Genomic DNA, 115,343 nt, shown 5'->3' on the forward strand with positions numbered 1-115,343 from the left:
AATAAACAAAAGCTGTTCTATTATCTGCAAGCTGATCATCCTTGGGTGCGAATTCGTAACCCTTTACGCCGTTAGGAACTGTAAGTCCGAGATCATCATATTTCACAATGTGAACATATACCGGCTCTAATGTGGCAGGCCACATACCTGTATCAAAAGTAAGTTCTACTTTGCCTGCACCGCCTGCATAATATCCCTTACCCTGTGCCTCTCTTCCGGCTGCACCTTTATTTTCTGTATGGTTCCACTCAGCTACTTCCTGCATACATGCAGCGTAGTTATTGGCACCGGATTTACTGTATACGGATGTCTGATATGAATAACCCATTGTGGCTACAAATCCGTTGATGAGCATTGTAGAAACAACGACAAGTATAAATGCAGCTAAAAGAGTTTCAACGAGGGTAAAACCTTTGCGGTTATATTGTTTAATAAGTCTCTTCATATGAACTCACCTCAGAAATTGTAATTTGCAAGTATAGCTTCACTATCGTTAATATGCTGCTTGAGTGATGTGGAGGAATCAGCAACTGCTTCACCGGATTTCTTAGCTGTTCTGATCATGTCAGCTATACCGAATCCGACAACACTGGCAATTATGACAACTATTCCTATGACAATTATCATCTCAGTCAGCGTAAAACCACGCTTTGAGAACTTCTTTGATATTCTTTGCATATTGCCCTCCAGTACTCCTAATAAATCTTATTCTTCTATATGGTTATTATACTGACTTCTACGCAAATTTCAATCCTAAAATTCATAATTTGTTAAAATTTGAAATAATTTGTTAACAAATGAGTAGCGGAGGATCAAATCCTCCGCTACCCTTTTTAAGTCTTAACTTTTAAAGCTAAATTATCAGGATGACCAACCCATGAATGCGTTAACTTCGCTGTTAACAGAAGAAACGTCACTGTTGTGCTTACCAACGGAGCTAGCAGCTGCCTTAGCCTTGTTGAGGTATGTACCGATACCGAGAACGAGAACTGCTGCAAGGATAACGATGATAGCAATTACGAGTACCATTTCTACGAGTGTGAAACCCTTCTTTGACTTCTGAATCTTCTTCATTTTAGATTCCTCCTATAAGTTTTTGAGTTTGTAGCCTGATTATACAGACTAATTTGAAGAAATGCAACACTTTTTTCAAATTTTTTCAAATTTTTGCCACATTTTGTTTTTTACTCTGCCTGAGTGGTCTGTTCACCGTTCTCTTCAGTAGTCTTCTCAGCATTAAGAAGCAATCTGATATCGCCGGATTCGCCTTCAAGCTGCTCATTAAAGAGAGTGTCAGCCCAATAAGCTGCGAACGGTTTGCTGGACATCTCATCGAGGTTCATGTTAACAACACCATACCAAAGGCTGTCTTCGTTATCGCAGATATAAGGGAATCCGATGAAGCCGCCCTTTGTATCAACATTAGTGTCACCACACCAGTATGTGTAAGCTGCCTTGCTGTCATCAACACTCAATCTGTTCCTGAGGCTTGTGCCGTAGAAGTTGATCGTTGCATTGAGAGTCATGAAACCGTTTGTATCTGTTGCAGAAATGCTGTCAACTTTAATGCAGTTAGGATTCTCAGCATTTATCTTCTTAAGAGCAGAGATGAACTCATCGTAACCCTTTCTCTGATCATAGGGTTCCTGACCCATCTTTCCGCTGAGATCCTGGATTGTAGCTTTGAGCTCTTCGTCAGAAACTGCTGCAGTAAAGTCAGGCGTGCGGTTGTACTGGGTAACTGTATATCCGTCTGTTGTCGAATATGTTACCGAGATCTGTGTGCAGACCAGACCGTCAGGTGAGGTCGTACCGTCAGGATATGAAACTGAAGTCATACCTACATCGGAAGAACCGACACTGACAAGGAAAGGGCATCCTTCAGTTTCAAATGTCTTAAGTACATACTGTTCGAGACATTCTGTCTCAAGCTTGTCGATGAAAGATAACTCGAGATCAGCGCATGAACCCTTGAGCAATTCTATCTCAGTAGCCATGCTCGCATTGTTCTCTCTCAATTCATCGAGGTAATCTTTTCTTTCCTGGAGAGTCTGTAACTCCTGCTTGTACTCATCATACTTGTTATTAAGTGTTCTGATTCCGAAGAAATAACCGAGAACAACGATAATCAACAGTGTGATTACATACATAAAGCCTTTTTCTCTTGCTGTAAGATTATTCATTATTATTCCCTCCCTAATCAGCCTTCAGCAGGTGCCTGTTCAGCGACCGATGTCGAGTAATAGAGTTTAATATCGATATTACCGCGACCGACATCAACATACTGATTAGCTTCTTTGATAAGTGCGAAACTTGCATCCTCAACCTGGATTCCGTCAACATAGATTCTTGTGAGATAGTATGTGACACCACCATATGTGTATGTATTAACATTATTGATGCTGTAAGAATCACCGGCTCTGACGGACTTTGTCTCGATACCGCCAAGTGATGTAGCTGTCTCAGCACCGTCCACATAACGGGAGATCGAAATATGAACATTGCTTACAAGTGTTCCGGAGATCGTGTAAGCGTAATAGTTGTTGGTTGCATCAATAGCTTCACCGCTTACCATGTCATCAAATGTGGAATCTGTTGAAGGCTCAACACGTGAAGCCTGGATTACAGGTCTTGCCGTGAAGACATCCTTTTCATTCAACATATTAACCATATCTACTGCACTGTAATAAGTGAACGCATAACCGGTCATTGTAAGCTGGTCGCTTGTGATCGTATATGATGAAACAAATGAGTCGCTCGGAATGCACTTTGCAATTACATCAGGAAGCTCTGTAGGTGCGGGATCGATCTCATCGACATCTCTACGCATCTGAGAGAGCGCGAAATAGTAATTTGTCATTTCGTTGAGTTTCTCTGTAAGCATAGCGTATTCCTGCTCAAGAGTAGCATAATCGGGGCTTGCGAGGAGATCTCTCAAAGCCTTGATCTGATTCTTGATGAGCTGGTTTCTGATAAAGAAAGCAACGATAAATGCAAGGACTACAAATACTACCAAGACACCGATAGCAACACCATAGCCTAACATTCTTGCTTGCTTTGCAGCGTTGGCTGTAAACTCGGCAAAGAAGTTCATATCCTTCTTTGCTAATAATTTTTTGCTAACTCCGTTAACCTTAGCCATAAAATGTACCCCTCCTTAATCGTGACGAATCAAAGCGCCACAACAATTGATGAACTGACCGATCTCAAAACCCTTAGGACCGTTAACGGTGCTGAGTGCCTTAAGGATCTCGACCTGAGTTCCAAGCTGACGCGCAAGTTCTTTGTCAATCTTCTTATAGCTTGCACCTGAACCGTAAAGGAAGCATGTGCTGATGGCATCGATATGATACTTTGCAATAGAGAACTGAGCTGTACGGGATACAGCATCAACAAGGCTCTTGAAGTATGCGTTAACAGCACTCTGAAGAGCAGGAGTCTCTGCAACTGTCTCATTCCATACATCGATATCCTCGATCGGTACACTTGCCTCAGCTTCTGAAGTGGTGATATTAAGTCTTCTTGCAAGTGAAGACTGCTGATTGCCGCTCTGGAGCTTCTTGACGGAATCAGCAACCTGTCTGATGTTGCTGTGACCGAACTGGAGTCTTCTTGAAAGAACCGGGAATCCCTTATCAAGAACGGTTACTGTCGTTGTCTTGCTGGAGAGCTCGATCAGAAGGATCGTGGACTGCTTGATGTTTACGTTACCGTTGATGATTCCGTTCTCGAAGAGCTTTCTTACCGCATTGGGGTTAACATCGAGAGCAATCGGGTTAAGATCCATGTTCTTGAGGAACTCACGGTAATCCTTGATAACGTCTGTAGGAATAGCCGTAGCTCTTACCTGGATCTTATCTGCATTTGTCTCAGCATCCTTAGTTGTTCCGTATACAAGATAGTCGATAGACATGTCTCTGTTGGAACCCTGACCAAGGATCTCATACTTAACCATATCCTTAAGCTGATCTTCCTTAACTACAGGAAGTTCAAGGTCTCTGCTGTGAACGAAAGCGCCTTCAGTTGTGATGATGCAGCTCTTCATTCTGATGTCGAGTCTTGCGATAGCGTGCTTGAGTGCCATTACGATTCCGAAAGAATCTGCAACTGCGCCGTCATTGATGGCATCACCCTCGAGAGGTACGATACCCATCTTCTCAATATTGATTATTCCTGTCTTGGAATTGTAATTCCCGACAGCAATCTTAAGGTCTGAACTGGAGCAATCGATAACCAGTTCGTTTGATCCTCTACCTAATGAAAAATCCATTTATTTTCTCCTTTCAATCTTTACGGGGATTACATGATCCACTGAGCCATTGTGAAGATAGGCATTGCGATACCGCCTACGACCGTACCTACGATGATAGCCATGATGATGATCATGACAGGCTCCAAAGCGGATACCATCTTTGCTGTTGCTGCGTCTGCTTCATCTTCGAAATAGTCAGCAGCCTTCTGAAGGATCGTATCCAAAGTACCGGATTCCTCACCGATCGAAACCATTGCGTAGATCATAGGTGGGAATTCCGTGATATCCCTGATTGATCTCGAAAGAGAAGTACCTTTTCTGATCTCGATACGAGCCTGCGAAAGTTTCTTCTGCAGGATAACGTTGTCCAACGATTTCTCAGTGATCTCAACAGCCTGAAGTACGGAAATACCTGACTTGAGAAGTGTTGATACCGTTCTTGTAAATCTGGCTGAAGCGTTCATCTTTGTAGCGCGTCCGACAACCGGCATCTTAAGCATGATGCTTGACCATGTCTCAGCACCCTTCTCGGAACTCTTCCAAAGCTTAAATCCGTATACTACAAAACCGATAACTGCTATATAGATATACCAGAAGTGTACGATAGAGTCGGAGAAGTCAAGCAGGAACTGTGTCAATTTCGGCAATTCACCGCCCAGGTCCTTGATCGTAACACCGATCTTAGGGACAAGGAATGTCAAGAGACCGATACTGACTGCAGCCGTAAGAGCTGCAAGGATCTTAGGATAAACCATGGCAGAGGAGATCTTGTTCTTGACTTTTGCATCCTTTGCAAAGTGCTCGGCAAGTCTTTCCATAACCTCATCGAGTCGGCCGGATTCCTCACCGGCAGCGATCATACTGATCATGATGTTAGGAATGACACCCCTCTGTTCTTTAAATGCTTCGGAAAGAGAACGACCACTCTGTACTGATTCGTAAATCTCACCGATACATTTCTTTGCCTTTTTCGATTCAAGTTGCTGATAAAGCATATCGAGCGATCTTACTACGGTGATACCTGCCGACAAAAGTGAAGCAAGCTGTCTCGAGATAAGAACGAGGTCCTGGGTCTTGAGCTTGGGGCTGCCGATTTCCATGTTGGCAATACCCTTACCTCTATCCAACGACAATGAAGCAATATACTTGCCGTCAGACTTAAGCTTTCTGGACGCTTCTCCGATAGAAGCTGCTTCGATGATGCCTTCAGACATTTTACCGTTTGAATCGATAACCTGATATCTGAAATTAGCCATCTAATGTTTCCCTCCTTATTCAGATTACTATAAAGCGCCCGATTATCAGGCAAACTCCAAATCACCGAACAACGGACTGTTCGTTTGACCTGCATTATTAATGAAACGCTTGAGATCATCAGGAATTCTGCATCTCTGCAATGCAGTATCTCTTGTGATCATGTTGCGCTTAACGAGCTCTGCAAGATAGAAATCAAGAGGGCACATTCCGGACTGAAGGCTTGTTGCGATAGTACTGTCTATCTGATACGTCTTACCTTCACGGATATTGTTCTTAATAGCATCATTGGAGATCATGATCTCGAATGCTGCGCATCTGCCGCCACCGACTCTCTGAACGAGCGTCTGGCAGATAACTGCAACAAGAGTAGAGGCAAGCTGTACTCTGATCTGATCCTGCTGATGCGGGGGATAAACGTCGATGATACGGTTGACTGTATCTGCAGCAGACGAGGTGTGGAGTGTTGAAAGAACAAGGTGTCCCGTCTCGGCTGCCGTAATAGCCGTACTGATAGTATCGAGGTCACGCATTTCTCCGACGAGGATGATATCCGGGTCTTCACGGAGCGCAGCTCTCAGAGCATTAGCAAATGAAAGCGTATCTTCGTGGATCTCTCTCTGGTTGATCATTGCCTCTCCGTGCATATGGAGATACTCGATAGGTTCCTCAAGAGTAAGGATGTGGCACTTCTTACTCATGTTTACGTGACCGATCATTGCAGCCAGCGTCGTAGACTTACCTGAACCCGTAGGTCCCGTAACAAGAATAAGTCCACGGGGTTTCATAACAAGATCCTTAAACACGTTAGGCAGACCGAGCTGCTCGCATGTAGGGATCTCATTGGTAATCGTTCTTGCTGCGAGAGCATACGTACCACGCTGCTTGAACACATTGCATCTGAAACGGCTGTAGTTCTCAACAATGTAAGAGAAGTCGATCTCGCCCCTCTCGTTCAGATACTGCTGTCTTGACTTGTCGATCATCGACTTACAAAGATACTCGGTATCTGCAGCTGTAAGCGGCTGATTGCCCAACGGCATCAACATGCCGTCGACACGAATCATCGGCGGCAAACCTACAGTAATATGGGTATCGGATGCACCCATCTTTACCGATTCCGCCAAAATCGACTCGATTGATAAACTAAATCCTTCCACGTTAAAAAACCTCCTTATCAGTCAATCGTGTAAGCAACTCTGTTAAGCTCGCTGACCGTCGTAATACCTTCAAGTACGAGGTCTCTTGCGGAATCCTGAAGCATCTGAGTGCCTTCAGAGATCGCGAGCTGACGCATCTCATCTTCACTTGCTCTCTTCTCGAGCAACGCCTTCATCTTTCTCGTAATGATAACGATCTCATGAATCGCAATACGTCCCTTGTATCCCTTCTCATTGCAATCCGTGCAGCCCTTACCATGGTAGAGCTTCTGACCCGGATCGAGTCTGAGATATTCACTGTCAGATTCATCAGGCTCATAGGCCTCTCTGCAATTGGTGCAGATACGACGAACAAGACGCTGGGATACAACGCCGACAAGAGCCGAGGAAACCATGTAAGGCTCAAGGCCCATATCGATAAGACGGTTGATCGATGAAACAGCATCGTTGGTGTGGATTGTACTGAAAACAAGGTGTCCGGTGATTGCAGCTCTCATTGCGATTTCCGCAGTCTCACCGTCACGGATCTCACCGACGAGGACGATATCAGGGTCCTGACGCAAGATAGATCTCAAGCCGCTTGCGAAAGTCATTCCCGCCTTAGCGTTAACCTGAACCTGATTCAATCCGGGGATCCTGATTTCTACAGGGTCCTCAACTGTGATGATATTAACTTCATCGGTATTTTTTTCTGAAAGGAGTGTATAAAGTGTGGTCGTCTTACCTGAACCCGTAGGGCCTGAGATAAGAACGATTCCCTGAGGTATTTTGATCATTCTGTCGATCATCTCGTTATTTCTGTCACTGATACCGAGATAAGATCTGTTAAGGTTTGCGTCATTCTTCGCAAGGATACGGATAACGGTCTTTTCACCGGTAACGCACGGGAGTACGGATACACGCATGTCCACGTTCTCACCGTTGATCATCGTGGTGATACGTCCGTCCTGAGGGATACGCTTCTCGGCGATGTTCATACCGCCTAAGATCTTTATTCTTGTTGTGATGGCATCCTTTGCGGAGATAGGGTTGCTCATTACCTCCTGCATGACACCGTCGATACGGATACGGACTCTTACACGGTCTTCCAAAGGCTCGATATGGATATCGGATGAACCTGAACGGATCGCGTAGTCGATCATCGAGTTAACGAGCTTAACTACCGGCGCACTGTTAACGGCTTCCGAAAGTTCGTTGTCGTTATCAAGGCTGTCGCTTTCCATGCTCGTACCGAGCTCCTCGGCAGCTTTGGCAGCACTCTCTCTACCATAATTAACTTTAATAGCCTCAACAATGGAAGAATGTGTTGCAAGCATCAGTGAGATCTGATAACCGGTCTGGAACTGAAGCTCATCTTCTATCGTGATGTTCATCGGGTCATCGATGGCGACGACCAGATTGTCATTATCAAATCCTATCGGGAAAACAATATTCTCTTCGCAAAACTTCTGTGTAAGCAACGCTGTGGCTTTAGGGTCAACATCGATACCTGACAGATCGATAATCGGATAATTGTACTGGCTTGAAACCGCTCTCAAAATGTCGAACTCCGACATCAAGCCACTCTCAACGATAACCTCTCCCAAGCGTTTTCCGGATTCCTTTTGAACGCTGAGGACTTCTGCAAGTTCGGTAGCATTTAGGAAGCCGCTTTCGACCAGAATATCACCTAATCTCTTCATCGAACCCTCCCGATTTCTTTAACAAAATATACGCTCAGAAAAGCACACAAAACAAACAGGCGCACTTCGCCCAAGCATAGATGTTAGAACTATACAACAGCCAGGAACAAAAAACAAGTTTAAAAGACAATATGCACAAAAAATATATTTGACAATCATGTGTCTGCAATATTACACAAAAAGGCACGCATTTAAGCCCTAAAAAATGCTGCCGGTTTGTATTATAATATTATCCGTATTTTATGTCACAAGATTTTGGAGGAAATATAATGTCAGGTCATTCAAAGTGGAGCAATATCAGAAGGAAAAAAGAGGCTTCCGATGCGGCAAAGGGTGCCGTTTTTACAAAATTTGCAAAGGAGATCGCAGTTGCAGTTAAGGCCGGCGGTCCCGATCCCAACAGTAATTCAAGGCTCAAGGTAGTCGTTGCCAAGGCAAAAGCTGCCAACATGCCTAACGATAATATCAACCGTGCCATCAAAAAGGCTGCAGAAGCCGGCGAGGGCGACGATTACGAAGAGATCACATATGAGGGTTACGGCCCGGCCGGAGTCGCCATCATGGTCAAGGCTCTTACCAACAACCGCAACCGTACCGCTGCTGATGTCAGGCATATCTTTGATAAGAACGGCGGCAATCTTGGAGTAGACGGTTCCGTTTCCTTCCTCTTCAACGAGAAGGGAACGATCCTCATCTCCAAGGAGGATTACGAGGATGAAGACCAGGTCATGGGCGATGCTCTTGACTGCGGCGCTTCGGATTTTGAGAGTGATGACGAATTTTACATCATCTCGACGACGACCACGGATTACTACGATGTCAGAGATGCTCTCGAGGCAAAGAACTACGTTATCGCAGATTCGACTCTCGGTCCCGTTGCCACCACAACAGCCGAAGTCACTGATCCGGACGCAATAGCACAACTTGAGAAGATGCTCGACATGATGGATGAGAACGAGGATATCCAGGAAGTCTTCCATAACTGGAACGGCTAAAAGGAACTAAGGGGCTGAAGATTTGGACTACCCTGATGAATCTAGGCAAGAACAGAATACGACTGCGAACGCTCCGGTAGCGCGCAAAACTTTATTGTCTGAATTTCGTGGGACTCTTAAGAGACTCGACAGATCCCAGCCCGTAAATCCGAATCTCAGTTTTGACTCGGGTCAGGGATTTGAGCACAATGCCGAACTGATCCTTTCTAATGAGCAGTTAACGCGTGAGGTCCTGTCCAATATTGCCGTCATTGCCTTTGTCGGTCCTTCCGGCACGGGCAAAAGTACGCGCGCGATAAAGGTTGCACGCGAAAATAATATTTATTACATAATCGATGACGGTCTCCTTATAAACGGAAGCCGTATCGTAGCCGGCACTTCCGCAAAAAAAGCACCAACTAAGATGGAATCGGTACGACAGGCGATATTTGTCGATCCGACCAGATCCGCAGTGATGAGAAGAGCCCTTATCGAATCGATGCCCCGTGCACTCATGGTATTGGGAACATCTGATTCGATGCTGAATAAGATCTGCGACAATCTCTGGCTCAACCGGCCTTCGATGCTCATCAGAATTGAGGACGTCTCAACCGAAGAGGAACGCCGGCTCGCTCGGAACACCAGACTTACGGAAGGTATGCACACCATACCTGTTCCCAGCATGGAGATAAAGCATGAGTTTTCCGGATACTTTTCGGATCCGTTCAGCAAACTCAGGCAGAGATTCGACCGTGAACGCGGTGTCGCTCCCATGGCACCCGATTCAGAGAGAACAGTTGTCCGTCCCACCTTCTCTTCCCTGGGATCATATTCCATTTCGGACGAAGCAATACTTGACCTGATAAAGATAGTCCTGAAGGATGTGCCGGGTTTCGCCGAAGTCACATCATTTAAGACAGAGAAGCAGACTTTCGGAGTAATGATCAGCCTCGATCTTGCTCTCTATTATGGCTACGATGCCCAAAAGGTCCTGGAAACGGCTCAACAAAAAGTCGGCAGCGCCGTCGAAGAATTCACATCTATCACCATGAACGGCGTTAATGTCAGGGCTAACCGGCTTATTCACTTGCCAAAGCCAACAAAGGAGAATAACTGATGGAAAAAATATACATGATCCCCGTAAACGATGCTTACGCTGAATCCTGCGGCTGTCCCATCTGCCGCCTTCACGAAAAGGCCGAGAATAATTATCTTGAGTACTATCTCGGACCTTCACTGATGGAACCCGATACCCGCAAGATCACCAATAAAACCGGCTTTTGCCCTGTTCACATGGGAAAACTCAATAAGGCCGTGACAAACAGGCTCGGACTGGGACTCGTCATGCATACTCATCTTAAGGACTTCAATGACGATTACACACCCAAGCTTAAAGCCTCAATACCCGCAAAAGCCGGGATCTTAAAGGGAAGAAATCCCGATTATAAACAGAAGCTCAATAATATGGCTGATCTGATTGAAAGAAGAGTCAGCTCCTGCCCTATCTGCGATAACCTCAATGACGCGATGGGACATTATGTCGAGGTAATCTGTTGGATGTTCTCTCATGACAGTGAATTTAAAGAGAAGTTCATTGAATCTGAATTCCATTGCATGCCTCACACGGCACTTCTGCTCAGACAGGCCGCAAAACTGTCCCAGAATGATGCGGCTGATTTTGTAGAAGCTCTCTATAACAATAATTCACGGACATTCGATTCGCTTATAGCCGACGTCGAATATTTTACTCTTAAGTTTGATTACAGAAATACAGACAAGCCCTGGGGAACGAGCAAGAACTCGATCCAGCGCTCTATGCGTTTCTTATCTTCAGACGGGAGGGATTTTGATGAACAGCAATCCAAAAAGTAATATTGATTTTTCCGGGGCCGAACTCGAACAGTATTCCGATAATACTATCCTTGAGGTCATGCACGAGAAAACAGACGAAGGAACAGGCTCAAAGTATGTTCTCATAAAGCATGATTACTATTCGTCTGATTCCGGCCACGGCAGAGATCTTCTTTCCGGATTTCTCTCCGCGCTTTGCAGTTCATCCTACACTTCGATCATTGTTTACCTTATCGACTCCGGAACTCTTTTGCTTGACGATTCAAATCCTCTTTATGATACATTTTTGCGTTTGGCCGGAAAAACAGATATGGTGATTGCTTCCAAAGAAAGCCTTGATCACTACGGAATTATCCTCAGCAGAGATGTTAAGGTCGATACCCAGTCTTCAAGATCCATCGCAGAGGACCTGATCTATATTCCCAATCTTTTAATCCTTGAATGATCCTCACCTTATATCAGTTTTGGGGACACATATAATTAATATAATCGAGTAGGGGGAATTTAATCCCCCTCTCACACCACCGCACGTGCCGTTCGGCATACGGCGGTTCAACTTAACTTCAAAGCGTGACGCTCATTGTAATAATCAAGGCAACTGATAAGACCTGCCCTGCCAAGCACCTCTTTTGAGATTGCCCGTGTTACACAAGTCTTGGTCACGACCCATTGGTATCTGTCTCCACAATACGATGTCAGTCTTGCTAAGTCTTTGGATACTCCGAGTTTTTGGAGTCCCCATTGTCTCTTGCTCGGCACCTTCCATTGTTTCCAGATAATGGTTCTAAGCCTTGTCCTTAAATGTGCGTCAATGTCAGATATTGCCATCTTCATGTTTCCTAACGCAAAGTAATTTATCCAGCCTCTTGTTACTTGGTTAATCTTTTTAATCCTAATTCCCAATCTCATTGAGTTCTTTCTTTGCGTCAAGGCTTTGAGTCTGCGTTTGAACTTAGCAACCGAGTCCTGATGCGGTTTGCACTTCCATTCAAGTGTTTTGGGGTCTTTGTAGAATCCAAATCCAAGGTATTTTACTTTTGTCGGTCTGACTATCTTAGTCTTCTCCGCATTAACCTTGAGACCGAGTTTCCTTTCTATCCAAGACGTGATGGAGTACATCACACGCTTTGCACTTGCTTCGCTCTTTACTGCAATTATGCAGTCGTCAGCATATCTTGCGAAGTGCAGTCCTCTGTTTTCAAGTTCTTTGTCCAGTTCGTTCAGCATTATGTTGCTAAGTAATGGTGAGAGGTTGCCGCCCTGCGGTGTTCCCATTTCTGTTTGCTCGTATCCTTCCGGGGTCATTACACCTGCCTTGAGATATTTGCGTATCAGAGATTCCGTGTCTCCATCGTTAATCAGTATGTGAACGTAGCTCATTAGTCTGTCTTGTGGTACGTTGTCGAAGAATTTCTCCAAGTCTATATCCACAATCCACGTGTAGTCCTCATTTAAGTATTCAAGGACTTTTCTTATTGCCATCTCACAGCTTCTGTTCGGACGAAAGCCATAACTGAACTCCGAGAAATGCGGGTCGCATATCGGTCCTATCACTTGTACTATTGCCTGCTGGATTACTCTGTCCATTGCTGTAGGGATTCCAAGTTTTCTCTTTCCGCCATTAGGTTTGGGTATTTCTACTCGTCTGACGGGTTGAGGCTTGTATTCCCTTCGTAGTATCTGCTCTTTTATCGTAGGCCAATTTGCCTTGATATACTCACCAAGTTCCTCTGTACTGACACCGTCAACTCCGCCTGCACCCTTATTGGCACAGACCCTTTTGTAGGCTTCGTTCATATTGTCCTTGTGTAAGATTTTATCGAGCAGCTCCGACATTGCCTTGTGTGCTCTTCTCCTTTCCGCTCCCTCAGACTCAGCCTTATGTTGTGTGTTCAGATTTCATATACGTTTCATCCTACCACTGTCGGGCATATCCTCAGGACATACATTTGCGTCGCACGGTTAAATTGTTCCACCCTTCCCGATTACTCGGTACTATGGCTTCTGCTGACTTCTCACAGTTCGTTGTTACTACGGATCGTGCTCCGTCTGTGAGACCTCACGGGATAAGCCCCGAACCTTTCCCCGTTTACTCGCCTGATTTACGCATTGAGGTTACGGTTGCCTTTGGGACTTTGATGCCACTAGCCATCTCATCCGCTCAATGCGCCTTAATATCAGGTTTCTGTCCGTCGAGCCACGGTTTCGCTATTGCTTCTTCTCGCCTGTACCTCACGATACAAACCTTGCAAGTCGCTTTAAGGTTCGTCGGCAACTACGCCCCTCGGGACTTCCACCCGAGGTTCGGGACATGCCCGTCATACTAGTAAAGAGGCTGCCGGATGGCAGCCTCTCTTATTTTTGTTTTACTATTCAGTATCAGTAATAGTAGATTATCTGAACGATCTCAAACTTTGTCTCAGCAGGTCTTGAGTCAGGATCTGATCCGCTCTCACCGGGTGCCGGGCAGTAAGGCATCTGGAAGTGACCAGTCGGGTTATCGCCATTTGCGAAAGTATCAGCTTCAATTCTGCCGTAAATTGCAACTCTGGAGTCGATATCGTTTCTCTGCTCGAATGTAGATGTACCGTAGAGACCGATATATGCTTCGAATGTGCAGCTGTCGCCGACCTTGAATTTGTTTGAACCTGTTCCGAAGATGTAGATGGAAGGCTTAACTATTCCGTCATAGTATGAAGAATATGCGAGCTGGTTGCCATCCTTATCTTTGTGTGTATTGCTCCAAACCTTATCTTCAGAATTTGCTGTGCTGTCCTGAATGTACTTACCGATTGCAGACGCAGAACTCATGCCACGGCCGATGGAAATGAATCCGGAAGAACAAAGTCTGTCAGTCTTACGGTAGTTTGCACCTGAGAACTCTATCTTAGCACCGGGCTCCATAATGAAGAGAACAGGAGCGGGATCATTCTGAACGCTGTACAGAGCAAATACAGTATTATTGATGTAATACTGACCAGACTTGAAGTAGAATCTGTAGCTGGATGCCTTGGAGCCGTCGATTGCGAAAACGTAAGGCTTACCGTCAGCACTGTTGCAGGTTGTACCACTTGTGAACTGATAATAACCGGGTGCAAGGCTGATAATCCTGTTCTTGGCTCCATCCTTATCAAATGAGCCGCCGTCAAGCTTGCTTACATCTTCAAGGCTGATGATCTTGTCAGCAGGAACCTTATCGTCTTCTGTAAGTAACCATTCAGGATATGTCTTTGTAACAGGATGTGTTACGTACTCGGCATTCTTCGGGATCTTTGTCTGCTTGGGATAGAATGTCTTACCGTCAGCACTGTATGTGTCGTAATCGAGCTTAACGCCTTCGTCAGCTGTTACAACAGTTGTCTTACCGTCAGTATTCATATCCATAAATACATCTGTAACGATATTTGACGGGAACGGATCAGAGATCTTACCGTAGTCATAAGACTTGTAAACGCTGAGCTTGTTCTTAAGACCGTCAGGTAGTGAGCTTCCTGCATTGGTTACGTTATATGAACCCTTAGAGTTCTTTGCAACGATTGTTCCGCTGGAGTTACCGACGAAGTAGCAGTTTTTGCCGCTTGCCGTAACGAGATCCTTGATCTTCTGGTTCTGGTCCTTATCATTATCTTCCTGAACCGTTCTTCCGGAGAAGATGAAGTTCTTACTGGAAACGCTGCTCCAAATGTTATCATTCTCCCACTTGAAGCCTGCATCATTATGAGTCTTACCGATAAAGTACATATCACCGGTAATAGCCTTGACTGATGCAGTACCGCTCATGTAAGCGTTATCAAGGAATACCATGTTGCCATAGTAAGCATTACCACCGCCGAATCGGCCTGTAGCACCTTCTGCGAAGACGATGTCTGAATAGAATACAGCATTTGATGTCTGCTCGCGTGCATTACCTCTGAAGAGGATCGTATTATCGTCTACTGTACCGAGTGCAGGGTTGACCATACCTACGCCCTGGTCGAAACGGACCTGCGAAGTCGTAACGCTGCCTGCGATATCGATCTGGTTCTTAAAACGTCCGCCATAACTCGGATCTCTGTGCTTAACATGGAGAACCAGTCTGATGTTCTCTACCTGATCACCGATAACTGTCGTAAAATCTGCATTTACGTAATCCTTATCTGAAGTATCAGGATAATAAAGATCAAGATATGTGCAGTTCTTATCAGAATTGGACATACCCGGAACACCAGGGATGATCATCTTGATCTTATCACTGTTATTTGTATGACGGGCAGGTGTATTCGAAAGCATCTTATCGATCTGGTCATCGGTAATCTCCTGTGTCTGGAGAGCTTCAAGGAATACCTCGGAAGCAGCAGTAACCGTAAGTCTTGCCTGGCTCGACATGGTCGTCTCATAGAGACGTCCTCTTGTAGCCTGAGTAAGCATCATGGCTGCAGAGATAAAGATCATTGCGAGTGCCAGGATGAGTACGACAATAACAAGTATTGCGCCCTGCTTGCTCTTCTTCGTCTTGCTTAATCTTTTAATCATAAGAAGCACCTTCCTTCATTATGGTCTGAAGTTACTTATTTTATTGCGTCCGGCGGGAATACTCCGCCCACTTCTGCTTATTAGTTAAGCCTATTGTATTTCATATTACCCGAAATTTCAACAGAAAATTCGAAGTTTGCTAACTTTTTTTACATAGTTTGTTAACATTTTGTTCATAAACTATGTTTCTTTTTCCTCATCCTCAGTCTTTTCGGCGGGTTTGCCCTTTTCTCCGTACTTGTCAAACTCCTCTTTTTTGGAAGCTACGAGCCAGTAATCGTTTTGTGTGGCAAATCTCATGACAGAAGCTGCGTAATAATTTCCTGCCTTGTTTTTCTTTACTCTGGTCCTGGAGAACAGTTCACCGTGCTCCCTGCACTCAAGAAGCGCGTACTGCGATTTGCGGATCCTGAAGAACGGAATCTTAACATTCAGCCTGCTGCCGCAGAGCGGACAATTTGTCATAAAGTTCTTAGATGTTGCAAACGCACTCTGGCTGTCCAGGCTCTCGGGACCTACGAAACTGAAATCTGACGGGACGTCCGGATCGATCGAAGAACTCGAGATAGCGGATATGACCGCAGAAGGCTTGTTGTGCTTGAAGATCTCTTCAAAGACCGCACCGGTGTAATGGGCATCGGCCGTCGCGCTGTGAAAGATCTCTTTCTTATCTATATTATAGAAATCCACTGCCGCCTCGACACTCCTCTGGGATCCCTGAAGTCCCGCAAAGAGCGAGAATATCGGCTGAAGATCCAGGAAGAACATCCCGAGTTTCGGATCCAGACCGAAGAAATCCAGATTCATCTTCAGCATTGAAGGATCTGAACTCCCCCACCCGACCAGGATGGCATCACCGCAGAATTCCCTGAACAGAGAATATGCATCCCTGAATGGTATACCGTTCTTCAGATCGGCATTCTTCTTATGCGTGACTTTCTTAACATGATAATGAAGCTTTGTATATTTGACCGGAACGATGTCAGTCGAAAAAGCATCCTTATAGATCAGTTCGCCATTGTCATAAACATACTTCAGGGCGCCTATCTCTATGATCTCGCCCGTAAGCCTGCTGACTTCAAAAGGATATTCCTTTCCCGGCATCGGCTGATTCCACTCCATGTCGAAAACGACAAACTCCGTGCCGTCTGTAATCTTCCTGCTAAGCATTTGGTATTGTCCCTTCGCCCGTTACTTTCTTCTTTTCATTATACATTTGGAAAACCGGAATTACGATAAGGCAGGAAACCGCAAATACACTTATGAGCACACCCGGCACAAGTCCTGTGGACCTCTGCTCTACGGATATCTCCATGACATCACTCCTGTCGGCGTTATAAGTTATGGCCGTTTTACCGCAATAACTGAAGGAACCTGAATCTTTTCCGTCGATCCTGATCCTCGTCGAACTGTCATAAGCATATGGCAGGACTACGGTACATACGCCGTTTATATCCTTGATGTCCACCAGGAATCTTGAACCGTTGATATAGCCTTCGGCGGCTTTCAGCATGTCATATGCACGGCCGTTCATCTTATATAGAGTGATACGGCACTTCTGCGAACTGCGTGATTCTATATCAAACTTCAGGGTTATCTCCCCGGGATCGGGAGAGATCTCCGTAAGGAAAGGCCCCGTAAAGAACCTTTCATAATCTCCTCCAGAGGCAATAGCTTCCATCGAAGCTCCACTCTCCGAATTGCAGTATGCGAATACCCTCTCGCCCTGACCGACCGTGAAGGGTTCGAATTCCACTCTGTTATGACCTTCTTCAAGTCTGAATGAATCTGCTCCGACAAGTTCGAAATCTCCCTTGTCGGCGGGTTCGATAAATACCTGTTCGAAAAGATCCTCATCTGACAGTATCCACGAGAGATGATTGATAACGTTTATGAACGAGTCAGACGTTTCGCGCATGCTCAGATCCGCCGGAATGAGCAGATATGTGTCATTGCCGTTGATCGCGGGAATGTCCAGTTCATTGTCCAGGATCAGCCTGTCAGATGCTTTAAGGTCATTATCCCCGCGGAAATACTCATATGCAGCCGCACTCTGGATGGTATTGTTGAACATTATAAAAGCCGTATTTACGCCTACGAGCACAAAAACTGCGACGAGTATCACATATCTTGCCTTTCCGCCGATCTTGTCTTCAGAGGATGCATAAACCAGGATCGCTTCAAATATGACCGCAAGGAATGTTGATATCACGATCGGGCTTGCCAGAGACGTACTGTTGGAGGAATTATTGGCTATTATCATGAAAAAGAGCGGTATCAGGCCGGCCGCCAGAAGATCGCCGCGGCTCAGGCTCCTTATATTCTTAAGACCTATGGCGGCCGCAAAGAACAGGATAACCTCGAGCCATATCAATCTTGAAGAATTGAGGACAGGCGCGGTCCCGAAAATACTGACCGTCTCATTTACAAAGGAAGAACTGCACAAAATATGGATCACTGCGGTCAGGACGGCAGTCGCGACCTTCATTCTTACGGGGATCCTCTCATTGAGCGCAAATGCAATGACGGCTACGAGCGTCAGTATCCCGATATAGAACAGAGGGATACCGTTCGAGTAAATGCTTCCCGAGCGCAGCGCGAACGTGCCTCTGAGAATATCGAAAACGGTATAGTTTACCTTGGCATTCTCGAAACTCTCGGAAATCTTCAGATCGATGTTCATCGCGGCAAATCCCGGTATGGCGAAAGCCATGGATGCCGCAAGACCGGCGAAGATCCCGCCCAGAAGCTTGAGCCAGGATGTAAAGGCCATCTTAAATGTCGAGTAGAGACTGATGCACATAAGAAGGCCTGTAAAGATGACGGCAGGGATACCGGTCATTATGCCGAATCCGCCGGTGGCGCTCAGTGCAAGCACCGAGAAACATATGCCGGAAAAAGCTCTCCAGGTGCGTTTCTGCAGATAGGAGTCGAATGCGGACAATACTACAGGGAACAAAATGGCCATATTCATTACTGAAGCAAACTGTGCCGTGAATATTATCTGCGTGGAGAATGTGTACATTACTGCGAGCATCGCCGAAAACATTCTTCTGAGCTTAAGATGCCCGGACATAAAGTAATACATGCAGGAACAGCAAAGGCCGAACCTTATGTAATATCCCGCCATGAGAACGGACTTTGCAGCCGCCTGCGGCAGAATGATGGCCAGATAGAAAAACGGATCCAAATGAACGAAGGTCAGAAGCCTCCAGAGGTCATTTCCGGCACTTCCCGAACGTATCAGTTCAAGATCCTCCAGCGCAATATCGATACCGCGTATCAGGTTCTCTCCCATGGAACCCGTGCGCATGGAGAGCGCATCCGGAAGTATCTTGCCCGGCTCGGTATTAAGTCCGATATTCAGAGCTGCCGCAGCGATCGCTACAGCAGCCAGAAAACAAAAGACAACCCCTCCCAAGTTATGCAGGGTTACTTTTGCCCTATTCATCATCCGCCTCCGGACCCGCACCGTTCTCCGGTCCACCGGGTCTTTCTTCAGGATTATCAATTTCTTCAAAAACTTCAGGTTTTTCAGGATTTTCCGGTCCCGCAGCATCTTCAGCAGGGATGCCGGCCTTCTCATTCATCCCGAGCACATCACCGACGGGAACTTCTTCAATTACAGACTCCGGAACGGTTTCTGCGACCGTTTCTGCGGGAACTGATGCAGCCGCCTTGTTCTTTCTGTGCTTCCTGACCATCATAGGAATAAACGTGATGAGGGCGATGCAGACCACAGATACCGCAGTTGCTGCAAGTCCGATATTAAAGCCCGCAGGTGTGTACTTAAGGGATATGTCGTGGCTTCCCTTATTTAGCTTTATTCCCATGAGCGCATCCTGGACCGGAATGATCTCGGCAGGTTCACCGTCAACTTCAGCAGACCATCCCTCCGAATAAGGAATCGTAAGGAAAAGGAATCCGTCATCCAAAACATCGATATGTCCGTTCAGCGAGGTCGTATTGTAATCAGTTACCACGAGCTGCTCATCGGACAGGATGTCGAGAGTATGGTCATATCCGGCCCTGTCGAGCTGATATCCGTATACCATAAGTGCCTGTCCGGGATTCTCATGATATTTCACGGTCAGTTTCATCGGAGTGCCGTCAAACACACCCAAAGTGATTATCTGATAGCTTCTTATCTCGAACTTTCTTACCTTGTCACCGACCGTAACCGTAACGTTTGCACCCTTCTTTGCGTTAGCGTAGACGTAAACATCGGATCCGATATCCGCCTCGTTGACTGAAAGAGTGAATGAAAAGTCGCCTTTATCGGCGCTGCTTCCCGAATTGTATACGATGACTCTTGCTTCTTCGTCAGTAGTATTGAGAAGACTTGAGCTTTCCGGGGTAAGCATCAGCGGCTTGTATACGTTTTCACCGCCCATGCTCTTTACAAGCCTGTTGGTCTTGTCGAAAACATCGAGATTGTTATTGTAATCGGGTGCATAGACGATTACGCTCGGCTCCGTCATATAGCCGACGCTCAAAGCATCAGGGTTCCCCCACGAAGTGATGGTCCCGTCCTTATATTCCTGCTCGAACAGCGCAGGGACAGCCTGTGTGCTGTCTATCTCGATAAGGTTTCTTACGCCGAGGAGCGTCGCAGTAACCCTTGTAAGTCCGGCATTGCGGAGTCCGTTTATGTTGTTGTTATGGAAACCGTAGTTTCTCATATATTTGACAAAGCTTTCTCTTGCCGTCGATGAGAAGATGGACAGACCCTTGACGTTATAAAGCGACTGCAGGTCACAGACATTGTTCGGGAAGAGTTCGCTTCTCTCGAAGTTCATGTGTCCTTCCGTTCCTTCCACCTCTGCGGCATAGGACTCGACTTCATCCCTGTGCCTGCCGTACGGTGCATAACTCGTAAAGCCCTCATGGTAGCAGACAAGTCCGATGGAAGTAAGAGATGCCGAGAAGATCTCGACCATCATGGTTACCGTAAGAAGCGTCTCGCAGAAGAACTCGCTCTTTCTGGAATTGATGTTGCTTACCGTGTGGAGTGCTGCACCCTGGATAATGAGGAAGAGCAGCGTCTCCCCTATCTGTATATATCCCTCGTTGCCCGTGCCGAATTTCTCATAGAGGATAAGGAATGCGGCCGAGCAGAGGACAGCTCCGGTCACATATTTCGAGCCGAGGCTCCTGATGCGTCTTATGGTAAGGAATCCTACGAAAACGAGCAGGAAGCTCATGAGGAACGATTCCCTGTAAGGAATCTGGTTCGGGAAGTGCATTCCGTGCCAGACGAAGTTGAGCGTACGGTTGGTAAAACTCAGATACATTATTCCCAAAAGGACGCCGAAAACTATCTTATGCTTTAATTTGATGCCTGTCCTTGAAGGAAGCAGGAAGAACAGCGGAAGGAGCAGAACGATGACGAGACCGCTGTAGACATTTGCCATTCCGTCCCTGATATTCGGATTCGCCGCCACCATGAGTCTTCCGAAGAAATCGAAAAGATTGGTCTGCAGGGAATAATCGGGCTTCAGCTTATCTCCGGTCGCAGAGCAGTTCCTGAGTATGAGATATGTCGGAACCGTTATTACCGCAGACGTTCCGGCAGCTAAAAGGCCCGACACGGCAAAGCGGAGCGCGGCTCCGACGAATGTCTTGAAGCACATGCGCATCGGATCGCCCTTCGGTCTGGCTGCCGAGAAAAGACACACGTAATATGCGGGCGCAAAGAGCACCAGGAACAGGCAGATGAAGTAGCCTGCATAGTAGTTGCTTACAATGGCAATGGCAAGTGTCACGGCAAACATGCCGCACTTGCGTTCAGCCAGGAGCCTTCTCAGGCCGAGCATTATCAGAGGGAGCAATACAACGGCATCGCACCACATGATGTTCCAGAAGAAGGAAATGAACCATCCGCAGAGAGCATAGGAGGCGCTGAATACCACGGTTATGTTATCCATCCTTCTGTTGTCGTTGGCAGAAAGGAACAAAAGCATAAAGACAGAGGACAGTCCCGCACGTATGCATGTGATGAATCCGATGAATACCGGCATTGTCTTTGCCGTAAAGAAGAGTGCAAAGATATTAAGCGGGCTTGCCGCATAGTTGGCATAAGCCGCATAGTATTCCTGTCCCAGGCCGTCGTTCCAGCTGTAGAACAGCGATTCACCCGAAAGGACCTTGTCTCTGAAAGCTACCAGGAAGGGACAGTACTGATGGTAGAGGTCAACCGTGAGGATCGTCCTCTCACCGAAAGGATAGCATCCGGTGACTGCAAAAGCCGCAAGCACGGTAAGTGTCGGGAACAGGAAAGCCAAAAGGAACTGTGGCCAGAATTCTCTCAGGATTGCGCCTAAAGTGCCACTCTTTTCTCCCAGTATCGGTCTATCTTTCGCCCTCATATATCCTCTAATATTTTTATCAGATTACAAACGTGTTAATAATAGCATACTTTGACCGTGTTGTTTCTTCTTTTATGGTAAAGTGTCATTAACCTGTATCCAGATTTAAAGGGGAAAATTGATGAAGGGTAAAAACAACAAAAATAAAGACGATAATAAACAGGCCCGCACACCCGTGGTGAGCGGTGAGTTTACAAATATAGAAGTTACGGCATCGCCGGAAGGACAGCCGACTGATGATTTCATGGAAACACCGGTCGAAGAGCCGAAAAAGGGCGTCACTTTAAACGACCTGGCTGACATAGATCCTGAACTCCTTACGGGAAAACCCGTAGAGAACAGCGTGATCCCGGACCTCCCGCCGCTTCCCGACGGCAAGGACGGCAAAGCAGAAGAACCCGCCGTTAAAGCTCACGATATACCGACCGAACTCAATCTCGACAAGAACGAGGAAGCTTTGGACACCGGCAAAAAAAGACGCAATGCCGGCATCTTCTTCGTTGTATTCGGGATCATACTGGTCTTTGTTATCGCGGCTGTGACTTTCGCATTGGACACCGGAATGGACGAGTCCTTTATCAGCCCGCTCAGTATTAACGGAAGAGATGTATCCAGCGGTGAATTCAGCTTCATGTATCACTATGAACTTCTAAGCGAAGGCGTCGACCTTTTCGCCGCCGACACGGACAAGATGCTCCTGTCACCCTATCTCGATGACGATAATTTCGCCACCTACAGAGACTATTTCAGGTTCGTTACCGCCCAGGACCTTCAGAAGACGGAGATCCTCTATGTCGATGCTACTTCCCAGGGTTACGAGATCGAAAAGGCTCATTACGACCGTGCCAACGCGTATATCAACTGGCTCAAGGGCAAGGCCGATGAACTCGGCGTCCCTCTCGACACATACATCAAGGGTGTATTCGGAAGCCAGGTCGATGAGCAGATCATCATAAACACCCTTGCGCGCAAGTACTTCACGGAGGACTACGCAGAGGGCGAGAAGCTCATTCAGCTCTCGGCTACCGACGAGCAGGCCGAAAACGCTTACAGGCAGTCACGCAACATTTACGATCTCGTAAGCTATAAGCTCTTCAGATTCACTTATGAACAGAGAGAACAGGCTTTCATCGACACGGCAAATCTTCACGCCCAGCAGATCATTGACGCCATGGGCAAGGATCCTTCAAAATTTGAATCCTGTGCAGCCAAATACTTTTCGGGAGTTGCTGCCAACACACTGGCACAGCCCGACTCCATGCTCGTATCAGACTGCCGTTATGAGGATATCTCACACGCCGAATTCCGCGAATGGCTCTTTGATGAGTCCAGGACAGTGGGCGACGCAGTGATCTTCCATGACGAGGATGGATTCCCGATCATCCTCGTATTCGTCTCAAGAGACCGCATGGCTGAAAAGCTCCGCAACTGCTATATCGTAACAGTCAACAACCAGATGACCGAAGAGATGACACCCGACATGGCCGGAACACAGGCTCTCTCGCAGGAGATCTTCGACTATATCGATGATGCGGACAGCTGCAATGAGGTAGAAAACCTTTATAACGACTATATTCTTGCCGGACAGTTATCGGTTGTTCACGACGATCAGATATTCCAGGCAGAATATTCCGAAGCTCTTGCGGAATGGATATTCGCGGCTGAAAGGAAACTCGGCGATAAGACTCTCATCGAGGATAACGGCACGTTCTACGTGATCTACTTCATCTCAGAATCACCTAATCCCGAATGGTATGACAGAGTAAACAGCTTCCTCAGGATGAACAACTATCAGCAGTTCATCACGGCAAAACAGGCTGAATTCACCTGGTCATTCAACGAAGACGGATTAAGTCAGATTAAGGACGTTCCGTAAGAAACAGGAGCATCAGCCGAACGGGCTGGCAGTTCCGTTCATCTGCTGTATCAGAACTACCACGATTGCGAAAACAAAAGTAAGGAGCATAGCTCCGATCAATATCCATGCCAGGATCTTTGTTCCTATCTTCTTGCTGTTTCCGCTGCCCATAATTACTACATCCTTAATATATTTGCGTGATCATCCGAAGTCTGCACTGTCACCGATAGTAAGCGGGAGAGTGATCTCTGTTCCGTCCCTTTCGACGACGAAATCTATCGTATCGCCTACCTTATGCGAATCGCGCACCTTAATAATATCACCGGAATCCGTTATTTCAACACCGTCGACTGATATGATCCTGTCGCCGATCGCAAATCCCGCCTTCTCGGCAGGACCGTCCTTGACGATCTCGGCAACATATATGCCGCCGCGTGCGCCGTAATAGGAATCATCCGCAACGTATTTCAAAGAGACACCGAGATACGGGCGGTCTATTACCTTACCGTAGTTTATCAGGCTCTCTATGATCTTCCTGACGGAATTGATCGGGATCGCGAATCCAAGATTCTCCGATGTGGAAGTGATGATCTTTGCATTTGTTATGCCGATGACTTCCCCGTAAGAATTAATGAGAGGACCGCCGCTGTTTCCGGGATTGATCGCGGCATCCGTCTGGATGATGTCGACATAATAGCCGTTGCGCACTATATCCCTGTGAGGCGCCGAGATGACTCCGACTGTTATGGTGTCATCAAGGGAACCCATCGCATTTCCTATCGCCACGGCAAGTTCGCCGGAACGGATCTTATCCGAATCACCGAGAGTGACGCGCGGAAGTTTCTTGTCCGTTTCGACTTTGAGGACAGCAATGTCCGTCTGTTCGTCGCTTCCCACTATCTCCGCTCTGACATAATTATCATTTCCGGGCAGGAGCACAGTTACATAATATGTGCTGACGGCAACGTCGGCGAGTTCGACCACGTGACGGTTCGTAACGATATATCCGTCTTCCGTGATTATGAATCCGGTTCCTGAACTGAGCTTTGTCTCCTTGCCGTTGTCCCTGCCGATAACACCGATCGGGATGGTCGCGGGACTTACCAGATCAAAGATATCCACGGTGGGCAGCCTGGTCTTCTCCGAAGTCGCTACCAATGCGGCATCTTCTATGGAGAACCACGGCTCCGGAAGATCTTCGGAAACGGAGTTTTCCGTTTCATCAGTTGTTCCTGATGCCGTCTGCTCTTTCTTCACTGATCGTGTATATGAAAGAATGCCCTCGAGACCGTTATTGAGCCTGAAGATATAGTAGGACTGAAAACCCGAGAACAAGACGCTTGCCAGGAGCAGCACCGATAAGATGATAATGGTGCGTCTGTAGCTCTCCTTGGGCTTGGCGAAAGTGACGTTTACGTTCTCATACCCTTTTTCGTTATTGTTCCCGTTTTCTTTCTCTATTATGTTTTCATTTTCCATGAAGTTTTTTCCTCTTACCTGATTCCTGCTGTTCTATCCCCTGCAGCTTACATATTTTGGGCGATTTTTCACCAAAGCGCAAGTCAGGATAACGTTACTTTCCCGCCGCGCATCAATATCTTCTCCGGTTCCTCCGGAACAACGGCCCCGCCTGACTGATCGAGACAGAACCTCATAAACTCGTTTTCAGACTCTTCCGGGACCATAATGTCAAATGCAACATCCTGACCGTATACGATGTTTTCGATAACCCACCCGGAGGCTCCGGCCCTTCGGGATAATGCTTCGAAAAACGGATAGGAACAGTTCTCGTGCCAGCTCAATGCGGGAACCAGCATTACCGGTTCTCCGGCCGCAAGAGCCTGCCTTCCGCTGTCCGTATATGCCCTCTTGAGTCCTCCCTTGCCTAGAAGCGTCCCTCCGAAATATCTGGTTACGCAGATCAGAGTATCCGTAAAACCGTTGGAAGTAAGGAGTTCGAGCAGAGGCTGGCCTGCCGTGCCCTGAGGTTCGCCGTCATCACTTGATTTCTGCCTGGCGGTCTCCCCGCCGGTAACCCAGGCATAACAAAGATGTCTTGCATCGGGATATTTTTTTCGTTCTGCAGCAAGAAGATCGGCGGCATCTTCAGGTGAATCTATATGAAAGCTCTTGCCGATAAAGACCGACTTCTTGACCTCGACCTTTGAATCTCCTGTTTTGCTCAGCGTTATGACAGAACTCAATCCTTAATGCTCTCCCTGTATTTCTGATAAGCCATCATCAGGAGAGATTTATCCTGGCTGTATGTGATCTCGTCCAGCGCGCCGGAGACTCCGACAAATTTGCAGTCCACAGTTCCGGAATCCGGGAAAGCCTCACAGGCTTCGCTTTTAGTTTCCATTACAAACCATGAGATATTGTTATGGACCGGCTTTCTTCTGGAGATCGAGTAGAATTCGTAATTGGTCTTGCCGCAGGGTGCGATTACCCTGGCATCGACATTTGTCTCCACCCTGACGCGTTTTTTGGCAAATTCAGACAGGCTCAGGTCGCTGCTCGTCTTGACAGCTCCCTTGGGGAACCCCCACTCCTGCTTGTCATTACATACAAGCAATACCTTGTCTCCGCAAAAAACGATTCCGCCTGCACAGTTGCGAACGATCATAAAAACCTGCTCTCGTATAAGTCAAATATTTATAACAGCATTCTATCACAAAGATGAGGCTGTTTGCTCGTCTGACATATTCATTTGTCCTTTTGGGGGCAGGTCTGTATAATTGTCCTATGTCTGAAAATAATATAGATAATGAATATTATAATAAACCCGGCAACGGGAACTCTGAACTTGCCAAGCTCAGACAGATAATAACGGTGCTCCTTTCGGTATCCGCACTTCTTGCAGTCGTGCTGGTCACACTCGGCATAACCAAGATCATCGGCTACGTGAAAGAATCGGAAGCATCCGGCTACACCCCCATTCTTGCAACGCTCGTATCAACGACCGTCACATACACCGAGCCCGTAGTCTATCACACCGAACAGCTGGAAGCGTCTTCACTGGCCGACAGTTACTGGCGCCCGCTTCCTGAACTTCCCGAAGATGAAGTCATAGTTCCCGAACACGTTGAAGTCAGGGCACTCTATATCGGCTCAGGCTCCGCGCTCGACAAAGCGATCGATCTCTGCAACAACAGCGAGCTCAACGCTATAGTAATCGATCTGAAGAACGAATACGGCCTTCCCTACATGTCCAAGGTCGCTACGGCCAAAGAGATCGGCTACGTCTGGGACGCTTACGATCTCGACGCGGTTGTCGAAAAATGCCACAGCAACAACATCAGGGTAATCGGAAGGATCGTATCCTTTAACGATCAGGTCGCAGCTAAGCATTTTCCCGAAAGAGCCATTCAGGATGCTGACGGCAATGTGGTCAGGTTCAGTAACGAAGGAAACAACCCGTTCTTAAGCCCTTATAACGAGGACAACTGGGATTACCTCATCGCGATCGGCATCGAAGCTTCCGAGCACGGCGTCGACGAGATACAGTTCGACTATGTAAGATTCCCTGCGGGAGCCACAAAAAACAAGGTTAAACCGTACTTCGGCGAAGAAGGACAATATCCAACCAAAGCCGAAGCCGTCAACAGATTCCTTCAGGAAGCCAGGATCAGGATACAGGACACCTATGGCGTTCCCGTATCTGCCGACATTTTCGGCATCGTACTTACTTCTGAGGGCGATGCGAAGATAATCGGTCAGGATTTCGCCACACTGGGAATGACGGGCATCGATTCATGCTGTCCGATGGTCTACCCCTCACACTATGCTCTCGGCACGATGCTCGGCGGACACGTGTTTAAGTATCCCGACAAGGAACCCTATCTGATGGTATACAGCGTTCTCCATGACTGCCAGGCAACTTACAAGCAGCCGGGATTCACGGCGGTAAGGCCTTATCTTCAGGCTTTCACGGCCTCTTATATCGGCAAGGGCAATTACATAGAATACGGTTACAGGGAGATCAATTCCCAGATCAAGGCAATAAAGGACCTCGGAATAACGGAATTTATCCTCTGGGATCCTTCCTGCAAATATCCTTCAGGCAATTACGACGGCGATATGTCAGTAGAGACTGATTGAAACTGAAAGATTCTAAGCATAAAATAATAAAGTTATTTATATAAGAGGTGATACTATGCTTGACATCAAATTCTTACGTACCAATCCGGACATCGTAAAACAGAACATCAAAAACAAGTTCCAGGACGAAAAGCTCCCCCTGGTAGATCAGGTCATCGAACTCGACAAAGAGTTCCGTGAGAGCAAGACCCGTGCTGAAGCATTAAGAGCCAACCGCAATAAGGTCAGCAAACAGATCGGCGCGCTGATGGCTCAGGGCAAAAAGGACGAGGCTGAAGTTGTAAAGAAGCAGGTCACCGATATGGCTGACGAACTCGAAGCCCTCTCCGCAAAGGAGACTGAGCTCGAGGAAGAGATCAGAAAGATCATGCTCGTAATCCCCAACATCATCGATCCTTCCGTTCCGATCGGCAAGGACGATTCCGAGAACGTTGAGATCGAGAGGTTCGGCGAGCCTTTCGTTCCCGATTTCGAGGTTCCCTATCATGTAGACATCATGGAAAAGCTTGACGGCATCGAGCTCGACCAGGCCAGGGAAACATCCGGAAACGGCTTCTACTACCTTAAGGGCGATATCGCAAGACTTCACTCCGCATGCCTTTCATATGCGCGGGACTTCATGATCGACAGAGGCTTCACATATTACATTCCGCCTTATATGATCAGATCCTCCGTTGTTACCGGCGTTATGAGCTTTGCCGAGATGGAGAACATGATGTACAAGATCGAGGGCGAGGATCTCTACCTCATCGGTACTTCCGAGCATTCCATGATCGGCAAGTTCATCGATACGATCACTGATGAAGACAAGATGCCCCAGACTCTTACATCCTATTCCCCCTGCTTCCGTAAGGAAGTCGGTGCGCACGGCATTGAGGAGCGCGGCGTCTACAGGATCCACCAGTTCGAAAAGCAGGAGATGATCGTTGTCTGCAAGCCTGAAGATTCCATGATGTGGTACAACAAGCTCTGGCAGAACACAGTAGATTACTTCCGTTCACTCGACATCCCTGTAAGAACACTCGAGTGCTGCTCCGGCGACCTCGCTGACCTCAAGGTCAAGTCCTGTGACGTTGAGGCATGGTCACCCAGACAAAAGAAGTATTTCGAAGTCGGTTCCTGCTCCAACCTGGGCGATGCACAGGCAAGACGTCTTAAGATCAGGATCAGAGGATCTGAGGGTACATACCTCGCGCATACACTGAACAACACATGCGTTGCTCCGCCGAGAATGCTCATCGCCTTCCTTGAGAACAACCTTAACGAAGACGGCTCCATCAGGATCCCCGAGGCATTAAGGCCTTACATGGGCGGCAAGTCGGTTATCGAAGTTCCCGGAAAGTAATCCGCTGAAAGACAAGTCACTAAGAGAGGCTGTCTCATGAGTGAAAAACTCTTTGAGGCAGCCTTTTCATTTATCCTTTGTTTTCTGCGGGGAAACAAAAAGAGGTTGCCCGTAAAAAAGCAACCTCTCATTAATTCACAAAAAGCTTGAATCTTAATCTTTCGCTCTTTCAACTTTGCCTGAGCGAAGGCAACGTGTGCAAACGTTCATTGACTTGGGGGTGCCGTCAACAACAACCTTAACTCTGTGTACGTTAGCCTGCTGCGTAGTAAGCGCGCGTCTTGAAATCTGTGAACGCGTGATTCTAATCTTTCTGCCAAAGAACATATCTTTCTGGCAAACTTCACACTTAGCCATGCAAACACCTCCTGTTAGAATTCAAATGCCTATGAATAATACCACACCCCATTCCCTTATGCAACAAGTTTTTATGTCTCTTTTCACACTTTTTTGCAGGATCAATTTACGACCTTGCTGCTGAACACTCGCCGTATCGTGATTATCCTGTCGCATATGTCATCACCCGACTGGAAATTGCGCAGTCTTACGGTCGTTCTGGCCGGTGACAGCATAAAGAGCGTTCCCGTGTCGGTGCAGACTGCCATCTCATATATCTCCTTGTCGCCGGGGGCTTTCTTCGGATTTGAAAGGAAAAGGATATCTCCCGGAAGGATCTGATCGATCATGATCTGTCCCGTAACGGCGTCGGGTTCGGGTATTACCTCGGTACCTGCCTTTGACTGGCCTTCCATGGTCCTCGGTATCTGTATTCCGTTGATCTCGGCACACACATATACGACGCCGTTGACCGATGCACCGTTTATGGACATGCCGTTCTCAATATATTTGCTGTTGACGAATGTCAGTACCGAGCTCACAAAGTATCGGCTCGAGACCTCTTCGGTCTCGGCTCTCGGCGAAAGCTCGATAACACCCGACGAACCGATCCAGCCCTTGTCACCGCCCGGAAGGGCGACCTGGTAAACGCCCTCTCTTTTTATGTCGGCGTAAAGAACCGTATTCATCATTACCTTCTTTATCAGCGTTCCGTTGCTCGCGTGGGTCATTACATTCTTAGAAGGATCCGAAACGATAAGCTTGAACTGGTGAACGTCAGGCTCTATGGAATTCATGTCCTTGATCAGCGTGGAAGCCTTCACATACCCGATAATGCCGTCACGCGTCTTGATCTTGCAGTATCCGTTATCGCTGTCGCCGACAAACTTGACCGGCTCGTTATAAAGGACTTCGGCTATTCTTACCGATCCGGGATCGGGAGCCGTCATAATGGCGACGGTGCTTTCCGTGACTACCCTGTAATCCTCATCGTTGTAATCATAATTGATTACCGGCTTTACGAAGAGTTCGATATTCGTGTCTTCGAACAGGCCGGGGAGAACTCTCGGAAGTATGTAGAAGACACCTACGATAAGCAGAATGAATGCCGCAAATGCGATGGCGAAGCTCAGTATCTTTCTCTTGCGGACCCCGCCCAAAGTTGCCTGTTTCTCGGAAAGGCCCCATTTGTCCTGCATGTCTTCCGCACTTCCGTACTGCTCACTTCCCTCATCCAGATCGGTAAGGAAAGGAAGTTTGACAGGACGTTCGATATGTCTGATCGTCTTTGGCGTGACCTCTTCACCGACCACAGGTTTGTTCTTGCGGTCGGTACCCTTGAAGATACTGCTGTTCTCGTTCTTTTCACGCTTTTTCATGGATCATTTCCCCAGCAGCATAACGCAATAAGCACCGGCCATTCCGCCGTCATGCGACAGGCTTATCGAGACGGAGCAGACTCCAAGATCTTCCGCATGTGCCAACGCGCCGCCGGAAAGTCTCACCTCCGGAACGCCTTTTGCATTCTTCACGACTTCGATATCGTGCATTCCGACGCCTTCACTCAAAAGTCCGGTGCCCAAAGCTTTGCCGACCGCTTCCTTTGCCGCATATCTCGCAGCATAGCGTTCAGCCTTCTTCGCCGGATTCTTGGCGGAATCGCAGTAACTTTTCTCGCCTTCGGTAAAGCACTTATTGATAAAGGCCGTATTTGACTCTTCAACGATCTTTACGAACCTTGATATATCAACGAGATCCATTCCACAGCGTACGTCCATCAAATGACCCCGTCACTTTCCTTCCGGCGAGATGGTCCTTGCCGTGGACAATTTTCCGCTGATCCTCATATCACACTTGCTTACGAGTTCAGTCTTGGGGAAAGGCGTGACAAGCACCGTAGGGAGCTTCCCCGCCGTTCTTATCTCAAGAAGAGTATTCAGGATCGATCCCACATTATTAAAGAGCGTGACCGAATCCGCAAAGTCGTCTATGACAAGGAAGTCTATACGCTTAAGATCCTCCAGGGTATCGCTGCCAAGGTTCGGCAGATCCTCACACTTAACATAATACGCGCTCTTGCCAAGGTTTATGGCAGTCTTGCATACGCATACCGCGAGAAAAGTCTTTCCTGTCTGCGGAGGCGCGGAATACACCCAGAGAGAAGACTTTTCACCGTCTTCGTTCATTCCGAGCATCGCCTTGAGCAATTCGTTCCTGACTCTCTTTCTGCCGTTGGAATTTCCCAGATAATCGTCTCTGAAGTTCTTCATCCTGTAGGATGAATAGTCTCCCATTCCGCTCAGTTCATAGCATCTTTCAAGTTCGTTCCTTCTGCAGGAGCATACCTTGAGCGTGCCGTCGCTTCCCTTCGTAAAACCCGTGTCATCGCATTTTTCGCAAATGCTCCTGGTCTCATCGAAATTAGGATCTATCTTATGGATCTGTATGATCCTGTCACGCTTGACCCGGAGTTCCTCTTCGGCTATATCGAACCTCTTTACGAGTTTCTCGTCTTTGTCTATAACGGCAATGAGCCTGTTGCCCCTGACGCCTATGATCTGGTCGTCGATTTCCTTGAGTTCGGGACACTGCCTGTAGACGCGTCTTACATTCTCATCCCTGCGGATCTCTCTTGCAGCGGCAACTTCGGTAAGACTCTCATTTATCAATTCCCTAATCGTCTTCATCTGAATCTCCAAACATATCCAGGATATCATCAGGGATATCCGCGTCATCCTCGGGAATGGCATTCTCCGCCTTCCCTGTTTCCTTAGCCTCTGCTGCTTCCTTGGAAGCCTTATCCTTAGCGTCAGTCTCAGCGTTGTTGCCGCTTATGCCGGCCTCATCTCCCGTCCGCCATGCGGAACCGGAAACAGCCTTTCTTCTCGAAGCTTTGCGCTTGTTCTCTTTATGTTCTTCCTCTTCAAACTTAAGCGCATCTTCAGCAGTCTTCACACCATGGTCATGCCACTTTGTCAGGGTATCCCCGACATTTTTCAGAGATATGCTGCTTCTGTACTCATTTGCCTTGAAGGCAAGATTTACAAGTTCTTCCGTGGCATCAAGATCTTCGACCCAGTGCGTTATGCGCTCGATATCAAGACCGTTGACCCTCCTTCTCAGGGTCTGGCCTACGAGCTTGATCAGGCGCTTGATCCGGCTGTTAATCTCGAGCTGTTTTTCAAGGCTCTTGATATCCGTATAGCCCTTCTCGTACCAGGAGCGGGCCATGTTCTCCATGCGCTGCAGATCCTTATGTATCGACTGTTCGTAGCCTTCCTCGAAAAGCTTGTAGCAGACTCTGCCGTCAAACTTGTACTCATAAAGGCACTTATCGATAAGTCTGTAAAAGATATATGGAAGGACGCCCTGGTAGAAGGTCGAAGATATGGAATCGGCAAGGATCTGCCTTTCCTTCTCGTCGCTTGTCAGAACGGGCATTCCGGAATCAGTACCGCGTGCCTTTAACGACTCGACATAATCGCTGACTTCACGTGCCTTGATGTCATCAAAGGCATATGTCTTGTCATTGCGAATAATGAGGCTTGCAGCCATAAGCTCGGCAAAGACCGGCCCGGTCTCTTCATCGGGAATGATCTTGAACTTTTTTACCGTATTCTCGTCAAAGGAATCCTTGAGCCCCGTCATGTTGAGCCAGAGGTATACGAGCAGTGCATTCCTGCTCAGACTCTGCGCATATCTTACAAGGAAAATATCAGGAACGAGACTGTCATTGATCATCAGTCTCGAAAAATCATCCATGCCTTTATCTTTTTTCATCTCTTTGCGGAACTCTCTTCCATAAATTTGCTTTGCTAATTATAGCATGTTTGGCCGGTCCTTTCGGGTAAAGCTTAGGCTAATCCGCTCCTTTTTAAGGACAAAAAACGGACCGGCTCTTTTACGAACCGGTCCGCATTAATCGATCAGTTAACGATCAGGTCTATCAAGCTTCGTTAGCCTTCTTGACATAAGAAGCATAACGGTCTCTGGAATCCTGATAGCATCTCTGGAAGAGGCCGTCAACAACTTCTGCATCATACTTCTTGTAGAGTGAGTTGTAACGTACTTCTGCCTTGAGGAATTCGAAGAAGTCAGCTGTAGGCTCCTTGGAATCGAGAGTGAAAGGATTCTTGCCTTCGCTAGCTAATGCAGGGTTGAATCTGAAGAGGTGCCAGTAACCACACTCAACAGCCTGCTTCTCTCTGTTCTGAGCTACCCTGAGGCCGCCCTTGATACCGTGGTTGATACAAGGAGCATAGCAGATAACGAGGGAAGGTCCCTGGTAAGCTTCTGCTTCTGTGAATGCCTTGATGAGCTGGTTCTTGTCAGATCCCATAGCAACCTGAGCAACGTAAACGTAGCCGTAGCTCATAGCCATCATACCGAGATCCTTCTTCTTAACGTGCTTACCGCCTGCAGCGAACTGAGCAACAGCACCCTGAGGTGTGGACTTGGAAGCCTGTCCGCCTGTGTTGGAGTAAACCTCTGTATCGAGAACGAGAACATTGACATCCTCACCTGTAGCGAGAACGTGGTCAAGTCCGCCGTAACCGATATCGTAAGCCCAGCCGTCACCACCGATGATCCACTGTGATCTCTTCATGAAGAAGTCCTCATAATCGAGAGCCTTCTTAGCAGAATCAGAACCCTCAGCCTTAAGAGCTTCAGCGAGCTTCTCTGCGATCTCACGTGTATTCTCAGCAGAATTGAATCCGTCGATCCAAGCCTGAGCTGCAGCCTTGAGGTCCTCAGAAGCTGTATTAGCTACTGTCTCCTCAACGAGCATCTTAGCTCTTGATCTGAGCTGCTTGTAACCGAGGAACATACCGAGACCGTGCTCAGCGTTATCCTCGAAGAGGGAGTTGCCCCATGCAGGACCGAATCCTCTGTAGTTTGTTGTATAGGGCATAGAAGGAGCAGAACCACCCCAGATTGAAGAACAACCTGTAGCATTGGAGATCTGCATTCTGTCGCCGAAGAGCTGTGTAAGGAGCTTAGCATAAGGAGTCTCTCCGCATCCTGCGCATGCGCCGGAGAATTCGAGGAGGGGCTGCTCGAACTGTGAACCCTTAACTGTTGCCTTGTTCATCGGGTTATCCTTGTGAGAAAGTGCAACACAGTAATCCCAGTTCTCAGCTTCCTTGAGGTTATCCTTGAGAGGAACCATGGTGATTGCCTTCTCCTTAGCGATACAAGACTCTACGCAGATACCGCAGGACAGACAGTCCATAGCAGAAACCTGGATCCTGAACTTCATGTTGTCGTAAGGCTTCATACCCTGCTTTGTCTCGAAAGGTGCATTTGCAGCCTCTTCCTCTGTGAGGAGGAAAGGACGGATAGCAGCGTGAGGGCAGACGATGGAGCACTGGTTACACTGGATACACTTGGAAGCATCCCATACAGGAATGTCTACTGCTGTACCACGCTTCTCGTAAGCAGCTGTACCCTGAGGGAAAGTACCGTCTTCCATACCTACGAATGTAGATACAGGGAGCTTGTTACCTTCCTGTCTGTTCATTACGTTAACGACCTTCTCGATGAACTCAGGAACAGCCTTCTTCTCAACCGGCTTATCCTCAGCTGTCTTCCAGGAATCAGGAATGTCAACTGCAACAACTGCATCAACACCTGCGTCGATAGCAGCATAGTTCATCTGAACAACGTCGTCACCCTTCTTGCCGTAAGACTTGAGAGCAGCCTTCTTCATGTAGTCAACTGCCTGCTCAACGGGAAGGATTCCGGAAAGCTTGAAGAATGCGGACTGGCAGATCGTGTTGATCCTTCCGCCCAGGCCGATCTCCTTAGCCTTAGCAACAGCGTCAAGAGTATAGAACTTGATGTTGTTGTTAGCGATATATCTCTTCATGGAGCCGGGGAGTCTGTCCTCGAGCTCTTCTCTTGTCCACTGTGTGTTGAGGAGGAATGTTCCGCCCGGCTTCAGTGTGGAGAGCATATCGTACTCATAAACATAAGACTGGTTGTGGCATGCAACGAAGTCAGCCTTGTTGATGAGGTATGTAGAACGGATAGGTGTTGTACCGAATCTCAGGTCGGAGATCGTGATACCGCCGGACTTCTTTGAGTCATAAGAGAAGTAAGCCTGAGCATACATGTCGGTATGGTCACCGATGATCTTGATGGAGTTCTTGTTAGCACCGACTGTACCGTCTGCACCGAGACCCCAGAATCTTGCCTGAACTGTACCCTCGCCTGCAACTTCGATGGACTCGGAGCAGTCGAGTGAGAGGAATGTAACGTCATCATCGATACCAATGGTGAATCTTTCCTTGGGCTGATCCTTCTTGAGTTCCTTATAAACTGCGAGTACGCACTCAGGAGTTGTATCCTTGGAACCCATACCGTAACGGCCGCCGATGAGCTTGGGAGCGTTCTTGCCGACATAAGCAGCAGCAACGTCGAGATAGAGAGGCTCTGCGAATGAACCGGGCTCCTTTGTTCTGTCGAGGACTGCGATAGCCTTAGCTGTTGCAGGGATAGCCTCGAGGAGCTTGTCAGCTGCGAAAGGTCTGTAAAGGTGAACCTTTACCATACCAACCTTCTCGCCGTGAGCGTTGAGGAAGTCGATAACTTCTTCAGCTGTCTCGCAGACAGAACCCATAGCGATGATTACACGGTCAGCATCAGCTGCACCATAGTAATTGTAGAGCTTGTAGTCTGTGCCGCGGATCTCATTGATCTTATCCATGTAGTACTGAACCTGATCAGGTACTGCAAGATAGAAGGGGTTGGAAGCTTCTCTGCCCTGGAAGTAGATATCAGGGTTCTGAGCTGTACCACGGAGTGTCGGGTGGTTAGGAGAAAGAGCTCTCTTACGGAAAGCCTTGATTGCATCATAGTCAACCAAAGATCCGAGTGTGTCGTAGTCGATAACCTCAATCTTCTGGATCTCGTGAGATGTACGGAAACCGTCGAAGAAGTGGAGGAAAGGAACTCTTGTCTTGATCGAAGCGAGGTGAGCAACTGCTGCGAGGTCTGCAACTTCCTGAACGGAGTTGGAGCAGAGCATTGCAAAACCTGTCTGACGGCAAGCATAAACGTCTGCGTGGTCACCGAAGATGTTCAGTGCGTGAGCAGCGAGAGCTCTTGCAGAAACATGGAATACGCAAGGGAGAAGCTCGCCTGCGATCTTGTACATGTTAGGAATCATCAAAAGGAGACCCTGTGATGCGGTGTAAGTAGTGGTTAATGCACCTGTAGCGAGTGAGCCGTGAACGGCACCGGAAGCGCCTCCCTCAGACTCCATCTCGACGATGTTAACCGTCTGTCCGAAAATGTTCTTTCTGCCCTGCTGAGCCCATTGATCGGTGTGGTCAGCCATAGGCGAGGACGGTGTGATAGGGTAAATAGCGGCGTTCTCAGTAAATGCATACGAAGTATACGCAGCAGCCTCGTTACCGTCCATGGTTTTCTTTGTCAGTTCTGCCATAAACATGATCTCCTTTGGAAAATTCTTTGCAGTTACATCTGTGCACAGAAGTATCTACTATAAATAACTGAAATATTATAAACCCAATCGGGCAATAATGGGGGCAAAAAAAAGGAATTTTTATATATTTATTTTATTAGAAAATAAAAGACTTTATGACAGCAGCCTCCGCTCCGGCAAAACCGGTACGTTCGCTGACAAATAAAAGAACTGCTTCAGATCACTGAAACAGTTCTTTTTTATCTCTTAAGTGTCAGGAACCGCCTGAAGGCTTTCCCGGGGATTATTCCCCTCCTTCACCGCTGCCGCCGCCTTCTTCGCCGCCGCTGCCGCCTTCACCGCCGCCACCGCTGTCAGGTGTGGGTGTAGCCGGAACAGGTGTGGGCGTATCTGGAACGGGTGTCGGTGTATCCGGAACCGGTGTCGGAGTGTCAGGTACAGGTGTCGGTGTGTCCGGAACAGGTGTGGGCGTATCCTTCTTATCACCCTGTGTAGGAGTAGGCGAAACGGATGTCGTAGGTGTCATGTTCGGATCTACGGTAGGTGTGGGCGAACCGGAAGGATCCGTGATCTGACCTGTAGACTTGTCGAACGTTGCATAGGTGCCATCCGGCTTCAATGTGCCGACAGCAGTACGCTTTCCGTAAGCGCCATACGTTGTGTTGCCGTATACTTCACGCTTTATCTCTTCATCCTTGTCGTTGTACCAGACCTTGTATACTCTCGCAGTCTGTCCCTGATGAGCCTGTCTTACGGTCTTGGTCTTACCGACTTCCAACGTCTTATCCTCGACAAACTCTTCCTTGCCGTAACCGGAAGTGGAAACTATCTCGCTCTCGAGCTTGATGTACTGACCGTCGGGGAATTTCTTTCCGTAGATCTCAGCATGAACATTGCTGTCGGAAGAATCCCACCAGATAACGATGATGACCTGGAATTCTGAATCGTTCTGGAACTTGAAATCCAGTGAAGGCCAGTCGACCGTAGCGTCAAGACCTACGGAAACGTAATCTGAAGGCCATGCGTGAGGGCTTCTGCTCGTTACCTTGAGATCAGCCTTAAGTACTGCATTGTAAAGAGTCGTGCTTACCTGGCAGATACCGCCGCCGAGGCCCTGCTCGTACTGTCCGCCGAGGATGACCGTAGCTTCCCTGAAGCCTCTTGCATAGGTTCTCTGGCCTACAGTGTCGTTGAAAGAGAACTCCTGGCCGGGCTCAAGGATCGTGCCGTTAATGTATTCGCAGGCTTTGCTGATGTTCGTGTTACGGTTGGAATTGTTGGATGTCTTTGTATGGCACTCGCCGATAAGACCAAACTCATTGTTGATCATCTCGGTTGTGACCTCAGGTTCCTTTACAACCGTAGGAACTCTTACAAGACCGGAGTACTTCTTTGAATCGAAGAGCTCCTTTACCGCTTCAGCCGCACCGTCTACATCAAGGATATAGCCTGACTGTTCAGGGCTGATGACGAATGTCTTGGTCTCGGGATCGAAACTCTCGATCGCAGCATTCTTTACCGTCGCATACTCTGCAACATAAGGATCGAGCACACTGTGAACCTTCTCTGAAACGCCGCCGATCTCGACAGTATAAGCTGTTTCATAGGTCTGCGGATTGTTCTTGAGCTGCTGAACGTTGTTATAGCACTCTGTCAGCTGAACGAGATCCGTGTCATTAAGAGGTCTGAACTTTGAGAATGCCTCTTCGACAACTTCACGGGTATTGTACTCAAATACGGCGTCGGAAAAATCAAGGGGTAATTTCTTTCCTTCGAGATTGAGCTTAACGTCTACATCAACGGGCTCGGCAGGCAATGTTACGGAAACCGCATTGAATGCCTCGTCGACCGTCATTCCGCCGACATCTATGCCGTCGATGACCGTTCCGGCAAAGAACTTGTCGGTCATGAGCTCGGCATAAGCTTCCTCAGCCTTGATCTTCGTTACTGTGCCGTCAGCCATCGTAACTTCGATCTGGGGCTTAAAGAATCCCGTATAATAAAGGCCTGCGAGAACTGCTCCTGCAACGAGGATGACTGCCGCAACGGCGGCAATCGCCGGACCCGGATTCTTTTTCTTTGATTTTACGCGCTTTGTGGTGGTCTTGGCCGTTCTTACGGTGGACTTTACCGTGGAAGAGCCGCTGCTCTTCTTTGAACTGCTGCTTTCCGAACTCCTGGGAGCGCTCTTGGACGTGCTCTTAGCTGAATCCGTTGTCATTTTCGCGGGTGCGGATTTTTCAAGAGCAGGCTTGAACACTTCCCTGCCGGAAACCTCAGTTTTATTGATATTATTGTTATTGTTAACAGGTACGAGCGCAGTATTCCTTACCTCTGAAGGTCTTGAACTTGAACTGCCCGGAGCCTGACCTGCCTTTTTCTTCATAACTTACTAACCCCTTTTATTAACAAAGATATACTTTGTAATCCTAAACAATAATAAACATTGTTCAGACAAACTTCAACCACACAGGAAGTGCATAATATCAAAAAAAAAACGTTAAATTTTGTAGGGTTGTAGTAAAATCGTAATAATTCACATCAAGAGAGATCAGGCCGATGAACACAGTTTACAAGGCATTGCTTGCCACAGACCTTGACTGCACGCTCCTTGCCCCGGGCAAGGACGTTCCCGAGGGCAATAAAGAAGCGATAAGAGCTTTGCAGAAAGCCCGCGTGGCATTTACCATAGCCACCGGCAGATCGTCTTTTCTCGTCGGCAAATTTGCGGAGAACCTGGGCATCGACGTGCCCATCATAACCAGCAACGGCGGTTCTTTATTCGATCACAAGACCAGAAAACAGTTCGCCTCAAGGGATTTCGAAGACTCCAAGATAAGATCACTCTTAAGATATCTCCTCGATCATTCGGCTGATGCGACACTCTATTCTGATGAAGGGATCTTTTTTGCGCCCTGTTCCAGCAGAAAATTCTTCGTGGAAGGCTACAATATCGGAGTGGAGCCCGCAAAACAGGCTCCGATAATCGACATTGACAGGAGCTTTCCGGAGCAGGAAAGGATACCCGCTTTTAACAAGATCCTCCTGATAAGACCCGACAGCGAGCTGAAAGAAATGCTCACCTCCGACCCGGAACTGGAAGCGATACCGTCCGGGATCGACCTTTTCGACATTATGCCCCGCGGGGTTTCCAAGGGAGATGCTCTTCTGAGCCTGGCTGATTATCTCGGCATCCCCGCATCCCGCACATTCGCCTCGGGCGACAACGAGAATGACATCTCGATGCTCGCTTCCGCAAATTACGGGATCGCCATGGGCAATGCCACCGAGGGGGCGAAAAAAGTCTCGAAATATATCAGCGCAGATTATGACAGCCTCGGCTTTGCCAAGGCTGTCTATGAATATGTTATTCCGCTAGTCGAAAGTTTTGACGGTTAACCGAGCTTGGACTTGACGTAGCCTTCAACCTGTCCCTTGATCGTCTCAAAGGACTTCTCAGCTGCTGCCTTGTCAGAATCGTAAACGCCCATGTAGATCTTGAGCTTGGGCTCCGTACCCGAAGGTCTTGCGCATGCCCAGTCGATCCCCTTGTTTCCGCCGAGCTCATAGAGGAGAACGTTGGACTTGGGAAGTGTGATCTCTTCAACTTCCACACCGCTGTCTGTAAATACATAGCGCTTGGATTCCTTATAGTCACGGACTGCCTTAACTGTAGCGCCGCCCAAAAGGCTCTTTGCTTCTTCAAGATTCTTGCACTCTGAAAGCTCTTTTCTGAGCTCAACCATGCAGGAACCGATCTTCTCGATACCCTCTTTGCCCTCGAGCGTGCAGCTGATCGTCTGCTCAACGCCGTAGCCGTACTTTTCGTAGAGGTGGTCAAGTCTGTCTGCAAGTGTCTCGCCCTTCTCGAAGGATGCAGCAGCCATGTTGCAGATGAGCATTGCGGCAACAACGGCATCCTTGTCACGTACGTCAACACCGGAGAGATAACCGTAGCTCTCTTCGAAACCGAACTGGAAGTGTTTGTCGCCGAATTCATCGTCGAGCTTGATCCTCTCGCCGATAAACTTGAATCCCGTAAGTGTCTCCTGGAGCTCTACTCCATAGTAATCGCAGATGCTCTTAACGAGCTTGGATGAAACGATCGTCGTAACCGCAAAAGACTTGTCAGGCAATGTGCCGAGGTTCTTCTTTGCGTCGAGGATGTAATCCAGTAGCATGAGACCCATCTGGTTTCCGGAGAAGCACTTATATTTGACTTCACCGTTCTCAACTACCTTCGCTGCGGCACCGATACGGTCTGAATCAGGGTCTGTGCCGAATACAAGTGAAGCATCCGTCTTCTTGGCAAGCTCAATTGCCATTGAAAGAGCCTCCGGGTTCTCGGGGTTGGGAAGGCTTACCGTAGGGAAAGCTCCGTCAGGAAGCTCCTGCTCTTTTACGATGTGGATATTCTTAAATCCGACTGCCTCAAGGATCCTTCTGACAGGCTTGTTGCCTGAACCGTGCAGAGGAGTGTAAACGATGCTCATGTCAGCCTGCTTATTGATGGCCTCCTGGTCAACAACGAGCTTTGTGAGCATGTTTGTGAATGCCTCGTCGATCTCGGGTCCGAAGGAAGTAACAAGCCCCTTTGCCTTTGCTTCTTCGAAATCCATCATCCTGATGGCTCTGATATCTTCGATCGCTTCAATGTTGGAGAGGACTGCATCAGCAGCTTCAGGCGGTACCTGTCCGCCGTCCTCACCGTAGACCTTATATCCGTTGTACTTGGAAGGATTGTGCGAAGCCGTGATCATGACGCCCGCAAAAGCCTTGAAATATCTTACGGAGTAAGAAAGTACCGGAACCGGTCTCAGCTCGTCTGACAGTCTCGAAGGAATGCCGTTTGCAGCAAGGACCTGAGCCGTGATCTGTGCGAACTCGGGAGAGAAATGTCTTGAGTCGTAAGAGATTACAACACCTCTCTTTATCGCCTCTTCACCCTCGGAGAGGATATATTTAGCAAGACCTTCGGAAGCCTTGGCTACCGTATAGACGTTCATTCTGTTTGTTCCCGCGCCGAGCACGCCCCTTAAGCCTGCAGTACCGAACTCGAGATCCCTGTAGAATCTGTCTTCGATCTCTTTTGTGTCATCCTTTATCGCGATGAGCTCATTTCTCGTGCCCTCATCGAAAAAAGGATCCGTTGACCACAGTTCATACGCTTTCATAAAATCCATAACTTAATACCTCCAAAGCACTGATTCATTTAAGATACCCGAATTATTTCTGTTTTTCATTCTTTTTCGGGCGTTTTTTATCAATTACAATAAATGCTGCCAATAAAACAACACCCGCACAGGATACGCAGGCACCGGCCTTAAGACCGGGAGCTGTAAACACGAGCTCAGCCGTATGATCACCGGCTCCCGTATCAAAAGCGATAAATGCATTCTGGTAAACCCTGTACTCCGCGGGGCTTCCGTCAACATAGAACTGCCAGCCGTCCTCGGCCGGGATGGTCGTAAGGACCATGTCCCCTTCTTCCATTCCTTTTACATCGAACTTCGCATAACCGTCAGAGACTGAAACAGGCGTTACACTGGACTTATCGATCTCCGCAAACTGTCTTGAGAAAGCCTCATTGTCAAAACTTGCGAACCTGATATTCAGATAAGACCAGCTCGAATTTCCCGAAAGGAATGTGACCTTAACATCGTCGCCCTCGTTGAATTTTCCGATCCTGAATATCTGTGAATAGAATGAATTAGCCGCAAAACTCGATATCTGGATGCCGTTGACATACACTTCCGTGCCGTCCAGGATCCTTCCGGTGACAAGAGAACAATAGATCTCGTCATCAGACGGAGCCTTAAAGTTATATTCGACGGCGATAGGGATCTTCTCGTTTGTCTTGTAGATCGTTGTCACGCTGTCTTCAAGTTTGTTATAGATATCCTTTTCGAGACCCAGAGGATCTTCAACGACACCGCCCTCCTCACTGTCGGGACCGTTCTTGTTGATGTAGACTTCATTAGTCGTATATTCATTCGCGTTGAAGAATACGCCGTTTGTGATCTGCGGTCCGCCCGTCACATCCTCACCGATCTCGACAAAGAAGTCCTCAGTGAATTCATCCGGGAACATCGACCTGTACCATTCGTTCTGCAGAGCGTAATAGTCCTTCTCATCCGCGTCGCGTTCAAGCCTGTAGAAATCAAAATCCATTGCCTTCTTGTCAGCAGCAAATGCCAGGGGCAGAACGTTGTCGTTGGAGTAGAACATCAGGCCTGAACCGTAGGAATCCTGACCTGCCAAACGGTAGAAAGACAGCCCCTTCCTTGAAGAAACCGAGCCAATCGAGAAAAATGCGTCTGCGGGAGGGCATGAGAAATTGTATTTAACGGAAAAGTAATTGTAATTGGCAGGAATTCCAAGCTGCTTTATGAAACGCTGCATCTTTTTGTTGGAGTTCGAATTGAAGAATGAAAGCCCGTTGTAATTGCCGTAGAAAGCATTTCCTTCGTCAACATAATACTTCGTCGTGTATTCAGGAAGTCTTTCTTCCTCTGCCCTGAATGCGCCGTCGGCACTTGCTTCCGCTTTGGCAAATGCTCCGAATTCCTGCTCCGCCCTGATCGAATCACTGTATTCGACTGCAGGTCCGCCAAACATTGTCAGAGTCTCTATGCCCGAAGATAACATAGGTCCTGCGAATATCAGCTCGAAGACCACTATTCCCGCCATGATGGGAGAGAGCATCTTCGGCATATCGCGGAGCTGGTCGGGCCAGTTCGCTATTCCGAATCCCGCAAAGATACCGCAGTAGACAGTTATGAGGATCATGTTGTAGAGAACCGCCTTCGGATAATCGTGAAGACTGCCCCAGGAACTGTCGATCACGACAAACGCGAACATGATCAGCATGGCCTGCATGATGCTCTTCCTTGAAAGTTCCTTTATCCTTGCCAGCACTCTGAACGAGATGACGAGGAACAGCGGCAGGAAAACAAATGCATGTCTGTGCCAGAACCAGTTCGGATCATCAAATACCTGCCATGCCTTATCGATAAAATATACGGCAGTCGACAGAAGCACTCCGAGAATGCAGAAAGCGTGAATCTTTCTCTCCCTTCCTTTGAAAACAGGGCTTAAGAAGTAGATCAATACCAGTATGGTTACCGGCAGGCAGATAAACAGGAACGGATAATTTCCCGGAAGGATGTCGTTAAAGTCTCCGGGTTCTCCCAGTATCATCATGTGTATGAGCGTATAAGGTGAATACGTGATCACCTTATCACCGTATGGCAGAACGGTCTGGTCAGAATTCCTTATGGTATCCAGACCTACCGGCACCAGCATGACTGCCGTGACAAGTCCGGTAAAACCTGCTGCGAGCACATACCTGAGAGCTGTCCCGAAAGCTTCCTTCTTAGGCACTTTCAGAACAAACATCCTTATGCACAGATAAAGGAAGCAGGCAATTCCCACCATATATGCGATGTAATAATTTGAAACGAACAGTATCAGGAGTGAGATCACGAATCCGGCATAATTCTGTTTCTTTATGAACTTTTCCGTGAAATAAAGGATGAGCGGCAGGAGCATATAGCCGTCAAGCCACATGATCTGGAAGATGAAAGCCTGTGTATAAAGCGAGAATGCATACATGATGCCGAGGAGGACCGGCCAAAGTGTCTTTTGGTCATCAGCCCTTTTATTTAGGAAAAGGCACATGAAAGCAGCTGAAAAACTGAGTTTGAGCGTAACGATAACAAGAACCGCAAGATCGATCTGGGCTTCGTCTATCAGCAGATAGATTAGATTAAACGGACTTGCGAGATAGTATCCGAAAGTTCCTATGAAATTCTTTCCGAGTCCGAGCTTGAATGAATATGACAGATACGAAAGCAGATGTCCCTTGGGAACGGAATCCAGATCGGCGATCTTGTTCCTTAACAAAGCAAGGAACGGTGCATACTGCGCTCTCAGGTCACTGTGCAGGAATGAATACTCACCGCAGGGATATTTGTTGCACAGGAACATTACCGCAACATACAGAACAAGTGTTGCGAAAAAGGCATATACGGGACGGAGATCAGTATTCTTTTTCGCTTTAAGGGCAGGTTTGCTTGAAGGTTTGGCAGTCGTTTTCTTTGTTGTCCCGCCGTCCAGACTGGAAATCTCTTTCATTATCGCTTACGCCCTTTCTTCGGCATTTTGTTGTCACCAAATATATTTTTTGATTATAATACAAACAGATTATTTAATCTATTTTCGGCAAGGTCCTCCGCGCGTGCTTCGCACGCTTGTGCGGAAAGCCTCAAACAGATTAAATAACCTGATAAGCAGACATAAAATCGGAAATGTCTGCATGATCAAAGGAGAATTGCCGTGCTTATCAGCTTAATAGTTCCCTGCTATAACGAAGAAGCTTCCCTTCCGATCCTTTATGAAGCACTTTGCGATGTCAGAAAAACTGACGACGCAGACAGGAATTACGAATTCATTTTCGTAAACGACGGAAGCCGGGATAAAACAGCGGAGATCATCAAGTCTTTCGCCGCTGAAGACAAAGCCGTCAAGTACGTTTTCTTCTCCAGGAACTTCGGCAAGGAAGCCGCCATGTATGCGGGAATGCAGAAGGCAAAAGGCGATTACATCGCAATACTCGATGCTGATATGCAGGATCCCCCGTCGCTCATACCTCAGATGATCAAAGACCTCGATTCCGGCGAATACGACATCGTAGCCGCCAGAAGAGTCACCCGTAAAGGCGAACCTAAGATAAGGAGTTTCTTTGCACGCCGTTTCTACAGGCTCATCAACCGCATGTGTGATGTTGAGATCGCAGACGGTGCGAGAGATTTCAGACTCATGAGGCGCGCGGTCGTTGATTCGATCTTAAGCCTTACGGAGCGCCAGCGTTTCTCAAAGGGTATCTTCGCCTGGGTAGGATTCAGGACCAAATGGGTTGAGCATGAGAATGTCGAGCGCGTTGCCGGCGAGACCAAGTGGAGTTTTTGGAAGCTTTTCAAGTATGCGATCGACGGTATCGTGGCATTTACGACAGCACCTCTGCGTATTGCGACCTATACGGGTTTTTTCTTTGCTATTGCCGGATTCGTGTACATGCTCTATTACTTCATAAAAGCAATAATCAGCAGGATCTGGGACACCGTTGCAGGTTATCCTTCCCTTTTGTGCTTTATACTCTTCATCGGCGGACTCGTACTTATGTGTCTCGGCATTTTGGGCGAATATATCGGAAGGATCTATATCGAGAGCAAAGGCAGACCCATCTATATTCCTTCTGAAGAATCCGAAGACTGATATCTATCTTGCCAGATATTTGAAGAAGAACGTATCCTCATAACCCTCACACATATAATTGTGCGTGCAGTTCCAAAGATGTTCCTCGTCATTTATGTTTCCGAAAGAGATTACTCCGTCAGCGGGGATCACACCCTCCGTGACAGTGGTACCTCCGATAAAGAACGCCATGGTGAATGCCGGGTAGATCATCATTATCGTAACAAGCACCGTCAAAGCCATCCTGGCAATATCCTTCTTCTTTCTCTTTAACTTCTTGGCGACGATTATCTTATCCGCATCGTAGAGATCTTTAAGGAATCCTGCAAGAAGTATGCAGAGAACGAATCTCGGTGCCATGGAACACCTGAGGCAGAAATCGTTTTCGAAAGATACTTTGTATAAAGGAATGATACAGAGTTCGATAACTGAAGCGGTGAACAGAGCGTTCTTCTTTTCGCTCTTGTAGAGGATCAGGGTCACAGGCACTATCTCGACAGAGATAAAGGCTATATAGACGAGAATGCAGACAAACGGATTGGTAATGTACTGCCATATGAATCCCTTGTCGGATACGGATGAACTGTTGCTCATGTACAGCGCTCCAAAAACAAAGAGCATCACGATACAGGATACCGTATTCTGCAGAGTAAGAAGATCCCTGATGACCTGCCTGCTCCCGCCCGCGCGCATCTCCTTGCGGAAAGCAGCGGCAAATGCGACCGGGACGAGACCGATCACGCCCCAGGGCGAGTAGGCCAGCATGAGTGCGCCAGTAAGCCCTACTGATCTCGTGTTCTTCATTATGAGGATCATGGAAACAGCGAGGAAGATGGGAACGCACTGATGGAAGACACTCGTGAGTTCCGCGAAGTTGCAGACATATGCAAGTTCCGGAGCCCATCTCTCCATGCCGTTCCATGCTGTGTACGGAATATACTCGTGGATGATGTTAGGAATCGCGTCAAGGCCTCCGAAGCATGCATAACAGAACGGCACAGTAAAACTTGCACGTCCCGTAAACTTAGTCATGCCGATAAGAGTAAGAAATATCCCAATACCGTTCCAGATCATAAGGACGGCTCTCGCAGCCGTCAGACCGAATGCTTTCCCGGTAAGGGCCGCCGGCATCCAGTATGTGAAGTAATAGACAAATGCCGCACCTGAATAGGATGAGTTGCCGAAATATTCAGCTACAGCAGGATTCATCTGCGTAGAGTAGTCATATACCACGGGCCACCTGTAAGTGACGAGGTCATTAAGTATCGCCGCTCTGTAATGGTGATCGTTGAACGTGACGACAAACTCGCCAACCCCCGAGAACCACGATATGACCAAAGCGAAAACCAGATAACCTATGAGATACCCTAACGGTATCCTTATATCCGTTTTGCTGTTTTCGATGACCTTCAGATCCGTGCCCTTTGAAGAATCCCTCAAAGCAAAAACAAATGCCGCGGCCATGAGGACTGCTGCCGGGATCCCTATATAGAGCTTCAGATAGCATAAAAAGAAGAGCAGCACAGGCAGCATCAGAAAACCTGTACCTGCCGCGAAGAATGCCTTATAAGATATCCTTATATCCCTTTTCAAAAGATGCTACCCCGCAAAATATCTGTAGAAGAAACTGTCCTCGTAACCTTCCGCGAAGAACTGTTCCTGTATGACTTCCGCATATTCTGCCTTATTTATGTTGCCGAAGGAACCGATGTCCTCCTTGTCGCTCGGATCGCCCTGTATCACAGAGCCGAAGATGATGAAAAGATTCATCAGCGTCGGGAACATCATGAGGATGACCGTAAGCATTACGGCGGCTGACTTAAGCCAGCCTTTCTTAGTCGTGGGCGTATTCTTTTCATCCATGACTTCGGCTACAACGCCACTCAAAGTGATGCAGAAAAAGAACAGCGCCGGCATCGAACCTCTCATCGACAGATCGTTATTCTCGGTGATGTGATAGAACGGGATGATGAGGAGAGCCGCAAACGATGCCCAGAACACCGGATCATCCTTGCAGCGTTTGTACAGTATTATCACGAACGGCAGGACTTCCAGTGCGATAAAGATCACATAAGCGGGAATGAAAAGAACAGGCTTGTCAAAGAATGTCCAGGAGAAACCCCTGTATCCTGTTGCAGCCGAATTCGACAGATAATAACTTCCGAATACCGCCAGTATGAGAACGGCAGACGCAATATTCACCGGGCTTAAGATATTCATCAGCGTTTTTGATGTCTTATTTGCCCTGTGCTTCTTTCCGAAGAGCAGAGCTCCCGCGATCGGAAGTATCCCGAAGACCGCCCAGGGCGAATAACCGAACAGCACACCGGCTGTAAGCCCCATGGACCGGGTGTTATTCGACAGCATGAGAAGCGCTATTATGAGAAAACACGGGACCATCTGGTTATATACGCTCGCGAGTTCCCTGAAGTTGCTAACATAGGACAAGGACGTGAAATAACCTTCAACCCAGCGCCATCCGTCGTATTCCACAAACGAATAGACCAGATTCGGCAGTACGTCGAGTCCGGAGAAGAAAACAAACATGAAGGCAACCCAGGGAGTAAATCTCTTTATTGCCGCGCAAGAGGCTATAAGAGCAAGGAATATTCCCAATGAATTCCACAGGAGCAAAATGAAATTGCCGGCTTCAAAGCCGAACATCTTCCCTGCCAGTGCGGCAGGCATCCAGTAGATGAAATAGTATGAGAAAGCCCTTTCACCCGAAGCTATGCCGAAGATCTCCCTGACTTCCGGATTCGTCTGCGTTGAATAATTGTAAATGACAGGCCAGTCGTAATCTATGAGATCCCTTAAGATCGCGCGTCTGAACTGGTGATCCTGAAGAGTGTAGATGTATTCTCCGACGCCCGAAATAAATGAGACCGCAAGCGCCGTAACGGCAAAGCCGATGATGTAGGATACGGGGATCTTTATGTCCGTGTAATATCTTGTAAGCTTTGTTCCGTTTGCGTCATTAAGACAGTCGGAGACACAGAAGAGAACTATTCCCGCAAAGATCAGTGTGAGCGGGAGTCCCACCGAGAGCTTCAGATATCCCAGAAAAAACATAAACAGCGGGATGGTCAGAAAAAGGACTATAGAAGAATAAAGCCATGCAAAAGGCACCGTTATGCATTTTGTTTCTTTGGGTGACTGCTTTTGGGGTTTGGCCTTTACGGCCTTCCCCTTTTTGCTGTCCCCTATCTGCTTTACTTCATTCATTATCCTCTTCCCGGACCCCCGCTGTTCGATTAAGTCTTATTCTCAGAGCGCAATATCAGAGCTGAACAGTCATGAATTCGATCTGCTGAGGTTCCAAAGGTCTGTCACTATAGTCTGTTCTGACAGAAGCGATCTCGTCGACTACTTCGATACCTTCGATCACCTTGCCGAAAGCCGCATACTGTCCGTCAAGATGCGGTGAATCCTCATGCATGATGAAGAACTGGGAACCAGCCGAGTTGGGATCCATTGCACGTGCCATGGAAAGGACTCCTCTGGTGTGCTTAAGGTCGTTCCTGAATCCGTTTCTAGTGAACTCTCCCTTGATCGTATAGCCGGGGCCGCCCATTCCGGTACCCTCAGGGTCGCCACCCTGGATCATGAATCCCGGGATGACTCTGTGGAAGATGAGGCCGTTATAAAAGCCTTTGCTTGCCAGTTCCACGAAATTCTTTACCGTCTCCGGTGCGATATCGGGATAGAGCTCAGCCTTCATAACCCCGCCGTTCTTCATCTGAATTGTAATGATCGGATTTGCCATTGTTGTTTACTCCTTATCTTCTTCTGTGTGATCTCAGGATGTCGTCCTTGATCTTCCAGAGCTTGGGTGACAGGTCGACATAGTAGTTGTGGGGATTTTCGAATCTCTTTATGGAATCCCAGAGAGAATCGATCTCCTTGGTGCAGTTTGCCCTGATCTCTTCGATGGAAGGCTTGTCATATACGAGTTTGCCGTCCTTAAAGATCTGGACAAGGAGCTCCTTTGTCGTATAGTTCTCGAGAACCTTGGACTTCCATGTGTTGTCAGGATCGAAGATCTCATAAGGCTCACCGTTCGGGATCTCCTCGTCAGCAACCATGACAACGTCAGCAAGAGCCTTGCCTGTTGCATTGTCGTAGAATCTTACGATCTTCTTGCTGCAGGGATTTGTTACCTTGCCGATACTGTCGGAGATCTTCATCTTCGGGATGATGGTTCCATCAGCAGCCTCTACAGCGGAAATCTTGTAAACACCTCCGAAGACAGGCTCTGCCTTGGATGTGATGAGTCTCTCGCCTACGCCGAAGGAATCGATGCATGCTCCCTGGCTGATGAGGTCTCTGATGAGGTACTCGTCAAGCGCATTGGAGACCGTGATCTTACAATCCGTAAGGCCTGCCTCGTCGAGCATCTTACGGGCGCTCTGTGTCATGTAAGTAAGGTCGCCGGAGTCGATCCTGATACCCTTAAGTCTCTTGCCCATGGGCTCAAGAACTTCCTTGGCACACCTGATCGCATTCGGAATACCTGAACGGAGAACATCGTATGTGTCAACGAGCAGAAGAGCTCCGTCAGGATAAGCGAGCGAATATGCCTTGAAAGCTTCAAACTCGTTGTCGAAGAGCATTACCCAGGAGTGAGCCATGGTGCCGGAGAGCGGGATGTTAAACTGCTGTCCGCAGATCGTGCAGGATGTGCCTGCCGCGCCGGCGATATAGGCAGCTCTTGCTCCCAAAACGGAAGCATCGAATCCCTGTGCACGGCGTGCGCCGAATTCCATAACGGGTCTTCCTTCTGCTGCCCTTACGATCCTTGCGGTCTTGGTGGCGATCAGTGTCTGATGGTTGATCGTGCAGAGGAGAGCTGTCTCAAGGAGCTGGGCCTGGATGATCGGACCTCTTACCTTGACCAGCGGTTCCTTAGGGAATACCACAGTACCTTCCGGGATAGCCCAGACGTCACAGGTAAACTCAAAACCTCTCAGGTAATCGATAAACTGATCGTTGAAGTGATAGTTCGTCTTAAGGAAATCAAGATCATCTTCCGAGAACTTGAGGCTGGACAGATAATCGATTACCTGCTCCAATCCTGCCATGACTGCATATCCGCCGTTCTCGGGGATATTCCTGAAGAACATATCGAAATAAACGACCGTGTCCCTGTTTCCGCTGTTCAGATAACCGTTTGCCATGGTAAGCTCATAGAAATCCGTGAGCATACTCATGTTGGTCCTGTCATTCCACATACCGTAATCCATACGATGTACCTCCAAAAGAACTTAGTCTTAGATTATGACTTTGCAATCTCTTTTATTGTTGTTGTAAGTCCTGCGATGCCCTGAAGATCTGAAGGGATGATGATCTTTGTGGACGCGCCCTGACCTACCTTTTCCAGCGCCTCAAGTCCCTTGATCGCGATAAGTCCGTCGTCTGCTCCGACGTTCTTGATCATCTCGAGACCCTTGGCGGTAGCTTCCTGTACCGCGAGGATAGCCTGAGCCTGACCTTCAGCTTCCCTGATGGCTGCTTCCTTCTTAGCCTCGGCTCTGAGGATCGCTGCCTCCTTTTCACCTTCGGCAACTCTTATTGCAGATTCCTTCTCACCTTCGGCGATGAGGATCTTCTCTCTCTTCTCACGCTCAGCCTTCATCTGCTTCTCCATCGCTGCCTGGATCTCCTTAGGCGGGATGATGTTCTTGAGCTCAACACGGTTGACCTTGATTCCCCATGGGTCTGTAGCTTCATCAAGTATCTCTCTCATCCTTGTATTGATGATGTCCCTTGATGTGAGAGTCTGGTCAAGTTCCAGGTCACCGATGATGTTACGGAGCGTTGTTGCGGAGAGATTCTCGATTGCAACGATGGGACGCTCGATTCCGTATGTATAAAGCTTTGGATCCACGATCTGATAGAAAAGGACCGTGTCGATCTGCATCGTAACGTTATCCTTTGTGATAACTGCCTGAGGCGCAAAGTCAGCAACCTTTTCCTTCAGCGAGATCTTCTTTGCAACACGGTCGATGAAGGGAACCTTCATGTGGAAGCCCGTCTCCCATGTTGTCCTATATGTGCCGAGGCGCTCGATGATGAATGTCGTCGCCTGCGGAACGATCTTGATATTAGGTATGATGAGCAGGAGCAGAACGATTATTCCGATGGCTACTCCTACAACTGTTCCAGTTGAAACTGCTACGATAGGTAACATAATTTAATCCTCCGTTTTCAAGATGCTATCTCGACTACGAGCTTAACACCTTCGATCGATCTTACGACAACCTTAATGCCTTCGGCAATATCGGTGTCGGCCTTCGCACTCCAGATCTGTCCGTCGACCTTGACCTGTCCTTTGCCCTCGGTACCGTTTAAAGGCACGATAACCACGCCTTCCCTACCGATGAGCCTGTCTGCATTTGTCCGCTGGACATTCTTCTTTCGAAGCGTCTCCAGCTTCGGTCTGACCCAGATCATGCAGAGCGCAAAGCTTACAATGGACACGACTGCCATCACTATGATCTGCGCCGCGAGCGGTGCACCACAAAGGTCCATGATCATTGCAACGATAGCTCCTACTGCAAACCAGAGCGTTGCAAGACCGGTGGTCACTGCTTCGATGATCAGCATAATGATAGCAATGACGAGCCAAATAACCCACCAGCTAATCATTTTCTTTAATCCTCCCTATTTAAATTAATGCGGGTATTCCGGCCCGCATTTAGACAATTATATCACCTTAAGTATTTTTAATTAATAATCAGGAGGACGATTATCCCTTAAGTTAACCTTAAACCGTTATCAGAAAAAGACTTCCTCCAGCGTAAGGCCCTTCGCGGGAAGTGTCTTTCCCGCGCGGCTCCTGTCGCCGTCTGCTATTATCTTTTCCACCTCATCAGGATCGATCTTGCCCTGACCTGCGTAGAGGAGTGTGCCTGCAATGATCCTCACCATATTGTAGAGGAATGCTTCCCCTGAAACTTCGATCTCGATCTGACACGGATCCTCGCCGGATGCATCCACCCTGACTCCGAAAAGCCTCCTTACGGTGGTCTTCTGACTTCCGCCCGCTGCGCAGAAAGCCGCGAAATCATGCTCACCGGCAAAATACTCCGCCGCCTTCTTCATTTTCGCGACATCGGGAAGGACGGGACAGTAATATGCGTTTCTGTCCAACAAGGGACTTCTCGTCGGAGACGAATATATCCTGTAGATATATCTTTTACCTTTGATATCGAACCTTGCCGAAAAATCGTCCCTGACATAAAAGGACCGCTTGACTGCCACATCTTCGGGCAGGAGAGCATTCATCGCGAGCGGAAACTTATCCTCGGGAATGACAAACGGGACGTCCGCGTGACTTAAGTGGCACTTTGCGTGCACACCCGCGTCAGTCCTTGAACATCCCGTAAGTCTGATATCTTTTTTGTATAACTCAGCCAATGCCTTCTCAAGAACATCCTGTACGGCTCTTGCATTCTCCTGTGACTGGAAACCTGCAAAATCCGTGCCGTCGAATTCAGTGATAAAGGCTATCCTCGGCATAAGGCATTACTTGCCGTTTTTACCGTCATCAACGCAGGACTTGCCCATCATTGCGGCGCCTACGATTCCTGCGTCGTTGCCCATCTGGGCAAGTTCGATGCGTGTCTTCGGAACTCCCGGTCCGAAATAAGGACGGGACATGGTCTTCTCGCGCATCGGGATAAGGAGCGGATCGCCTTCGTTGCATACACCGCCGCCTACAACCAGTACCTCAGGCATGAATGCATTGATTGCATTGGCGAGACCGTCAGCAAGATAAGAAGTGTAGCTGTCTACCACTTCCGCTGCGACCTTATCGCCTTCACGCATTGCCACGAAAGCGATGCGTGCATTCCATTCGCCCTCTTCCTCTTTTACCTTGTTAAGGAGTGATTCAGGATGAGCTTCAGCTGCTTCCCTTGTCATTCTGGCCAGAGCCGTAGCAGAAGCATACTGCTCGAAGCAGCCTTTTCTGCCGCATCCGCACTGTACGCCTCCGGATACGAGTACCGTGTGACCGAACTCGGAACCGGCCTGATTGAATCCTGAGAAGATCCTTCCGTCGACTATGACGCCCGCACCGACTCCGGTTCCCAAAGTGATGGTAACGGAATCCTTAGCGCCTTTAGCCGCACCCGCAACCGCCTCGGCCATGGCCGCACAGTTAGCGTCGTTATCGATATATACCGGGAGGTCTACGACTTCCCTGATGAGTTTTCTCATCGGAGCTTTATTGAAGGGCAGATTGCTCGAGTATACCAGGAGTCCTGCATCGTTATCGGGAGTTCCCGGAGAACCGATGCCGATCGCCTCGATATCCTTCACCTCAAAGCCTGCATCACTGATGGCATCCAAAGCCAGCTGACCCATGTCATGTATGATCTCTTCCATAGATCTCTCGGCATTTGTCTTGATCGACAATTTGTTAAGGAGCTTTCCTTCTCCGTCAACAATACCGGCCTTGATGTTTGTGCCGCCCAAGTCGATTCCGCAATAATAACCCATTCGAAAACCCAACCTTTCTCTTGCAATTAGCAACTAGAATTCTATCACAGCAGCAGTTTTATCTCAAAGACAAATCAATGACAACAACCAGTACTGCAGACAGTGTAAATACTATACCCGTAAGCACATCCCTTAAGGTCATCTTAAGGGGATTCAGTTTGGTCCTCCCCTTTCCGCCCCTGTAGCATCTTGCATCCATGGCAATAGCCAGTTCATCGGCACGTCTGAAGCTCGAAACAAACAGAGGGATAAGGACTGTGATATATCCCCTGACCTTGTTGATAAAGCTGCCGGTGTCGTAGTTCGCTCCTCTGGACTGCTGGGCCTTCATTATCTTGTCGGTCTCCGCAGCCAGCGTCGGTATGAACCTTATGGCGATGGACATCATCATGCTCATCTCGTGGACGGGTATCTTAATTATCTGAAGCGGCGCAAAGAGTTTTTCCAATGCATCGCTCATCTTCAGGGGAGTGGTCGTCAGTGTCAGAAGAACACTCGTTGATACTATGAGAAAAATAAGTCTTACCGACATTATCGCGGCACGGCTTATCCCGTACCAGGTAACGGTTATCATCTTCCATGAGAAGATGGCATCACCCTGCCTTATCGTCAGGACATTGATGATGAAGATAAACAGAGCCAGCGGGATCATCGGCTTTACGGTCGACCACAGTATCCCCGGAGTCACCTTTGCCAGTATCAGCTGGACTATGACTATCGCGGCGAGTATGCCTATCGCCAGAGGCTCCTTTATCATGAAGATCGCAACGAGATAGACGGCATAGAGGATCGTCTTTATCCTAGGATCCGTATCATGAAGGAATGAATGTGCAGGATAGTATCTGCCTATGCTTATCTTATCGAGCATCGGAACCACCTGCTTTACTTGCTGCCGCGACTATTACCCGTGCTTCATTTTCGGGTTCGAAATATCTTCCTTCGAATGTTATGCCGGGACAGGCATTCGCAAGCCTTGCCCTGAGCAGATCCGAAAACCTTGTTATCCTCGGCATCTGAACACCCAATTCTTCCGATCTGTCCTTTTCGAACAGTTCTTCCGGTGTTCCGACAGCCTTGATCTTACCGTTTTTTATGAGACATATGCGATCGCAGTTTACTGCCGCCTCATCCATGTTGTGTGATACGAGGATGATCGTCGTGCCGCTCTCCGCTAGTCCTTTGATGATGGCGAACATCTCCTGTCTTCCGCGGGGATCGAGACCGCTCGCGGGCTCATCGAGCACCAGGATCTTCGGTCTCATGACAAGAACACCGGCCATTGCGGCGCGTCTTTTCTGGCCGCCGGATAATTCAAACGGGCTTGCGTTCAGTTCCCGCTCCTTAAGCCCGACCTTTTCGGCAGCCTCCATAACGAGCTTTTTCTGCTCATCTTTTGAGACATTCATTTTCTTCAGACCGTACAAGATGTCTTTATATACTGTTTCCTCGAAAAGCTGGTATTCGGGATACTGGAAGACAAGACCAACATTCTGTCTTATCTTCATGGTGTCTTTTTTGTTCCTGCAGGAAAGATCCCCGTCTTCCGTATGGATGATAACATCGCCCGTAACCGGCCTTATTATTGCGTTCATGTGCGATATCAGGGTCGTCTTTCCGCATCCGCTGTCGCCGACGATACCGAGCACCTCGCCTTTTCTGATATCCAGATCTATATTGTCGATGGCTTTGGTCTCGTTTCCGTCGTATGAATACGAGAGACCCTTTACTTCCATTATGATCTCGTGGTCATCCGCATGTTTTTTCCCTTCAGGGATGGCGTCAGGCATCTTTATCCCGGGCTTTCCGAGCATCGATGTGAGCCTTTCGAGGAGTGCCTCATCGGACCTCAGGTCTTCTTTTGTGAGTTTATTTCCCGTAAGCTTCGCGATCTCGAACGCGAAATTGAATTTGACCGGACGCTTAAGCCCATACTGCCAGAGGTCTTCTGACATGAAGATCTCTTCGGGGCTGCCCTCCATTGCGACCTTTCCCTTATTAATGATGACGAGCTTGTCGCATCTCAATGCTTCCGTCATGTCATGCGTGATGGTAATGAGCGTAAGACCCTTTTCGATCCTCATCTTCTCAACAAGAGCGAGGAAATCGTCCCTGCTCGCGGGATCCAGCATCGCCGTTGCCTCGTCGAGGATAAGGATATCGGGACGCATCGCGAGAGCTCCCGCTATTGCGAGTTTCTGCTTCTGTCCGCCTGACAGGGCCATGGTCTCCCTGTGTCTTAACTCATAGAGACCGACATCCTTCAATGCCTGATCGACACGTTCCCTGAGTTCCGGATTCGGTACCCCGAGATTTTCAGGACCAAATGCAACGTCTTCTTCGATCATTGTACCGACAATCTGGTTATCGGGATTCTGAAAAACACAGCAGCACTGTGACCTTATATCCCAGAAAAGGTCGTCATCTCCGGCATCTTTGCCGAAGATCACGACCCGTCCTGAATCGGGCACTTCCAATATGTCTATTATCTTAGCGAGCGTTGATTTGCCGGAACCGTTGCTTCCCAGGAACGCCGTGTATGAACCTTTCCCGATGGTGACGGAAATGCCGTCAAGAGCAGGCCTCGGCGCTCCCGATGAATTCTCATCAGAGACATCATATGAGAAACTCACATCTTTGATCTCTATTCTGTTAGGGTCATCAGGCAAGTTTTTTACCCCGCTCGTTGTTTTAGTAGCAACATTTTAAAGAGAACGGGGAAAGATGTAAACCTTTCCCCGTAACTGATTAACAATTCAATTTGTCGGCTTTGTTTGTGTATTTATTACACGAACTCCAGGATAGCCATCTCTGCACCGTCGCCGCGTCTTGCGCCCAGACGGATGATCCTTGTGTAACCACCGTTTCTTCCTGCATATCTGGGAGCGATATCATCAAAGATCTTGTTAACGGGATTGATGATATTTCCCTCTGCATCGTGGCTCTTGTTAACCCACTTGATCATTGCTTTTCTTGCTGCGAGACGTGAAGCATTGTCAACCTGAACTGTCTTTGTCTTGACTTCACGATCGACTACCTCATACTTAGCGCCGCTCTTAGCTGTCTTTGTCTTCAAGACTTTCTTGCCCTTACCGTCGATCTTTGCAGCGGAAACAGTGATCTCCTTTGTTGTGTAGTTGTCACTTTCCTTAACTGCGGAAGATACGAGCTTCTCAACGATAGCGCTGATCTCCTTAGCACGGGCAACGGTTGTCTCGACCTTACCGTTTATGATCAATGTTGTGACCTGATTCTTCAGAATAGCAGCACGCTGATCTGAAGCACGGCCGAATTTTCTGTTAGGCATTTATATATCCTCCAATAACCTTAATCTTCAGTTTCTCTCAAGTGCAGACCCATGTCTTCAAGCTTCTCGATGATCTCTTCGAGGGACTTCTTACCAAGGTTTCTTACCTTGATCATCTCGTCCATTGAACGGGCAACGAGATCGCCTACAGTGTTGATCTGTGCTCTCTTGAGACAGTTGTAAGTACGTACAGAGAAATCCATGTCCTCAATAACACCGGAAAGCTTTGAATCATGCTCACCGCTCTCTTCGATGTTCTTGAAGCTCGGAGCTGAATCAGTATCAGCAAGAGCCGTAAAGAACTTGAGGTGCTCGATCAGGCAGTTAGCTGCTGAAGAGAGAGCCTCATCAACGTCGATGGTGCCGTCTGTCCAGACCTCGAGCGTAAGGCTGTCGTAGTCTGTTCTTGCACCTACACGTGTGTTCTCGACCTTGTAGTTAGCCTTTTTAACAGGTGTGAAGATGGAATCGATCGGGATTACACCGATAACCTGCTTAGCGGGCTTGTTCTGCTCTGATGTATTGTATCCGCGGCCCTTTGAGAGTGTGAATTCCATGAATACGTCATCACTGCCGTTGAGGTGAGCGATAACATGCTCAGGATTCATGATCTCAACTTCGGGTCCATGTACGATATCGCCTGCTGTAAGCTCGCCGGTTCTGCCCTTGGCGACGCTGATGCTGACGATGTTGGACTCGTTGTGAAGCTTAGCGCGGATACCCTTGATATTAAGGATAATCTCCGTCATATCCTCGATGATACCCGGAACAGTGGAGAACTCATGCTTAATCTTCTCGATCTTGATAGATGTTACTGCCGCGCCGGAAAGCGATGACAAAAGCACTCTGCGGAGTGAGTTTCCGAGTGTCGTGCCGAATCCACGCTCGAGCGGGGCGATGGTATATTTGCCGTAGGACTTATCCTCGTTGGTCTCAACGCACTTAACGGTCGGCTGGCTGATTTCCATCATGTTTGTTCCTCCTAGATTATTCTAAATCTTGCGATCCGGATGGTATTACTTAGAATACAACTCGACGATTGCAACTTCGTTTACAGGTACTTCGATCTGATCTCTTGCAGGTATTGCAAGGATCTTGCCGCTGAGCTTCTCTTTGTCAGCTTCTACCCATGCAGGTGTTGCTCTGGAACCTGTAACTTCGATGATGTCCTTGAATCTCTGAGAACTCTTAACGCCCTCTTTGATCTCGATTGCATCGCCAACCTTAACTGCGAAAGAAGGGATGTTAACGATCTTGCCGTTAACCTTTACTCCTCTGTGGCTTACGATCTGTCTGGCTTCATCTCTTGTGCGGGCAAAACCCATTCTGAAAAGAACGTTGTCGAGTCTTGTCTCAAGAAGGATCATGAGGTTTTCACCGGTTGTACCGTACTTGAGCTTCTGAGCCTTCTCATAATAATTTCTGAAAGGCTTCTCGAGAACGCCGTAAATAAACTTTGCCTTCTGCTTTTCCTTAAGCTGCATACCATACTCGCTCATCTTACGAGGTCTGGATGCACCGTGCTTTTTGGATTCTTTCTTCTCTACTCCCAAGAAAGCAGGCTCAATACCGAGGGCTCTGCACTTCTTAAGGACAGGTGTCATATCTCTAGCCATTGCTATATTCCTCTTTTCTAAACTAAGTATTCTGCCGAGAGAAGATTAAACTCTTCTTCTCTTGGGAGGGCGGCATCCGTTGTGCGGAACCGGTGTTACGTCCTTGATCATTGTGACTCTGAGGCCTGCTGTCTCAAGGGCTCTTACTGCGGACTCACGTCCGGATCCGGGTCCCTTGACATAAACATCAACAGTCTTCATGCCATGATCACAAGCTGTCTTAGCAGCCTTCTCGGAAGCAACCTGAGCTGCATAGCTCGTGCCCTTACGTGAACCCTTGGCGTCCATACCTGCAGAAGCCCAGGAAATTGTGTTTCCCTGCTTATCGGTAATTGTAATGATTGTGTTATTGAATGTAGCGTGAATATGAGCCTGACCGTCTACGACGTTCTTACGCTCACTTCTTCTGGGTCTTAAGCTTTTTTTCTGTGCCATTTTGACTTACCTCACCTTACTTCTTCTTACCAGCAACTGTATGCTTCGGACCCTTACGTGTACGAGCATTAGTCTTTGTACGCTGGCCTCTTACAGGGAGTCCCAGTCTGTGGCGACGTCCGCGAAGGCAACCGATATCTGTAAGTCTCTTGATGTTGGACTGTACTTCTCTCTTGAGGTCACCCTCTACCTTATAATTGTTCTCGATCTGGTCACGGATCTTCGCAACCTCATCTTCTGTCAAATCCTTGACGCGTGTGTCCGGATTGATGCCTGTATCGGCAATGATCTTATCCGCACTTGTTCTTCCGATTCCGTAAATGTACGTAAGAGCGATTTCAATTCTCTTATCATTCGGTAAATCTACGCCGGCTATACGAGCCATTTAATGTACCTCCGTATTGGATAAAGTGTTTTAATCTCTATTTGACACGCGTAAGTCAAGGAACTCCGGGTTAGGGAGCAGCCGCCCTCTCGGTAACGGTGAATAAATATGATTACTTTTTTAATAGTACTTGTGCGGGAAGGAGCTATTATCCCGCGGTCTTCTTTTTTGGCGTACGGGGCTAATTCCGTACTGTTTGAAGACCCGTCAAATGTCTTAACCCTGTCTCTGCTTATGCTTAGGGTCGGAACAGATGACCATTACCTTGCCGTTTCTGCGGATGATCTTGCACTTCTCGCACATCGGCTTTACTGACGGTCGTACTTTCATGTTAGTACCTCCTGTTGCTGATATTTTTCCACAACAAATACAGGCGCCCTGTGAGCGCATGCTGAACTATTATAGCAGAATCGATACGGTTTTCAACTGGAAATTTTCATCTGCGCGGCACTTTTTAAACATGTGCCCGCCAAATAAAAGAACCGCCCGGAGGCGGCTCCATTATAGCATCAAGTTAATGCCTTATCCACTTAACCGAAGATTCCTCCGGATGCTGGAAGAGGTATCGTTACCATGAAGATAACGGCGATCACAAGACATACGAGACTGATCGCGAGAACGATCTTCTTGTTTGTCTGATTCTTGAATACACCGACGATGCCGAGCAGGAAGAGCGCTACGCTGTAGATTACCGTAACGAGCGAGAACTTATCGCCGTTTGCATTATCCTGCTGTCCCTGTTCCAAAACAGCCTGTGCTTCATCGAGCTTGGCATTTGATTCATCGAAATAACTCTGAACAAAAGCATCATCAGTAAAAGGTGATTCAAGAGCATTGCCGCTCTCGTCGTTGAGCCAGTCGAGGATATCTGCCGTATCATTTACGCCGTCATTAAAAGCAATCTGGTCATAACCGATCATCTCTGCCATATCATCCGTGAGATTGTCCATGCAGAACCACTGAAGTTTCCAGACATAAGCTTCGACCGCTTCGGTATCATTTACGGAATCCGCATACAGGATCTCGATATCATAATCCAGGATGGTATTCCAGACAGACATATCCTGCGTAAGTGTCTGGACTGCTGAATTGTAGAGTGCATTGCCGTCACTGGAAAGATTGTTGCTCGTAGCATAGTTAGTTGCCTGGTTGCCTCCGTGAATGGAACCTACGTAACTTGCCCATGCCGTGAGCAGTGCCGTTATACCGAGCAGGACAACCGTGATTATCTCAAGTGTGTTTTCATTAAGGAATGACTTCTTGCCCTCGGTCTTCTTTTCATCGTTTGTTTTGTTTTCTTCTGCCATTTCATTGTTCCTTTCTCAATACAAAAGCCCGAATACCTTCTGATAGATGCTCTTTGTATCTCCAAATATTTCAGCGGTGAGTATATCACAGATTTGGCAAAATCGGACATCAAAGGAAAAATTTATATAAGAATAAAAATACGTACTAATATACAGATTGTATTTTAGTACGCATATGGTTTTAAATATTGAAACGGATCAGAATGATCACTGCTTCGGCTTCTTCTCGCCTCTCCATGTGATCCTGCCGCGTGAAAGGTCATAAGGCGAGATCTCCATCGTTACTTTGTCGCCAGGAAGGATCTTGATATAATTCTGTCTGAGCTTTCCTGACAAATGAGCAAGAACAACGTGTCCGCTGTCGAGCTTTACCTTGAACATCGCATTGGGCAATGCCTCATCAACTACTCCCAATACTTCAATAACATCTTCCTTCGCCATCAATAACCCTCCTCATAGTCATAAGTTGTAAGATACGGACCCTCATCCGTAATTAAGATCGTATTCTCATAGTGGCTTGCAGGCTTGCCGTCCTGTGTGACTATCGTCCACTGGTCCCCCAAAAGCTCAATCTCACGTGTTCCTAATGTTATCATCGGTTCGATGCAGATTGCCATACCTTTTTTCAGTTTATATCCGTGACCCGGTCTTCCGTAGTTAGGAACATCAGGATCCTGGTGCATTGTCGTTCCGATACCGTGACCCGTAAGTTCCCTTACGACGCCATAACCGAAACCTTCACAGAATTCCTGTACTGCATGTCCGATATCGCCCGTTCTCATGCCGACTTTGGCAAACTCAAGACCCTTCCAGAAAGACTGTTCTGTACGCTCAACAAGAGCCTTCACCGGAGGAGCAACCTCGCCTACCAGGTATGTTCTGCATGCGTCAGACTGATACCCGTCGAGTATGGCTCCGACATCGACAGAGATGATGTCTCCGTCTTTAAGTATCCTGGATTTTCTGGGAATGCCGTGAACGACCTCCTCATTAACGGAAGCGCAGATCGTTCCGGGGAACGGGGGCTGACCGTAGTTAAGGAAGGACGGGATCGCGTCATAACTCCTGATAATGTCATAACAGAGCTTGTCGACATCATGTGTGGAGATGCCCGGTCTGATCTCGTCTCTGCATGCTTTGAAGACGTGCTGCAGGACTTTTCCTGCCGCTTTCATCTTCTCGAATTCTTCATCGGTAAGTATCTCTACCATCTATTACACCTTTTTCTAATTAGAGTCCCAGGTTTTTAAGTCCTGCTTCGATGGAACTGATGCAGGTCTTTGAATCGACATTATTATTGCCTTCAACGATAATGCCTCTCTCATTGTAGAAGTCGATAAGCGGCTGGGTATTTATCCTGTAAGTCTCAAGTCTCTTGGCAACCGTCTCAGGGTTATCGTCGGATCTCTGAACCACGTTTCCGCCGCAGACATCGCAAATGCCTTCAACCTTTGTGGGCATATACTTGACGTTGAAGCTTGCGCCGCACTTCTCACAGACACGTCTTGTCGTAACTCTGTCCATGATGATATCGTCATCGCACTTTACATATACAACAGCGTCGATCTTTGAACCCTTAGCGGCGAGCATCTTGTCGAGAGCCTCAGCCTGAGCAATGTTTCTCGGGAAACCGTCAAGGATGTATCCCTTCTCGCAGTCAGGGTTGTTAAGACGGTCTTCAACCATCCTGATAGTAACGTCATCAGGAACGAGAGCGCCTTTATCCATGTATGATTTAGCTTCTATTCCGAGAGGAGTATTCTCTTTGATGTTGTATCTGAAAAGATCGCCTGTGGAGATATGAGCGAGAGAATATGTCTCTCTTAAAACCGTTGCTGATGTTCCCTTGCCGGAACCGGGTGCGCCTAAGATGATCAGATTCATATGTTTTTCCTCCCTTACTTTTTGTTGTAATTCTTACGTTTCTTGTCTTTGCCGGCAAGCTTGAGTTTTTCTTCCTCAGCCTTGAGAGCGTTGTCGAGGAGAGTCTTCATTTCGATGAATCCGCCGCCAATGAGGATGAGACCAACGCCGCTGTAAGCGATGCCGTTTACCGACGGGATGAAGTTCAATATCATCGGAACGATGGATACCAGGATAAGGAAAGCACAGTCAGCGCTGTTAAGATTGCTGAATACTGACATCAGGTACTGAGCCGTGGGCTTTCCGGGCTTGACACCCTGGATGTAACCGCCGTTCTGCTTGATCTGTGAAGAGATCTCATAAGGATTGAACTGCATCATCGAGAAGATGAAAGCAAAAGCAACGACCAGTACCACATACAAAGGAATAAATGCGGCACTTGTCGGGAAATTCTTTGCGCCTGTGAACCAGATATTTTCTGATTCGGGAGCGATCATGGTGAGGATGGAGGGAACGAGAAGGATGATGGTCATTGAGTAAATGATCGGCATTATGCCTGCCTGTGTGACCTTGAGCGGGAGCACCATATTCTGCATTCCGAACTGCTTCATGCCTACCGTTCTCTTTGAGAAGATGATCCTGAGCTTCTTCTCGCCCATGTTGATGAGGAGGACGAGGAAGAGCATACCTATCATGAGGAAGATGCCGAGGATCATGAAACCGAGTGCGAGATATACATTTACGCTCTCAGCATCGAAATAGAGCATTACGACATCACGGGGGATATTGTGGATAATGCCTGCAACGATGATGATCGTAAGACCGTCGCCGATGCCCTTGTTGTTAAGGAGTTCCACACACCATCCGCAAAAAGCGCTTCCGATGGCTACGGCTAATCCGCAGAGGACTATCGCCAGCCAGAAATTGAGCTTTGAGGTTACGGCATTCTTCATTCCGATGCAGTAGAGTGCACCGAAGATAACTGACATTGCAACGGAAGCGATCCTTGTATATTTGGTAACTGTCTTGGTTCCTTCTTCACCCATCTGGGCCATGTTCCTGAGCTTCGGGATGGCCAGGGTAAGGATCTGCATTATGATGGATGCAACGAGAAAAGGATAAATGCCGAGGCTGGTTATCGCAGCATTCGAAAGAGCACCGCAGGAAAGAGTGTTAAGGATCGTTCCCAAGCTCCCCCATTCACGGATAGTGTTTATTGCTGTGTAATGGTTGAGACCGGGGATCGGAATGATCGTAAGCAGACTCAGAACGGATATGATAAGGAACGTGAAAAGGAGTTTCTTCTTTATCTCCGGTGAGTTCCAGCTGTCTTTCAAAGTGCCCATTAATTGACATTCTCCTTGATACTAATAAATAAAGCGTATGTATTATATCGCATATCTGCGCTTTTTTCACCGAGAATATCAACAAACAGGAAAGCGGTCAGATCAGCCTCCTATATACAATCTTCTGACTCGTTTACCGACATCACACGTGATCTCGTAATTGATGGTACCCAGCGCATCGGCCAGTTCATCCGCAGACCTCGTGCTGCCGAACACCGTAACTTTGTCACCGATCTGAGGTCTTGTTTCCAGATCCGTGGTGTCTACCATGCACATATCCATGCAGATATTGCCTATTATCGGACACTTCTTCCCTCCGATAATGAGCTCGAACCCGTTTGAGAGCCTTCTGGACAATCCGTCGGCATATCCTATACCGACAGTCGTGACCTCAGTGGGACGTCCGGCGGTAAAGTGCCTTCCGTAGCTAATGGTGCTTCCTGCAGGAACCGTCTTGACATGGATCACCTTTGCATACCAGTTCATGACAGGCTTAAGATCGACGTCGACAACAGGTTTGGGGCATCCGGGCGGCATGAGTCCGTACAGTATGATGCCCGCTCTCACCATATCAAGATGCATCCCGGGGAATCTCAGTATCCCGGCGCTGTTGCATATATGTCTCTTGGTGAAGTGAATGCCACTCTTTTCCAGGGCATCGATCTGGTCCATGAACAGACCGAACTGACGCTCCGTGTATTCATCGTCATCTGTGTCCGCAACTGCGAAATGTGAAAAAACGCCATAAGGCTCCAGGCCCGGCAGACGGCACGCTTTGACTATCTCATCAGTCTCGCTGCCGTCAGTCTTGAACCCTATCCTTCCCATGCCGGTATCGAGTTTGACGTGGATCTTCAGTGTCTTGCCCTTCCTGACGGCCTCATCCGAGAGTGTCCTGGCGATCTCGAAAGAATAGACCGCCTGCTCAACATCGTATCTGACCGCATCGGCAAATCTTGACGGATCGGTATATCCGAGTGTCATCATTGGAACGTCTATTCCGTGCTTTCTGAGCTCGACCGCCTCGTCTATGGTCGCAAGGCAGAGTCCTGCGGCTCCGCTGTCTATCAGGGTCTTCGCCGTCTCCAGCGCCCCGTGTCCGTATGCGTCAGCCTTTACGACGGCCATTATGTCCGTACCCGGAGTGGTCGCCTTCTTGATCTGCTCGAAATTGTGCTTCAGAGCATCAAGATCTATCTCGACGCATGATCTGTCGAATATGCTGTCCGTACCCGTAGAATAGTCTGTCATTATCGTAACCACCCGGCTTCCTCATACCCTTCAGGCAGATAAGTTATTAGGTCGGACGGAAGGACTGCCCTTATCCCGATATCATCAAAAGCAGCTTCTCCGGCCTTCGAATGTATAAACACGGCAGAACATGCCGCTTTATACGGTTCCATTCCCTGAGCGAGGAATCCCGCTGTCAGACCGGCCAGGACATCTCCCGAGCCGCCCTTAGCAAATCCGCTGTTCGGACTTGCGAGCCTGTATACCCTGCCATCAGGAATGGCAATAACTGTTATAGCACTCTTAAGGATCACGATACAGTTGTTTTCTTCGGCAAAATCAGCGGCAAGTTCTTCAGGCCTGCCGGCAACTTCCCGTGAAGAAATCCCGGTCAGTCTCGCAAACTCACCCGTGTGGGGTGTCAGCACTGCAGGTATCGCCCTTGCTCTAAGCAGTTCTTTCAGCCTGTCCTGCACATCCGGTCTGTCAGAAAATGCACCCGCATCGAGCACCAGGTTCTGCGCCTCCTCCAGAAACACAGATGTCAGCGCCTCCATATCCTTGAGATCCGAGGGCATGCCGGACCCGATCAGAACGGACCCGGACTTTTTGCAGAGATCCGATGCCTTTCTCAAAAGATCCGCGGTCTTGTCAGGTCTCGGCTCTAGGAGAGCGCACGGTTCGTTGTATCTTACCGCGTCCAGAGTCTTCTCCTCCGAGAATACCCTTACGAGTCCCGCACCCGACCTTAAAGCCGCACCCGTCGCCAGGACAGCTGCTCCGCTCATGTATCTCGAACCCGCGCATACCAGGACAGTACCGAAACTGTACTTATGTCCAAGCTCCGTCCTTGCAGGTTCAAATCCTGATATCAGTTCTCTGTCAATCGGGATAATGTCAGCCATTTTTCTCCAGGTCTCTGTTCGGGATCAGGTCCTCGTTGCGTATCGTCTTAATCGAGTTGATGTCAAACGGCGTCTCCTGATATACGTAGTAGTTGAGCCAGTTCGTATACATCAATGTCGCAGATGACCTCCACTTAAGGAGAGGCCCCTTCTCAGGATCGTCATCGATATAGTAGTTCTTCGGAAGATCGACGTCTCCAAGACCCGCCTTAAGATCTCTCTTGTACTCCCTGTCCAAGGTATCCCTGTCGTATTCGGAGTGGCCGGTTATGAAGAACTGCCTGCCGTGAAGATCGGAAATCGCATAGATACCGCACTCTTCAGATTCTGAGAGGATCCTCAGATCCTTCCTTTTCTCGATATCAGAGCGCCTTACTTCCGTATATCTGGAATGCGGAACATAGAAGATGTCGTCAAAACCCCTGAAGAGCTTTACCGGCCTGCTCCATGTCATCGAATGCTCGAAAACACCGAAGACCTTTTTGTCCAGAACGATCTTCGGGATGCCGTAATGGTAATAGAGTCCGGCAAATGCACCCCAGCAGAGATGAAGCGTCGAATAGACATGTGTCTTGCTCCATTCCATTATCTCGACCAGTTCGGGCCAGTAGTCAACTTCTTCAAACGGAAGCTTCTCAACGGGAGCTCCGGTGATGATCATGCCGTCAAAGAACTCATTCTCGATCTCGGGGAATGTTCTGTAATACTTGATGAGATGCTCGGCCGGCGTATGAGTCGACTGGTGCGTTCTCGTAAACAGGAGCTCGACATCGACCTGGATCGGCGAATTTGAAAGAGCCCTGAGGAGTTGTGTCTCTGTGACCGATTTATCGGGCATGAGATTGAGGATCACGATCCTGATCGGACGTATGTCCTGGGTCAGGGCCCTGTCTTCCTCCATAACGAATATTCTTTCCTGTTCAAGGATATGCCTTGCCGGAAGATTGTTAGCTATTCTGATAGGCATTACATGCCTCCTTTATTTCTGGAAACTAGTGCGCAATGAACTCGTTGAGTATCGATTCAGCCGGCACCTGCTCGGGGCTTATTACCGGGATCTTTCCCAGATGCCCCATCAGTTTGTTTGCTTTGATAAGTGCTGAAGAAAGATCCGCGAACGACTTGCCCGTCGGGGATTTTTCCATGAATACGCTGGGTTCGATGGAACCGTTCAGAGCCTTATCCAAAGCTTCTTTTATATCGTTCATTGCCATGGGCGCCACGATGAGCGACTCATAAGCAAGGAAAGAATTGACGTGGTAGTCAGCAGCGGTCAGGTATTCCTCATAATACTTCTCTTCCGATTTCTGGATCATGGGCCAGTAATCTATCGTTGCAAGAGCATGTGCGCTCCTGTGACGGTAATCCCTGATGATCCTTCGAAGGAGCCTTATCTCATTGCTGTCCATCAGTTTGGAGTCGTTATAGACATTGCCATAGGGCATGATGAATACTTTGGAGCACTTTTCGGCGGGGCATTCACCCGATATTCTCGGGGAAAGTCCGTGAAGGCCTTCAACCACGAGGATACCGTCATCGCCTAAGCAGATGGCATTTGCGGGATCGCCTTCTTTCTGAACCCTTACGTTGAAATCAAAGAAAGGCGGTATTACCGTCTCACCGTCAAGAAGAGCCTTGATGTCACGCTGTATCCTGTCGACATCCAGGGCATCGATCGTCTCAAAGTCCGGTCTTCCCTCTCTGTCGCACTTAAGCTCAGTGATGTTGTAATAATCATCCAGGGACAGGTGGACCGCTTTACGGCCTCTGCTGTTGATCCTGTTTGACAGTCTTAACGTGAATGTCGTCTTGCCTGATGATGTGGGGCCTGATACAAAAATGGCCCTTTTATTCGTATCGGAACAGATCTCGTCACATATAGCGTCGATCCTTCCGACAAAACCGCTCTCAGATTCTGCAATAAAACGCGGAAGTCTTACGGCGCCGAGGGATTCCTCGAGCTCTTCAACTGTTATGTCGATCCTGTCTCTAAGCTCTGCCATATTGTCTCCTTTAGACCAGCTTTATTTTCTTTGAGGAAAGAACCTCTTGATGATCAGTACATTTACCAACCAGTCCCAAGCTAACTGGACCAGCTTTACAGCCAGATAGATGAGGCTCGGGATAACGATGGCCGCCAATGCGAGCAGCAACACCGTCCCTACGACATGAACGCCGCCTGCCAGAACTCCGAGCACCGTTGAGAAAGAACCTGCACTTGCCTGAAATTTCTCGGTGTAATTCTCAAGTGTGCTGTTGAGATAGGCAATAAGGAAATCCTGAAGATCGTCAACCTGTACCGACAGTCTCGGAAGGAGCAGACTTACCGTATAGCTGATGATCAAATAAGATTTGAAGACTTTTACCAGTAATATCAAGATCTTGCCCCACCAGGGCATTCGGTAATATCTGAAACAGATAAAAGGATTGGCCAGGAACAAAAGCGTGAACACGGCGATATGGATGGGTCCGATGATGCCGAATCCCAAAAGTCCCTTGCCGAGAATGTAGATATAGAGGATTATCGCATCAACAAGAAGACCGTACAGAACGAATAAACCGAAATGCTTACGGTTCTCGTAATCAGTATCGCTCCACAGCCTTCCGAGCAAAAGTCCTTCCAGATAATCCAAGCTAAACTACTCCTTCAACGTAACATCCCGGTATCAAGTATCGGGCATATTATAGAATTTTATCACAGATGTGCAAATGCGACTACAAAGTAAAAAGCAGGCCTTAAGCCTGCCCGGTCTGTCTTACCTCAAAACGAAACTGCAACCCGTTGTCTGCTCTATGAGATTCTTGAGATTCTTCCACTTCTTCGGGAAATGCTGCTCGGCGCCGGCCTTCATCTTTGTCTTATCCTTGAATTCGACCTCGATCTTCCATTCGCCGGGGATCACTGTCTTGTCACCGTACTCATCAGTCAGGCCGAGATTATATCCATGCATCCACTCGAGCATGCCGGAAGCGGGAAGCTTTTCCATTATAATGGCCATCTTGTCGTCATTTATGGATCTCGTAAAATTGTTGTTCCACATGTAATTATCGCGCCAAGAGATCACTTTCCGCTCAAAGTCATACTTCACCGCATATCCCTCGTTTGCAAAGGTCCTTATCTCGACCTCCAAAACAGCAATAGATCCGTATGCCTTCGAAAAATCCATAACGCTCCTCATTCTATCGCAACCCCGAAAACACTCCCGGATGTGGTTCCTACGACAAGCATGCCTTCGTATACTATCGGAGAAGCCTCAATACAGATACCCGATGCGGTCTCGTTTGATTTGCCGAGATTCCTTCTGGTCTGTATGTAAGTAATTCTCCTCTCCTTGGGGTCGACCCCCGCTTCAGCGCTTATCATGTGTATCTGGCCGATTGAATCGCAAATAACGATGTAAGCGTGCCCCTCTGAATCGTAGAAATCAACAGGCGAGCTGTACGAATAGATGTTCATATTATATTCCCAAACCACGGTACCCAAGTCCTTGTCATATGCAACAACTTTATTACCGCTTGCAAGCCCGTTTGTCATACTAAATGAAAAAATAACCAGATTCGATATGGAACCTTTGCCGATAATCGGGTTGCCGAAGCATCCGCCGCTCTGGTCGGAATCAGAAGATTCGCCGTTATATGTGTAACAGGGTTCTGATGACTGCCATACAGTCTCACCCGTAAGGCCGTTGACCTTATAGATGTATGCGGCACCGCAGTATTCGCCGGTTCCGCCCTGGTTATCGACCTCGGTACCGACATAGACGTACGGCACTCCGCCCTCCTCATTTACGACCGGAGTGATATCCGAATCATCGCCCAATACTTTAGTCCAGACCATGTTGAGCGTGTTGAGATCGAGGCAGCAGAGATTCATTGTGTTATCGACAAAGTATCCATAGTTGCCGTAAACGGCAATTGAACTCTCGACTCCCATGTGGGATCCGACGTTGTCATCAAAGATATATCTGTAACCCGTAACAGAAGGCGATATGGACAGAGTACCTGCAGCCTGGTTGTAATTCGTATTCAGGTCAAACGTGTAGATAATGCCGTTCTCACAGGGCCAGATAAGGGTATCCGTCTCTCCGCTTACGATCGGGGATGAATCGAACGCATCCCAGTTGCTCCTGTACGCGCCGTCTTCTGAACCGTCATAAGAATAAAGCAGCGTGCCGTCTATCAGTGAGTAGATATACATTCCGAAAACATTTCCGCCGTTGTTGTCAGTCTGACCGACGTAAAGGATGGGATATCCTCTCGGGTCGAGAGCGGGCGTGCCTTTTATCGAAGCTCCGACATCGATCGGGTCTCTTGTCTGTTCGCCGTTCTGAAGATTGAAGAAATATATCTTGCCGTCAAGAGCCGCGACAATGACCTCCGTCAGTGACAGCTGCTGCTTGGCGCTGTCGTACATGTCCATGCTGCTTCGTACTGCAGCCGGCCACTCAGCGACAAGGGGCTGTCCCGTCCACCTTACACCCGACCATTCGAAGTTCATGGTCGAAGCAAGCTTCTTGCCGATGCCGGCGAATTCCCATCTCTGGGTAAGCGCGCCTCTGTAAAGGTTTGTGTATCCGAAGGATGCACAGTTCCTGAAGTTGTTGCCTCTGAACGTGAAGATCCCGGGGATCTCTCCGTAGAAAACGGGATCGGTCATGTAAATTGGCTTTTCCCTGACATATTCACCGTCAACTATGTTTCCGGCAACGGTAATCGTCTGATTGATCTTCCTTGCGGAAGGAACGCATTCCGGCGCTACCTGAAGTTCTGTATTGATGAATATGCCCGCAAGACCGGGATAAAGGATGGGATTCTGATAATCGGTAATGGGCGGAACAGGTGAAGGTGTCGGCGAAGCTACAGAGATATAACCGGACTGATCCGTGGTATCGATATTGGCCAAAGTTTCTTTTGCAGTAGCCTTTTTGAAATATACAGCGGCAAGCACGCCCGTAAGGCATACAAACAGAAGCGTGATCACGACTACAAGAGTCATGGTCCCTTCATTCGGATCCCTCGAAGGTCTGTAGAAACTGTTATCAGGCTCGATGTACTGGTCACCGCGAGTCATGATCGCCCCTCTTATCGTTCCTTTCCCAAAAAGTTAACGCATATTGTAACACGGCTGTAATTTTATCTCAAACCATGGGCCGGTTTAAGACTCTCAAAACACTAGAAAAAGCGTGAATTTCAGGGGTTTTGTTGTAGACTTTTGGCAAATTCGGCTATCTTGTCCAGGCGGTGTCTCATGCCTGATTTGCCTATCGGCGGATCCATCATGGCACCGAGTTCGGCAAGCGATGCACCGGGGTTTTCCATATGCGCCTTGGCCGCTTCCCTTAATTCCGGAGAGAGTTTGCTGGCCATGCCTGACTGCATTACCCGAACTATGAGTTCATTTCTCAGTGCAGCAGCTTCAGCCTGTCTTTTGGTGTTGCCGGCATCGCAGTTGACTGTTCTGACGACCTTGCTGTTGACGTCCTTTTCCGCACGGATATTCTCAAAATCCATCATTGCGGAAGGGCTTCCTATGTAACCCAGAAAATCAGAGACATCGTCACCATTCTTAAAATACACGGCATAGGAACTCTTTCTCTGCGATCTGACATATCTTATGGACAAAACATCGAGCGCCGCGCATATGAGCGTGGCATTCTCAGGTTCTTTAACGACAAATTCTATACGGTAACAGTCGGAAGGATCTGAACAGTAACCGCATCCCCAGAAAGCGCCTCTTAAGAATCTCCTCGCATCCTCCACGGAAAGGCTGCCGTTCGCAAATCCCGACAGCAGCTCCTCGCAGCGTTCCCAGAGTTCTGATGAATATATGTCTTTGATCTTTAGTCTTCCATTTGAATAAGAACACTCTATGTTCTCGGCTTCAAAGAGCTGGATTACGACTTCAGAAAGCCTTTCGGGGATCCTTATAACCTTGGCCGAGCCCTTAACGCTGCTCTGGCTCAAAAAGAGTCCGCACAGAGCCGTCTGTCTCTGGACAGCCTTCTTAACGGCTTTTGTGGCCGTCTCAAGCTTGACCCTGACAGAGAAACTGTCTTCCATCAGGTCTCATCCGCCTTCCTGGTATATCTGTGGGGTTCCTTGTCTATGTCCCTGTGGGAGATTATGCACTTGATGCCGTTCTCGGACAGCTTCGAGGCGATCGTCTCGGCGCAGTATACGGATCTGTGTCTTCCGCCCGTACAGCCCACTCCGATATGGACACTTCCCTTGCCTTCCTTTTCATAGAAAGGAATGACAAATGTCAGCAGTTCTGAAGTCATATAGTTGAACTCACCCGTCTCCCTGAAACCTTCAAGATACCTCGCTATCTCCTCATCCTTGCCCGTATAGTTCCTGAGCTGTGGCAGATAAAAAGGATTCGGAAGGAATCTGACGTCGAATACATAATCGCAGTCTACGGGAAGACCGTACTTGAATCCAAATGATTCGACCACCACCAGTATGCTCTGGCTGTCCTCATTCTTGATTATCTCGCCGATGTTCTTGCAGAGCTCGGCATCGGTAAGGAGCGACGTATCGATAACGACAGTGGCTATCCCTCTTATATCCTCCAGCATCTTCCTCTCAGCAGCGAGTGCCTGCGTAAGCGAACCCTTTCTGCCGGCGAGAGGATGCTTTCTCCTTGTCTGCTGATATCTGCTGATGAGAACAGGGTCTGAAGCTTCAAGGAATATGACCTTGTAAGGACATCCGACCTCCTCATCGATAAGGGCCAAAGCCTCATCAAAACCGTCCAGGTATTCCTGCGATCTGATATCGACAACGAAAGCGAGCTTGGGAGTCGAGAAACCTTCTCCGTTCCTGCCCCTGAAGAAGCTCTTTACAAGGTCCGGAAGAACATAAGGCGGAACATTGTCCATACAGAAATAGCCGCAGTCTTCCAGATATCTTACGGCAGCACTCTTTCCGGCACCGCTCATTCCGGTAAGAAATAACAGTTCCATATATTACACCCCGAAATCTCCAACGAGTCTTACTTCCCTCTCAAGCCTGACGCCTGAGTTCTCGTAGACTTTTAGAGTAACATATTCTATTAATCTCATTACATCAGAAGCCTTCGCCCTGCCGCCGTTATTAACGACAAATCCGGCATGCTTCGGCGACACCTGGGCACCCGAATCATCGAGGGCAAAACCCTTGAGCCCGGCATCCTCGATCAGCTTCGCGGCAAAGTATCCTTCGGGTCTCTTGAATGTGGATCCGGCGGAAGGAACATCCAAAGGCTGGCTTGCCGTTCTTCTCGACCGCAGATCATCGACCAATGCGGTTATCTCATCCTTGTTCCCCTTCGGAAGGACCGCTTCAAAGCCAAGGATAACGACATTTTTCCCTTCGGCGTTGAGCTTTTCGAACAGGCTCGTCCTGTAACCGAATCCGCATTCACTGCCGTCTAAGCGTCTGATCTCCGCACCGTCCCAATAACTTACTTTGGTGATAAAATCCTTTGTCTCACCGCCGTATGCACCGGCGTTCATGAATACCGCGCCGCCGCATGAACCGGGAATTCCGCAAGCGAACTCGGCACCCGTAAGCGACAGTTCGGCGCAGTAATTTCCGAATCTGGCAAAAGGAAGACCAGCGCCTGCAGTGATCTTCACCTTGCCGGCACCGAGTTCTTCCGAGGATAGGCTGCTCATGTTCCTGGCGATCCTGATAACGAGACCGTCAAAACCGTCATCCGATATGAGACAATTGGAACCGTTTCCCAAAACAAAAACGCGTATCCCTTTCTCTTCAGCCCATTCGAAAAGACGGGCAACTTCTTCACCCGTGGACGGCTCGGCAAAATACCTGGCCGGTCCTCCGCATCTGAATGTTGAATATCCCGCGAGCGGAATGTTTTCCTGAATACCTGAATCAGCCATCGAGAGACTTACCCGGGAATACCCTGGACACAAGATCCTGTGCGGCATTATATCCCATCTTCTTTACTCTGTAATTGATGGCGGCAGCCTCAACGATTATCGCGAGGTTACGTCCGGGACCTACTGGGATCGTAACCGAAGGAACTTTTATTCCGAGAATGTCGGTCGTCTCCTCATTAAGTCCGAGTCTGTCATATGTCTTCTTCTCGTCCCAAAGTTCGAGGTTGATGACGAAGTCGATATTCTCCTGCGGCTTTACCGCAGATACACCGTAGAGTTCCTTTACATCAAGGATACCGATGCCGCGGATCTCAATGAGATGCTTGATGACATCAGGTGCGCGGCCAAGAAGAGTGGTCTCCGACACCTTGCGGATCTCTATCTGATCGTCTGCTATAAGTCTGTGACCTCTCTTAACGATCTCGAGAGCAGTCTCCGATTTACCTACACCCGACTCGCCGAGGATGAGGATACCTTCACCGTTTACCTCGACAAGAACGCCGTGCATCGACACACGCGGAGCAAGCTCCATCTTCAGGTATTTGACCAATTCTGAGGAAAAATCCGATGTGGCCTGTGAAGTCCGCAGCACCGGAGTCTGGTATTTTCTGGCAGCATCAAGGATCTCTTTGTGAACCTTGTGGTCACGTGTAACGATAAGTGCCGGAATGTTCTTTTCGAAGAGCGCCGATACCGACTTAGCCCTCTCGTCAGACGAGAGATTATCGAGATAAGCGTGCTCCATGTTTCCGATGACCTGGATACGGTCCGGCCCGAAATGATCGTAGTATCCGGCAAGCTGAAGTCCCGGTCTGGTAACGTCGGCGACGCATATCCTTCTGGATTCGATATCGCCTGAATCGTATACGACCTCGAGATTATACTGCTTTACGATCTCTGATAAAAAAACGCTCGAAAAAGGCATTTCTAATCTGTTTCCTCCGTGTTATCCCTGATCAGAACCTGACCTCGACCTCATGTGTCTTGCCGTCGTTCGCTACAGGAAGCAGCGTACCCTCGCACTTTTCGCCGTCAAGAGTTACCTCGATACCGTCCTGAGCACGGATAAAGCCCTCGGGCTTCTGAATATGGATGTCGTAAACGGTTCCTGAAATGGATACCTTTACATCAAGTCTCGTATCGCTCTGTCTGAGGATAGGTTCGACTCTTAATCCGTCGCTCGTAAACTCAACGCCGAAGCACTGGAAAAGGCTGAGCAGGAGCCATGTCGACGTACCGGACAACGTAGGTCCGATATTCTCGCCCGTCTGGCTGTTATTATACTGTGTGCACCATCTCGGGTTGCCGCATGTGGCAAAAGGAGACTCGAGCGTGATATAAGGCAGGATCTTGTCGATGATCCAATAAGCGGTGTCCGCAAGTCTCGATGCGAGAGCCTCGTCCTTGACGCTCTTAGCCGCGCCGAGCATCGCAGAGCATGCCATCATGTTCGCATGCTTGAATACGCCGCCGTTCTCACGGTCACCCGGATAATAAAGGGCAACGTCGATCTTCGGTGCGATCTTCGGATAGTCCACAGTGGAGCAGAGTCTGAATCCGTAAGGAGTCTTTAGGTATTTTTCAAGTGAATCGAGCATCCTGGAGATCTCGTCCTCTGAAGCGACTCCGGCCAGGAGCGACCATGAGAAGCTGTTAAGGAAATATGCTCCGGGATGACCGTCTTCGACGGCAAGTCCGTCTCCTTGTGCGCCGAGATATTTGATATCGGGCTTGGATGACCTGTTGAAGAGGACTCTTGCATAGAAATCGCCCTTCCAGCAGTTCTCACGGAGCGTTGCGGCGAGCTTGACGGAAAGAGCTTTCATCTCTTCTGCATCACTGTCACCGATCTTACCAAGCATCGTCGCTGCCGAATCAAGCGCGACTTTTAAGAGGAAACCGTTCATTACGGATTCCGAATATTCCGATTCATAAGGAACCTCACCGTAAGCCTTACCGCTTGCTGCGATCTGTTCCTTATACTTTGCGATCTTGTCCTTTCCTGAAATACAGTCGGGATCTACTCTCAGACAGTCATTCCAGTCTGCACGGTCGATGAGCGGGATACCGTGCTTGCCGACGGATATCTTTCCGCTGTATGTGATTATGGCTTTGATGGTATCCCTGAGCTTACGCTTGATACCGGGATCGGTCTTTTTCTCTTTGGTGCCGGCCATGGCAAACTCTTCATCGAGGAAAGCATAGTCGCCTGTAAGTCCGAGATATCTGTCCAAAGCCTGAAGGAGCCAGAGTCCGTCGTCAGACCACCAGCCGGGTTCTTTTCCGATCCAATAGAAATTGTGATTGGTAAAACCTTCCTCATAGACATTCTCGATCCAGCCTGCGAGCATCTCCTTGACGAAATCGATCCTTCCCATGCCTGCGAAATAGTACATGGAAGCAAATATGTCCTGGATCTCTCTGAAACCGATCTCACGGTAACCCTTCTGAGTCCAGTCGAGAGATCTCGATACGAATGTCTGATAGAAGACCTGGAACGGGAGATTGTTATTTACGTAAGCCTCGAAATTCTTGTCAGCGTGGGCGATCTTCATGTATCCGGAATACTTTTCGGCAAAATCGATGACATCCTGAAGATCTCTTGTAAGGTTTGAGGGATCCTTGATGTACTCCGCAACAGCTTCAACTTCCTTTGCGGGAGTAACGTCTGCTTCAAATGCGTCGTTGACGCAGTCGGAAGAAAGACACGTGAGGTTATCCGCACGAACGGAGCCGTTCGCCTTGATCTTGAAAGGTGTGGATGTGGCAAAGAAACCCGGGCCCTTTCTAGAAGGCTTTGAAGACAGCGGGAAAATGTATTCCGGCTTCTCAAGACTGCCGGAGCCGACAAAATCCATGTATCTTGCGCTGTACTGGTCGGGGAATACAACACCGTCATCAGTATGGACGACAGTCTCGTTGAACCTGATCTCGCCCTTTGTCCACTTGGGATTGGGATCGCAGCTGATGGCGCGGATCTCATTGTCCTCGTTGAAGAATATCTGGGACTCCTGGACTACCGTGGAGAAGATAACGTCTTCGGAGAGCGCATGTGTCTGCTGTGTGCCGAACATGCCCGTATATACAAGTCTCAGTTCCCTGTCTTCGCCCTTCGTGTTCTCTATATCGATTATCTGGGCTTCGCAGGCAACCGGCAGACCTTCTCTCTGGGGAACGATGAAGATGGTCCTCTTGATCTTAAGCCCGCATGAAAGCTCGTAGCTTATCGTGGTCCTGTTCTGAGAGTGGATAGTCTCGATCTTTTCGAGTCCGTCTGCCACTGCCGCACCGGACCAGAAGATCTGTTTGCCGTTCTCGAGGAGATAGAACTGTCTGTTTGCGGGGAAACCGTTCTCTTCAGGCAGATAATCCCATCTTGTTGCAAGAACCTGTGTATCGGCATGAGATCTGAACGATCCGCCGCCAAGACGGTCTACCGCGCTCTTCGGAGTTGACTGCAGAGGACGGTCAAAACCGATGCGGTTGCCGATGAGCATGTTGGTGTAATAGTGAGGTCCGGGTGAAGGCGTCGAAGGATCGCAGATGAGCTCACCTTTTTCATTGAGACGTCCGCCCCATGTCTCGGTGCTTTCGATCAGTTCGCCGCATCTGCCGGTAACAGCTCCGTCGAAGCCTGCGTCTGAGACATTGCCGCCTTTTTCGGCCAAAGCCCTGATGCCGCCTTCCGCTTTGATGAGAAGAATGCTCATCCCGTCACTGACAGCCTTGTTGAACTGTCCGTAGACCGCATCGTCCGATGCGAGCATATTAACTGCCATGCTGTCGAATCTCAGTCCCGAGATACCGATGACCACAGGTTCTTTGCCGAAACGCACATACTGGGCGGAAATGCCGCCCTTGCAGTTCTCAGCGCCGAACTTTGCGATCAGCAGTTCCTTTGCCGGACATCTTTCGCCTCTAGCTTTTTCACCGATGTAACCCATAATGCTCCTCCGCTTTTTGGATTCTGAATAATTATTCCTGATTTTACGCAAGTAACCCCACGGTTCAAAAAGACTGCGGGGTTCTTGCTCTGTTGATCATAAATTGCCGGTCAGTTGAAGTGATCAGCCAAGCAATACCTCGACCTTGTGAGTATTGCCGTCGCCTGCTACAGGTACGATACAGCCTTCGATCTCGTTGCCGTCGACCGTAAGCTTCTTAACGCCCTTGCAGATGTGGTCAGGATTCTTGATCTCGATCTCATATGTATCGCCTCTGAACTTACGTACAACCTTGAATCCGTCCCATGCGGAAGGAATCGAAGGATCGACTCTGAGGCCGTCGAACTCAGGCTTGATGCCGAGGATGTACTGTGAGATGGCAACCATGTTCCATGCAGCAGTACCTGTGAGCCAGGAGTTCTTGCCCTGACCGAAGTTCTTTGCATCCTTACCGCCGATCATCTGTCCATAGACATAAGGTTCTGTCTTGTGGATGTCGGATGTCTCTTCCGTGAATGCGGGAGCGATCTTTGAGTAATACTCGAAAGCCTTCTCGCCTCTTCCGGCATAAGCCTCGGCGCAGATGATCCATGCATTATTATGTGTGAAGATTCCAGCATTCTCCTTGTATCCGCCCGGATATGTGGAGATCTCGCCGTACTGGATGTAATACTTGGTGAATGCGGGGTTGTTAAGAACAAGTCCGTACTCGCAGTTGAGGTACTTATCGATGGAATCGAGAGTCTTGATGTCAGCGCCGACATCCTTACCGATCTCAGACATAACAGCGAAGCCCTGGGGCTCTATGAAGATCTTTCCTTCCTCACACTCGTGGGAACCCATCTTCTCACCGTTTGCGTCATAAGCTCTGAGGAACCACTCGCCGTCGAATGCGGATTCCATCGTATTCTTCTTCATCTTGTCGATCTCAGCCTGAGCCTTTGCTGCTTCCTCAGTCTTTCCGAGGTGCTCAAGGATGCCCACATAAGCAGGACCCGTATATGTGAAGAGAGCTGCAACAAATACGGACTCGGCGATCTTGGAGTAACCGCCCTCTGCCTTGAACTTCGGATTGGTATAAGTCTGGAAAGACTCACCGGGTGTGTCTGAGAAGCAGGAGAGGTTAATGCAGTCGTTCCAGTCAGCACGCATTGCGAGAGGCAGTCCGTGAGGTCCGAGGTTGTTTACGATGTGATAGAAGGAAACGTTCAGATGCTCGAGCATTGTGTGCTTTCCTTCCGGATCGTCATCGAAAGGAACATTTGCATCGAGGATGCCCCAGTCGCCTGTTTCCTTGATGTAAGCTGCGACAGACATGATCATCCAGAGCGGGTCATCCGAGAAGTCGCCGCCGATATCGGCATTACCCTTCTTTGTAAGAGGCTGATACTGGTGATAGCATCCGCCGTCAGAAAGCTGAGTGGAAGCGATGTCGATGAGTCTTGCTCTTGCACGGTCAGGAATCTGGTGAACAAATCCGAGGATATCCTGGTTGGAATCTCTGAAGCCCATTCCACGGCCGATTCCGGACTCAAAGTAAGAAGCTGAACGTGAAAGGTTGAATGTGACCATGCACTGATACTGGTTCCAGATGTTGACCATGCGGTTAACCTTGTCATCAGGCGTATCGACCTTGTAGATGGAGAGGAGGTTCTCCCATGTCGTGCGGAGTTCTTCAAGTCCTGCAGCAACCTTTTCAGGTGTGTTGTACTTGTCGATCATGGCATAAGCCTTCTCCTTGTTGAGGACCCATGCCTCTCTTGTAAGGAGATCAGCAGGCTTTTCAGAAGCGAACTTCTTGTCCTGCGGATTCTCGGCATAACCGAGGATATAGATAAGCGTCTTGCTCTCGCCGGGTGCGAGAGTGATCTTCTTATAGTGTGAAGCGATCGGTGACCAGCCGTCTGCGAACGAATTTGAAGCCTTGCCGGCCTTTACCGTCTCCGGGTTGTCCCAGCCGTTATAGATGCTTCCGAGGAAAGCGTCACGATCTGTGTCGTAACCGTCGATCTCGTCATTTACCGTATAGAAAGCATAATGATTACGTCTGTCTCTGTATTCCGTTACGTGATAGATGGTTGAACCTTCGATCTCGACGCGGCCTGTTGAGAAGTTTCTCTGGAAGTTTGTGCAGTCATCCTGTGCATCCCAGAGGCACCATTCAGCCATTGAGAAGAGAGCGAATTCCTTTGCTTCGGAACTTTCATTTGTGAGGACTACCTGCTGGACTTCTCCGTCGTAATCCTGGGGAACGAAGAAAGTGACTTCAGCCTTAAGGCCGTTCTTCTTACCTTCGATGATGGTATAACCCATACCGTGACGGCACTCATATTCGTCGAGTTCTGTCTTGACCGGAGACCATCCGGGATTCCAGACAGTGCCGTTGTCATTGATGTAGAAATAACGTCCGCCCATATCCAGAGGAACGTTGTTGTAGCGGTAACGCGTGATCCTTCTGAGTCTTGCATCCATGTAGAAGCTGTAACCGCCTGCCGTGTTGGAGATCAGGGAGAAAAAGCCCTGATTGCCCAGATAATTGATCCAGGGATAAGGTGTTTTTGGAGTGTTGATGACGTATTCTTTTCTTGAGTCGTCGAAATGCCCGAATTTCATGATTGTGCCTCCGTGGTAATATTTTTCAAAAGACTAATCCATTTTACACTATCCAAAAGGCCTTTAAAACATAATAAATATAAACATTCTATGTCTTATGTCATATTTTTGTGCAACTTTTCAAAACACGGAAAAGGCTGCCTCAAACATCTTGAGACAGCCCCTTGTAAATCATAAAGTTGCGATCAGTTGAACTGACGCTATTCTTCCAGCAGTCCCTTTTCGCTCAGCTGGTCCTCCAAAGCCTCCTCGGCCTCCTTGATGGACTCAAAAGAACCCTCGCAGTAAGGACCTACAACGGAGTTGAATGCATTATTGAACGCATCGTCATCCGGACCGGTCATTACAGCTCCGGCATGTAAAGCCGAATCGAGCAGTACAGGATAAGGATTCTGGCCGCCGAGCCACTCGAGAGCGAACTTATCATCGGCCGCAGCTGCCGTCATGAGCTTGACGTTGTTGACGAACTCGCCGTTATTTACCATGTCCTTGAGGTTATCCTCATTGATGCAGACAGCCCTTACGATGTCTGCGGAAGTGGCCTTCTTGTCGCAGTACTTGGATGCCATAACCCATGAACCGCCGCTGTAATAACTTACGGGAGCCGTTGTTACGCCCCAGTCTCCGGCAGTGGGATTTACAGCCGTACCCTCGCCGGGATTGAGACCAAGTTCATACTTGGCAAACTGCAGTGAACCCCAGTATGAGATAACCGTCCTGTCGGACATTGAGTTCTCCCAGGAATCAGTCCACTGCTCTGCGCGGAACGTAAGGTCCTCCTCATAGAGAGTCTTAGCATAATCAAAGAAACTCTCGATCTGGGGATCGATGTTAAGGCTTCCGTCCATGATCCATCCGGTCTCGCGTGTGCTGAGGTAAGCCCTGTATGTTTCGGTATATCCGGACATCAGCTTTACGGAACCTTCGGAAGCGGTGTTTACTGTCCTTGCAGAGGCCAGAACCGCATCCCATGTTGCAAAGCTGGCGGCAATTTCATTCGGATCGGATGTTCCGAGATACTGCTCAGCCAGAGATCTTTCATAGAAAACGCCGCAGGGGCATGCCTTCCAGGCAAGTCCCTTGATTACGCTGTCGTCATCGCTGGCGAACCTGAGCGTATAATCGAACATGTTGGTAAGTTCGGAATAATCGATGCCGAGATCGTTAATGGCGATGGTATTGTCGGAAGCAAGATACTTTCTCGCATATGCCTCATCGCAAGTGAAGATATCGGGCGCCTCGTTACCGTCCGAAAGAACGGCATCGAGCTTCTCGGTATAAGAACCGTCGTTATTCGATATCTCAATGAAATCGTAGTCATTTGCCGTAACTCCGGCATACTTCTCCGCAAGTCCGACAAACTCGGAATTGTGGCCGTAGATCATTATCTTACCGTCATCTTCGTCCTTGACCTCGGCTACCGTTCTCTCCTTGTAACCGTCGATGTCAGCCGGAGCTGCAGTGGTCTCCGTCACGGTAGGCTCTGTTGTCTGTTCTGAGCTTTCCGTCGTCTCATCAGTGCTTACCGTGGGGTCAGCACCGGGCTTATCGCAAGCTGTGACGGCGCCGATGACCATAACAGATGACATCAACAGGGCAAACAGCTTTTTACTCTTCATCCTATTCTCCTCACAAATATTTTTTAATATTATACAAAGGTGCATTCTATAACACATTGCACAGAAGTTCAATCGCCTTCTGTGCAATGTTACAAAATCTTTGTGGCAATATCCGGTATGACCCTAGCGGACTACGGGAATCAAACGATAAGTACGGATGTTCCGTAACGGTTAAGGAAAGCCTGATAAAGAGTGATGTCGATCTCGCTGCTGTAAACCTCGTTGTTTACTACACCGTATACGGTAATGCATGCGCCGTTTCCGCCCTCTCCAATATCAGAGCCTGCTCCTACATAGATCTTCTCAAATTCGGATGCGGACGGTGTCTTTACATTAACAACGGTTTCTGTCGTCTCTGTTTCAGTGGTTGTCTCGACAGTCTCATCCGTGCCTGCAGTTGTGGTCGTTACGGCAGGAGTGGGAATGTTTGCCTCTGCCTTGAGCTTCTCAGCAAGAGCTGACCTGAGAGCTTTTTCAAGGCCTGCAGGGTCTGTCGTAACCGAGGATAAGGTGACATACTGTCCCGAAAGCATGTCGAAGCTGGCAAAATCAATGACCGTGGACTCGTCTTCTTCGACGCCTATTACGTCATATCTCATGAGAATGGACAGAACGCGGCCGTTCGTCGTATACGAGAAGATAACACTGACTGTGTATTCATGTTCAACAACACCCGTAAGCTTCTGAGCAGCCTCAGCTTTGGAAATGACTCGGTTGTATGCGCCTTCGGCTTCCCTGTAGAAACCGTCGACGAGTATGTTTATCGCATTCCTGACGTTCTCATTTGCTGCATCAGTAACGACCAGTCTCTTTCCCTCAAATCTCGCGAGAAGCATGTCATCGTTGTCCGTGTAGGCACTCTCGCTGAAATCCTCGAGCGTAACGGTGAAATCATCAGTAATGATATCGTCCGTATAATCGGAGAAATCAACACGTCTCGGGAGCGGTGTGGGAGAAGGCGTAGCCGTAGGCGTTGCGGAAGGAGTGGGCGCTGCCGTCTCCTCAGTAGTCTCAGCCGTCGTCTCTGTCTCTTCAGAAGCCGTCGTCTCGGGTTGTGTGGGTATCTCTGTCTGGCTGGTCACAAAGGCATTTCCGAGATCGGATATCCCCTGACCGAGTTCATCTGTATTGATGGTGCATGCGGCGAGCATCGTGGTTGCCATGCCTGCCGATATAAGTAAAGCTACGAGCTTGTTCCCTTCGATCTTCTTCATTTGGCTTACCTCCAAACCGTTTTATCATCTTTCTTATTCCCTATGCGGTAAAAAGCCGCATAAGATTATTATATCCTACTTTGAGCTTATTCAGGCAAAATGATGTTATCCTTCCTGAGCGCAACAGAGAAGACAAGACCCTTCGCGGATGTCGCTCTTCTTATGACGATAAGACCCTCCGAACCGGCCAGGAACGCGAGCGCCGTCGCGGAATCGTTCTTCCTCTCCGGACTGAACGTCATCTCCATCGGCACCTGGGCTTTGGCGATTTTCTCGGCCGCATAGGATACGACCTCCGCACCGAGTTCTTCGGCGATACCCTTCACTATCTCGCTGTCCCTTGCGGTATATGAGGCAGCTACAACCGCAACGGCATCAGGATCCAGAAGGTGGTTTATCAGGGATTTTCTGATAGCCGGTCTGCAGTATGCGGGATCGGTCTTCACTTTTATCTCAATGCCAAGGCTTAATATCGAAGGAACAAGGATAAGGTTATTCTCATCATTTCCGGCTCCCAGATAAGTGCATGTGATAAAAACGGAAGGGCCGTTTTTCCCGTCTCTTGCAGCCTTGTACTGCCTGATGAAATCATCGCGCATGTCATAAGGATAACTGTGGAGTGAATAGATCATCGGGTCTATTACAGGGTCGGCGAAAACAACGGGAAGGTCCGTATACACATCGACTCTCTCTCCTGCTCTTATCATCCGGTTCACTCTCTCGAGAGTCTCGGCGTTGTTGACTTTCATGTTGTATTTGGCGATGAGATTACCCAGATCATCCGTGATCTCTTCCTTGCCCTCAAATCCCGAGAAACAAAACGGACCTAACGCCTTAACAACAGCGGAATAGACATTGTCGGTCCCTTTTTCGTACATATTGCTTCCGCGTCTTATAACCGCCGCAAAACGGCCTTCTGGCGACACGGCTATCACGGGAAGATCTCGCGTCTTTTCGGAAATGGTCTCCACCATCGATCGGACCGCCGCTTCAAGCGGAAGGATCATTACTATCGCGCAATCCGTCTCATTCTCGGAGATGACAAAACTTCCGGTCATGAGTTCGGTACCGGTGACATGCCTTCCGCCGATCTCATTTATGAGCTTGCTTCCTGTTGCCACTGCCTTCTGGGATTTGCCGTAACAGATAATGTACATAAACCGGAACCGCCTTTCTCGCATCCTGTAATAACATTACCACTCTTCAACGGGATTCAATGCTAAAATAGTTGAAATTATCGGGAGGACAGATACATGAAGATAGTTATCCTGGACGGTTCCGCGGCAAATCCCGGAGACATATCCTGGGGAAGGCTCGAAGAACTGGGCGAAGTCATCGCCTACGACTATACGGCAAAAGAAGATCTCATAGAGAGAATGCATGGTGCAGAGTGCGCCATCACAAATAAAACAGTCTTTGACAGGGAAGTCTTTGAAAGTCTTCCGGACCTCAGATACATCGGCGTTCTGGCGACAGGCTACAACGTCGTGGACCTTGAAGCAGCCCGCAAACACGGCGTTACAGTAACGAACGTGCCTGAATATGCGACTTTTGCCACAGCACAGATGACAATGGCACTCCTACTTGAACTTACAAACCTTGTAGGACTCCACACGGAATCTGTAATGAACGGCGAATGGTGCCGCTCCAGACAATTCTGCTACTTCAAGTCTCCGTTGACCGAACTGGCAGGAAAAACTCTCCACATTATAGGTCTCGGCAAGATCGGCAGGAGAGTTGCCAGGATGGCATCGAGCTTCGGCATGACGGTAACCGCCACTCCCCACGACAAATCACTGACCGGTTCTGTCAAGGATATTGACGGCACTCCGGTCAGATTCCTGTCTCTCGAAGACGGAATCAGGAATGCGGATGTCATATCACTCCACTGCCCGCTCACCGATGAGACGAAGGAAATAATCAACAGCGATACACTTGCAGGAATCAAGCGCGGAGCCATTCTGATCAACTGTGCCAGAGGTCCTGTCGTTAACGAAAATGCGGTCAGGCAGGCACTGGACAGCGGTCTGCTTGGCGGATACGGCACTGATGTCGTCTGTGTCGAGCCGATGCTGGAGGATAATCCCCTCCTCGGCGCGCCCAACTGTGTGATCACGCCTCACATCGCCTGGACACCGGTTGAGACAAGGATCCGCCTCATCGATGCGGCTGCAGACAATCTCGAGGCATTCTTGAACGGTAATCCTATTAACAAGGTCAACTGACCGGCAAGACAACAAAAAATATCTGTAGAAACGCCGAGGGCATCCCGTTAGATCGGAATGCCCTCGACATGGAATAAGGGATAGATTAAGAAAATTGTCTTATTTTATCTGCATACGCATATTCCCCATTACGTATACAGCCTGATTTTAACAAGCATAAGGTTTTTGGTCAAACTATTTTTTCACTATTTTTTTGCTGTTTTCAATTGTATTGCAAATCCGGCTGCACAAAATGCAACAAGCACAAGCACTCTGACCAGTGAAAGACTCATTCCGACTCCGTCTCCGAGCATGTTTTTTTCAACGATCCCGGCGTACTCTCCTGTGGAAACCGCTGACCAGAGGACCGGTGCGAGCACACCCGATATCACCCTGGCACCCACAAATGCGGTAAAAAGACTTATAGTCCATTTTTGCGCGTAGTAAACGATCACACCTATAAGGAAGCCTGCAAAAAGACCTGCTCCGAGTGTAACGACAATCCTCAGGGCATTGTTCGTCATCCTCTCGAAAAGGAAATTGAAGTCATCATAGAACCAGAAGGCGCATATCAGGGTCGTAACCGCGATCAAAGCCTTCATATAAAGCTTGAACGCAAGTATGCCGAGTCCGACCGTGAACAATACCAGTATTACGGTCTTTGCAATGCCGTTCCATTCAATGCCCAACTCCGAAGTCAGGTTGATAAGGAACCTCCCGAGGACAAAACCGGCCACGCCTCCCGCTATGCCGAGGCTCAGCCTGAAGAGCTTATAACCCGAAAAACACATAAGGCATCCCGCAATAACTGCGATTTCCGTGATAAAAATATCAGACAAGATCCAGTATCTCCTTTACTTCATCTATCCCTGTAGCACTGCAGAGTCTCACCTTTACAGCGGCAGCACCCGGAAGTCCCTTGATATAAAAGGGCATGACACTCCGGAACTCCCTTACGGCAACATCTTCAGGCAGATACTTAAGCCTGCCTTCGAGTTCCCTTATAAGCATTTTCTTCCGTTCAACCGCACCGGGATAACCGGGCATTTCAGTTCCGGCAAGTCCTGCCAGGATCTGTTCAAAGATCCACGGATTGCCCCTTGCCGCCCTTCCGATCATGATGCCGTCGCATCCGGTCTGTTCGATCATCTTCTTTGCCGATGCCGTATCCGTAATATCGCCGTTGGCATAGAAAGGAATGCCGTATTCCCTTACTGCCTCCCGCATTACGGCTATAGCCTCATTAGAGCTCTCCCCGTGATACATCTGCGGCCTCGTCCTGCCGTGAACGCATATCATGTCACAGCCGGCATCAGCCAGAGTTTTTGCAAAATCAGGTCTTCCCTTGTCATCCGCATTGAATCCGGTCCTGGTCTTTACGGTTACCGGCACATTCCTTGGCAGTCCTTGGACAGCCTTCTTGCATTCTCTTACAATGGCTGCCGCTTTTTGCGGATCCTCCATGAGAGCGCTTCCGGACCCTGTCTTTACGACTTTGGGGACGGGACATCCCATGTTTATGTCTATGATCGACACTTCTTTCAGGACAGGCGTGTCCATTATGGTATCTATGGCGGCAGTAAAGTCATCGGGTTCGCTGCCGAAAAGCTGGATCGCGGTGATCCCCTCTTCTTCCGGCGAGATGCGCATGTAGCGCAGGCTCTTTTCGATCCCGTTGTACCTGATCGATCTCGCGCTCACGAGTTCTGTCGGACTGTAAGCTGCGCCCATCCCGTTGCAGATGATCCTGAACGGCAGGCTGCTTATCCCGGCCATAGGGCTCAGAGATATCGGTTTTTTGATATTAATGTCACCTATCTTGACCGATTTCATTAAAACTCCCAAAAAACAGAATTGGTAATAATAAATTTTAAATCTTTTCTTGCTTGAAATAATTACAAATAAGGGACAAAATAATACCCGTAAACGAGGTGACTTAATTATGGATGATTGTCTGGTCTATTTTTTTACCGGATTTCTGGACAGCGGTAAGACTTCCGTGATCTGTTCATGGATCGGCGGAGAGAACTTCAGGAACCGCAAAGTTGTGGTTATCAACACCGAGGAAGGTGAAGAGGAATATATCCCCGAGAACTACGAAGGCGCAAACCCGGTCATCATCAACTGTGATACCGACGATGTAGACAAGGATATGACTTTCGATATCGAGAGCAAATATCAGCCCGGTGTCGTATTCATCGAGTGGAACGGCTCGGTCTCCCCTGCCGAATTCTTTGAAAAGGTCGATGTCCCGGAACGTTGGGCGCTTGCTGCCGCAGTAGTAGTAATCGACGCTTCGACATACGGCGAATATTTCAAGAACATGCAGACTTTCTTCGCCGACTATTTCAGATACGGCGATACGGTCATCTTCAACCGCGTGAATGAGGAGAAGGACAACATTCCGAAGTTGAGAGGCTCGGTAAAGGCCGTCAATCCCGGCATGAGCATCAATTTCCTTGGAAAAGACAACAAGATCATCAGGATCGAAGACCATCTTCCCTTCGACCTCAAGCAGGATCCCTGCCATATAGCAGCAGAGGATTTCGGTCTTTTCTACACGGATGCCATGGATAACATGAAGCGTTACAACGGCAAACGCATAAGCCTCATCGGACAGGCAGTCATACTCAGGGAATTCAACGGGCGAGCTTTTGTCCTTCAGAGACAGGCTTACACATGCTGCGCCGCTGACATCCAGATGATGGGCGTTCTGTGTTTTTATGACTGCAAACCGGGGTTCCCCGTAAACCAATGGCTCAAGGTCACAGGCCAGGTAAGATATTTCGAAGACGACGACGGACAGGGCGGCAAAGTAAACGTTCCCTGCCTTACGGTTGAGAACTATGCCCTGACGAGCAAGCCCGACAATGACGTTATCTATTTTAATTGACACATATAGAAAAGAGGGATCTTAATGACAAAAGTAGACATTTTCTCAGGATTTCTGGGAGCAGGAAAGACTACACTGATCAAGAAGCTTATCGCTGACGGTTACAATGGAGCAAAGCTTGTACTTATCGAGAACGAATTCGGTCAGATCGGCATAGACGGTGGATTCCTTAAAGAATCCGGCATCAACATCACGGAGATGAATTCAGGATGCATCTGCTGCAGCCTTGTAGGCGACTTCGGCACTGCACTTCAGGATGTTATCAACCAATTCTCACCTGACAGGATCCTTATTGAACCTTCCGGCGTAGGCAAGCTTTCCGATGTCGTAGCGGCAGTCAAGCGCGTTGAAGGCACAGAGATCTGCGGTACAGTTACCGTTATCGACGCATCAAAGTGCCGCATTTACCTCAAGAACTTCAAGGAGTTCTATGAGAACCAGATCAAGTATGCGGGAACGATCATATTAAGCCGTACAGGCAATATCTCTCAGGAAAAGCTCGATCAGGCGATTGCCCTTATCCGTGAGATCAACGATCATTCACAGATAATCACCACTCCCTGGGACGAACTCTCCGGAGTCCAGATCCTCAAGGCCATCGAAGAGCCTCTTACGGCTGCTGACATGGCAGCGGCTCTACTCGAAGCTGAGAAGCACGAGCACCATCACCACCATCATCACGATGATGATGACGAGCATGAAGAGCACGAGCATCATCACCACCACGACCACGATGATGACGAGCATGAAGAGCACGAGCATCATCACGACCACGATGACGACGATGACGAACATGAACACCATCATCATTACGATGAGAACGGAGTCTGCTCCTGCGGTCATCATCATCACGATCACGACGCAGACGAGATCTTCGACTCCATCGGTTTCGAGACATCCAAGCGCTTCACAAAGGCTGAGATTGAGAATGCCCTGAAGGCATTGGACGACAGCGAGAGATTCGGCATGATACTCCGTTCAAAGGGTATCGTTGCCGGCGAAGACGGAACATGGATCCACTTTGATTTCGTGCCTGAGGAGGCAGAAGTCAGGACCGGAGCCTCAGATGTTACCGGCAAGATAGTAGTTATCGGTTCAGGCGTTAAAAAGGACGCAGTCAAAGAATTATTCGGGATTTGATCACTATGAGCAAAAAAGGACTTAAGATCATCGTAGTAGGTGCCGGCAAAGTCGGAGATACCCTCGTTAACAGACTGGCTGAAGAAGGCCATGACCTCGTTATCATCGACAAGAATGTCGAACGTCTCACTGAACTCGCAAATCTTTGCGACTGCATGGGGATAATCGGCAACGGTGCAAGCCATGAGGTTTTGGAGGAAGCAGGAATCGCTTCTGCCGACCTCTTTATCTCCGTCACTGAATCAGACGAGCTCAATCTCCTCTGCTGCACTATCGCAAAGCAGTTCAACAGGAATCTTGCCACGATCGCACGTGTAAGAAATCCTGACTATGGCAAGGAGATACCTTATCTCCGTTCCAAACTGAGTCTCGAGATGATCATAAATCCTGAGTATGAGGCAGCTGTGGAAGCAGCACGCATACTCTTCCTCCCTGCCGCTATATCTATCAACTCCTTCGCGCACGGCAGTGCCGAACTGGTAAAGATAAAGATCCCGGAAGGCAATGTCCTTGACGGCAAGACCATTGCTTACCTCGGAAGCAACTACACCAATGACCTGGTCATCGTAGGTGTTGAGCGCGGTGACGACGTCACCATCCCGAACGGTTCTTTCGAACTTACTGCAGGAGACATAATCTCATTTGTTGCGACCAGAAAGGTCTGCCACTCATTCCTTAAATCCATCGGATTCAAGACAAACTCCGTAAGGAGCACGATCATCATCGGCGGCGGCAAATCCGCCTTCTATCTTGCGGATCAGCTGATCAAGACCGGCATCGACGTAAAGATCATCGAAAAGAATGCCGCAAGATGTGATGAACTGAGCGAACTCCTCCCCAAGGCTACAATAATCAACGGCGATGGCATAAACGAATCCCTCCTCGAGGAGACAGGAATAAGAGATGTAGACTCCGTTGTGGCTCTTACAGGGATCGACGAGGAGAACATCATGCTCTCTCTGTTCGCAAGGCAGATCTCAAGAGGCATCAAGTCCGTAACCAAGATTAACAAGATCAGCTTCACGGATGTCATCAACCGTCTGGATCTCGGAAGTGTTATCTATCCGAAGCACATCACGGCAGAAGCCATCATCTCATATGCGCGTGCAAGACAGGCTTCCATCGGAAGCAACGTCGAAGTTATGTATCATCTTTTCGATGAAAGAGCAGAAGCGATCGAGTTTAAGGTAATGGAGCCTTCAAATGCCACGAACAAGCAGCTCAAGGATCTTAAGCTCAAGCCTAACACTCTCGTATCATTCATCAACCGCGGCGGAAAGATCATCATCCCTACCGGAAGCGATTCCATTGAAGTAGGAGACAGTGTCATGATCGTTACCAAGAATAAGGGATTTACCGCTCTGACCGATATCTTAAGATGAACATAAAGATGTTGGTCTACATCCTAGGCAAGGTCTTGCTTATTGAAGGCATTCTTATGATCTTGCCCATCATCTGCGGACTGTTCTACAGTGAACGCGAGGTGATCTTCTACGCGGCACTCGCTTTGATCTATGTCGTCGCAGGTTGTCTTATCTCTTTGAAGAAACCTAAGAACATGACGATATTCATCAAGGACGGCTGCGTGGCAACAGCTCTTTCCTGGCTCGTCCTGAGTATATGCGGCTGTATTCCGTTCATGCTCACCAAAGAGATTCCCTCTTTCACTGATGCAATGTTCGAGACAGCTTCCGGATTTACCACGACAGGTGCCAGCATCCTGACTAATGTCGAAGCCCTTTCCCACACGTCCCTGCTCTGGAGGTCTCTGACTCACTGGATCGGCGGCATGGGCGTTCTCGTATTCCTTCTGGCCGTAGTCCCGATGGCGGGCGGTTCCAACATGAATCTCATGAGAGCAGAGAGCCCCGGACCTTCTGTCGGAAAGATCGTTCCGAAGGTAAGGTCGACCGCAAAGATGCTCTATATCATCTATCTTGCGATCACCATTCTTGAGATCGTTATCCTTTTTGCCTGCGGCATGCCGCTTTTCGACAGTATCTGTTCTGCTTTCGGAACAGCCGGTACGGGCGGTTTCGGCGTAAAGAATGACAGCTTTGCTTCTTATGCGCCTCACCTTCAGTGGATCGTCGCAGTCTTCATGGTGGTTTTCGGAATAAACTTCAACTTCTACTATTTCCTTACCACAAGACAGATATCAAAGGCTTTCAAGATGAGCGAAGTAAAGGTTTATCTGATAGTCATCGCTATTTCCACTGCGATCATCTGCTTCTCAGTAAGAGGAATGTACGGAGACTTCGGAGAGACCTTGAGACACTCATTCTTCCAGGTTTCCACCATAATCACGACAACCGGTTTTGCCACGACCGACTTTGATCTGTGGCCTTCGCTCACCAGGTTCATCATCCTGAGCCTCATGATCCTCGGCGCATGCGCAGGTTCCACAGGCGGCGGTATCAAAGTATCGAGATTCCAGATAATGTTCAAGACGATCAAGCGTGAGATAGAGTCCTATATCCACCCGAAGACAGTTAAGAAGATCCATCTCGACGGTAAGACGATCGATACGGATGTGGAGCGCTCGGTAGCTTTGTACTTCTTCATCTACATGATCATTTTCGCTTCATCGATGTTCATCGTGGCATTTGAAGGACATGACCTGGTTACGATCTTTTCTTCCGTAGCCGCAACGCTTAATAACATCGGTCCTGGTCTTTCACTGGTAGGACCTACGCACAACTACAGTTTCTTCTCGACATTGTCAAAGTGGGTATTCATTTTCGATATGCTGGCAGGACGACTCGAGCTGCTCCCGATAATCGTTTTCCTTAACCCTGCAACATACAAGGGAATGATTAAGAAGTCCTCAAAGATAGGATAATATCAGAGTTCGTAAGGCTTGGGATCGACCTTAGTGTATCTTATGATCTCTTCCATTCTCGGACGCTCCAGATAAGCGACAAGCGAGAATGCCTTTCCGGATTTTCCGGCACGTGCTGTACGGCCGATCCTGTGGAGATAGAGTTCGTTCTCCTTCGGTATATCGTAATTGAATATCGCCTCGATATCATCGACGTCGATACCTCTCGCCACAACGTCGGTGGCTACGAGCACATCAAACTTGTCTGCTCTGTACTGGTCCATTACCTTGTTGCGGACACTCTGGCTTATATCACCGTGAAGGATCCTTGCAGATACGCCTGCTGCGGTCAGCTGTGCGCCAACCTTTGAAGTGGTGACCTTGGTATTGCAGAAAATGATCGTCTTTCTAAGGTCTTCTTTGGCCATTATCCTGATGATGGTCTTGAGCTTATCCTTCTCGGGACACTCAACAATGAACTGGTCGATATCAGGATGATCTTCGGCCTTCGGCATGACATCGATCTCTGCCGCATCAGACATGAACTCCCATGTGATGTTCTGTATCTCTCTTGGCATGGTCGCCGAGAAGAGCGCTATCTGCTTATCTTTCGGCGTAAGAGCCATTACTTTTCTTATGTCATTGATAAAGCCCATCTTGAGCATCTCATCTGCTTCATCGAGAACGAGCGTATATATCTCAGAGATATCAACAAGTTTTCTTCCGACCATGTCGATAAGTCTTCCGGGTGTGGCAACGATGACCTGCGGTCTCTTCTGGATCTTCTCCGATTGAAGGCGCATGCTCTGTCCGCCGATCAGTGCAGCGATCCTGAAACCCTTGATGTATTTGGCAAGACCTTTGAGCTCGGTCGTGATCTGAAGCGCCAGCTCTCTTGTGGGACAAAGGATGAGCGCCTGAACAAACTTCGAATCCATATTTAGGTATTCGAGTATCGGTATTCCGAATGCGAATGTCTTTCCCGTTCCTGTCGGAGCCTTTGCGATAACGCTGACATTATCCATCATAAGCGGTATCGCTTTCTGCTGGATAGTCGTGGGACGCTTTACTCCCATCTTTTTCAGGGCACCCATCACCTCGGGTGAAAGGTCAAGATCTGCAAATGTCTTCTCTTCGCTCATTATTTCCTTATGTCCATTTCGATTTATCCCGCAAACTATATCACAGATATGCCGATAATGATATGATTGCCCTGTTGACTATATCTATGAAATAAGAGGCTGTTTATGCGTAAGTTATTATCTTTATTACTGACATCCGTCCTTCTCTTTACCATGTGACGAATGTCAACGACCACCTGAGTCCGAGCATTTATCTTGAGGGCGATGTCATCTGATCTTTGCTTTATAATTAAATATATAACTGAAGAATAATATTCATTAATTTTATCCGAAGGAGTACTCTTATGGCAAAACGTGTTTTCCTTATCGTTCTGGACAGCTTTGGAATAGGCGGCGCACCTGATGCCGCGAAGTTCAACGACGAAGGCAGCAACACACTTGCCGCGGTATTGTCTTATTCTGACAAACCTTTTCCAAATCTGGCAAAGATGGGACTTTTCGCCATCGACGGAGAAGACGACCCCAGGATCCTCAGTTATAAAAAGGCCCAGGATGCCATCCCCTCCCCCATTGGTTCTTATGCTCGCGTAAGAGAGATCTCTGCAGGCAAGGATTCGACAATAGGCCATTGGGAGATAGCGGGTATCATATCTGACAGACCTCAGCCCACCTACCCTGACGGGTTCCCTGAGGAGATCATCCGAAAGCTCGAAAAAGCAACAGGCAGAGGTTTTCTCTGCAACAAGCCGTACAGCGGGACTGATGTTATAAGGGACTACGGCGAGGAACATATAAAGACAGGAAAACTCATTATATACACCTCAGCCGACAGCGTACTTCAGATAGCGGCACACGAGGAAACCGTTCCGCTCGAAGAGCTTTATGACATATGCAGAAAAGCACGTGAGATAATGACAGGAGATGATGCTGTCGGAAGAGTGATCGCAAGACCGTTTACCGGAGAACCCGGCAATTTCACAAGGACGGCAAACCGTCATGACTTCTCGCTTGCCGCACCCTCATCAACCATGCTCGATCTTCTCAAGAGCGAAGGCTATGATGTTATCTCCATAGGCAAGATCTATGACCTATTCGCAGGAAGAGGGCTTACCGAGTCAAATCCCACGCAGGGAAACACCGACGGCATAGGAAAGACCATTGCCATGATGGACCGTGACTTTACGGGCCTCTGCTTTGTAAATCTCGTGGACTTCGACATGAAGTACGGCCACCGCAACGACATCAAAGGTTATGCCGAAGCTATGCACGAATTCGATGATGCACTCGGCACCATCCTCGGTAAGATGAGAAAAGACGATCTCCTCATCATTACCGCCGACCACGGCTGTGATCCTTCAACGCCTTCCACGGACCACTCCAGGGAATGCATCCCTCTTCTCATAAGCGGTGACGGATACCGTGTTCCCTGCAACATGGGCGAACTTACGGGATTCAATAACATTGCAGGCATTGTTCTCACCGCCCTTATGTCGCGCAGATATGAAAGAGAATTCTGTCCTGAGACCAATACGAACACTCCTGATGAAGACAACATTATGAGTTATGTGGATCTTACCAATCTCAAGACCACTGCTAAAGAAGAAGATATCAGGGAACTCATCGAGAGGGCCGTCTCCCTGAAGACAGCTTCAGTCTGTATCCAGCCCTGCTTCGTTAAAGATGCCGTGCGCTTTTCACAGGGAAGGGTCGCAGTATGCACCGTAATCGGATTCCCGAACGGCTACCAGACAACGGGAACGAAGATATATGAAGCCAAAGAGGCGTGTGACAACGGCGCTTCCGAGATCGATATGGTCATAAACATAAACTTCGTTAAATCCGGCAGGTATGACGAGGTGTTTGATGAGATCAGGCTCATAGCGGAAGCCGTACACGAAAAGGGCGCTTTGCTCAAGGTGATCATAGAGACATGCGACCTGACGGAAGACGAAAAGATCCGTCTCTGCAGGATAGTAAGCGAGGCGAAAGCAGATTTCATCAAGACATCCACAGGGTTCGGCAGTGCCGGAGCAAAAGTCGAAGACATAGTTCTGATGAGGGATAATGTCAGTCCTGATGTCAGGATCAAGGCTGCCGGCGGCATCAGAACGGTCGATTCCGCCAGGGAAATGATCGGCAGCGGAGCCTCCAGGATCGGCGCTTCAAAACTGGGAGAATAAAAAAGTCAAGCAAAATTTTTGTTCGTTTTTCTCAAAAACCGCGTAATAGTCCCATTATTGGAAGATGTGGTGTGATATAGTATCTCCATAAAAGAACATTTGAACTTTTTGGAGGTACTGATTATGTCACCACTCGATATGCTTATTTTCTTATTCTTTATCCTTGTTACCATCAAGGCTGCTTCAGCCAGCATCGAATACTGGAGGGATGCCGATGATGAGAGCGCATGCGCACCCAAGGCTCAGAAGCCCGTCACGACCGCTTCGCTCTCCAGGACCGTAAGGACAGGCAGGCCGGCATCCGTCCGCGTCACTCCCATCAAGAGGGTCAATACTCCTGTTACGGCCTCAGGCGCCTCCTGCAGCAACAGGCCGGCACGTCAATACCATCTGAAGGATAAGGGTGCAGCTTAAGTCCCGACCAATGACAGCTCATCCATAAGTCCGTTTTTCTCCGTATAAGGGAATGCCCGGCCTTGCTCAACATTTGTTCTCCACACACCTCATATAAAGAGCAAGGCCGGGATATCTCCCGGCCCTCACTAAAAGCAACATATTCAATAAGATCAGAAAGAGACCTTGTTCTTGCCCTCTCTTTTGGACTTGTTCAGTTTTCTTTCGGCTCTGGACAACAGATCCGACAGATCGGGATTGCTGTTTTCGAATAATACCAGACCGGCAGAGACAGTAACTTTTTCTCTCTTGCCGTCAAGGATTATCGGTTCGTTTGCGATAAGTTCAACCAGCTTTTTTGCAAGTCCGACAGCAGAAATCTTATCCGTATCAAGAAGTACGAGAGCAAATTCATCACCGCCAGTACGGAAGCATGTATCTTCTTTCCTGACATTCTCCAGGAAAAGTTCAGCCAGACTCTTCAATACGAGATCGCCGTTCTGCTGGCCGTAGATGTCATTGACATGAGTCATGTCGTCAACATCACAGACAAGAAGCGCGAACGTGCTTCCGTCAGTCCTTCTCTCATAAAGGCTCGCATATTTCTCGAGAGTCTCGTAGAAGTAACGTCTGTTATAAAGACCGCTGAGATCATCTACGCGCGCCAGACGCTCCATCTTGTGATACGAGCGCTCGAGTTCTTTCTCGAGTTTCTTCTGCTCGGTAATATCTCTGCTGATACCCCAGGTACCGACTATCTGATCGTTCTTGTCATAAAGCGGGTACTTTGAGGCATAGTAATATTTGACTGTGTCTTCATCGATGACGAGTTCTTCAAGGATATTGAGGAGCGGCGTACCGGTGCGCATGATCTCAAGCTCGGCTTCCCTGGCTTTAGCGGCAAATTCCGCAGGGAAAAAGTCCATGTCGGTCTTTCCGATCAGGTCATCGGGCTTTTCGACTCCGAGCTGCTTGGCATGCACATAATTATTCCAGATGAACTTGGAATCCTTATCCTTAAAATAGATAGTGTCGAAACTGTGCCTGCGGATGGTGTCGATAACGAGCATGTCGTTTATCTGCATCTTCTCCCAGAAATTCTTGTCAGACATCCTGTTTTGTCCTCCCCATATTTCCGTCCCCGGTAACAGCCTGTGTTATCAGAACGGCTTTCCTTCACCTTCGGTAACCTTAATGCCTTCCATGGAAAGAGCATTAAAATATGTCTCGCAGTCAAAAGCCGCAGGAGTAAAAACACCCGGCTTCTTCCACTTGTCCCTGCACATAAGTTTCACGCCTGAGATCAGGGCCGAACCCTTCATATACTCAAATGCGCTGACGTTATACTTCTCAAATATCTGCTCATTGTCACCCTTGATGATGTACGATCTGGTGACGGTCTCCTCGTTCTTTTTTGACTGACCTGTAATATAGATCTCGTAGGATGCCATACCGGAAGGCTTTGTATCCTCTTCCTCCGGGCTGTCATCAACCTGCATCTTCGGAAGTACGGCGGCAACGAGATCAATGGGGGCTACTGCAGCATGACCTACTCTTACCGGGATCTCGGAAAGCAATCCGAGTTCCCTTAAAAGATCCAGCTTTTCTTTCGGAGCCTTGTGCTCTTTGGGGTCCTTTTTGCCGAGTTTGAAATATCTGGCATTTACTATATCAGGGAACTCCTTGATAAGGTCAGTGATCATGGGGCTGGAATCGAGATAGACCGTGCTTCCTTCAGCGGACTTGCCTTCGATCGACATGGCATCAGCTTCGACGATCTTTCCGTCCTCAATGTAGAAAACGGTCTTGTCCGGCTCGATATTGATAAAGCTCTTGGTAGCTTTTACATCCTCGGAATACAAGATATCGTCATCGTTGTTCCCTTCACCTTCACCGGAAGACTTCTTCTCTCCCGATACGGATAACAGATCGATCGTGTCGATCTTCGAAAAAGCATTATCTGATGCGCGCTTTATTATTGTGCTGACGGCACCGGGAACAAAACCGGCTCCGCAGACGGCCGTCTTGCAGTTATTCTGAAACTCTGCAAAAAGCTGGAACTGCTTCGAAAGGAGCGATGTCGGCGAAGGAATATCCGGCACTCCGTATAGAGCCGCATCTATATAATCCGCCTTTGCATTAATAGCAAGATTCATGGCGTCAAGTGCAAGTTCCGGAGGGAGAAGATTAACGATAAGATCAGGCGCAAATATCCTGACCATCATCATGGCACCTTCAGCATTGCTGACATCAATACCCGAAGTCATAACTCTCACTCCCATGCTGGAAGCAAGATTCTTAAGTTCGTCACACTCCTCCTTACGGCGGGATGCTAAACAAATGTCCGAAGCATAAGATTTGTTATTGCATAGATAGATGAGCAAACGCTTAGTGATTTCATTGCAACCGAGAATCAACACCCTTTTCATCGATTATCAGCGACCTTTCAAACGTTCTTTAGATATTTTACTTAAAAAAATATTATTGAGCAATTATTTTTCGGGCTTTTGTTCATTTACTGTCAGCACTGGCTTAGCGTAAGATACCATTGTTCAATTATCCAATTGAGACAAGACAAAGGAGACACTGTTATGAAGACATTCAAAAGAATCGCAGCAGGTATTCTCTCTGCAGCACTTCTGCTCGGATTGACATCCTGCGCCGGAGCTTCTCAGGGTTCGGCAAAGAAAGGTCTTAAGATCCTCGAGACACCTTACACCGTTGAGGACTATGCTATGGCCATCAACAAGGATAACGATGGCCTCAAAAACGCTATCGATCAGGCTCTTAAGGAACTTACAGACGACGGCACAATTCCCGCGATCATCCAGAAGTACATTCCCGTTGAAGGCGCTCAGGCTCAGTCAGGAAAAGGCTCAGCTTCAGAGTCAACCTATCCCGAATTTACAACGATCGAGAGCGGAAAACTCATCATGGCTACAAACGCATTCTTCCCTCCTTACGAGTACTATGAGGGCGACCAGGTAGTCGGCATCGATCCCGAGATTGCAAAGGCTGTTGCCGACAAGCTCGGTCTTGAACTCGTTATCGAGGATGTAGAGTTCGACTCCATCATCGCAGGCGTTCAGGCAGGCAAGTATGACATCGGTTGCGCAGGCATGACTGTTACTGAGGACAGACTTAAGTCAGTTAACTTCTCAACACCTTATGCTACAGGCATCCAGTCCATCATCGTTATGGAAGATTCCGAGATCACAGATCTTGATAAGCTCCTTGACGGCAGCTACAAGGTAGGCGTTCAGTCCGGCACTACAGGCGACATCTACATGACAGATGATGTCGGAGAAGACAGGATCGAGCGTTTTGCTAAGGGTAACGATGCAGTAATCGCACTTCAGTCAGGCAAGATCGATGCAGTAGTCATCGATAACGAACCTGCTAAGGCTTTCGTTGCTGCAGCTAACAAATAAGTTATCCCACAACAGAAAATAATAAGAGCGGAAATGGTCTTTATTTCCGCTCTTTTATTATTTACAATAAGGAATATTTCCCAAGGGTCATGAATCCAAGCAAATAAAAGGAACAGCCTTATGATCAAATCACGCTTCTGCAGATATTGCGGCACCAAAGTTACGGGCGATGAAACGTCATGTCCCAAGTGCCATCAGCCGCTGCCTGATATCAGCGTATCCGATTCGGCCAAGAAAGCCGGACAGATATTCATCTTCGGATTATTGTCGATACTCTTATCGGCAATTCCCTTTGCCGGTATCGTTTTCGCCGGCATAGCCATCTATCAGTCAAACAGGAATGACCTTGCCAAGAATCAGAGCAAGGCTAAGACCGGCAGGATCCTTGCCCTCATCGGCATGCCGCTTTCCATAATTGCCACTGTCTTTGTCATCCTTACCCTTTCCGTCGGAAACATAGCGGTCTGGGCGGCTAACACCTGGGCTGGATTTATTTACTGGCTCGAAGGTATCCCTGCTGATTTTGAGAACAACTTCATAACCGACAACCGCTACACATATATCTTCAAAGGTCTCGGCATTACATTTGAGGTCACGATATTTGCGGCACTTCTTGGCATCGCTTTGGGTATTGTCGTTGCACTTATCAGATCGTCTTATGCCACTCTGAAGGAAGAGATGCACGGTGGCTTCGGCAAAGGGCTGCTCAAGTTCCTGAACGCAGTTGCAGGTATCTATCTCACTGTCATCAGAGGAACCCCTGTAGTCGTTCAGCTCATGATCACATATTTCGTCATCTTCGCATCATCGAACAATAAGGTCCTCGTGGCAGTCCTCGCTTTCGGCATCAACTCCGGGGCATATGTTGCAGAGATCATCCGAAGCGGAATCGAGAGCATTGACAAAGGACAGTTCGAGGCAGGACGTTCTCTGGGATTCGGTTACGTCAGGACGATGGCATTCATCATCATCCCCCAGGCATTCAAGGCCGTTCTCCCCGCTCTCGCCAACGAATTCATCGTACTCATCAAAGAGACATCGGTATCAGGTTATATCGGTCTTCAGGAGCTTACAAAAGGCGGCGACATAATCAGGTCCAGAACCTATTCCGCCTTCCTGCCGCTCATTGCTGTTGCGGCCATCTATCTCGTGATCGTAATGATCTTCAGTAAGCTCGTTTCGTTGCTCGAAAGGAGGCTCAAGAACAGTGAACGCTGATAATCACGTAATAATCTCCGTAAACGATCTCAAAAAACACTATAACGGCGGCGAGATCAAGGCATTAGACGGCGTAACGACAGATATCCGCAAAGGTGAGGTCGTAGTTGTCATCGGCCCTTCCGGTTCGGGAAAATCAACATTCTTAAGATCGCTCAATCTTCTCGAGCGCCCTACAGGCGGCACTATCACTTTCGAGGGTCAGGATATAACGGATCCCTCGACCGACATAAACCTCTTGAGACAGAACATGGGAATGGTCTTCCAGCATTTCAACCTATTCCCTCACCTTACTATCCTGCGCAACATGACGATCGCTCCGATGAAACTTCACGGACTTCCTAAAGAGGTCGCAGAGAAAAAAGCTTTGGATCTGCTTTGGAGAGTAGGTCTTCAAGACAGGGCCATGGCATATCCGTCACAGCTCTCGGGCGGTCAGAAACAGAGGATCGCGATAGTAAGGGCTCTTGCCATGGATCCCGAGGTCATGCTCTTCGATGAACCTACGAGCGCATTGGATCCCGAAATGGTTGGAGAAGTTCTTGATGTTATGAAGGATCTCGCAAAAGCAGGCATGACGATGGTATGCGTCACACACGAGATGGGATTCGCACGTGAAGTAGGCACACGCGTCATATTCATGGATCAGGGAAGGATCATAGAAGAAAACACTCCTGAAGAGATCTTCACGAATCCCCAGAACGAGAGACTGCAGTCTTTCCTGAAAAAAGTATTGTGATCTTTGGAGGAAAAAGTTATGTATTGTGAATCATGCGGAAGTTTCATTCCTGAAGGTCAGGCAGTCTGCCCCACTTGCGGAGCACAGGCTCCCCAGGCAGAACCCCAGCCGGTTGTACAGCAAACCGCTCAGCCTGTCTATCAGCCTGTTTATCAGCAACCTGTTTATCAACAGCCTGCTCAGCCCGTTTATCAGCAGCCGGTCTATCAGCCTGTTTACCAGCCTGCACCCCAGCCTGTCGTCATAGTCCAGACACCTCCCGCAAGATCTTCCAATGGCGCAGCCGTAGTCGGTCTGGTCTTCGGCATACTTACGATCTGTTTTTGCTGGGTTCCGTTCCTTGTATGGGTATTCGGTCTTGTCGGACTGATATGCTCCATCGTGGGGATCGCAAAGAAAAATGCCGGCAAAAAAGGAGCCGCTATAGCCGGACTTATAATGTCCATCTTAGGATCGCTCATAAGTATCGTATATATCGGAGCGCTTTTCTCCACATCTTTGAATTCATATATTGATAAGGCAGAACAGGCTGCGGCTTCCTACCAGACTTACGATACGGATTACGTATCCTGATTCGACTATCCTCTGATATATCAGCGTATTTTTCGCTGATATATGTTAAAATTTTATGAGGAACACATTTGAACCATTCTGTCTTCAAAAGACAGATCACGATCAGGAGGGGATAGATATGTATTGTGAATCATGTGGAAGCTTCATTCCGGACGGTCAGGCTTACTGCGCTAACTGCGGATCACCCGCTCCCCAGCCGGCAGCACAGCCCGTACAACAGGCTCAACCCGTACAACAGGCACAGCCCGCACCAGTTCAGCCTGTACCCGTTCAGCCCGTTTATCAGCAGCCGGCGGCTCAACCGGTGCCTGTAACGCCTGTATATCAGCAGCCTGTAGCAGCACAGCCTGTCCAGCCTGTTGCACAGCCGGTCCAACCCGTTTATCAGCAGCCTTCTTACCAGCAGCCTGTATATCAGCAGTCTCCGGTTATCCAGACAAAACCTGCGCTCCGTTCTAACGGATTTGCGACAGCAGGTCTTATATTCGGCATCCTCACTTTCATCTTTGGCTGGATCCCGGTCCTCCCTTATGTTTTGGGATTCTTCGGACTGCTCTTCTCGATCCTGGGTCTTGTCAAGAAGAACGCCGGCGGCAAGGGCAAGGCCATAGCAGGTCTTATCCTCACTATCATCGGTGCCGTATCCTGTGCTCTCATTTTCGAATTCCTTTGGAAACCCGTCGGAGAAGAAGTCGGCAATGAATTCGGCGATGCATGGGATGAAGCTTGGGACGAAGCCATGGCATCTTATAATGACGATCTTTACAGCACATCTTATTCGGACAACTACACCTACAACTCCGATGATTATTACATCGACGGTGACTTTGTTACGACTGACAAAGGATATGTGAGCGGAGTTCTTCTTATCGACGCATGCACTTTTGAGATCGGCTGATCACTTTATATCAAAAAGGCTTTTTCGGCAGTCTGTTCCTTCGGGAACGGCTGCCGTTTTTGTTAAGGACGCTTTTTCCTGAGAGTCTCGTCGTATGAGTAATTCTGCTCCAGGAAGTCTTCGCCTTTCTGCTCCTCGGTCATGGAAAGACCGGGATAGTCCAGCTGCCTGAGAGCTTCGTAAATGGCAACCGCACAGGCATTGGAAAGATTTAAGCATCTGCAGTCGGCATTCATCGGGATCCTGAAACATCTGTCGAGATTAGCTCTTAATATCTCTCCCGGTATTCCCGTACTTTCTTTGCCGAATATCAGGTATATCTTCGACCTCTTTGCAGCCTCGCGGAAATCGATATCGGAAGGCGGCACTTTGCCGTAACGAGTCATGAAAAAATACTCACCGTCATTCTTTGACGCAAAATCGCTCCATGAATCATAGAGCGTATAATCAGCCCAGGTGATGTGATTTGTGGATGCTCTCCTGAACTCGGGATTATCGATATCAAATCCCACAGGACCTATTATGTGAAGGACTGCGCCTGCTGCGACACAGGTGCGCATTATGTTTCCCGTATTCTGCGGGATCTCGGGTTCGAAAAGAACTACATTTACTACGTTTTCACTTGATCCGCTCATCTTGTTCTCCGTCTCCGGCACCTAACAGGAATCTTTACGCTTTGGCGGCAGCAGGCTTACCCTTTGCCTTTCCCTTCTCTTCCGCATCGATCTCTTCAGGTACCTTAAGTGAGATGAGATTGGACTCGGCAGCTGCCTCTGCGATGTTGAGCATGTGATCTCCGAGACGCTCGAAATCAGTAAGCATCTCGGAATAGATTACGCAGGCGTCTCCGGAGCAAACCCCCGACTTAAGTCTCTCGAGCTGATGTTCTCTGTAGTCGTCTGTCATGTCATCGATCTTCTGTTCCATCTTGGCCATCTTGATGTGTACGGAACCCGGCTTGCTGCCGAGGAGAACGTCATAAGCTTCCTTCGTGGTCTTTACCATCTGGCTTACTTCCGCCCTTGCCTTGTCAGAGAGCCTTAATCCCTTACTCTCAAGCAGATTGGCATAACCGGAGATGTTTGTCGCGTGGTCGCCCATTCTCTCGATATTTCCCGTTATCTTAAACAGCGCGCTCATTGCGACGGCATCCTTTTCGGACATGTCGAAGACCATGGCATGAGATATGTAGTATGAGATTTCCTTGTTGAGATAGTCGACATACTCCTCCGTCTCGTTTATCGTCTCCTGCGTCTTCTCGCTGTTTTCGAGGACGGCCTCTATGCTCATCTGAACATTTTTCCCGGCCATCTCGAGCATCCTGCTGGTCTCATTGCAGAGAGCCCTGATAAGGACCTCGGTACCTACCTGGTTATTGTTGCTGATCATGTTGGGGTTAAGGTATTTAAGGCACTGTACGCCTGCCTCATCCCCGCGCTTGTCGGGAACTATTATCTTGACGAGCTTGACTATAAGCGTTCCGAAAGGAAGCAGGATTATCGTCGAAGCAAGGTTAAATACAAGGTGCATGTTTGCAAACTGTCTGGCAACGTCATTGGGAGACAGGGCTCTTACCCAATCGGCTATAGGGAGCAGATAGTAAGCTAACGTGAAGATCGCGGTTCCGATTACGTTGAAAAGCATGTGGAGCATGCCTGCCCTGGTCGCATTGCGCGAGCCGCCGATCGATGCAAATACTGCTGTTACGCAGGTGCCGATATTAAGTCCGAAGATGATGAACATCGCCTGCTCGAGAGTAATGAGCTGGGCACCGGAAGCAGACATCGCCATTGCCTGCAGCACGCCGACTCCTGCGGCAGAACTCTGAATGATGATAACAAATATGATGCCTACGATAATGCCGATGAAAGGATTATTGATAGACGAGAATATCTCTTTTACGATATCCATCTCGCTCAGAGGCGCCATGGATTCCTTCATGAGGGACATGGCCACAAAGATAAAACCGAGTCCGGCAACAGCCTCACCGATGCTCCTTAATTTCTTGTCCTTCGTAAGGAGACAGAAGAATGTGCCGAGGAGAGCTACGATCGGGGCAAAAGCTCCGACATCGAAAGCTATGAGCTGAGCGGTGATGTTTGTACCGATATTTGCACCCATGATGACCCAGAGTGCCTGATAGAGGTTCATGAGTCCGGCATTGACGAATCCCACCGCCATTACCGAGGTGGCTGTAGAAGACTGTATCAGGGCCGTGATGCCGGCGCCGACGGCAACTCCCATGATCCTGTTGCCCGTGAGTTTGGCAAGGACATTCTTTAACTTGTCTCCCGCTATCGTCTGTAAACTTCCGCTGGTGATCTTTACGCTGTACAGGAACAGCGCCATGCCGGCGCAAAGCTCTACTAAAGCCGCCCAAACATCTACTTCTTGCATATAATAATCACGCCTCCGAACGGCTACTCTGAATACACTTTATTTACCCACATAATAATATTGGTGACAGAGTGAGATGTCAAAGCATTTACGCAAATATCAAAGCATTTTTCTGTTATCAGAAACGGTTCCACGTTAACACATAGACCGTTATCTATATGTTTTAAGCATGCTTTCTGCGCTTTATGAATGCCACCATTATGCCTCCGAAAACAATGCCTGCGAAAGACATGAGACTGCCCTGCAGGAGGTAGGGATAGTGGAACGTTATCTCGGTCTTTCCGCTGTCCACATGAACGAGTCTGTTGAACGCACGGTAATCGCCGTTGAAGATGTCATGATCAGCCAGAGAGGTGTTGACGTCATCCTCAGGTGAGTTGATCGTAATCGAATTCTCGCCGTATTCGATATCTATCGGGACAACTCTTCTTTCAGGAAGATTATTCTCACCGGTCGTTACGACGTCACGCAGAAGCGTACCGATGCTTCTGTCCCTGGTGAGCGCATAGTAATATGTGAGATTAAATCCGATGAAGTTGATGTTATCGTTCGTACCCTTACCCCAGAATACGAGTTTCTCCCCGAGCACCTCAGACCATCCGAGCACTTCGGTGGCACCGTTGAAATATACGGTCTTCCAGTTCTTGCACTCCTCAGGGAACAGCGCGATCTCAAAGTCTCCGAGATCTCTGGTCTCGAGCTTCGGGAAACCGTTGTCAAACTCAACGGAATGACATTCGACATCAAGGAACCTGTTAGTCCTGCTCTCCTTGTTCTCGGGTATGCCGTCAGCGAGCACAAATACCTTTGTCCCGGCTTCGGCTGCCTTGGTGATAAGGTCTTCCGCAGCATGGACATCATGATACTTAAAGCCGTCGAGATAAATAACCCTGTAACTCTTGAGTTCATCGAGCGTAAAGTCGTCAATAAATTCACTCGGAGCTTCTGCTATCGCAGGGAACATCATGGAGATGTAGTAAGCGCCGTTTCCTATTGCAACACCTTCGAAAGTGCTGACCGTGCCGTATGTGCCCGTAACATCCTTATGGTGATATACGGCATAAGGACCGTTGTCAGAAACCTTCTCGTATCCCCTTTCGAGAGCCGCCTCATCAGCTTCTATCTCATTATAAGGAACGACGGCAGCAGAATCCTTTTTAACGAGCACGGTATCGCATCCGAACTCGAGAAGTCTGTCAAACATAAAATAGTAATATCCGGTATCAAATGCTTCGTTTATCTGAGCTATCTGAAGCGATGTCGATGCAGCTTCCCAGCCCTGTCCGAACAGCTGATTGACCGTACCGTTATAATCCGTAAGGTAGAATACGCCGTTAACAATGACCTTGCCACTGTCGATCATGGCGATCCTGTTCTCGGTCATCTCCTTGGCTTCACCGAGCAGCGTGGTCTCCGCCATCTCCTCGAAGTAGTTCTTTCCATAAGAGTTATTGACCTGCGGCAGGTAAGTTGACACAGCCACTCCGCAATCCAATGCCAAAAGTGTTGCAGCAACCGCAAGGACCGGCTTTTTAAGGCTGTCCCATTCGAGCATGGAATAAAGTATCATGGCCTGGGCGATCTGGAAGAAACGCATCATCCACAGGAGAGATCCGCCCGGCAGAGCCTTGATGATCGGTGCTATGGATTCCGACGTCATAAAGACGATGATTATCGCGGTGATAAAACCTGCGCGCGAACGCTTCTTGCCCGTTAAAGTTCCCAGAACGGCAAGCAGGAACGAGATGATCCCGAAATAAGATGAGGAATAACCTTTCTGTATCTTGCCTACGGGATTAAGGGAAATAAACAGACTCTGGAAAAACGACTCAGCTGCCTGGCTGGCATTTGAAGTGTTCGATGCAAGTCCGCCCTTAAGAGCCGGAAGAAGGAAAATACCGCTCAAAAGGAAACCGGTTATGACGGCACCGATGAGTTCCAGGTCCCTCTTCCCTGACTTCTGAAGCTTTCCCATGCCGGTAAAGCAGCAGAGCCTGTAAATGATGAGATACATGAGGCAAGCTAAAGCGACCATGCCCGTGTAGCCCACGTGGCATGCGCACATCGCGAAGAATGATACGGCCGTACCGATAAAATTCTTCAGCCCGCCCTTTTTCAGATATTCGTTGATAAATATAAATGCCAGCGGGAATAATGACATGATGAGGACTCTCGGGAGATTGCCTTCCGTAAAAAGGACATAAGAGCTCTGAGGCATAAAGAACCAGAACACTCCGAATACAACACCGAGCACCGGTCTGTTCTTTATAAAGCCGGCAATATTCCAGGTTAACGCACCGAGAAGATATATGACTCCGCAGAAAACCGCAAAGCCCTCGATTACGTAATTGGACGGAAACAGGAACGGCATCGACCTTGCAATAAACTGGCAGAAAGCCATAAGGTATGCCGTGACCGGCGGCCAGTAACGCATCAGCTCGACGCCGTTATACCAGACCGGATTATACAAAGGCCAGACATCGCCCGACTCAACGGACTTGAGGATCCAGTCTCCACGGTAAACGTGATACATCGAATCCGATCCTTTGAATAAGACAAAACTGCGGCTTACGGCCCAGATGATGCCGCACGCTATGATCAGGTTGATAAGGATGCTGATCCCCGCTGTTATGATTTTCTTAGTTCTCGGCTCCAAAACCCTTCTCCAGTCTCGAAATGGCGACTTCAACTTCATCAGCCGCATTTCCGTCATCTATTCCGTCTGCCTCAGGGAACCTTACACCGTATGTTCTGACAGGCGTCTCACTTCCCTCAAATCTTCTCAGGTGATACTCTATCGGTCTTACCGCCTCGGAGATCTGACTTGCAAAGAACTCTGTCATGTTCTCGAGCGAAGGAATGATCGCGCTGAACGGTTCGACATGGTTCAGAACCTGATTCTGATAAGGCTCGAAAACCTTCATTATCAGGTTTTCAGGCTCGGTAAACTTAATGATGTTGTCGCCTGTCGTGTAGACAGTCGCAACGAATTCCCATGTATGAGGATGCACATTGCCCTTCTTGCCGTCGAAAACGACGAAGTGGCTCGCATTGAGATACGCTTTGATTCTGTAATATCTGATCATTTATTCATCCTCCCTCATACTTTGGTCAATGTTTCATAAACTTCCGAAGCGCTCATTTTCTCATCTGCGGAATAGGCGACCGCATCTTCAGGGATCGAATCCCTCGGTACTGCCTGCTCAAATAACTGCATGGCCCTTTCAGCACTGCAGCCGCCGAACAGGAGCAGGAATCCGTCATTGCGGTATCTGATCCAGACCACATTCTCGCCCAGCTTCTTGCTGTTGACGGAATGGAAGTTCATCATGGCTTCAGTCGCGAGTCTTATCCTGATGAACGAGCACGGATACATTCTTCTGTCATCGATCCTGTGGAGAAGTCTCAATATCTTTCCTTCTCCGGAAATGATAGAAGCCTGGTTTCTTCCCATGATGACATTATCAAGGAAGTCGATATAGTTATTCAGTTCAGTATTGACATTAACGATACTGTCGACCTTTTTCCTTGCCTCGATGAGTCTTGCGGCAAAGTAGATGACTGCGATAACAAGGAGTGCGATAAGGAAGATAAAGACAATGAGAAGATACAGTTTGCTGCTCAGATAAGCATTGTTAGTAAGCATTACATCATAATCCGTGAGCAGACAGAGTCTGTATTCCGTGCCGTCGTATTCAAAGATTATTCCCGAAGCGACATACTTAACGCCTTCAAGCGTTATGATCGAGTGTCTTACCGTTCCCTTGTACAGAGTAGCCAGGAAGTCCTGTGCGCTCTGGGTGTTATAGAAGGTATCCGTCGAGAAAGTCTTATATACATTGGTCTCGCTGATACTCTTAACGAAAAGGAAGTATTCGGAGTTATCGAGTGTCCAGTAACGCTGTGAGGTGGAGTCGAGCATTTCGATCGTATCCTCAACGAACTTGTCGCCGGCGATATCACCGTAAAGCTCGATCTGTCTTGCAACGATCTCGACATATCCGTCCTGTTCCTGCGCATAGAGCTCGGCAACACCCTGCTCGTAATTATGTAGCTGCCATACCGCAAAAGAGGCACAGAGAGCGGCTGTCACAAGAACCGCCACGGTTACCAGTATCAGTGTTTTCCTGTATTTCTTATTCATTATATTTCCCCTCGTAATTGACAAGTTCCGTCAATCTTTTTATCGCCTTGGATACTTTGCCGAGCATCTGTCTGACGGCAACGCGGAACTTATCCGCTTCCCTGGTAAGAGTATCGGTCTTCCAGCTGCTTCTGGTATTGATGCTGTTGATTATTCCCGCGAGTCTGATAAAGAAGACAACAAAGTTATAGAACGGCAGCAGAGCCACCTCGCCCCATCTCTTCAGATAGTATTTCCGCGTCTCGGGGAACGGCTTTAATAGATACTGTCCTATATAGAAATAAAGATATCCGCACAGAATGTAGAAAAGGAATATCGCACCCATGGATATCAGTACCGTCGTGCTCGAGAAGCCGTAGACCATGAGAACGACCAGCGCAAGATACCAGATCATTCTCGGGAAAGCGAAAGTATGGTCAAAGAGAAGCGTGTGTACATTCGTGTCTCTTAAGAATCTCCACGGCCTGAGTTTGCTCTGGGGATAGAGCCTTGCGACCTCAAGAGATCCTCTCTGCCATCTCTGACGCTGCGTATAGAGCTTGTCGACTCCTTCGATCGGATCGGTAAAATAGATCGCATCGGAGCATATGCCGACCTTCTGCTTCTGTATGTACCTCATCTGGAAAGTGATCTCGGTATCCTCCGAGATGGTCTCCGTGTTATAAAGATGGGACTTACGGATGGAGCTCATCCTGAATGCGGAGAAAGCACCCGACAGCGTATACATGGTATTCGTCTCGGAAGCGTAATTCCTGCCCGCGAGGAAAGCCTGTGCATACTCGGCAAACTCTATCCTTCTTAAGAGTCTGGATTTAAATGTCTTGTATTCTTCGATCTTTTCGGGCCTGATGAGGATCGTTCCCGTAAGACACGTGAACTCACGGTGATTCTCAAGATAGAGGATCATGTTCTTGAGAGCGCTCTTCTCGAGATAACCGTCTGAGTCGATGTTGATAAGATAAACGCCTTTACTGTTATAGATGGCGAGGTTCAAAGCTCTTGATTTGCCCTGGCCCGAATTCAGCCAGTTCATGCGGAGCGCGGGGTATCTTTCCTGTGCCCTGGCAAATGCCTCAAAGCTCCTGTCCGAACTCATGTTGTTGACGAGGTAGACTTCGATATGCTCATTCGGATAATCGCATGCGTTGACTGACTCGAGACATGCCTCCAGGCTGTTCTCGGAATTGTAAACGGGGATTATGAGCACGATGTCAGGCCAGATGGCCGGCTCCGTAAGTTTCTTGTGCTTATGCTTCTGATGGAGCAGGACAAAGAACGAACCTATCGAAGGGATAACCTCGACAATAAGCGGGATGATTATCCAGGCAAGCCAGTAAAAGAACGGGTTAAGGAGCTGTGTCATTATGTTGTTCATGTGGCATCTCCCCCGCTCTTAACGGTCTCGTCCTTTTTGTTATAACCGAAATCTCCGGTCTTCATCCTCATGACATGCGGCTTCGTGAATACAAAGAAATACAGTATGACCTGAAGCGCATAGAAGATCATCCTTCCGATGATGGTGTGGGCTGCATAGTAGTAATCCGTCCCGAGGAAATGGATCATCGTGCAGATGACGGAGATCCTGAAAGCATTTGTAAGGAGTGTATAAAGCGTTCCGATTATTCCGACATAGATACGCTCCGGGATATTGTAGACCTCATAGAAAGTAAGCAGCGAGACAAAAGCCGATATCTCGATTATTCCCGAACACTCCAGGTCGATGTTAACGGTTATGGCTCCCTTGGCGGATTCGATGAATATTACGCCGTATCTGTAATAAGCCTGATAAAACCCGGTTACCTTACCGAATATTCCGGCGATCGCGGCGACGAGCCTCGCAAGCGGCATCATGAGCCACGGCCTGACAAGAATCAATAAAATAAGGAATAATCCGCAGGCTCCGACAATATATTTCCAAAATCTGAGCTCAGCTTTTTTAAGAACAAGAAGGAGCCATACCCACAGCGCGATTGCAGCGGCAGCGATAAGATATATCATCAGGCCTTCTTTCTGCGATTAATGGTCAGATACGAACCGACTGCTACGGTCGACAGGAGCGCGACAAATGCAGGACCTGTCGAGATGCCCGAACACCTGAGCGTCTCTCTTCCGATTCTGTGGAAACGGACTCTGATGTTCGTTGCCTCCGTCAGGCTCACATTGGCTCTTTCTGCCAGTTTCTCTACGTCAAACCAGAATTCCGTCTGGTTCTGATATTCTCCAACCTCGATATACATGTCACCAAGGTAAGTATCATATTGTGAAATGTTGTTGATGTTCGTGGAAAGCTCGGCGTCACCGGAATAGAACAATGCGAAATGATGCTCTCCGTAAGGCTGGGAATTGTATTCGGCCTTCCAGTCGAGACCGCCGTTCGGACCGATCTTTACAGCTTTGAGCATCGTAAACGTATCGCCCAGATGAACGATTACTTCCAGGAATTCCGCACCGTATCTGAAGCCTGTATCCTGCTCAGCGAAATAATTTGTTACACAGTGGACATAGGCCTTGCCGTCTCTCGAAAGGATCGAGCCTCTCGCGTCGGGATGCGAGTTATTAGTACCTGCGGTATCGTATTCGATTGTGGTTACGGGATAATAATCCCAGTCATGATATTCGCCGTCAATAACTATTCCGGAACCGTCATTATGGGGGCCGGGTGTAGGTGTTGCTCCGCCTGACAATCCGCTTGAATCGGCAACATCTGAAATGAGAATGTTGCCAAGGTAATAACCGAAACTGATCGTGGAACTATATTGGGGAAGGGCGTCAGCAGGAATGGCAATCTCCATGAGAGAAGGCTCACCCCAGGTCGAATAATCGCTGTTGAAAGCAACCTTGACCTTGCCGTTTGTATCAGACAGGTAAAGATCGGAATCGGGCTGTGTTACCTCTACCCTGTTTCCGTTGGCGCCGTTGTTATACAAAGCGACGACGAGATCCTGATTGAGGTCCGTCTTGATAACGAACTTACCGTCGGTCTTAGCACCGGACCAGGTTGCAGAATTCTGCTGCACTTCATCGAGATAGATGTAAACCCAGTCTCCGTCCCAGACCATTGCGACCTGATTGACAAAACTCGTATTGCCGAGCGCGTCATACTTTACGACGCTGTCCCAGTCACTGAAATCACCGTCAATGGAAATGCCGCTGTATGAATCCGCACTGACAGGAAACATAAGATGTGAGGCAACGAAAACAGCGGCTGCAACACCACTTAATAATCTGACTGCGCTGTTAACAAATCTTTTGCTCACGATATGCCTCCTAATTTATTAAAGAGTATAGCATAGCGGACTGCAATTGTGGCGACTTTGTGTCAAATTTGTTAATTATGTTGTTTTATTTATATTACTTTCTGCTCTGTGTTTGGTAAAAAGATAAAGACAGGGTTCATCCGCGGAAATTGTTTATCGCGTTATTGAGCTTCGCGATGTTGTTTCTCCAGTATTCCTTTTCGACAGCAGATGGATAATCTTCGATCTTCGCTACGGCTGCCGCGGCGCATTCTTTCGCCTTTTCAACATTTCCGAAGCAGTTTAGTTCGTAAAATCCCTTCAGGCACATACCGTCGGAATCTTTATCCCTGGCAATGGCATCCCCTGCCCTGTGATAGTACTCCTTGGCCTTTGACGGCACGATATAATGATACGAATAGTAAAAGACGAGATAAAAATATACGATCAAATAAGGCTTCGACGTATTTCCGGGTTTGAGTATGCTCTCGATGCCGGCAACAGCTTCCGGCATCAGATCATATTTCCCGTTTGCATCAAGATATGCGAAATAGATCGGGAAATATGTTATCTTCTCGGCATCCCACACATTCCGGAAATTCAATTCCCTGACTGGTCTCAGATCCATTCTCTCATAGGGAATACCGGACCTGAGCATCCCGTATGCCTGTGACGCATAGCCGCCTAATGTTTTCTTCGAACTTGTTTTTGCAATGGATATTAAAGCAACGATGAGCCTTCCGCAGCCAAACATCAATGTCCAGAAACCGGTAAGAAAGACGACAGATGCCGCGAACCAGGGAGATATCCTGAAAGCATTGATCCAGCAGACCGTGCAGATAATGACAGAAATAATCAAACAGGATATCGTGCTTGTCAGGATAAAGCCGTATTCATATGAGACCATCTTTTTGTTGTCCATACCGGCACATGCCTTCAGATCTAAATTGAAAGCCGCTTCAAAACCGAATTTGTTCCTGTGGCCCCTGTATTCCCACTTTCCCTGCTCCGGCTTGGAAAACTTAAAACCGAACAGTTCTATATACTGGAGTTTTAACTTGAACAGTTTGAAGAATGCCAGCTGAAGGAGCATCATGAGGAGCGAAACGATCAGCATTCCCACGAATGCCATGAGAAAATCCAATAACGGATTGGCGATAAGCTCCCCAAGAATTCTAATATATTCCATATCTTCACCCTGTTATCATTTATTCAGCCTGAAAGCAGTTTACCGATCATAATAATATGTTAAGATCCCGGCTTTCGCAATTTAGAAAGAAGAGGCGCTTATGCCAGGTACCAAGAGATACTGGACTTTAAGATACATCATCATCAACGCTACCTATTTTGCCGTATACAGCGGGATCCACGCTTATGCGTCGGTCTTTCTGCTCGAAAAAGGTTTCTCAAACACGCTGATAGGC

General features: G+C 48.3%; 100 protein-coding genes and 1 pseudogene (2 of these 101 cut by a window edge). 23 read left to right on the forward strand and 78 right to left on the reverse strand.

Annotated features, from left to right (window positions below):
* The 9 genes from BO18_RS17130 to BO18_RS17170 all read right to left on the reverse strand — a co-directional run.
* Window positions 1-445, reverse strand: the 5' portion of a protein-coding gene (locus BO18_RS17130; RefSeq protein ID WP_034448276.1) for a type IV pilus modification PilV family protein. 158 nt of this gene lie to the left of the window's left edge; the window shows 445 of its 603 coding nt (coding positions 1-445); its start codon is at window positions 443-445; its stop codon lies off the left edge, out of view.
* 11 nt (window positions 446-456) lie between these two features.
* Window positions 457-678, reverse strand: coding sequence for a prepilin-type N-terminal cleavage/methylation domain-containing protein (locus BO18_RS17135; RefSeq protein ID WP_034448278.1), 222 nt, complete (start codon window positions 676-678; stop codon window positions 457-459).
* A 183-nt stretch (window positions 679-861) separates the two neighbouring features.
* On the reverse strand, window positions 862-1,074 hold the full coding sequence (locus BO18_RS17140) for a type II secretion system protein (protein ID WP_034448280.1): 213 nt from the start codon (window positions 1,072-1,074) through the stop codon (window positions 862-864).
* A 110-nt stretch (window positions 1,075-1,184) separates the two neighbouring features.
* Window positions 1,185-2,183 (reverse strand): FtsB family cell division protein, encoded by a 999-nt coding sequence (locus tag BO18_RS17145; RefSeq protein WP_034448282.1) that lies wholly within the window; start codon window positions 2,181-2,183, stop codon window positions 1,185-1,187.
* A 17-nt stretch (window positions 2,184-2,200) separates the two neighbouring features.
* Window positions 2,201-3,142, reverse strand: a complete 942-nt coding sequence (locus BO18_RS17150) for a PilN domain-containing protein (RefSeq protein ID WP_034448285.1) — start codon at window positions 3,140-3,142, stop codon at window positions 2,201-2,203.
* A 15-nt stretch (window positions 3,143-3,157) separates the two neighbouring features.
* The gene (gene pilM / locus BO18_RS17155) at window positions 3,158-4,270 is read right to left on the reverse strand and encodes a pilus assembly protein PilM (RefSeq protein WP_034448286.1); all 1,113 of its coding nucleotides are present in this window, start codon (window positions 4,268-4,270) and stop codon (window positions 3,158-3,160) included.
* A 29-nt stretch (window positions 4,271-4,299) separates the two neighbouring features.
* Window positions 4,300-5,508, reverse strand: a complete 1,209-nt coding sequence (locus tag BO18_RS17160) for a type II secretion system F family protein (RefSeq protein ID WP_051688879.1) — start codon at window positions 5,506-5,508, stop codon at window positions 4,300-4,302.
* Window positions 5,509-5,553: 45 nt separating this feature from the next.
* Entirely contained in the window at window positions 5,554-6,666 is a 1,113-nt protein-coding gene (locus BO18_RS17165) for a type IV pilus twitching motility protein PilT (RefSeq protein ID WP_255350963.1), read from the reverse strand.
* A 17-nt stretch (window positions 6,667-6,683) separates the two neighbouring features.
* Window positions 6,684-8,348 (reverse strand): GspE/PulE family protein, encoded by a 1,665-nt coding sequence (locus tag BO18_RS17170; RefSeq protein WP_034448288.1) that lies wholly within the window; start codon window positions 8,346-8,348, stop codon window positions 6,684-6,686.
* 269 nt (window positions 8,349-8,617) lie between these two features.
* Here BO18_RS17170 and BO18_RS17175 point away from each other — a divergent pair, with 269 nt between their 5' ends.
* Genes BO18_RS17175 through BO18_RS17190 form a run of 4 tightly spaced genes read left to right on the forward strand, consistent with a single transcriptional unit; the run spans window position 8,618 to window position 11,618 of the window.
* A complete protein-coding gene (locus BO18_RS17175) occupies window positions 8,618-9,343 on the forward strand; it encodes a YebC/PmpR family DNA-binding transcriptional regulator (RefSeq protein ID WP_034448291.1) in 726 nt (241 codons plus the stop codon).
* 22 nt (window positions 9,344-9,365) lie between these two features.
* A complete protein-coding gene (locus BO18_RS17180) occupies window positions 9,366-10,439 on the forward strand; it encodes a hypothetical protein (protein ID WP_051688880.1) in 1,074 nt (357 codons plus the stop codon).
* Window positions 10,439-11,194: a DUF6062 family protein gene (locus BO18_RS17185; protein WP_034448294.1), complete on the forward strand. Its 756-nt coding sequence runs from the start codon at window positions 10,439-10,441 to the stop codon at window positions 11,192-11,194. Before BO18_RS17180 ends, BO18_RS17185 begins: the two co-directional genes overlap by 1 nt.
* A complete protein-coding gene (locus tag BO18_RS17190) occupies window positions 11,172-11,618 on the forward strand; it encodes a hypothetical protein (RefSeq protein WP_034448296.1) in 447 nt (148 codons plus the stop codon). Before BO18_RS17185 ends, BO18_RS17190 begins: the two co-directional genes overlap by 23 nt.
* Before the next feature lie 107 nt (window positions 11,619-11,725).
* On the opposite strand, the gene ltrA is transcribed toward BO18_RS17190, so the two are convergent.
* The 5 genes from ltrA to BO18_RS17215 all read right to left on the reverse strand — a co-directional run bounded on the left by ltrA (window position 11,726) and on the right by BO18_RS17215 (window position 22,053).
* Window positions 11,726-13,009, reverse strand: coding sequence for a group II intron reverse transcriptase/maturase (gene ltrA, locus BO18_RS17195; RefSeq protein ID WP_034448248.1), 1,284 nt, complete (start codon window positions 13,007-13,009; stop codon window positions 11,726-11,728).
* 543 nt (window positions 13,010-13,552) lie between these two features.
* A complete protein-coding gene (locus BO18_RS17200) occupies window positions 13,553-15,685 on the reverse strand; it encodes a hypothetical protein (protein ID WP_034448298.1) in 2,133 nt (710 codons plus the stop codon).
* A gap of 180 nt (window positions 15,686-15,865) precedes the next feature.
* A complete protein-coding gene (locus tag BO18_RS33000) occupies window positions 15,866-16,855 on the reverse strand; it encodes a 3'-5' exonuclease (protein WP_051688881.1) in 990 nt (329 codons plus the stop codon).
* Window positions 16,848-19,136, reverse strand: coding sequence for a YfhO family protein (locus tag BO18_RS17210; RefSeq protein WP_034448301.1), 2,289 nt, complete (start codon window positions 19,134-19,136; stop codon window positions 16,848-16,850). The genes BO18_RS33000 and BO18_RS17210 overlap by 8 nt, the downstream gene beginning before the upstream one ends.
* The gene (locus BO18_RS17215) at window positions 19,129-22,053 is read right to left on the reverse strand and encodes a YfhO family protein (protein ID WP_034448303.1); all 2,925 of its coding nucleotides are present in this window, start codon (window positions 22,051-22,053) and stop codon (window positions 19,129-19,131) included. The genes BO18_RS17210 and BO18_RS17215 overlap by 8 nt, the downstream gene beginning before the upstream one ends.
* Window positions 22,054-22,174: 121 nt before the next feature.
* Here BO18_RS17215 and BO18_RS17220 point away from each other — a divergent pair, with 121 nt between their 5' ends.
* Window positions 22,175-23,929 carry a hypothetical protein gene (locus BO18_RS17220; RefSeq protein WP_034448305.1) on the forward strand — a complete coding sequence of 585 codons (1,755 nt, stop codon included), beginning with the start codon at window positions 22,175-22,177 and terminating at the stop codon, window positions 23,927-23,929.
* A gap of 12 nt (window positions 23,930-23,941) precedes the next feature.
* Here BO18_RS17220 and BO18_RS34930 read toward each other — a convergent pair whose 3' ends face one another.
* The 4 genes from BO18_RS34930 to BO18_RS17235 all read right to left on the reverse strand — a co-directional run bounded on the left by BO18_RS34930 (window position 23,942) and on the right by BO18_RS17235 (window position 26,537).
* Window positions 23,942-24,082, reverse strand: coding sequence for a hypothetical protein (locus tag BO18_RS34930; protein ID WP_185752490.1), 141 nt, complete (start codon window positions 24,080-24,082; stop codon window positions 23,942-23,944).
* A gap of 30 nt (window positions 24,083-24,112) precedes the next feature.
* Window positions 24,113-25,390: a S1C family serine protease gene (locus BO18_RS17225; RefSeq protein ID WP_051688882.1), complete on the reverse strand. Its 1,278-nt coding sequence runs from the start codon at window positions 25,388-25,390 to the stop codon at window positions 24,113-24,115.
* Between the two features lie 83 nt (window positions 25,391-25,473).
* A complete protein-coding gene (locus BO18_RS33005) occupies window positions 25,474-26,115 on the reverse strand; it encodes an IMPACT family protein (protein WP_051688883.1) in 642 nt (213 codons plus the stop codon).
* The gene (locus BO18_RS17235) at window positions 26,112-26,537 is read right to left on the reverse strand and encodes an NUDIX domain-containing protein (protein ID WP_034448307.1); all 426 of its coding nucleotides are present in this window, start codon (window positions 26,535-26,537) and stop codon (window positions 26,112-26,114) included. The genes BO18_RS33005 and BO18_RS17235 overlap by 4 nt, the downstream gene beginning before the upstream one ends.
* A gap of 119 nt (window positions 26,538-26,656) precedes the next feature.
* Here BO18_RS17235 and BO18_RS17240 point away from each other — a divergent pair, with 119 nt between their 5' ends.
* Window positions 26,657-28,012, forward strand: coding sequence for a putative glycoside hydrolase (locus tag BO18_RS17240; protein ID WP_051688884.1), 1,356 nt, complete (start codon window positions 26,657-26,659; stop codon window positions 28,010-28,012).
* Window positions 28,013-28,067: 55 nt separating this feature from the next.
* Window positions 28,068-29,357: a serine--tRNA ligase gene (serS, locus tag BO18_RS17245; RefSeq protein ID WP_034448310.1), complete on the forward strand. Its 1,290-nt coding sequence runs from the start codon at window positions 28,068-28,070 to the stop codon at window positions 29,355-29,357.
* Window positions 29,358-29,510: 153 nt separating this feature from the next.
* On the opposite strand, the gene BO18_RS17250 is transcribed toward serS, so the two are convergent.
* The 7 genes from BO18_RS17250 to BO18_RS17280 form a co-directional block, all read right to left on the reverse strand.
* Window positions 29,511-29,714, reverse strand: a complete 204-nt coding sequence (locus BO18_RS17250; protein WP_034448313.1) for a large ribosomal subunit protein bL28 — start codon at window positions 29,712-29,714, stop codon at window positions 29,511-29,513.
* Between the two features lie 101 nt (window positions 29,715-29,815).
* Window positions 29,816-31,072, reverse strand: coding sequence for an SH3 domain-containing protein (locus tag BO18_RS17255; RefSeq protein ID WP_034448316.1), 1,257 nt, complete (start codon window positions 31,070-31,072; stop codon window positions 29,816-29,818).
* Window positions 31,073-31,075: 3 nt separating this feature from the next.
* Entirely contained in the window at window positions 31,076-31,471 is a 396-nt protein-coding gene (gene acpS / locus BO18_RS17260; RefSeq protein WP_034448318.1) for a holo-ACP synthase, read from the reverse strand.
* Between the two features lie 12 nt (window positions 31,472-31,483).
* A complete protein-coding gene (locus BO18_RS17265) occupies window positions 31,484-32,380 on the reverse strand; it encodes a hypothetical protein (RefSeq protein ID WP_034448322.1) in 897 nt (298 codons plus the stop codon).
* Window positions 32,367-33,473, reverse strand: coding sequence for a DnaD domain protein (locus tag BO18_RS17270; RefSeq protein ID WP_034448325.1), 1,107 nt, complete (start codon window positions 33,471-33,473; stop codon window positions 32,367-32,369). The genes BO18_RS17265 and BO18_RS17270 overlap by 14 nt, the downstream gene beginning before the upstream one ends.
* 166 nt (window positions 33,474-33,639) lie before the next feature.
* Complete coding sequence (gene nifJ, locus BO18_RS17275) at window positions 33,640-37,143, reverse strand: pyruvate:ferredoxin (flavodoxin) oxidoreductase (protein WP_034448328.1); 3,504 nt, start codon at window positions 37,141-37,143, stop codon at window positions 33,640-33,642.
* A gap of 283 nt (window positions 37,144-37,426) precedes the next feature.
* The gene (locus BO18_RS17280; RefSeq protein ID WP_034448330.1) at window positions 37,427-39,529 is read right to left on the reverse strand and encodes a VanW family protein; all 2,103 of its coding nucleotides are present in this window, start codon (window positions 39,527-39,529) and stop codon (window positions 37,427-37,429) included.
* A gap of 173 nt (window positions 39,530-39,702) precedes the next feature.
* On the opposite strand from BO18_RS17280, the gene BO18_RS17285 reads away from it, so the two are divergent.
* Entirely contained in the window at window positions 39,703-40,542 is an 840-nt protein-coding gene (locus tag BO18_RS17285; protein ID WP_034448332.1) for a Cof-type HAD-IIB family hydrolase, read from the forward strand.
* Here the strand turns inward: BO18_RS17285 and BO18_RS17290 are convergent.
* Together BO18_RS17290 and BO18_RS17295 are read right to left on the reverse strand one after the other, a co-directional pair.
* Window positions 40,539-42,326, reverse strand: a complete 1,788-nt coding sequence (locus tag BO18_RS17290; RefSeq protein WP_034448336.1) for a phospho-sugar mutase — start codon at window positions 42,324-42,326, stop codon at window positions 40,539-40,541. The two genes, BO18_RS17285 and BO18_RS17290, sit on opposite strands and share 4 nt — an antisense overlap.
* Window positions 42,327-42,369: 43 nt before the next feature.
* Entirely contained in the window at window positions 42,370-45,279 is a 2,910-nt protein-coding gene (locus BO18_RS17295; RefSeq protein ID WP_034448339.1) for a YfhO family protein, read from the reverse strand.
* A 201-nt stretch (window positions 45,280-45,480) separates the two neighbouring features.
* Between BO18_RS17295 and BO18_RS17300 the strand changes: the two genes are divergently transcribed.
* Window positions 45,481-46,419, forward strand: coding sequence for a glycosyltransferase family 2 protein (locus BO18_RS17300; RefSeq protein WP_034448341.1), 939 nt, complete (start codon window positions 45,481-45,483; stop codon window positions 46,417-46,419).
* 3 nt (window positions 46,420-46,422) lie between these two features.
* On the opposite strand, the gene BO18_RS17305 is transcribed toward BO18_RS17300, so the two are convergent.
* The 37 genes from BO18_RS17305 to BO18_RS17485 all read right to left on the reverse strand — a co-directional run bounded on the left by BO18_RS17305 (window position 46,423) and on the right by BO18_RS17485 (window position 85,727).
* Complete coding sequence (locus tag BO18_RS17305) at window positions 46,423-47,991, reverse strand: hypothetical protein (RefSeq protein WP_034448344.1); 1,569 nt, start codon at window positions 47,989-47,991, stop codon at window positions 46,423-46,425.
* Window positions 47,992-47,997: 6 nt separating this feature from the next.
* Window positions 47,998-49,623, reverse strand: coding sequence for a hypothetical protein (locus tag BO18_RS17310; RefSeq protein ID WP_034448346.1), 1,626 nt, complete (start codon window positions 49,621-49,623; stop codon window positions 47,998-48,000).
* A gap of 55 nt (window positions 49,624-49,678) precedes the next feature.
* A complete protein-coding gene (locus tag BO18_RS17315; protein WP_034448349.1) occupies window positions 49,679-50,164 on the reverse strand; it encodes a peptidylprolyl isomerase in 486 nt (161 codons plus the stop codon).
* A gap of 13 nt (window positions 50,165-50,177) precedes the next feature.
* Window positions 50,178-51,641, reverse strand: coding sequence for a nicotinate phosphoribosyltransferase (locus BO18_RS17320; protein WP_034448354.1), 1,464 nt, complete (start codon window positions 51,639-51,641; stop codon window positions 50,178-50,180).
* A gap of 32 nt (window positions 51,642-51,673) precedes the next feature.
* Window positions 51,674-52,588 carry an SPFH domain-containing protein gene (locus tag BO18_RS17325; RefSeq protein WP_051688885.1) on the reverse strand — a complete coding sequence of 305 codons (915 nt, stop codon included), beginning with the start codon at window positions 52,586-52,588 and terminating at the stop codon, window positions 51,674-51,676.
* A gap of 17 nt (window positions 52,589-52,605) precedes the next feature.
* Window positions 52,606-53,046, reverse strand: coding sequence for an NfeD family protein (locus BO18_RS17330; protein WP_034448357.1), 441 nt, complete (start codon window positions 53,044-53,046; stop codon window positions 52,606-52,608).
* A gap of 129 nt (window positions 53,047-53,175) precedes the next feature.
* A complete protein-coding gene (gene truA / locus BO18_RS17335; protein ID WP_034448359.1) occupies window positions 53,176-53,919 on the reverse strand; it encodes a tRNA pseudouridine(38-40) synthase TruA in 744 nt (247 codons plus the stop codon).
* A 6-nt stretch (window positions 53,920-53,925) separates the two neighbouring features.
* On the reverse strand, window positions 53,926-54,903 hold the full coding sequence (locus BO18_RS17340; RefSeq protein WP_034448362.1) for an ROK family protein: 978 nt from the start codon (window positions 54,901-54,903) through the stop codon (window positions 53,926-53,928).
* Between the two features lie 58 nt (window positions 54,904-54,961).
* Window positions 54,962-55,771: an energy-coupling factor transporter transmembrane component T family protein gene (locus BO18_RS17345; RefSeq protein ID WP_034448363.1), complete on the reverse strand. Its 810-nt coding sequence runs from the start codon at window positions 55,769-55,771 to the stop codon at window positions 54,962-54,964.
* Window positions 55,761-57,569, reverse strand: a complete 1,809-nt coding sequence (locus BO18_RS17350) for an ABC transporter ATP-binding protein (RefSeq protein ID WP_051688886.1) — start codon at window positions 57,567-57,569, stop codon at window positions 55,761-55,763. The genes BO18_RS17345 and BO18_RS17350 overlap by 11 nt, the downstream gene beginning before the upstream one ends.
* Window positions 57,570-57,685: 116 nt before the next feature.
* Window positions 57,686-58,207: a 50S ribosomal protein L17 gene (gene rplQ, locus BO18_RS17355; RefSeq protein ID WP_034448366.1), complete on the reverse strand. Its 522-nt coding sequence runs from the start codon at window positions 58,205-58,207 to the stop codon at window positions 57,686-57,688.
* 20 nt (window positions 58,208-58,227) lie between these two features.
* The gene (locus BO18_RS17360) at window positions 58,228-59,178 is read right to left on the reverse strand and encodes a DNA-directed RNA polymerase subunit alpha (protein ID WP_034448368.1); all 951 of its coding nucleotides are present in this window, start codon (window positions 59,176-59,178) and stop codon (window positions 58,228-58,230) included.
* A 45-nt stretch (window positions 59,179-59,223) separates the two neighbouring features.
* Window positions 59,224-59,823: a 30S ribosomal protein S4 gene (gene rpsD / locus BO18_RS17365; protein ID WP_034448370.1), complete on the reverse strand. Its 600-nt coding sequence runs from the start codon at window positions 59,821-59,823 to the stop codon at window positions 59,224-59,226.
* 45 nt (window positions 59,824-59,868) lie between these two features.
* Window positions 59,869-60,258, reverse strand: coding sequence for a 30S ribosomal protein S11 (rpsK, locus tag BO18_RS17370; protein WP_034448372.1), 390 nt, complete (start codon window positions 60,256-60,258; stop codon window positions 59,869-59,871).
* Window positions 60,259-60,274: 16 nt separating this feature from the next.
* Window positions 60,275-60,643 carry a 30S ribosomal protein S13 gene (gene rpsM, locus BO18_RS17375; RefSeq protein ID WP_034448374.1) on the reverse strand — a complete coding sequence of 123 codons (369 nt, stop codon included), beginning with the start codon at window positions 60,641-60,643 and terminating at the stop codon, window positions 60,275-60,277.
* A 216-nt stretch (window positions 60,644-60,859) separates the two neighbouring features.
* On the reverse strand, window positions 60,860-60,973 hold the full coding sequence (gene rpmJ, locus BO18_RS17380; protein WP_028507119.1) for a 50S ribosomal protein L36: 114 nt from the start codon (window positions 60,971-60,973) through the stop codon (window positions 60,860-60,862).
* 200 nt (window positions 60,974-61,173) lie between these two features.
* Window positions 61,174-61,950 (reverse strand): hypothetical protein, encoded by a 777-nt coding sequence (locus tag BO18_RS17385; protein ID WP_051688887.1) that lies wholly within the window; start codon window positions 61,948-61,950, stop codon window positions 61,174-61,176.
* Window positions 61,951-62,157: 207 nt separating this feature from the next.
* Window positions 62,158-62,391 (reverse strand): translation initiation factor IF-1, encoded by a 234-nt coding sequence (infA, locus tag BO18_RS17390; RefSeq protein WP_034448376.1) that lies wholly within the window; start codon window positions 62,389-62,391, stop codon window positions 62,158-62,160.
* Window positions 62,391-63,161, reverse strand: a complete 771-nt coding sequence (map, locus tag BO18_RS17395; protein WP_034448377.1) for a type I methionyl aminopeptidase — start codon at window positions 63,159-63,161, stop codon at window positions 62,391-62,393. Before map ends, infA begins: the two co-directional genes overlap by 1 nt.
* Before the next feature lie 19 nt (window positions 63,162-63,180).
* On the reverse strand, window positions 63,181-63,834 hold the full coding sequence (locus BO18_RS17400; protein WP_034448379.1) for an adenylate kinase: 654 nt from the start codon (window positions 63,832-63,834) through the stop codon (window positions 63,181-63,183).
* A gap of 14 nt (window positions 63,835-63,848) precedes the next feature.
* Window positions 63,849-65,159 carry a preprotein translocase subunit SecY gene (locus BO18_RS17405; protein WP_034448382.1) on the reverse strand — a complete coding sequence of 437 codons (1,311 nt, stop codon included), beginning with the start codon at window positions 65,157-65,159 and terminating at the stop codon, window positions 63,849-63,851.
* 102 nt (window positions 65,160-65,261) lie between these two features.
* Entirely contained in the window at window positions 65,262-66,410 is a 1,149-nt protein-coding gene (gene alr, locus BO18_RS17410; RefSeq protein WP_034448385.1) for an alanine racemase, read from the reverse strand.
* A complete protein-coding gene (locus BO18_RS17415; RefSeq protein ID WP_034448386.1) occupies window positions 66,410-67,294 on the reverse strand; it encodes an NAD(P)H-hydrate dehydratase in 885 nt (294 codons plus the stop codon). Before BO18_RS17415 ends, alr begins: the two co-directional genes overlap by 1 nt.
* Window positions 67,287-68,261 (reverse strand): homoserine O-acetyltransferase MetA, encoded by a 975-nt coding sequence (gene metA, locus BO18_RS17420; RefSeq protein WP_051688888.1) that lies wholly within the window; start codon window positions 68,259-68,261, stop codon window positions 67,287-67,289. Before metA ends, BO18_RS17415 begins: the two co-directional genes overlap by 8 nt.
* A 25-nt stretch (window positions 68,262-68,286) precedes the next feature.
* Complete coding sequence (locus BO18_RS17425) at window positions 68,287-69,297, reverse strand: uridine kinase family protein (RefSeq protein WP_034448388.1); 1,011 nt, start codon at window positions 69,295-69,297, stop codon at window positions 68,287-68,289.
* A 21-nt stretch (window positions 69,298-69,318) separates the two neighbouring features.
* Window positions 69,319-69,927: a hypothetical protein gene (locus BO18_RS17430; RefSeq protein WP_034448390.1), complete on the reverse strand. Its 609-nt coding sequence runs from the start codon at window positions 69,925-69,927 to the stop codon at window positions 69,319-69,321.
* Window positions 69,928-70,050: 123 nt separating this feature from the next.
* Window positions 70,051-70,461, reverse strand: coding sequence for a hypothetical protein (locus BO18_RS17435; RefSeq protein ID WP_034448393.1), 411 nt, complete (start codon window positions 70,459-70,461; stop codon window positions 70,051-70,053).
* Window positions 70,462-70,469: 8 nt separating this feature from the next.
* Window positions 70,470-72,365, reverse strand: a complete 1,896-nt coding sequence (locus BO18_RS17440) for a PQQ-binding-like beta-propeller repeat protein (RefSeq protein ID WP_051688889.1) — start codon at window positions 72,363-72,365, stop codon at window positions 70,470-70,472.
* A 119-nt stretch (window positions 72,366-72,484) separates the two neighbouring features.
* Window positions 72,485-73,354 carry a DNA-binding protein WhiA gene (whiA, locus tag BO18_RS17445; protein ID WP_034448396.1) on the reverse strand — a complete coding sequence of 290 codons (870 nt, stop codon included), beginning with the start codon at window positions 73,352-73,354 and terminating at the stop codon, window positions 72,485-72,487.
* Window positions 73,354-74,259 carry an RNase adapter RapZ gene (gene rapZ / locus BO18_RS17450; protein ID WP_034448398.1) on the reverse strand — a complete coding sequence of 302 codons (906 nt, stop codon included), beginning with the start codon at window positions 74,257-74,259 and terminating at the stop codon, window positions 73,354-73,356. The genes whiA and rapZ overlap by 1 nt, the downstream gene beginning before the upstream one ends.
* A 3-nt stretch (window positions 74,260-74,262) precedes the next feature.
* Window positions 74,263-75,180, reverse strand: coding sequence for a UDP-N-acetylmuramate dehydrogenase (murB, locus tag BO18_RS17455; RefSeq protein WP_051688890.1), 918 nt, complete (start codon window positions 75,178-75,180; stop codon window positions 74,263-74,265).
* Window positions 75,173-76,105 (reverse strand): HPr(Ser) kinase/phosphatase, encoded by a 933-nt coding sequence (hprK, locus tag BO18_RS17460; RefSeq protein WP_034448402.1) that lies wholly within the window; start codon window positions 76,103-76,105, stop codon window positions 75,173-75,175. Before hprK ends, murB begins: the two co-directional genes overlap by 8 nt.
* A gap of 31 nt (window positions 76,106-76,136) precedes the next feature.
* Window positions 76,137-79,124, reverse strand: a complete 2,988-nt coding sequence (locus tag BO18_RS17465) for a GH36-type glycosyl hydrolase domain-containing protein (protein ID WP_051688891.1) — start codon at window positions 79,122-79,124, stop codon at window positions 76,137-76,139.
* Window positions 79,125-79,247: 123 nt separating this feature from the next.
* The gene (locus BO18_RS17470) at window positions 79,248-81,737 is read right to left on the reverse strand and encodes a GH36-type glycosyl hydrolase domain-containing protein (RefSeq protein WP_034448403.1); all 2,490 of its coding nucleotides are present in this window, start codon (window positions 81,735-81,737) and stop codon (window positions 79,248-79,250) included.
* A gap of 200 nt (window positions 81,738-81,937) precedes the next feature.
* Window positions 81,938-83,356 carry an extracellular solute-binding protein gene (locus tag BO18_RS17475; RefSeq protein WP_034448407.1) on the reverse strand — a complete coding sequence of 473 codons (1,419 nt, stop codon included), beginning with the start codon at window positions 83,354-83,356 and terminating at the stop codon, window positions 81,938-81,940.
* A 140-nt stretch (window positions 83,357-83,496) separates the two neighbouring features.
* Window positions 83,497-84,570 (reverse strand): hypothetical protein, encoded by a 1,074-nt coding sequence (locus tag BO18_RS17480; RefSeq protein WP_034448410.1) that lies wholly within the window; start codon window positions 84,568-84,570, stop codon window positions 83,497-83,499.
* A gap of 86 nt (window positions 84,571-84,656) precedes the next feature.
* The gene (locus BO18_RS17485) at window positions 84,657-85,727 is read right to left on the reverse strand and encodes a hypothetical protein (protein WP_034448412.1); all 1,071 of its coding nucleotides are present in this window, start codon (window positions 85,725-85,727) and stop codon (window positions 84,657-84,659) included.
* 96 nt (window positions 85,728-85,823) lie between these two features.
* Between BO18_RS17485 and BO18_RS17490 the strand changes: the two genes are divergently transcribed.
* Window positions 85,824-86,795 carry a D-2-hydroxyacid dehydrogenase gene (locus BO18_RS17490; protein WP_034448414.1) on the forward strand — a complete coding sequence of 324 codons (972 nt, stop codon included), beginning with the start codon at window positions 85,824-85,826 and terminating at the stop codon, window positions 86,793-86,795.
* A 185-nt stretch (window positions 86,796-86,980) separates the two neighbouring features.
* Here the strand turns inward: BO18_RS17490 and BO18_RS17495 are convergent, their stop codons facing one another.
* Together BO18_RS17495 and BO18_RS17500 are read right to left on the reverse strand one after the other, a co-directional pair.
* On the reverse strand, window positions 86,981-87,613 hold the full coding sequence (locus BO18_RS17495; protein WP_034448416.1) for a hypothetical protein: 633 nt from the start codon (window positions 87,611-87,613) through the stop codon (window positions 86,981-86,983).
* The gene (locus BO18_RS17500) at window positions 87,606-88,607 is read right to left on the reverse strand and encodes a tRNA dihydrouridine synthase (protein ID WP_034448417.1); all 1,002 of its coding nucleotides are present in this window, start codon (window positions 88,605-88,607) and stop codon (window positions 87,606-87,608) included. Before BO18_RS17500 ends, BO18_RS17495 begins: the two co-directional genes overlap by 8 nt.
* Before the next feature lie 109 nt (window positions 88,608-88,716).
* On the opposite strand from BO18_RS17500, the gene BO18_RS17505 reads away from it, so the two are divergent.
* The 4 genes from BO18_RS17505 to BO18_RS17520 are packed head-to-tail and all read left to right on the forward strand — an operon-like array spanning window position 88,717 to window position 93,649.
* Window positions 88,717-89,667, forward strand: coding sequence for a TIGR03943 family putative permease subunit (locus tag BO18_RS17505; protein ID WP_034448420.1), 951 nt, complete (start codon window positions 88,717-88,719; stop codon window positions 89,665-89,667).
* 24 nt (window positions 89,668-89,691) lie between these two features.
* Entirely contained in the window at window positions 89,692-90,807 is a 1,116-nt protein-coding gene (locus BO18_RS17510; protein ID WP_034448422.1) for a GTP-binding protein, read from the forward strand.
* Window positions 90,808-90,812: 5 nt separating this feature from the next.
* The gene (trkA, locus tag BO18_RS17515) at window positions 90,813-92,189 is read left to right on the forward strand and encodes a Trk system potassium transporter TrkA (protein WP_034448425.1); all 1,377 of its coding nucleotides are present in this window, start codon (window positions 90,813-90,815) and stop codon (window positions 92,187-92,189) included.
* Window positions 92,186-93,649 (forward strand): TrkH family potassium uptake protein, encoded by a 1,464-nt coding sequence (locus BO18_RS17520; protein ID WP_034448428.1) that lies wholly within the window; start codon window positions 92,186-92,188, stop codon window positions 93,647-93,649. Before trkA ends, BO18_RS17520 begins: the two co-directional genes overlap by 4 nt.
* A 2-nt stretch (window positions 93,650-93,651) precedes the next feature.
* On the opposite strand, the gene BO18_RS17525 is transcribed toward BO18_RS17520, so the two are convergent.
* Window positions 93,652-94,770 carry a DEAD/DEAH box helicase gene (locus tag BO18_RS17525; protein WP_034448430.1) on the reverse strand — a complete coding sequence of 373 codons (1,119 nt, stop codon included), beginning with the start codon at window positions 94,768-94,770 and terminating at the stop codon, window positions 93,652-93,654.
* Between the two features lie 284 nt (window positions 94,771-95,054).
* On the opposite strand from BO18_RS17525, the pseudogene BO18_RS36510 reads away from it, so the two are divergent.
* From BO18_RS36510 to BO18_RS17535, 3 genes and pseudogenes are all read left to right on the forward strand, one after another.
* Window positions 95,055-96,188, forward strand: a pseudogene (locus tag BO18_RS36510) (phosphopentomutase); the annotation flags it as partial.
* Between the two features lie 78 nt (window positions 96,189-96,266).
* Window positions 96,267-96,890 (forward strand): deoxyribose-phosphate aldolase, encoded by a 624-nt coding sequence (gene deoC, locus BO18_RS36515; protein ID WP_242856590.1) that lies wholly within the window; start codon window positions 96,267-96,269, stop codon window positions 96,888-96,890.
* 123 nt (window positions 96,891-97,013) lie between these two features.
* The gene (locus BO18_RS17535; RefSeq protein WP_034448432.1) at window positions 97,014-97,304 is read left to right on the forward strand and encodes a hypothetical protein; all 291 of its coding nucleotides are present in this window, start codon (window positions 97,014-97,016) and stop codon (window positions 97,302-97,304) included.
* A gap of 152 nt (window positions 97,305-97,456) precedes the next feature.
* On the opposite strand, the gene BO18_RS17540 is transcribed toward BO18_RS17535, so the two are convergent.
* Both BO18_RS17540 and BO18_RS17545 read right to left on the reverse strand, forming a co-directional pair.
* A complete protein-coding gene (locus tag BO18_RS17540) occupies window positions 97,457-98,395 on the reverse strand; it encodes a GGDEF domain-containing protein (protein ID WP_034448435.1) in 939 nt (312 codons plus the stop codon).
* 48 nt (window positions 98,396-98,443) lie between these two features.
* The gene (locus BO18_RS17545) at window positions 98,444-99,712 is read right to left on the reverse strand and encodes a saccharopine dehydrogenase family protein (protein ID WP_081861118.1); all 1,269 of its coding nucleotides are present in this window, start codon (window positions 99,710-99,712) and stop codon (window positions 98,444-98,446) included.
* 162 nt (window positions 99,713-99,874) lie between these two features.
* On the opposite strand from BO18_RS17545, the gene BO18_RS17550 reads away from it, so the two are divergent.
* The 5 genes from BO18_RS17550 (at window position 99,875) to BO18_RS17570 (ending at window position 104,142) form a co-directional block, all read left to right on the forward strand.
* Window positions 99,875-100,714: a transporter substrate-binding domain-containing protein gene (locus tag BO18_RS17550; protein WP_051688892.1), complete on the forward strand. Its 840-nt coding sequence runs from the start codon at window positions 99,875-99,877 to the stop codon at window positions 100,712-100,714.
* Between the two features lie 492 nt (window positions 100,715-101,206).
* Window positions 101,207-101,932: an amino acid ABC transporter permease gene (locus BO18_RS17555; RefSeq protein WP_051688908.1), complete on the forward strand. Its 726-nt coding sequence runs from the start codon at window positions 101,207-101,209 to the stop codon at window positions 101,930-101,932.
* A complete protein-coding gene (locus BO18_RS17560; protein WP_034448441.1) occupies window positions 101,922-102,671 on the forward strand; it encodes an amino acid ABC transporter ATP-binding protein in 750 nt (249 codons plus the stop codon). The genes BO18_RS17555 and BO18_RS17560 overlap by 11 nt, the downstream gene beginning before the upstream one ends.
* 18 nt (window positions 102,672-102,689) lie before the next feature.
* A complete protein-coding gene (locus BO18_RS33010; RefSeq protein ID WP_051688893.1) occupies window positions 102,690-103,244 on the forward strand; it encodes a DUF4190 domain-containing protein in 555 nt (184 codons plus the stop codon).
* 118 nt (window positions 103,245-103,362) lie between these two features.
* Complete coding sequence (locus tag BO18_RS17570; protein ID WP_034448444.1) at window positions 103,363-104,142, forward strand: DUF4190 domain-containing protein; 780 nt, start codon at window positions 103,363-103,365, stop codon at window positions 104,140-104,142.
* Window positions 104,143-104,204: 62 nt separating this feature from the next.
* On the opposite strand, the gene BO18_RS17575 is transcribed toward BO18_RS17570, so the two are convergent.
* The 9 genes from BO18_RS17575 to BO18_RS17615 all read right to left on the reverse strand — a co-directional run bounded on the left by BO18_RS17575 (window position 104,205) and on the right by BO18_RS17615 (window position 115,108).
* Complete coding sequence (locus BO18_RS17575; RefSeq protein WP_034448446.1) at window positions 104,205-104,777, reverse strand: tRNA (cytidine(34)-2'-O)-methyltransferase; 573 nt, start codon at window positions 104,775-104,777, stop codon at window positions 104,205-104,207.
* Window positions 104,778-104,811: 34 nt separating this feature from the next.
* On the reverse strand, window positions 104,812-106,539 hold the full coding sequence (locus BO18_RS17580; protein ID WP_051688894.1) for a Na/Pi cotransporter family protein: 1,728 nt from the start codon (window positions 106,537-106,539) through the stop codon (window positions 104,812-104,814).
* Window positions 106,540-106,702: 163 nt separating this feature from the next.
* Window positions 106,703-109,195 (reverse strand): 6-pyruvoyl-tetrahydropterin synthase-related protein, encoded by a 2,493-nt coding sequence (locus BO18_RS17585; RefSeq protein WP_034448448.1) that lies wholly within the window; start codon window positions 109,193-109,195, stop codon window positions 106,703-106,705.
* Window positions 109,179-109,625, reverse strand: coding sequence for a 6-carboxytetrahydropterin synthase (locus BO18_RS17590; RefSeq protein ID WP_051688895.1), 447 nt, complete (start codon window positions 109,623-109,625; stop codon window positions 109,179-109,181). The genes BO18_RS17585 and BO18_RS17590 overlap by 17 nt, the downstream gene beginning before the upstream one ends.
* Window positions 109,626-109,639: 14 nt before the next feature.
* Window positions 109,640-110,683 (reverse strand): hypothetical protein, encoded by a 1,044-nt coding sequence (locus BO18_RS17595; RefSeq protein WP_034448449.1) that lies wholly within the window; start codon window positions 110,681-110,683, stop codon window positions 109,640-109,642.
* On the reverse strand, window positions 110,676-112,058 hold the full coding sequence (locus BO18_RS17600) for a TIGR03111 family XrtG-associated glycosyltransferase (RefSeq protein WP_034448450.1): 1,383 nt from the start codon (window positions 112,056-112,058) through the stop codon (window positions 110,676-110,678). Before BO18_RS17600 ends, BO18_RS17595 begins: the two co-directional genes overlap by 8 nt.
* On the reverse strand, window positions 112,055-112,681 hold the full coding sequence (gene xrtG, locus BO18_RS17605; RefSeq protein WP_034448452.1) for an exosortase family protein XrtG: 627 nt from the start codon (window positions 112,679-112,681) through the stop codon (window positions 112,055-112,057). The genes BO18_RS17600 and xrtG overlap by 4 nt, the downstream gene beginning before the upstream one ends.
* A complete protein-coding gene (locus tag BO18_RS17610) occupies window positions 112,681-113,940 on the reverse strand; it encodes a Firmicu-CTERM sorting domain-containing protein (protein WP_034448454.1) in 1,260 nt (419 codons plus the stop codon). The genes xrtG and BO18_RS17610 overlap by 1 nt, the downstream gene beginning before the upstream one ends.
* Before the next feature lie 136 nt (window positions 113,941-114,076).
* Entirely contained in the window at window positions 114,077-115,108 is a 1,032-nt protein-coding gene (locus tag BO18_RS17615; RefSeq protein WP_034448455.1) for a hypothetical protein, read from the reverse strand.
* Window positions 115,109-115,208: 100 nt separating this feature from the next.
* Here BO18_RS17615 and BO18_RS17620 point away from each other — a divergent pair, with 100 nt between their 5' ends.
* Window positions 115,209-115,343: the start of an MFS transporter gene (locus BO18_RS17620; protein WP_051688896.1), read on the forward strand. The gene runs 1,083 nt beyond the window's last position; 135 of the gene's 1,218 nt are visible here — the first part of the coding sequence; the start codon lies at window positions 115,209-115,211; its stop codon lies beyond the right edge, outside the window.

Source organism: Butyrivibrio sp. AE2032 (genome assembly GCF_000702965.1).

Bases quoted from the DNA above. Each gene is read 5' to 3' on its own strand.
- murB (WP_051688890.1), bottom strand. From the start codon at position 75,180: ATGGCTGATTCAGGTATTCAGGAAAACATTCCGCTCGCGGGATATTCA.
- BO18_RS17525 (WP_034448430.1), bottom strand. From the start codon at position 94,770: ATGAGCGAAGAGAAGACATTTGCAGATCTTGACCTTTCACCCGAGGTG.
- BO18_RS17485 (WP_034448412.1), bottom strand. From the start codon at position 85,727: ATGTACATTATCTGTTACGGCAAATCCCAGAAGGCAGTGGCAACAGGA.
- BO18_RS17570 (WP_034448444.1), top strand. From the start codon at position 103,363: ATGTATTGTGAATCATGTGGAAGCTTCATTCCGGACGGTCAGGCTTAC.
- BO18_RS17280 (WP_034448330.1), bottom strand. From the start codon at position 39,529: ATGAAGAAAAAGGCAGGTCAGGCTCCGGGCAGTTCAAGTTCAAGACCT.
- infA (WP_034448376.1), bottom strand. From the start codon at position 62,391: ATGGCGAAGGAAGATGTTATTGAAGTATTGGGAGTAGTTGATGAGGCA.
- BO18_RS17265 (WP_034448322.1), bottom strand. From the start codon at position 32,380: ATGAAGACGATTAGGGAATTGATAAATGAGAGTCTTACCGAAGTTGCC.
- BO18_RS17290 (WP_034448336.1), bottom strand. From the start codon at position 42,326: ATGGATTTTATGAAAGCGTATGAACTGTGGTCAACGGATCCTTTTTTC.
- BO18_RS17250 (WP_034448313.1), bottom strand. From the start codon at position 29,714: ATGGCTAAGTGTGAAGTTTGCCAGAAAGATATGTTCTTTGGCAGAAAG.
- BO18_RS17215 (WP_034448303.1), bottom strand. From the start codon at position 22,053: ATGAGGGCGAAAGATAGACCGATACTGGGAGAAAAGAGTGGCACTTTA.
- BO18_RS17345 (WP_034448363.1), bottom strand. From the start codon at position 55,771: ATGCTCGATAAGATAAGCATAGGCAGATACTATCCTGCACATTCATTC.
- rpsD (WP_034448370.1), bottom strand. From the start codon at position 59,823: ATGGCTAGAGATATGACACCTGTCCTTAAGAAGTGCAGAGCCCTCGGT.
- rapZ (WP_034448398.1), bottom strand. From the start codon at position 74,259: ATGGAACTGTTATTTCTTACCGGAATGAGCGGTGCCGGAAAGAGTGCT.
- map (WP_034448377.1), bottom strand. From the start codon at position 63,161: ATGGTAGAGATACTTACCGATGAAGAATTCGAGAAGATGAAAGCGGCA.
- BO18_RS17480 (WP_034448410.1), bottom strand. From the start codon at position 84,570: ATGAAGAAGATCGAAGGGAACAAGCTCGTAGCTTTACTTATATCGGCA.
- BO18_RS17200 (WP_034448298.1), bottom strand. From the start codon at position 15,685: ATGATTAAAAGATTAAGCAAGACGAAGAAGAGCAAGCAGGGCGCAATA.
- BO18_RS17415 (WP_034448386.1), bottom strand. From the start codon at position 67,294: ATGGCTGACATTATCCCGATTGACAGAGAACTGATATCAGGATTTGAA.
- BO18_RS17405 (WP_034448382.1), bottom strand. From the start codon at position 65,159: ATGGGCACTTTGAAAGACAGCTGGAACTCACCGGAGATAAAGAAGAAA.
- alr (WP_034448385.1), bottom strand. From the start codon at position 66,410: ATGACAGACTATTCTACGGGTACGGACAGCATATTCGACAGATCATGC.
- BO18_RS17590 (WP_051688895.1), bottom strand. From the start codon at position 109,625: ATGATCAGATATTACAGAATCAAAGCGTATCTCAATGCGAGCCACTTC.
- BO18_RS17540 (WP_034448435.1), bottom strand. From the start codon at position 98,395: ATGTCTGACAAGAATTTCTGGGAGAAGATGCAGATAAACGACATGCTC.
- BO18_RS17190 (WP_034448296.1), top strand. From the start codon at position 11,172: ATGAACAGCAATCCAAAAAGTAATATTGATTTTTCCGGGGCCGAACTC.
- BO18_RS17175 (WP_034448291.1), top strand. From the start codon at position 8,618: ATGTCAGGTCATTCAAAGTGGAGCAATATCAGAAGGAAAAAAGAGGCT.
- BO18_RS17240 (WP_051688884.1), top strand. From the start codon at position 26,657: ATGTCTGAAAATAATATAGATAATGAATATTATAATAAACCCGGCAAC.
- BO18_RS17465 (WP_051688891.1), bottom strand. From the start codon at position 79,124: ATGGGTTACATCGGTGAAAAAGCTAGAGGCGAAAGATGTCCGGCAAAG.
- BO18_RS17145 (WP_034448282.1), bottom strand. From the start codon at position 2,183: ATGAATAATCTTACAGCAAGAGAAAAAGGCTTTATGTATGTAATCACA.
- serS (WP_034448310.1), top strand. From the start codon at position 28,068: ATGCTTGACATCAAATTCTTACGTACCAATCCGGACATCGTAAAACAG.
- BO18_RS17310 (WP_034448346.1), bottom strand. From the start codon at position 49,623: ATGAATGAAGTAAAGCAGATAGGGGACAGCAAAAAGGGGAAGGCCGTA.
- BO18_RS17225 (WP_051688882.1), bottom strand. From the start codon at position 25,390: ATGGAAAATGAAAACATAATAGAGAAAGAAAACGGGAACAATAACGAA.
- BO18_RS17490 (WP_034448414.1), top strand. From the start codon at position 85,824: ATGAAGATAGTTATCCTGGACGGTTCCGCGGCAAATCCCGGAGACATA.
- rpmJ (WP_028507119.1), bottom strand. From the start codon at position 60,973: ATGAAAGTACGACCGTCAGTAAAGCCGATGTGCGAGAAGTGCAAGATC.
- BO18_RS17270 (WP_034448325.1), bottom strand. From the start codon at position 33,473: ATGAAAAAAGATAAAGGCATGGATGATTTTTCGAGACTGATGATCAAT.
- BO18_RS17600 (WP_034448450.1), bottom strand. From the start codon at position 112,058: ATGAACAACATAATGACACAGCTCCTTAACCCGTTCTTTTACTGGCTT.
- BO18_RS17545 (WP_081861118.1), bottom strand. From the start codon at position 99,712: ATGAAAAGGGTGTTGATTCTCGGTTGCAATGAAATCACTAAGCGTTTG.
- whiA (WP_034448396.1), bottom strand. From the start codon at position 73,354: ATGGAAGACAGTTTCTCTGTCAGGGTCAAGCTTGAGACGGCCACAAAA.
- BO18_RS17470 (WP_034448403.1), bottom strand. From the start codon at position 81,737: ATGAAATTCGGGCATTTCGACGACTCAAGAAAAGAATACGTCATCAAC.
- BO18_RS17510 (WP_034448422.1), top strand. From the start codon at position 89,692: ATGACAAAAGTAGACATTTTCTCAGGATTTCTGGGAGCAGGAAAGACT.
- BO18_RS17360 (WP_034448368.1), bottom strand. From the start codon at position 59,178: ATGATGGAAATCAGCCAGCCGACCGTTAAGTGCGTTGAGACCAACGAG.
- BO18_RS17285 (WP_034448332.1), top strand. From the start codon at position 39,703: ATGAACACAGTTTACAAGGCATTGCTTGCCACAGACCTTGACTGCACG.
- pilM (WP_034448286.1), bottom strand. From the start codon at position 4,270: ATGGATTTTTCATTAGGTAGAGGATCAAACGAACTGGTTATCGATTGC.
- BO18_RS17400 (WP_034448379.1), bottom strand. From the start codon at position 63,834: ATGAATCTGATCATCTTAGGCGCACCCGGTTCCGGCAAGGGAACATCA.
- BO18_RS17425 (WP_034448388.1), bottom strand. From the start codon at position 69,297: ATGGCAGAGCTTAGAGACAGGATCGACATAACAGTTGAAGAGCTCGAG.
- BO18_RS17330 (WP_034448357.1), bottom strand. From the start codon at position 53,046: ATGATTAGCTGGTGGGTTATTTGGCTCGTCATTGCTATCATTATGCTG.
- BO18_RS17500 (WP_034448417.1), bottom strand. From the start codon at position 88,607: ATGAAATCGGTCAAGATAGGTGACATTAATATCAAAAAACCGATATCT.
- BO18_RS17140 (WP_034448280.1), bottom strand. From the start codon at position 1,074: ATGAAGAAGATTCAGAAGTCAAAGAAGGGTTTCACACTCGTAGAAATG.
- trkA (WP_034448425.1), top strand. From the start codon at position 90,813: ATGAGCAAAAAAGGACTTAAGATCATCGTAGTAGGTGCCGGCAAAGTC.
- BO18_RS17185 (WP_034448294.1), top strand. From the start codon at position 10,439: ATGGAAAAAATATACATGATCCCCGTAAACGATGCTTACGCTGAATCC.
- nifJ (WP_034448328.1), bottom strand. From the start codon at position 37,143: ATGGCAGAACTGACAAAGAAAACCATGGACGGTAACGAGGCTGCTGCG.
- rpsM (WP_034448374.1), bottom strand. From the start codon at position 60,643: ATGGCTCGTATAGCCGGCGTAGATTTACCGAATGATAAGAGAATTGAA.
- BO18_RS17535 (WP_034448432.1), top strand. From the start codon at position 97,014: ATGTCACCACTCGATATGCTTATTTTCTTATTCTTTATCCTTGTTACC.
- acpS (WP_034448318.1), bottom strand. From the start codon at position 31,471: ATGGACGTACGCTGTGGAATGGATCTCGTTGATATATCAAGGTTCGTA.
- BO18_RS17255 (WP_034448316.1), bottom strand. From the start codon at position 31,072: ATGAAAAAGCGTGAAAAGAACGAGAACAGCAGTATCTTCAAGGGTACC.
- BO18_RS17295 (WP_034448339.1), bottom strand. From the start codon at position 45,279: ATGAAAGAGATTTCCAGTCTGGACGGCGGGACAACAAAGAAAACGACT.
- xrtG (WP_034448452.1), bottom strand. From the start codon at position 112,681: ATGATATATCTTATCGCTGCCGCTGCAATCGCGCTGTGGGTATGGCTC.
- BO18_RS33000 (WP_051688881.1), bottom strand. From the start codon at position 16,855: ATGCTTAGCAGGAAGATTACAGACGGCACGGAGTTTGTCGTTTTCGAC.
- BO18_RS17315 (WP_034448349.1), bottom strand. From the start codon at position 50,164: ATGGCAAATCCGATCATTACAATTCAGATGAAGAACGGCGGGGTTATG.
- BO18_RS17220 (WP_034448305.1), top strand. From the start codon at position 22,175: ATGAAGGGTAAAAACAACAAAAATAAAGACGATAATAAACAGGCCCGC.
- BO18_RS17575 (WP_034448446.1), bottom strand. From the start codon at position 104,777: ATGAGCGGATCAAGTGAAAACGTAGTAAATGTAGTTCTTTTCGAACCC.
- BO18_RS17135 (WP_034448278.1), bottom strand. From the start codon at position 678: ATGCAAAGAATATCAAAGAAGTTCTCAAAGCGTGGTTTTACGCTGACT.
- BO18_RS17170 (WP_034448288.1), bottom strand. From the start codon at position 8,348: ATGAAGAGATTAGGTGATATTCTGGTCGAAAGCGGCTTCCTAAATGCT.
- BO18_RS17160 (WP_051688879.1), bottom strand. From the start codon at position 5,508: ATGGCTAATTTCAGATATCAGGTTATCGATTCAAACGGTAAAATGTCT.
- BO18_RS17440 (WP_051688889.1), bottom strand. From the start codon at position 72,365: ATGACTCGCGGTGACCAGTACATCGAGCCTGATAACAGTTTCTACAGA.
- truA (WP_034448359.1), bottom strand. From the start codon at position 53,919: ATGCCGAGGATAGCCTTTATCACTGAATTCGACGGCACGGATTTTGCA.
- rplQ (WP_034448366.1), bottom strand. From the start codon at position 58,207: ATGCCTAACAGAAAATTCGGCCGTGCTTCAGATCAGCGTGCTGCTATT.
- BO18_RS17505 (WP_034448420.1), top strand. From the start codon at position 88,717: ATGGATGATTGTCTGGTCTATTTTTTTACCGGATTTCTGGACAGCGGT.
- BO18_RS17475 (WP_034448407.1), bottom strand. From the start codon at position 83,356: ATGAAGAGTAAAAAGCTGTTTGCCCTGTTGATGTCATCTGTTATGGTC.
- BO18_RS34930 (WP_185752490.1), bottom strand. From the start codon at position 24,082: ATGGGCAGCGGAAACAGCAAGAAGATAGGAACAAAGATCCTGGCATGG.
- BO18_RS17615 (WP_034448455.1), bottom strand. From the start codon at position 115,108: ATGGAATATATTAGAATTCTTGGGGAGCTTATCGCCAATCCGTTATTG.
- BO18_RS17385 (WP_051688887.1), bottom strand. From the start codon at position 61,950: ATGGCAGAAGAAAACAAAACAAACGATGAAAAGAAGACCGAGGGCAAG.
- BO18_RS17340 (WP_034448362.1), bottom strand. From the start codon at position 54,903: ATGGGTTATTATTGCGGAATCGACTTGGGCGGCACAAACATCAAGGCC.
- BO18_RS17520 (WP_034448428.1), top strand. From the start codon at position 92,186: ATGAACATAAAGATGTTGGTCTACATCCTAGGCAAGGTCTTGCTTATT.
- BO18_RS17595 (WP_034448449.1), bottom strand. From the start codon at position 110,683: ATGAATAAGAAATACAGGAAAACACTGATACTGGTAACCGTGGCGGTT.
- BO18_RS17235 (WP_034448307.1), bottom strand. From the start codon at position 26,537: ATGATCGTTCGCAACTGTGCAGGCGGAATCGTTTTTTGCGGAGACAAG.
- BO18_RS17320 (WP_034448354.1), bottom strand. From the start codon at position 51,641: ATGGATTACGGTATGTGGAATGACAGGACCAACATGAGTATGCTCACG.
- BO18_RS17150 (WP_034448285.1), bottom strand. From the start codon at position 3,142: ATGGCTAAGGTTAACGGAGTTAGCAAAAAATTATTAGCAAAGAAGGAT.
- deoC (WP_242856590.1), top strand. From the start codon at position 96,267: ATGAGTTATGTGGATCTTACCAATCTCAAGACCACTGCTAAAGAAGAA.
- metA (WP_051688888.1), bottom strand. From the start codon at position 68,261: ATGCCTATCAGAATAGCTAACAATCTTCCGGCAAGGCATATCCTTGAA.
- hprK (WP_034448402.1), bottom strand. From the start codon at position 76,105: ATGCCTTTTTCGAGCGTTTTTTTATCAGAGATCGTAAAGCAGTATAAT.
- BO18_RS17210 (WP_034448301.1), bottom strand. From the start codon at position 19,136: ATGAATAGGGCAAAAGTAACCCTGCATAACTTGGGAGGGGTTGTCTTT.
- BO18_RS17550 (WP_051688892.1), top strand. From the start codon at position 99,875: ATGAAGACATTCAAAAGAATCGCAGCAGGTATTCTCTCTGCAGCACTT.
- BO18_RS17580 (WP_051688894.1), bottom strand. From the start codon at position 106,539: ATGCAAGAAGTAGATGTTTGGGCGGCTTTAGTAGAGCTTTGCGCCGGC.
- BO18_RS17435 (WP_034448393.1), bottom strand. From the start codon at position 70,461: ATGGATTTTTCGAAGGCATACGGATCTATTGCTGTTTTGGAGGTCGAG.
- BO18_RS33010 (WP_051688893.1), top strand. From the start codon at position 102,690: ATGTATTGTGAATCATGCGGAAGTTTCATTCCTGAAGGTCAGGCAGTC.
- BO18_RS17325 (WP_051688885.1), bottom strand. From the start codon at position 52,588: ATGTTACCTATCGTAGCAGTTTCAACTGGAACAGTTGTAGGAGTAGCC.
- rpsK (WP_034448372.1), bottom strand. From the start codon at position 60,258: ATGGCACAGAAAAAAAGCTTAAGACCCAGAAGAAGTGAGCGTAAGAAC.
- ltrA (WP_034448248.1), bottom strand. From the start codon at position 13,009: ATGTCGGAGCTGCTCGATAAAATCTTACACAAGGACAATATGAACGAA.